Consider the following 95,968-nt stretch of genomic DNA (forward strand, 5'->3'; position numbering starts at 1 on the left):
CATCCTGAGCAGCAGCCGCGTCGACAGCGGCATCGCGGCCGTGATGTCGACGCTCACGATGTGCTCGACCCTGAGATCCGACGGGAAGTCCGCGATCGTGTCGACGGTCTTGTCCCACACGATCGCGACCTTGGCCTCGTGGTCCTCGAACTGATGCCGCAGCTCTCTGGCCGTGTAGAGCGGGTTGTGCTCGACGACGATGGCACCGAGTCGCAGCGCGGCGTAGAACGCCACGACGTGCTGAGGGCAGTTGGGCAGCACCAGCGCGACACGGTCGCCCTTGCCGACGCCCAGGCGACGGAGCCCCTCCGCGGCGCGCGCGATGAGCGCGCCCAGCTCGCGGTAGGTCGTGACGGCGCCGAAGAACTCGAGCGCGGGCCTGCGACCGTACGTCGCGACGCTGGCGGAGAGCATCTCCGGCAGCGTCTGCGTCGGCGTCTCTATCTCCGCCGGCACCCCGTCTGCATAGGAGTCGAGCCACGGGCGGGAGTCGTAGGGATTGACGGCCATGACTCCATCCTGCCCCGGCGCGGCGACCGCGTCATCCGGGTTGCGGAAGGGCCGCCGTGCACCTAGGGGAAGGCCGGATGCCGGCCCGGCGCGCCGGAGGCGGTGGCGCGCCGGGCCGGGCGATCAGCCCGCGGTCGCCTTCTCGTAGGCCCGCATCGCGGCCTGCTGGGCGTCCGCCAGGGCATCTTCCGCCGACTTGTCGCCGAGCAGAGCGGCGGTGACGGCGTTGTTGAGCTCGTCCTGGATCTCCTGACCTGCGGGAGAGGATCCGAACGACTCCCCGTCGGCGACGACGTCATAGTAGGTCGCGATGACCTGGTCGAAGCCCGCATTGCCGCTCTCGACGACCCACTGGTCGCGGATCGCCTGGTCGGGCTGGGGCGACCCGGTGAACAGCCCGGTGTTGATGCCGCCGTCGGCCTCCCGTGTCTCCGCACGCGCCTCGCCGGCCGCCATCCACGCGTCGTCGGAGGTGAGCGCGATCATCCAGGCACAGGCCGCGGCGGGATTCGCCGCGCCCGCCGGGACCACGAACGCCGTGCCCGACGCCACCGTGAACGGCTCGCCGTCGGAGTTGCGGAAGGGCACCGCCGCGAGCTCGACCTGGTCGACGTACGGCGAGAGCACGTTCGGGTACCACTGGTTGTTCACCTGCGCACCCACCTGCCCTGCGACGTACTGGTTGTTGTCGCCGAAGGCGTCGAACGAGTCGGTGAAGCTCTTCACGGCCGCGAAGCCGCCCTGGGCGTCGGTGATCTCCTTGAGCAGCTCGATGCCGGCGACGTTGGAGGGATCGTCGAGGGTCGGCGCCCCCTCCTCGTCGTTGAGCTGGCCGCCGGTCGCGAGTATCCACAGTCCGCTCTGGCCCGTGGCGACGGGGTCGAACCCGAGCCGCGTGGGGACGCCGTTCGACTCCTGGTACATCTTGCCGATCGCCTCGAGCAGCACGTCGGGCTGCGACGGATCGATCTGCTCGGCCGTGACCCCCGCCTCGTCGAGCACCGCCTTGTTCAGCAGGATGGCCGGCGGCTGGTAGAACTGCGGCACCGCCCAGACGGCGTCGTCGTACGTGACGTCGTCGACGACGGCGGGGTACCAGTGATCGCGGGGCGACACGTCCTGCGCCTCGAAGCACTGGTCGAGCGGCATGATGAGCCCCTGTGCGGCATACGTGGTCACGTAGCGCCTGTCCATCTGGACGACGTCCGGCACGTCGCCGCTGGCGATGCGCGTCGTGAACTTCTGGGCGTCGAACGCCGTCGCGTCGAGATCCACCTCGACGCCGCTCAGCTGCTCCGCCGCATAGTCGATCCGGGCCTGACCGACGTCATCCGCGTTCTCGAATCCCCACGCCGATACGGCGCCCTCCGGCTCGGTCGTGAAGTCGGCGTCGGCGGCGGGTTCATCGCCGCCTGATCCGCATCCGGCCAGCACCACGACGGACGCGGTGACCAGCGCCGCTGCTGCGAGTGTCCTGCGCATGTGATTTCCTCTCTTCTGCGGCGCGGGGGCGCCGTTCATCCCTTGCGTCCCTGGGTCGCGACGCCCTCGATGAAGTACCTCTGCCCGAAGGCGAAGAGGAGCAGCATCGGCAGCGTCACGATCAGGGATGCGACCATGACGTACTGGTAGTCGCCGTGCCCGCCGGCGGTCGGGCTGTACTTCGTCATCGCGTAGGCGATGCCGAGCGGGGCGGTGAAGTCCTCGGGCGAACCGGCGTTGAGGTAGATCAGCGCCGACTGCAGGTTGTTCCAGCTCGCCTGGAACTCGAACAGGAACACGATGACGAAGGACGGGATCGACAACGGCATCGCGATGCGCCAGAAGAGTCCCCAGTAGCTCGCGCCGTCGAGGCGAGCGGCCTCGAAGAGGTCGCGCGGGAGGCCGAGGTAGAACTGGCGCTGCAGGAAGATGTAGAACGCGGAGCCGAAGAGGTTCATCCCCCACAGCGGCACCCACGTGCCGAGCATCCCCGTCTCCTTCCAGATCAGGTAGATGGGGATCATCGTGACCGCACCGGGCAGCATCATCGTCGCGAGGACGAGCCCGAAGAGCATGTTGCGGCCGGGGAAACGGAAGTACGCGAAGCCGAAGGCGACGACGGAGCTCGAGATCGCGACGGCGGCGGCGGCGAGGAACGCGATGGCGACGCTGTTCCACACCCAGCTCAGCAGCGGCAGCTGATTCCAGACCTCGATGTAGTTCTCGGGCATGAAGGTCTTCGGGATCAGCGAGTTGTCGAAGACCTCGCCCCGGGGCTTCAGGCTCGCCGCGAGCAGCCAGACGAACGGGTAGAGGAACAGCAGCGCGAAGGCCACCAGGGCGATCGTGCGGAGGATGCGGCCGACGAGGCTGCCCTTGTAGGCCCCGCGACGACGACGGGACGTGCCGCGGCTGCGATGCGGCACCGTCACGAGGGCCGTCTCGATGTCGGGCTCGCGGTTCTCGTCGCCGTTGCGATCGGGCACCGCGGGAAGCGGGCGGTAGGAGGTGCTCATCGGTTGTCCGCCTCGTAGTAGACGAATCGATTGCCGAACTTCACCTGGATGACCGTGATGATCATGATGATGACGAACAGCAGCCAGGCCATGGCCGCGGCGAAGCCGAAGTCGAACTGCCGGAAGGCCTGCTGGAAGAGATAGATCGCGTAGAACAGCGACGCCTCGGGCGACGAGTTGCTCTGGTCGCGCCAGAACAGGATGTATGCCTGGTCGAAGATCTGGAACGCCGCGATCGACAGGACGATGACGTTGAAGAACATCGCGCCGGAGATCATCGGCAGCGTGATGTTGCGGAACCGACGCACCGGACCCGCACCGTCGAGCGACGCCACCTCGTACAGCTCGACGGGCACGTTCTTGAGAGCGGCGAGGAAGATCACCATCGTTCCCGCGACGGCCCACAGGGTCATCAGCACGATGCTCGGCTTGACCCAGGCCGGGTCGACCAGCCACTGCGGCCCCTCGATCCCGAACAGGCGCAGGAACTGGTTGACGGCGCCGGTGTTGCCGTTGAGGAGGAGGAAGAACATGGCCGCGGTCGCGACGGCCGGTGTCATCTTCGGCAGGTAGTACAGGGTGCGGAAGACTCCGGCACCGCGTCCGACCTTGGCGAGCAGCATCGCCAGGGTGAGAGCGACGATGATCTCGAGCGGCACAGCCATCACGACGTAGAACAGCGTGTTCGCGAGCGAGGTGGCGACCCTCGGGTCCTCGAACAGGTTCTCGTAGTTCGCGAGCCCGACCGGCTTGGCCGCGCCCGTCGCGAGGTTGTACGAGGAGAACGAGATGACCAGGCTGTAGATCATCGCGCCGGCCGTGAAGACCAGGAACCCGATGATCCAGGGGGAGATGAAGAGATAGCCCGCGATCGCTTCGCGGCGGTTGTAGGAGACCTTGCCCCGACGAGCGCGCTCGAGGCTGCGCTCACGATCGCGTGCCGCGGAGGAGGACGACATGTCGTGAATGTAGAAGCGCTTCTCCCGAAAGCGGTTGGGGCTTGCTTCTCCCCGGCGGTTGTGATTCGGAGGTGCGGCGCGCCGACGCGAAGGGCCTTCCGTAGACTCGCCGGATGGCCCGATTCGCAGGGCTCGGTGGTCCGTGTGGGCCGGGAAGAGGTGGAGTCGACGGTGAGGGCGCGAGCGGTCTTCGGCGCGCTGCGCCTGGCCGCGGCGAGCGTGTGCGCCGTCGCCCTCGTGCACCGCCTGTTCTGGGGCCTGAGCTCGCAGACGATCGCGGGCGAGAACTTCTTCGCCTACCTCACCGTCCAGTCGAACTGCGCTCTGGTGGTCGTGCTGCTCGTCGGGGCCGTGCTCGCTGTGACCCGCGCCACCGATCCGCGCTGGTTCAGCGTCGCTCTGGCCCTGGTGCTCACCTGGACGATCACCGCCGGGCTCGCGTTCGCGCTGATCGTCTGGCAGGCGGGCCTGCGTGGCATCCGCGTGGATGTCCCGTGGTCCGATCTGGTGCTCCATTTCTACCTGCCGGTGTGCACGGCCGTCGCCTGGATTCTGACCCCCGGGCACCGAGCCGTGCCGTGGTGGGTCGTGCCGTCCGCGCTCGCGTTCCCCCTCGCCTGGGGCGGGGTGACTCTCTGGCGCGGACCGGCCGTCGGCTGGTATCCGTACTACTTCCTCGACCCGAGGCAGGTGTCCGGCCCGCCGGAGTTCTTCCTCACGAGCGGGGTCGCGCTCGCGATCTTCGCCCTGGTCGCGACGGTGATCGTGTTCGGCAGCAGGGTTCAGCGGCACCGTCGCGAGCGCCCGACCGCGTGAACGCGACGCGAGCCGCGAACGCGAGGCGAGCCGTGACCTCGGCTCAGTCCGGCGACGCGTCGATGAACGGCGCGAGCGCGGCGATCGCGGCCTCGCGCGCCTGCCGGTCGTCGAGCTCGGCGAACGCGGCGGCCGCCTCGCCGCCCACGATGCCGACGACGATGTTCTCACCCGTGCTCGGCGCGAGGTCGAACCAGGTGCGGATCAGCGCGTCGCCGCCCACCACGTGCCAGACGGCGGGCGCCGCGGAGGGGTCGGTCTCGGCATCCGCGCCCGTGCCCTCTTCGGGCTGACCCGCCGGTGTCGACCTGAGCGGTTCGTCGAAGCGCAGCCACACCGTCTCGATCGCTCCCATGCCGAGGTCGGCGATCGCACCCCGATGCCCGAAGGGCAGGGCGGGGGCGAACTGGAGGCCGTCGGACTTGAGCACGCCGAGCGGCACCGTGACGACGACGCGGTCGAAGGAGAGCGATTCCCCCGTCGCGATGCCGAGGCTCACGCCCTCGTCGTCGTAGGCGACTCTTCCGACCGGCGACGACAGGCTCACCTTCACGCCGTCGAGAAGGCCGTCGAGGATCGGGCGCAGATCGCCGAGTGGAGCCGTCCGCTCCTCCGGCGGGAAAGCCGGCGGGAACCAGGCGGAGGCCGCGGACGCGTCCGCGCCGCTGGACGCCGCGAGAGAGGCCAGCAGCGCAGCGAGCGCCGGGTCCGCCGGATCGAGTCCTGCCAGGGTCAGCGCCTCCTCGATCGATTCGTCGGCGGGGAGCTGCTGAGCCGCGTCGATCGCCGAGAGCACCGGGTCGACGGATGCTGCGGAGACGTCGCCCTCGGCAGAGCGCCACTCGGCCCCGCTGAGGGCGACCGCGCGCACATCGAGGGCGTCGAGCGTCTCGAGGAGGTCGTCGTCGGGTGCGCCGAGCAGCCAGCCGCCCATCTGCGCGGGGAAGGGCCAGTCGGCCTCGTCTGCGACCGAATGCACGCGGCCGCCGATGCGATCCCGCGCCTCGAAGACGGTGACGACGGCGCCGGCGGCGGTGAGGCGTGCCGCGGCGGCGGCCCCGGCGAGTCCCGCGCCGACCACGGCGACGCGCTCGCCGTCGCGAGCGACGCGAAGCACGTCGGCAGCCGCTCGCTCACCCGATCGCAGGGCGCCGGCCAGTGTGCCCGGCGCGTCGGTGTCGGTGGCCTCGCCGGCGAAGAACAGACGCTCCTCGATCGGTTCAGCCAGGGCTTCGCGCGCGCTGGCCTGCGTGCCCGCGGGAGTGAAGCTCGCGGCACCGAGCGCGAACGGATCGGTCGTCCACGAGCTCCGCGCGAAGGCGGCCGGCGTGATCGCGTCGCCCGTCGGCTGCGGGGTCGGCGACCGATCGGGCGTGGGAGTGGGCACCGGCTCGGGCGTGCAGGAGGCCAGCAGCACTCCCAGGACGCCGGCGCCGGCGCCGATCAGCAGAGTGCGACGCGTCATCCTCATCGTGTCGCAACGATACCGCGCGCGGGTGGGCGATGCCGCCGCGACGTCAGTCTCGGCCGCTGCCCGGATGCCAGAGGACGAGATCGGTGGATCGGCGGATGCGGCGGCCCCCCGGCATCGGCACGACGCCGGAAGACCCTGCGGCGAAGACGCGGACGCCCGGACGGTTCTCCCGCTCCGCACGCAGCGCGGCATCGAGTTCGGCGACGCGGCGCCGCAGCATCCGATTCTCGTCCTCGAGGTCGAGGAGACGAGCGATCGCGGGCAGGCTCATGCCCTCCGACGAGAGCTGGGCGACCTCGCGGAGCTGCTCGATGTTCCGCGACGAGTAGCGCCGGGAGCCGCCGGACGTGCGGCCCGGAACGACGAGACCGATGCGGTCGTACTGCCGGAGAGTCTGGGGATGCATGCCGGCGAGACGTGCCGCGACGGCGATCGCGAACACCGGGGTGTCGGCATCCATGCGCTGGTCAGCCATGGAATGCCTCCTCTCCGGTGCTCGCGTCCGCCATCACGGTGCTCATCATCGGCGCGCCTTGGCCATGAGGTCGGCGCGCGGGTTCTCCGAGGGCTCGAGCGCCTGGAACTTCTCCAGTGCCTCGCGCGCCTCGTCGTCGAGATGCGACGGCACCGCGACCTGGAGCTCGGCGAGCAGATCGCCGGTTCCCTTGGCCGTCGTGACGCCGCGCCCCTTGACCCGCAGCACGCGCCCGGACGGGGTTCCCGGAGCGACCCTCAGCTTCACCGTGTCGCCGCCCAGGGTGGGGACCTCGATGGTCGCCCCCAGGGCCGCCTCGGTGAACGTCACCGGCACGACCACGCGCAGGTTCAGCCCCTCACGGGTGAAGACCGGATGCGGGCGCACCGCGATCTGCACCACGATGTCGCCGCTGTCGCCCCCGTCGGGGGACGGCCGACCGCGACCGCGAAGCCGGATCTTCTGACCGTCGGCGACGCCCGCCGGGATCTTCACCTTGAACGGCTTGCCGTCCTCACCCTGCAGGGTGATCGTCTCGCCCTGCACCGCGGTGGCGAAGTCGAGGGTCGTGCGAGCCGTGACGTCGGCGCCCTTCTGCGGACCGCCGAAGCCCCGGAACCCGCCGGACGGCTGGCCGAAACGGCCGGAGCCGAACGAGCCGCCCTGACCCTGGTTGAACATCGCGAAGATGTCCTCGAAGTCGGCGGACTGCTGCTGCCCGCGGCCCTGCTGACCGAACCGGCTGAACACGTCCTCGAAGCCCGCGCCCGAGCCGTTCGCCGTGAAGCGAGCGCCCGAGCCCATGGCGCGGATCTCGTCGTACTCCTTGCGCTGTTCGGCGTCGGAGAGCACCGAGTAGGCCTCGCTGATCTCCTTGAACTTGGCCTCGGCCTTCTCGTCACCCTGATTGGAGTCGGGGTGGTACTTGCGGGCCAGCTTGCGGTACGTCTTCTTGAGATCGGCGTCGGTGACGTCCTTCGAGACCCCGAGGGTCTTGTAGAAGTCCTTGTCGAACCAGTCCTGGCTAGCCATCGATCACCTACTCGGCAGGTACAGCGACGACGACCTTCGCGGGACGCAGCTCGACGTCACCGAGGCGGTAGCCCACCTCGACGACCTCGAGCACCGTGGTCTTCGAGGTGCCCGGAGTGGGCTGCTGGAAGATGGCCTCGTGACGCTGAGGGTCGAACTCCTCGCCCTTCTCGCCGTACGAGACGACTCCGAGGCGCTCGACGACGACCCGCACCTTGTCGGCGATCACGGCGAAGGGGGTGCCCTCGACGAGATCACCGTGCTGAGCGGCGCGGTCGAGATCGTCGAGCACGGGGATGAGGCCCTTGGCGGCCTCGCCCTTCGCGCGCTCGATCTCGACCTGGCGCTGCTCCTCGGTGCGGCGGCGGTAGTTCGCGTACTCGGCCTGCAGTCGCTTGAGGTCGTTCAGCAGGGTCGACTCGAGGTCGGCGAGGACGGCATCCTCTGCCGCTGCCTCTCCGGTCTGAGTCGCGCCGAGGATGTCGTCGACCGTGAGGTCGTCGGGTGCGGCGTCGACCGGAGTCTCGTCCGACCCCTCGGCGGCCTGCGCCTCGCGGGAGTCCGGGTTCTGCGGCGCGGGGCCGGATGCCTGAGCATCCGACCCCTCGCTGCGAACCTCGTCGGGCTCAGAGTTCTGGCCTTCGAAGTTCTTGTCCGTCATGATTACTTCTTCTCGTCCTCGTCGTCGACGACCTCGGCGTCGATGACGTCCTCGTCGGAGGAGGCGTCACCGGTCGGGGTCTCACCCTCGGGAGCAGCGCCGGCACCGGCGTCCGCCTGCGACGAGGCGTAGATGGCCTCGCCGATCTTGGACTGCGACTGGTTCAGCTTGTCGAACGCGGTCTTCACGGCCTCGTCGTCATCGCCGGCCAGAGCCGTCTTCAGAGCGTCGACGTCGGCCTTGACCTCGGTCTTCACGTCCTCGGGCAGCTTGTCGTCGTTCTCGGTGATCAGCTTCTCGATCGAGTAGGCGAGGGTCTCGGCCTGGTTGCGGACCTCGGCGGCCTCGCGACGCGCCTTGTCCTCGGCCGCGTGCTCCTCGGCCTCGCGCACCATGCGCTCGATGTCCTCCTTCGACAGCGACGAGCCGCCGGAGATGACGATCGACTTCTCGGTGCCGGTGCCCTTGTCCTTGGCGGACACGTGCACGATGCCGTTCGCGTCGATGTCGAACGTGACCTCGATCTGCGGGATGCCGCGGGGGGCCGGGGCGATTCCGGTCAGCTCGAAGGTGCCGAGCGGCTTGTTGTCGCGAGTGAAGTCGCGCTCGCCCTGGAAGACCTGGATCGCGACGGACGGCTGGTTGTCGTCTGCCGTGGTGAAGGTCTCGCTGCGCTTGGTCGGGATGGCCGTGTTGCGCTCGATGAGCTTGGTCATCATGCCGCCCTTGGTCTCGATGCCGAGGCTGAGGGGCGTGACGTCGATGAGCAGGACGTCCTTGCGCTCGCCCTTGAGGACACCGGCCTGGAGGGCCGCACCGACGGCGACGACCTCATCGGGGTTGACGCCCTTGTTGGCCTCCTTGCCGGTCTCGCGCTTGACGAGCTCGGCGACGGCGGGCATACGCGTCGATCCACCGACGAGCACGATGTGGTCGATGTCGGCGACCTTGATGCCGGCTTCGCGGATGACATCCTCGAACGGCTTCTTGGTTCGGTCGAGGAGGTCCTTCGTGAGGTCCTCGAACTTCGCGCGGGTGATCGTCTCGCTCAGCGACACCGGGCCGGACTCCGTCAGCGACAGGTACGGGAGGTTGATGCTGGTCGAGGTCGAGGAGGAGAGCTCCTTCTTCGCCTGCTCCGCGGCCTCCTTGAGGCGCTGGAGGGCGATCTTGTCACCCGAGACGTCGACGCCGGTGGTCTCCTTGAACTGCTTGATCAGGTAGTCGACGAGGCGCTGGTCCCAGTCGTCACCGCCGAGGCGGTTGTCACCCGCGGTCGCACGGACCTGGATCGTGGAGAAGTCGTCGTCCTTGCCCACCTCGAGGAGGGAGACGTCGAAGGTTCCGCCACCGAGGTCGAAGACGAGGATGAGCTCGTCCTCCTTGCCCTTGTCGAGGCCGTAGGCCAGGGCGGCCGCGGTGGGCTCGTTGATGATGCGCAGGACGTTGAGGCCCGAGATCTCGCCGGCCTCCTTGGTGGCCTGACGCTCGGCGTCGTTGAAGTACGCGGGAACGGTGATGACGGCGTCCGTCACGGTGTCACCCAGGTAGGACTCGGCGTCGCGCTTGAGCTTCTGGAGGATGCGCGCGGAGATCTCCTGCGGCGTCCACTTCTTGCCGTCGACGTCGAACGACCAGTCGGTGCCGACGTGGCGCTTGACCGACGCGATGGTGCGGTCGACGTTCGTGACGGCCTGGCGCTTCGCGGTCTCGCCGACGAGCACCTCGCCGTCCTTCGTGAAGGCGACCACCGAGGGGGTCGTGCGGAAGCCCTCGGCGTTGGCGATGACCTTCGGCTCGCCACCCTCGAGGACGCTGACGACGGAGTTCGTCGTACCGAGGTCGATTCCAACAGCACGTGCCATGTGATTCTCCTTTTTCCTGAAGTTGCGGTTGATCGGGGAAATCTGCGGCGACTGCAGAAAGCTGAGTCGCGATGGCTCAACTGTACGCCGATGACTCGCGACTGTCAAACAAAGTTGATACGCCGCGGCTCAAGTCGGTGTCGGATGCCGGTTCGCGACGACTCCGGTCCGACATCCGCTCAGCGTTGCGACACGAATTCGAAACACTCAGGACACACAGTCCTTCTACAGTCGCCGCATGACCCGCCCCACACTGCTCGCCGTCTCGCACGGCACGTCCTACGCCGCAGGGGCGCGCGCGATCGCCGACCTCGTCGACGCGGTCGCCGCCACGCTGCCGGACGTCGAGGTGCGCAGCGCGTTCGTCGACGTGCAGCAGCCCGACGCCGCTGACGTCGTCCCCACGATCGACGGCCCTCTCGTGATCGTCCCCCTGCTGCTGTCGCGGGGCTTCCACGTGCACCACGACCTGCACGGCACGGCCGCGGGGAAGGCGGATGCCGTCGTCGCCGCGCCCCTCGGACCGGATGCGCTCCTCGCGGCCGTCCTCGCCGAGAGGCTCCAGGCAGCACCCGCGACGACATCCGCCTCGCCGCAGCCGCCGGCGGCCGACGCTCCGGTGATCCTCGCGGTCGCCGGCTCGCGCGACCCCGCTTCGCTCACCGACGCCGAGACGATGGCCGCGCTGCTCGCCGATCGCCTCGAGCGCCCCGTCGAGCTCGCGTACCTCGCCGCCCGGCAGCCCGACCTGCCCGCCGCACTCGCTGCGCGCCCCGACGCCGTCGTCTCCACCTATCTGCTGGCGCACGGCTACTTCTTCGACCTGGCCGCCCGTCAGGCAGCGGGCCGCGCGATCACCCCGCCGCTGCTCGACGGCGGGAGCGTGCCGCCCGCGCTCGTCGACCTCATCGTCGGGCGATACGAAGACGCGGAGGCCCTGCTCGGCGGCGGTGCTCGTTCCGGTGCTCGCGCCGACGCTCGCGCTGGTGCTCGCGCTGAGGCCCAGCCCGCATGACCGACGGCGCCGTCACCCTCGTCGGCGCGGGGCCCGGCGACGCGGGCCTGCTCACGCTGCGCGGGCTGCGCGCGCTGCAGGAGGCGGAGGTGATCGTCGCCGACCGGCTCGGGGCCCGCGCGGTGCTCGCCCAGCTCGCGGCGGAGGGGCACGAGCTCGCCGCCGAGGTCATCGACGTCGGCAAGCTCCCGGGCCACCACCCCGTCACCCAGGACGCCATCGACGAGCTGCTGGTCACCCATGCCCGTGCGGGCAGGCGGGTCGTGCGCCTCAAGGGCGGCGACCCGTTCGTCTTCGGGCGCGGACGCGAGGAGCAGCTGTTCTGCGAAGCGGCCGGCATCCGGGTCGAGGTGGTCTCCGGGGTCACGAGCGCTGTGGCCGTGCCGGCTCTCGCCGGCATCCCCCTGACCCAGCGCGGCGTCGCCGAGACCTTCACCGTCGTCAGCGCCCACGACCAGATCCAGACGCTGCCCGGCGGTCGCGACCACACCGTCGTCCTCCTCATGGGCGTGAACACACTGGGGCATTCGGCGCATGTGCTGGCGAGCGGCGGACGCGGCGCCGACTGCCCCGTGGCGATCATCGAAGACGGCTTCGGCGACGGGCAGCGCGTGACGGTCGGCACCCTCGCGACGATCGTGGCGCTGGCGGCAGCGAGGCAGGTGCGCTCCCCCGCCGTGGTGGTGATCGGCGACGTCGTGGCGCTGAGCCCCTTCGCCGTGCCCGAGCCCGCCGCCTGAGAGCCGCCTGGGGCCCGCCGATCGGGCCCGCCGATCGAGACCTGCTGAGCCGCGCCGCGCACTAGGCTGACCGGCATGACGCGCATCTCGCCGGCCTCCCGTCTGCTCCGTCTCACCGCCGTCGCCGCGGTCGCCGTCGTCGTGCTGCCGTTGAGCGGGTGCCTGTACGCCCAGATTCCCGACGCCGGGTCGACCGGAGACGGCCCTGCGCCGACTCCGTCCGCGTCGCCGAGCGACGACACGACGGAGGAGCCGACCGGCGACCTGCCGCCCACCATGACCTTCGCCGACGGGAACGACCTCCCCGCGACCGCCTACGTCCAGTGGGGAGACGGCCTCATCGCCGATGACGGCTGGACCACCGTGGCGCCGGACGACGGCAACGGCGGGTGGACCTACGGCACGGCCGACGGCCTGTGCACCGCCGAGTTCTGGCAGGGACTCATCCCCGACGTCCCGACGGTGCCGGGCGATGACAGCGCGAGCTCCGATGCGATGCTCGCGGTCATCCTCGGCGAGGCGGATGCGTCCGCGATCTCCGCCGCGGTGACCACCGCGGCATTCAGCTACCAGGTCGGCGGCAACACCGACGTCGAGAGCCGTCAGCTCGTCGGCGATGCAGGCGCGCGGCAGTGGATGATGGCGACCCGCGCCTTCACCGCCACGGGCGTCGGCCTCTACGTGATCGTGGACTGCACGGGGGGCGACGTGGCCGCCGTCATGGCCGAGGTCGTCGACAAGAACGCGGTCGTCATCGACTGAGGGTCATCGACTGCGCTCACTTGCCGCCGGGAGGACCGGCGAGCAGCAGGATCACGTACAGCCCGACGATCGCCACGACCAGCAGGATCGCGAGGATCCACGGACGCTGCAGGAACCAGCGCATCAGCCGGTCGAACCAGCGGGAGTCCCTCGGATCGTCCGTCTGCTCCAGGCGCCAGCGCCCTGCGAGCCGCCCGGTGCGGTGCAGCCAGATCTCGGTGGGGACGGTGGCGTACGGGATCACGGCGCTCGCGATCGCGAGGAGGGCGACGCCCAGACCCCAGCGCTGATTCAGCGCGACGAGCACCGCCGTGGCGCCGTAGGCGAGGAACACGAAACCGTGGATGCCGCCGCCGATCGTCACGACGACGCCGGGCGCCCCCGCGGCGCGGGCGATGATCGCCGAGAAGAGGATCGTCCACGTGATCGCCTCCGCGATCGCGAGAACACGGAACAGACGGTCGGGTGTGCGGAACACGGGACTCCTCGGGTGGGTGTCCGCCCAGCGTATCCACGCGACCTATGCCCTCCCGGAGAGGAATAGCCCGGCATCCGCAGGCGTTGCCGAAGGCATGGTGACCGTCGACTCCGCAGCCCTCTCGACCGTGCTCGACACCGTCGACCTGCGGGTCGGGGTCGCCCGCCGCGCCACCCTGGCGACCGGCGGCCTGCTCCCCCTGAGCGCCGGCTCTGCGGCGCTCGTGTACATCGCGCGCGGCGCCGTGCACGGGAATCCGCCCCTCCGGACCGGATGCCGTCTCGACGTCGACCGGGCATCGCAGACCGTCGCCGTCGACGAGCACCCGCCGCGGTCGACCCTCGTGACGGGCGATGCGTTCCTCACGCTCGGACGCACGTCCTTCGCCCTCGAGGCCGATCGCGACACCGAGCTGGTCGTGGTCGACCTCGAGTTCTCGGACAGCGCCTCTCTGCTCGCCGCCATGCTGCCCGACCCCATCACGGTGATGGCCTTCGACGCGCTCGAGCCGGCTGCCGCCGCTCTCGCCGGCAGCATGGGCCCGACGGATCCGCCGTCGTGGCCGGTGCGCCAGGGCGATCTGGTCATCTGCCGCATGATGGCGAAGACGGTGCTGCTGTCGGTCATCCGCGCGTGGGCCGCGAACGGATGCGCGCCCGACGGCTGGCCCTCGGTGTCGAACGACCCGTTCCTCGACCGCGTCGTCGAGGCGATCCACGACGAGCCCGGCCGCGAATGGACGGTCGAGCGGCTCGCCGGCATCGGCGCCATGTCGCGCTCGGTGTTCGCCGAGCGCTTCCGCGCCGCCATCGGCCGCTCCCCCGCCGACTACGTCACCGAGGTGCGCATCGACGCGGCGAAGCGGATGCTGAGCGCGGGCCGTTCCGTGTCCGAGACCTCGCGCGAGCTGGGGTACGCCTCGGACGAGGGCTTCAGCCGGGCCTTCCGCCGACGCACCGGGATGACGCCGTCGGCCTGGCGCGCATCCCGACTCACCGCCGTCCCCGCCTGAGCCACGCCTTCCGTCCCGGCCGCTTCGCCCGCCCTGCTCGCCGCGCCCGCCCCGTTCGCCGCTTCGCCGCGAGCACGGCTTCGGAGCGTGTGACACGACACGCCGCGCACGGTGATCGTGCGACGGCGTGTCGGATGCCGCATCCGAAGTTGTGCTCCGGGAGACCGGCGACAGGCCTCGGGTCCGGCGACCGGCCTCGGGTCAGACGGCCCGTGTGCTCCGGCGGTTCGAGGCGCCGAACAGCACCGCGCCGAGCACGAGCATCACAGCCCCGAGGGCGTATACGAGCTCGACGTCGAGCGTGTCGACGAGCAGGCCGCCGAGCCCGGCCGCGAGGGTGATCGCGCCCTGGAAGCCCACCACGACGAGGCTTCCTCCCGCTTCGAGACGGTCGGGAGTGCGGTGACCGACCCACGTGTTGATCACGAGCAGCCACGACGAGAAGAAGAAGCCCCAGACGAGCACGACGATTCCGATGCCGAGCACCGAGCCCGACAGGAGGATCATCGCGAGCACGGACGCGGCGATCACGAGCGGCGCGACCACCGCGAAGAACGCGAAGGTCCGGTCGATGACGAATCCGATGCCGAGGTTGCCGGCGAGCCCTCCGACGCCGAACAGCGCCAGCAGCAGGATGATCGTCGATGGCTCCACCTCGGGGATGCGCTCGAGCGCGAGCCGCACGTACGTGTACGCGAGGAAGTGCCCGAGCACGACGAGCACGTGTCCGACCATGCCGAGTGCGATGCCCGGTCTGCGCAGAGTGTCGACGAGGAGGCGGATGCTGGACGCCTGCTCCGCCGGCACCGACGGCAGCAGGAAGCGCAGCGCCACTGCGAGCAGCACCATGAGCACCCCGGCGATCGCGAACACGCTCTGCCAGTTCACGACCTCGCTGAGCATGACGCCGAGGGGCACGCCCGCGACCGTCGCGAGCGAGACCCCGGCCGAGGTGAACATGACACCGCGTCCGAGGTGCTCGGGCCCTGCGAGGCGCGCGGCGACCGTGATCGACATCGCCCAGAACGCGCTGATCGCCGCCCCGAGGAGGAACCTCGCGAGCAGCACGATGAGGAGGTTCGGCGCGATCGCGACGATGAGGTTCGACGCGGCGGCGGCGAGCGCCATCCAGATGAGCAGCGATCGACGATCGAGCCGCGGGAAGATCAGGCCGACCGTCGGCGCGACGACGAGGCCGACGAGCGCGGTCACCGTGACGGTCTGTCCCGCCTGGCCCGGCGTCACGCCGAGCGCGTCGGCCATCTCGGTGAGCACGCCGTTGGGCAGGAACTCCGCCGTGACGAGCAGGAAGCCCATCAGCATCAGCACGATGAGCCCGCCGTAGCGGATGCTGTGCGGGCGGGCGGTCGTCACGGGTATGGGAGCGGTCGTCGTCATGGTTCCAGCCTTCCGCGGCGGGGCTGCACCCGCCCGACGGGGCGTCCACGGCATCCGACCATTCGTCCGGACTGCGCGGTGAGACGGCGGAACCGGGTCTGGACAGCATCCGACCGACGCCCTAGGCTCGACGACGCACCGGGGTTCTCCCGGAAGGCCGAGCGAGAGGAGCTGACGACATGAACACCGTCTCTGTCGCGAACCTCGCCGACATCCTTCCTCTCGAGGCCGCCCGCTCCTGATCCGCGCGTGGCCTCCGTCCTCCGGAGCCCCACCGTGTCTGATCTCTTCGCTTCGTCTGAAGCATCCCCGCCCGTCCGCCTCTTCGATGCGTCGCCTTTCGACGTGATCCCCGCTTTCGCCGACGTCGAGCCCGGCGATGCGCAGCGCTGGTCGACCTGGCCCGCCGTCACCCCGTCGGAACGCGGTCCGCTGCCCTGGCCGGCCTGGGTGGTCACCAGTGCCGGTGCGCTCGACACCGAACTCGGCATCCTCAAGACCGGCAAGGAGGCCGACGTCTTCCTGCTCGAGAGGGCGGTGCCGGACGACCCCGCGCAGCGCACGCTGCTCGCCGCGAAGCGGTACCGGGACAGCGACCACAGCAGCTTCCACCGCTCCGGCGTCTACACCGAGGGGCGCACCACCCGGAACACCCGCGACGCGCGCGCCCTCGCCAGGAAGTCGGAGCACGGTCGGGCGGTCGCGGCCGCGCAGTGGTCCTTCGCGGAGTTCCAGGCTCTGTGCCGTATGTGGGAGCTCGGTGCGCCGGTGCCCTACCCCGTGCAGGTGAGCGGTAGCGAGGTCCTGATGGAGTTCATCGGGCATGCCGACGGAACCGCCGCGCCCCGGCTCGCCCAGGTGCGCGCCGACGGCGCCCAGCTCGGCGGCCTCTACGACCAGATCGTCGATCTCATGCGCGTCTTCGCGTCCGCCGGCTTCGCCCACGGCGACCTGTCGGCGTACAACCTGCTCGTGCACGAAGGGCGGGTGCGCGTCATCGACCTGCCGCAGATCGTCGACATCGTCGCCAACCCGCAGGGCCTGGATCTGCTGCACCGCGACTGCGTCAACATCTGCGAGTGGTTCACGCGCCGTCGGGTCGAGCGCGACGCCGAAGAGCTCTTCGCCGAGATGCTCGCGGCGTCGTAGCGGGTCAGTCGCGGGCGATCCTGGCGGCCAGCAGCGACACGAGCTCGTAGACCACATGGCTCGCCGCGATCCCGGTGATCTGCGCGTGGTCGTAGGCCGGAGACACCTCGACGACGTCGGCACCGACGATGTTCCGCTCGCCGAGGGCCCGCAGGATCCGCAGCAGCTCGCGGCTGGTGAGACCACCCGCCTCGGGCGTGCCCGTACCCGGTGCGTGAGCGGGGTCGAGCACGTCGATGTCGATCGACACGTACAGGGGCTTGTCGCCGATGCGCTGCAGGATGCGCTGGATGCCGGCCTCGACGCCGTGCTCCTCGATGTACTCGCTCGACACGATGGAGAAGCCGAGGCGCTCGTCGTCTTCGAGGTCCTGCTTCGAATACAGCGGCCCCCGCGTGCCGACGTGGCAGCTCGCGCTGAGGTCGATCAGCCCTTCCTCGCTCGCCCGTCGGAACGGTGTGCCGTGGGTGATCGGCGCGCCGAAGTACGTGTCCCAGGTGTCGAGGTGCGCATCGAAGTGCAGCACCGCGACGGGGCCGTGCTTCGCCGCGACGGCGCGCAGCAGCGGCAGCGCGACAGTGTGATCGCCGCCGATCGTGACGATCCGCTGCACCCGCTCGCCGAGGGCGAGCGCGGCGCGCTCGACCTCGGTCACCGCCTCGGTGAGGTCGAACGGGTTGACCGGGATGTCTCCGGCATCGACGACCTGCGCGGCCTCGAACGGCGACACGTCCTGCGCGGGATTGTAGGGCCGCAGCAGACGCGACGACTCGCGCACGTGCGAGGGTCCGAAGCGGGTGCCGGGGCGGTAGCTCACACCGGAGTCGAAGGGGATGCCGACGACGGCGATGTCGGCGCGGGGCACATCCTCGATCCGCGGCAGTCGGGCGAAGGTCGCGATCCCGGAGTACCGGGGGTTCACGGAGGCGTCGATCGGGCCCACGTTCTCGGTCATGATCAGTCCTGTCTCTGCATGGGGATGTGGACGAGCTGCACCCCGCCGGCGGCGATGGCGTCGCGGATGCTCGCTGCGATGTCTGCACGACGATCCACCCGTCGCCCGGTGGCGCCGAAGGCGGTGGCGAGCGCCGCCCAGTCGGGTTGGACGAGGTCGACGCCGATCGGCGCCATGCCGCGGTCGACCTCGTTCTGGCGGATCTCGGCGTACCCGCCGTTGTCGACGCACACGATGGTCACGTCGAGGCGCTGCTCGACCGCGGTGACGAGCTCGTTGACGCAGAACATCAGCGCGCCGTCGCCGATGACGGTGACCACCGGATGCTCGGTCTGCGCGACCCGTGCACCGATCGCGGCCGGGAGGCCGTACCCGAGGGTGGCGTAGGTCGGCGTGTAGAGCAGCGAGTGCGGACGCGGCGAGCGCAGCACGCTGCCGAGCGCCATGTAGACGATCTGCGAGGAGTCGCCCGCGACGATCGTGTCGTCGGGGAGGGCCTCGGCGATGATCTCGGCGAGCGCGACGGTGTCGTGCGCAGTCTCGCGCATCTCGGCGTCGATCGCCGCACGCTCGGGTGAGAGGTTCCGCGCCTCCCGCGGCTCGACGTTCAGCGCGCCGAGGAGCTCGCCGGTCACCGCGGCCGCGTCGCCCTGGATGCCGACCGTCGCGGTCAGGTTCTTGTCGAGCTGCGCCGGCGAGATGTCGACGCGGATCACCGCGCCACGGGCCTCGAGCGTCGGCGCCCACAGCTCGGCCTCCCCCAGCTTCGACCCGACGACGAGCAGCACATCCGCGTCCTCGGCGACGGCGCGGGCAGCGGCGAGCCGCAGGTTCGACCCCAGCGACAGCGGATGCCGTTCATCGACGACGCCCTTGCCGTTCAGCGTGGTGAGCACGGGGGCGCCGAGCCGTTCCGCGAGAGCGGTGATCTCGTGCGCGGCATCCGTCGCTCCGCCTCCGGCGAGGATCACCGGCCGTGTCGCGTTCGTCAGCAGCCGGGCCGCCTCGGCGATGGCATCGAGGGTTCCGGAAGCTCGCGGAGGCAGCGCCCTGGGGCGGCGCGCCTCCGCGGAGACGTCGGCCGCCGCTTCGAGCACGTCGAGGGGGATCTCGATGTGCACGGGGCGGGGACGCCCGGTCCGGAAGAGGGTGAAGGCATCGTGCACGGCCTCGACGGCCTCTGCCGCGGACGTGACCCGACGCGACCATTCGGCGATCGCGCCGACCATGGCCGTGGCGTTCTTCGTCTCGTGCAGCGTGCCGACATCGGCGAATTCGGCCCCGAGCGGCACTCCGGGAGACAGCACGATCAGCGGACGAGACTCGCAGAACGCGGTGCCGATCGCGCTCATGGCGTTCTGGAGACCGGGTCCGGACGTCGTGATCACCACACCGGGGAGACGCGTCTGCTGCGCCCACCCGTCGGCGCCGTAGCCGGACCCCTGCTCGTGCCGATTGGTGACGGCGCGGATGCCGAGGTCGGCGAGCGGTCGGTACAGCTCGAGGTTGTGGGTGCCCGGGATCCCGAAGACGGCGTCGACTCCGTAGCCTCGGATGGTCTCGAGCACGGCGCGGCCCGCGGTGTCGGCGTAGCGGTCTGCTGTCATGGTCGCATCCTCCCTCAGACCCCGGCCGTCGCGAGCACGGCCGCATGGCGCCGCTCGCCGTCGACCCAGGTCTCGCGCACGGCGATGGCCGCGATGTCCTCGGCGGCGACGGAGAGCGGGTCGTCCGACAGCACAACGAAGTCGGCGTACTTGCCCACCTCGAGGGAGCCAAGGTCGTCCTCCCGCCCGATCGACACCGCACCCTCGTAGGTGTGCGCGCGGAGGGCGGCGGCGGCCGTGATCCGGAGGTCGTCCGGGCCGAGGGTGTGGCCGCGCCGGGTCACGCGGGTGACGGCTGTCTGGATCGCCTCGAGCGGAATGGGCTCGGCCACCGGAGCATCCGACGAGATCGTCATCGGCACCCCTGCCCGCTCGAACTCGCCGAGCGGGTTGAAGCGCTCACCCGGGGTGCCGATCGCCTCTTCGACGCCCTCGCCCCAGTTGAAGTAGTGCTGCGTCTGATTCACCGGGCGGATGCCGGCCGCCGCCATGCGCGTGATCTGCTCGGGCGTCGGCAGTCCGCAGTGCTCGATGCGGTGACGCGCGTCGGCGTCGGGGCGTTCCTCGAGCGCTGCCTCGATCGCCGACACCACCATCTCGATCGCGGTGGGCGACTGGGCGTGCGTCGCCGTCTGCAGACCGGCCGCATGCGCGCGGCTGATCAACGCCGTGTACTCGGCGGGCTCGTGGTACAGCTGGCCGGTGCGGCACGGGTCGCCGACGTACCCGTCGGGGAAGTACGCGGTCCAGCCGCCCAGCGTGCCGTCGGCATAGAGCTTGATGCCGGCGAAGCTCAGGTGGGCGTTGCCGAACTGGCCGACCAGCCCCATCTCGAGCGCCTCGTCGAGCAGGTGCGAGAGCAGGTACATCGAGACGCGCAGCTCGAGCCGCCCGGCCTCGGCGAGACGCAGGTACATGTCGAACTCGCGTCGGGTGACCTGGCAGTCGCCGATCGACGTGACGCCGCCCGCGAGGAAGCGCTGCGTCGCGGCATCCAGCTGACGCAGATGCTCCTCGGGCTCGTCGGCGAGGTGGAAGTTCGGGCCGTGATGGCCGATCTTCACGCCGTGCACACCCGTGAGCATGTTGCAGGCGGCATCCGAGATCTCGCCCGTCAGCTCGCCGTCGGCGTCACGGAAGTACTCGCCGCCGTCGGGGTTCGCGGTGTCGCGGTCGACGCCGTTCTTCGCGAACGTGAACGAGTTGACGACCCCGCCATGACCCGACGCGTTCATCAGGTACACCTCTCGATCGGTCGCGACCTCGTCGAGCTCGAACCGGGTGGGATGCCGCTTCTCGGCGAGGTTGCGCTGCTCGTAGCCGTAGCCGCGCACCGGGCGGTCGGTCGGGGCTTCGGCCGCCGCGGCCTTCAGCAGCGCCACGATCTCGGGGATGCTCCCGGCCTTCTCGGGTCCGCAGTCGACCCAGGTCATGAGCTGACCGAACATGAGCGGATGCGCGTGCGCATCGACGAATCCGGGAACGACGACCGCGTCCTCGAGGTCGATGCGCTCGGGCGTGAGCCCCCCGCGCTCCGCAGCCGCCTCGCAGTCGGCCGTCGATCCGATCGCGACGATGCGGCCGCGGTCGGTCAGCATCGCCGTCGCGGGCGTGGCCTCCGCACCGGCATCCGGTGCCACCGTGTGGATGGCGCGGGCCGTGATCAGTCGCGGCATACTCTGCGCCGAGCGGTCGAAGGGGGTGAGCTTTCTCATGGCAGCCTGTTCGCGGTCGTGTCGGTGCGGGCGGTGAACGATGCCGTGACCGGAGCCTCGTCGGAATGCTGCGGGGCGAGTCGGGTGCAGATGCCGGCGATGATCGCCATGCCGACGAACATCGCGATGACCGACCAGACGCTGCCCGTCCAGGCGATGAGCTGCGTGGCGAACCAGGGCGAGAATCCGGCCCAGAGCGCGGCACCCACGCCGTACGAGAGGGCGATGGAGGTGTACCGCGACTGGGGGCGGAACATCTGGGCGAGGAGCGCCGCGATCGGGGCGTACGTCGCACTCATCGCGATGCGCACGAGCGACGCGAACAGGAAGATCAGCGGTTCGACGCGGCCGGGCATGATCAGCAGGAACGGCACGAACGTGAGCACCGAGGTGACCAGACCGATGTACATGACGTTCTTGCGGCCCCACTTGTCGCCCAGCCAGGCGACGGGAAGCGTCACGACGAACTCGACGAAGGACGCCAGGGTCATCGCGTCGAGGATCACCTGCTCGCTCACCGAGATCGGCTCGCCGGTCGCGTAGGCGGTCGCGAACGTGGTCGCCAGGTAGTACCCACCGGTCGAGATCGGGAGGATGCCGATGCCGAGGAGGATCGGACGCCAGTTGGTGCGCAGAGCGAAGGCGAGCGGCATGGACTGCTTGCGGCCCTCGACCTTCGCCTCGAAGACGGGAGTCTCCTCGACGCGGTAGCGCACCCAGAAACCGACGCCGACCAGGACGATCGAGAGCAGGAACGGGATGCGCCAGCCGCCGTTCATGATGAAGTCGTCGCTGACCCGCGACATGATCGCGAAGATCCCGGAGGCCAGCAGAGCACCGGCCGGGTTGCCGAGCTGCGTGAAGCCGCCGTAGAAGGTCTTCGACTTCTCGGGGGCGTGCTCGACGCTCATGAGCACCGCGCCGCCCCACTCGCCGCCGACCGCGAGACCCTGCACCGCACGGAGGAGGATCAGGAGGATCGGGGCCAGGATGCCGATGTTCTCGTAGGTGGGGAGGCAGCCGACGAGCACCGTCGCGGCGCCCATCATGACCAGCGTGATGACGAGCGACGTACGCCGGCCGAGCTTGTCTCCGATGTGGCCGAAGATGATCCCGCCGAGGGGGCGCACGAGGAACGCGACGGCGAAGGTGGCGAAGGCGGCCGCGGTCTCGGCGAGGCGGTCGCCGCTCGGGAAGAACAGCGGACCGAAGACGAGCGCCGCGGCGGTCGCGTAGACGTAGAAGTCGTACCACTCGATGGTGGTGCCGACGAAGGCGGCGATGCCTGCGCGTCGTGCCTTGCTGTGGGTGGAGGTCATGAGTGCCCGCTCCTTTGCGGAAGATGTCGGATAGCGAAGGATGCTACGGAGGTGCGGCCGGCGAGACAAGGCCAGAACTCCAGCGTGAAAGTCGATTCACTGAACTTCTGATCGCCTTCTCACGCATCGTCGGGCTTCTCATCCTCTCAATCCCGTCTTAGGCTGCAGTTATGCAACCGCGGCTGTGCGTTCGCGGGAATCTGACGAATGTGGGCGAGCCATGGATTTCGACGCCGAACTGATCAGGGCGCTGCAGGAGGACGGCCGGGCCAGCATCCGCTCGCTCTCCCTGACCCTGGGGCAGTCGCGCGCCGCGGTCGCGGCTCGATTGCGCTCGATGCTCGACGACCGGACGGTGCGCGTCGTCGCGGCCGTGGACCCCGTGTTCCTCGGCCAGCACGTGCTCGCTCACGTCTCGATCCGGACCGACGGGGCCGCGGAGATCGTCGCGAAGCACCTGCGCGACATGCGTGAGACCGTGCTCGTGTCGGCCGTCGGCGGAGCGCACGATCTCGTCACCGAGGTGCGGCTGGGGACGATGGAGGAGCTGCACGACCTGCTCGCCCAGATCCGGGCGATCGTCGGCGTGCTCGACATCAACACGATCATCTACTCGACGGTCGTGAAGGGGTTCTTCGTCTCGGAGTACCACGGCGATGTGACGCTCGACACGGTCGACGAGGACCTCATCGAGCACCTGCAGGCCGATGGTCGAATGAGCTTCCGCGCCCTCGGCGAGGCCGTTCGTCTGTCGCCGTCGGCCGTCGCCACCCGGGTGCAGCGACTCATCGACGGCGGGGTCATCAAGATCAGTGCGGTGGAAGCCCGCGGGCTCGCGCATCGGCAGCTGTCGATGGGCGTCGGCCTGAACCTCAACGAAGACGACGACGCCGTGATCGAGGAGCTCCGCACCGGGCGCGGGATCGACTTCGCCGCACGTACGCTGGGCCGTTTCGACGCCGTCGCGACGCTCGTCGAGCCGTCGGCCGGGGCGCTGTATGCGAGCCTCGAGCGGCTGCGCTCGCTCGCGGGGGTCACGCGCATCGAGGCGTGGCTGCATCTGGCGGTGCTGAAGGAGGACTACGCCCGCACCCTGCGGGAACCCGACCTGTCGGGCCGGTGATCGGTCGCTCGAGCAGCAGCACGTGCAGCGGCGCGCCGTCACCGTCCGTTCACCGCGCGCGGCCAGACTTCGAGCATGAGCGAATCCCCCCAGAACGGCGCGGTTCCCGAGCCCGCTGCGACGGCGAACAGCGGCGCGGTCGGCGTCATCGGCCTCGACCTGCGCGGCGAGACCCCGGCACCCAAGAAGCAGGTGTACTCGTGGGCGCTGTGGGATTGGGCGACGCAGCCCTTCAACACCGTGATCCTCACGTTCATCTTCACGGCGCTGTATCTGACGACGGAGGCGTTCCTTCCTGCCGACATCGCGGGTCTCGGCGCGAAGGACCCGATCCGCGAGGCCGCCGAGGCCGATCTGGCGTCGGGCCTCGGGCTCGGCTCGACGATCGCGGGCATCGCGATCCTGCTCATCGCGCCGGTTCTCGGACAGCGGGCCGACGCCGCCGGGCGCCAGAAGCTCTGGCTCGGAATCGGCACGGGCGCGCTCATCGCGTGCATGTTCGGCCTCTGGTTCGTCGAGCCGACGCCGTCGCTGTTCTGGCTCGGAGTGGCTCTGATCTCCGCCGGTTCGGTGTTCGGCGAGATCGCGGCCGTGAACTCGAACGCCATGCTCATCGGCATCGCCAACCCCAAGACGGTCGGACGCATCTCGGGCCTCGGCTGGGGCTTCGGCTACATCGGCGGGATCATCGCGCTCGTCCTCGTGGTCGTCTTCTACATGCTCGACTGGTTCGGGCTCCCCGAGGACGGCGGTCTGCCTTTCCGCATCATCGCCGTCGGGTGTGCGATCTGGGCGATCGTCTTCTCCATCCCGATCTTCCTGAACGTTCCCGAGCCGTCGCTCGGACGCCCGGAGCGCAAGGTCGGGTTCTTCGCGTCCTACGGGCTGCTCGTGAAGGACGTCATCGGCCTGTACCGCACTCCCGACACCCGGCAGACGTTCTGGTTCCTGCTGTCGAGCGCGGTGTTCCGCGACGGGCTCGGCGGGGTCTTCGCCTTCGGCGCGATCATCGCCGGCCAGGTGTTCGACTTCGGGTTCCTCGAGCTCGTGATCTTCGGCATCGCCGCGAATCTCATCGCCGGGGTGTCGACGATCATCGCCGGACGCTTCGACGACGCGTACGGCCCCAAGCGGATCATCCTCGTGTCGCTCGCGGCGATGGTGATCGCGGGCCTGGCCGTGTTCTTCCTGGTGGGTGCCGGCACCGTCGTCTTCTGGATCGGCGGGCTGCTGCTCTGCGCATTCGTCGGCCCCGCGCAGGCCGCATCGCGCTCGTTCCTCGCACGGGTGACGCCGGCCGGGCGCGAGGGCGAGATCTTCGGCCTCTACGCCACGACCGGGCGCGCGGCGAGCTGGATGGCCTCGGGGGCGTGGACGCTCCTCATCGTCCTGTCGGGGTCCACGGCCTTCGGCATCCTGGGCATCGTGCTCGTGCTCATCGCCGGATTCCTCCTGCTGCTGCCGGTGAAGGCGACCGCGCGGCCCTGACGGACGTCCGGGGAGCAGCACCGGGGGTAGCCTGACCGCGTGACGGTCATCATCGCGTTCCTCGCCAACATCCTCGTCGCGATCGCCAAGACGGTCGCTGCCGTGCTCACCTCCTCCGCGTCGATGGTCGCCGAGGCTGCGCACTCCTGGGCGGATGCGGGCAACGAGGTCTTCCTGCTGATCGCCGATCGGCGCGGAGCACGGGTGAAGGACGAGCGGCATCCGCTCGGCTACGGTCGGGCGGCCTTCGTGTGGTCGCTGATCGCCGCCTTCGGGATCTTCACGGCGGGCTCGATCGTGTCGATCATGCACGGCATCCAGGAGCTGTCGGAGACGGGGCCGGTCGAGAGCCCGGCGGTCGCGTACACGGTGCTGGCGATCGCGTTCGTCCTCGAGGGGGCGTCGTTCACGCAGGCGATGGTGAAGTCGCGGCGGCTCGCGAGGGAACGCGGCTCGTCGACCTGGGACTACGTTCTGGAGACCAGCGACACGACCTTGCGCGCGGTGTTCTTCGAGGACATGGCGGCGCTCATCGGGCTCGTCATCGCGGGCGGGGCGATCGCGCTGCATCAGATCACCGGCGTGGCCGCGTGGGATGCGGTGGGGTCGATCCTCGTCGGGGTCCTGCTCGGGGTGGTCGCGATCATCCTCATCGGCCGCAACATCGCCTTCCTCGTCGGGTCGAACGCCTCGCCGGCACTGCGCTCGCGTGTCGGGCAGGCGCTTCTCGCGTCGCCGCAGATCCAGCGCCTCACGTACCTGCACATCGAGTACGTCGGTCCGAACCGGCTGTTCATCGTGGCCGAGGTCGATCTGACGGGCGACGCTCGCGAGCACGACGTCGCGCGGAGCCTCCGCGCGATCGAGCAGCAGATCGAACAGCACCCCGTCGTGGAGACCGTGGTGCTGTCGTTGTCCGTCGACGACGAGGCCTCCCTCGAGTTCGTCACGCATTCCTGAGCCGCTGTCACCCCGCACGCGCGAGTCCCGGCGGCGCCCCGGGTTCGTCGAGCGAATCAGAGTCGTCGAGTGACTCGGGGTCGCGGAGCGAATCGGGGAGGCTGAGTCGTGGGGTACGCCACTGCTGCGCGGGATCCCACCACGCCGGTCCGCGCACCTGGGGCACGCCTTCGGCCATCCGGGTCTCCCACCCGGATGCCCCCAGACTGCGGTGATGCCACCAGCACAACGGCACCCCGTTGTCGGTATGCGTGGGCCCGCCTCGTGCGTGGTCGGTGACGTGATGGATCTCGCACCATGACGCGGGCACATGGCATCCCGGAATCAGGCATTCTCGATCTCGCGCGATGATGGCCCGCCGCTGATGAACCGTGAACACCCGGGCCGTGGTGCTGATCCCGACGACTCTGCCGCCGTCGAACATCACCCGCTGGATCACTCCGGCGCATCCGACGTGCGCAGCCGCTCCGAGCGGCACCTGCCTCCACGCCCCGCTCACGCTCGCCCGCCCGCCCCCTTGCGCGAGGTCTTTCACGTCGACGGTGACGACGAGGGTCGGTGCAGCACCACCGATGGTGGGCATGTCTCTGTGCCGCGCCGCGATCGCGAGAGCCGCGGCCAGAGCATCATGGCGCTTCTGCGCCGCTGTGCGACCGTCGACCACCGAGCGAGGATCGGAGTCGAACGGGTCGGCGTCGCCCGTCGTGTCCGCACCCGTCGGGTCCGCATCCGCCGGGTCCGCATCCGCCGGATCCGCATCCGCCGCCCCGCCGGTGCCCGTGAATCGCACGCCGGGCATCGGCGGCCCGTCGCCCTTCGGATTGTTCAGGGCATCGAGGATCAGCTCGAGCTGAGCGGCGACATCGGGAGTCAGATACCCCTTGATCGATCGCAGCCCGTCACGGATCCTCCCCAGCGTGATACCCCGCCGACGGGCGGGCTCGTCAGCGGGCCCCTCGCCATCGGGGTCGAGCAGCGCAGCCACCCGCTCAGCGAGGAACCTCAGCTCGTCGGTGGTCGGCGCAGGTCCGCGGACCTCGTCACCCGCAGGGGTGCTCTCGAAGCCGCCCCGCGCGGCGCCGGCGAGAAAGTGATCGGCGCCGAGTCTCTCGTCGGCGCTGATGCGGTCGGCGATCCTCTCGATCGGGCCGGTCGCCGCCAGCAGGCCCGCCACTCCGATGGCTCCGTCGAGCATCGCGTCGCGCAGAGCGGGCCATCTCGCCGGGAGCCGCTCTCCCGACACCAGGCTGACGTCGCGTCGAACGAGATCGGCCACCTTGCCCACCCGGGTCGCGCCCGGGACGTCGGTCAGCACGGTGCGCTGCACCAGCTCGGTGTGCGTGCGGCATCCGGCGGAATGCGGGAGGTCCACCGGGTGCCCCGTCGCGATCGTCTCGACGACGACGGCCTCCACACGGCGGAACGCCGCTCCCGCTGCCTGCAGCACCTCGACGCGTTCGCCGTCGGACAGCGACGCGAGCGCGTCATCGCCGAGCACCCGATCGAGGTCGGCGACGACCTGATCGAGAAGAGCGCGGGTGCGGAAGGACATACCTCCATCCAACTCGGGGCCTCAGACATTGAAGGCGTCCAGACCCGCGCTTTTCGACCAGCTCAGGAGCATATTCCGGAACATCGGTGCAGTGTTCCGGAACACCACCTGACACGGGCCTGCACAGCCGGGTCGCGGCCGGGTCGCGGCCAAGTCGCGACCCGGGCGCGGCCGCGGGGTCAGCCCTCCCAGTTGTCGGCGAGCTTGTTCAGCAGATGGGCGAGCTGTGCGCGCTCATCCTCGCTGAATACCGCGAGCGCCTTGCTGAGCGCTTCTCTGCGCTCGCCCCGCATGCCCCGAGCGATCGTGCGACCCTCATCGGTCAGCGCGATGCGCGTACGTCGCGCGTCGTCGGGGTCGGCCTCGCGGCGCACGAAGCCGTGCGCGACACCCTGCTGCACCAACCTCGACGCGCGGGGTTGATCGACGCCGATCGCGGCGCCCAGATCGCTGACGCTCAGCGGCGCGGATGCCGCGGCGAGCGCCTCGAGCATCCGCATCCGCGCCGGTCCGCCGAAGCGTCCGGAGGATTCGGCCATCCATGGCGGCGCACCCGGATGACCCGATGCGCCGAATCCGTGGCCATGCCCGTGCCCACCCTGCTCGAAGTGATCGGGATGGGGTCCGCCATGCCATCCGTGCGGACCGCCCATCCCCCGGGGGCCTCGACCGCGATCACCCGACCGCCGTCCGCGAAGGCGGGACAGGGCGAGGGCGATGGCCTCGGCGGGGTCGATCTCTGCGCTGCTCACGATTCGATTTTACATGCGACTTGACATGGATCCGATACGCATGTCACACTACATGTACATGCAATGTGACAAGCACATGCACCATGACATCTAAGGACTTCACGATGAACACCCCTGACACTCAGAACACAGACTCCCCGCCCCGCCCCTTCGGCTACTGGCTCGATGCTGTCGATCGACTCATGGCGGCCGAGTTCGCCTCCTCCTTCGCGGACGAGCACGCGGACCGCCGCGACTGGCGGCTGCTCAACGCCGTCGACGGCACCGTTCCCGCCCGCCGTCCGCTGAACCCTCACAAGCTGCACTCCCTCGTCGAGCGCGGCTGGGTGATCGCCGAGGGCGACGGCTGGACCCTCACCGACGACGGCCGCGCCGCCAAGGAACGCCTGGGAGCCATCGTCGACGGCATCCGCGCCAAGGTCGGAGACGCCGTCTCCCCCGAGGATCTCGCGACCACGATCGCCTCGCTCGAGCAGATCGCCCGCGCCTTCGGCTGGGACGAGAACACCCCGCTCCCCCGCGGCCGGGGTCGCGGCCGCCGCCACGGCTTCGGCGCCCACGGCTTCCGTCACGGTTTCGGTCGGGCCTTCGGCCCTCGGGGCTTCCGCCGTGGATTCGGTCACGACCATGGACCCGAGACCGATTCCGGATTCGCAGACGAGCGCGGATGCGAGCATCGAGGCCACCCGGGACACGACCGCTTCTCGGGTCAGCACGACCCCGAGCACGGCGAGGGCCCGGGTCACGGCCACCGTGACTTCGGACACGGTCACGGAGACGTCCGCGGCCACGGACACGCCCATCACGCGCACCCGCAAGCTGCGCAACACGCCTACGAGCGCGGCTTCGACGCCGGCTTCTCGCGCGGTCGGGATGCCTGACGGCATCCGCTCCACGCCGAAACGCCCCGCTCGCTCCGGCGACCGGGGCGTTTCGGCGCTCGCGGCTAACGCAGCGAGCGCAGCACGACCTCGTCGACGAGCTGCTCGACGGCATCCGGTGCGAGCACGCGCCGCCGCAGGCTGACACTGCCGAACGCCGCGGTCGGCACGAGACCGGCGATGAGTGCCACCGGAGCGTCCGCACGCACCTCACCCCGCTCGATCCAGCGCTCGATCACCGCCGTGAGTGCCGCGACCGGCGGTCCGCCGACCACTCGGTACGCGACGTCGCGCAACTCCTCGTCACGCCCGATCTCGCTCAGGATGCTGGCGAGCACGCTCGCCGTACGGTCATCCGCCCGCGCGAAGTGCATGGCCGCTGCGAGAAGGTCTCCTCGGAGCGTGCCGGTGTCGGGGACCTCCGCAGCCACCTGCAGCGCGCCGACAGCTGCGACGACGAGCTCGGCCTTGGTCTCCCATCGGCGGTAGATGGCGGATCGTCCGCAGCGAGCGCGATCCGCTACGGCACCGATCGTCGTCCCGGCGTAGCCGCTCTCGATCAGCAGTTCCTGGACCGCCTCGAGGATCGACGTCTCGACGCCGGGGTCGCGAGGGCGCCCGACCGGCTTGGCCATCAGATCTGCAGTCATCGACCTCATTGTACATTCCGGGATCAGACAGTACCGTTAGCTTCGGTACTCATCAGTACCGAATCCAAGACGTCACCCGCAAAGGAGCTGTCATGGTCATCACCACCGCCCGCGCAGACCGGAGCATCGCCCGCCCTCGGCTGCGCACCTCTCTCATCCTCATCGCTGCGGTCGTCGTGGCCGTCGCAGCGAACGCCGTCGTCGCGCGGCTCGCCGTGGCTGCCGGCGCTCCGGCGACCTACGGACCGCTGACCTTTCCGGCCTACACCCTGTTCACAGCTCTGGGCATCGTGGTCGGCTGGATCGGCTGGTCGCTCGTGCGCCGTCGCGCCCGCGACCCGCGCCGCACCCTGTCGATGCTCGTGCCGGTCGTGACTCTGGCGTCCTTCATCCCCGACCTCCTGCTGCTCCTGCTCCGCTTCATCCCGGGCACGACGGTGAGCGCCGTCATCGGACTCATGGTCATGCATGTCGTCGTGGTGGCTGTCGCGGTACCCGCGTACGTCTGGGCGTCCAGAGAGGCGTCGTAGCGGGGATCACCCCTGCTGCGTGGCAGTGAGGACCGCGACCGCGTCGACGAGAGCCGCCGACGCGAACGACGTCGTGGTCCCGAGGTACACGGCCCCGGCGATCGCCGCCGCGAGCAGCAGTACGAGGAACACGAAGATCACGATCGACAGCGCGCGGTATCCGCCGGTGGTCGGCACCTCGGGCGCCACAGAGGGCTGCGCCCAGTCGTCGGCGACCGGGGCCGGCTGGTCACCGGTCAGAATCGCGGGCGTGGGGCGCGACCGGCGCGTGGCGGGGAGCATCGCCTCGGGCGGAGGCGGCGGGATCACCACATCCGGGACGGACGACTCCGGCGGAGGCGGCGGAATCACCACATCCGGGACGGACGACTCCGGCGGAGGCGGCGGGACGACAGCATCCGCCGGGGAGTCGTGCGGGTCTCTGCTGTCGTCGCTCATCGTCAGCCTCCGAGTGATCCGACGTCGGTGATTCCGACGTTCGTGCGATGGAAGTTCTGGAACGAGCGGGATGCCGTCGGGCCGCGCTGTCCCTGGTAGCGGTTGCCGTACGGGCCGGAGCCGTAGGGGTTCTCGGCCGGAGACGTGAGGCGGAAGAAGCAGAGCTGCCCGATCTTCATGCCCGGCCACAGCTTGATCGGCAGAGTCGCGACGTTGGCGAGCTCGAGCGTGACGTGCCCGGTGAATCCGGGGTCGATGAAACCGGCGGTCGAGTGGGTGATCAGCCCCAGGCGCCCGAGCGACGACTTGCCCTCGAGGCGGGCGGCGATGTCATCGGAGAGCGTGACCTGCTCGAACGTCGCCCCGAGCGCGAACTCCCCGGGATGCAGGATGAAGGGCTCCTCCGGATCCACCTCGATCAGTCGCGTGAGCTCCGGCTGATCGACCGACGGGTCGATGAACGGGTACTTGTGGTTGTCGAAGAGCCGGAAGTAGCGGTCCAGGCGCACGTCGATGCTCGAGGGCTGGATCATCTCCGGCTCGTGCGGCGAGAGGCCGATCCGGCCGGCTGCGAGTTCTGCTCTGATGTCGCGGTCGCTGAGAAGCACGGCACCAGCCTAGTTGCCGTGCGCCCGACGCACTTTGGCCATGACGCATCAGACGGCTAGGCTTGCGTTCACCTGCTCCTCGGATGCAGGTACGGGGCTGTAGTTCAATGGCAGAACTTCTGCTTCCCAAGCAGATAGCGCGGGTTCGATTCCCGTCAGCCCCTCCACATGTGACGTCCAAGGCTATTCCGGACATTCTTGAGGTACTTCAGACTGGAGTTTCCGCGGGGACGTGTACGGGAAGTCTCATCGCCGTTTGTACGATGCAGCAAGAGAGCTCGTCTGTCACCTCACTGCAATGCCGCGACCACACGAGCGGCGATCTCCGCGGCAAGTTCCTCCGCATGGCCGGCGCAGAACGATGGGCGTGTCTGCTCTGCAGCCACGGCGAGCACATCCAGCAGCATCCTCACCTGAACGACCTCGTCTGCGAGCGCCACCAGCGATGGACCGGTCCTGGGACCACCGCCGAGACGCAGACCACGGTGACGGCGGCCGAGGTCACCGCTCACCGACTGTTCCAGCGACTCCGGCGCACCCGCCGCCTCGATCTCCATCTGTTCTTTGAGGTCCTCAGCGCACTCGAGAGCGACCTCGACCAGCCCACGGCCAGCGTCTTCCGTCACGCCGTCGCCATCGTCGACTGGGTCCAGCGGGCCGAGACGGTACACCGCCTGTTCGACCCCGCCGTCGCGTACGCCACCACGTTCACCTGGATGCGAGAAGCCATAACCAACATCGTGGCGCGTCCGACCCCGTCGGCCGCCCGCGCGGTCTGGCTACACCTCTGAAGATATTGTGACGAACCCCAGAAGTTGATCGAGTACCTTCGGGAACAGCCTGACACAATCACCGCGCCTGAGCCGTCTGACGAGTAGAGCGCCCGTCACGTCAACGCTGTCGTTCTCGCGAACCGGAACGACGCCCCAATCGTGTTCATTCATTTCATTCGCACAGCATGACTGACCGGGTGCCGCGGCCCCGCGCACACCGCTACGTCTCGTCGCAAGCCCCGAGGACCCCACTCCTGGACTCACCAGCATAGATCCAGGGATCGATTAGGTATTATGTAACTCGGTACCCGGGTTACGGGTTACACTGAACTAATGGAGAGCAGCATGAGCGTCAGGTCGAAGCTGCTCTTCAACAACACGCATATGCTGAGCGTTGCCGAAGCTATCGGCGCCGGGGAGGGCGTCGTGGACTCGAAGAGCCTGCAGGATCGGCTCGGGTTGAGGCAGTCGGCAGTGCAGCGTATTCTCGTCGCCCTGGAAGGAGTGGGACTTATGGAGAGACTTGAACGACAGGCTCGGACAGAGCCCATCCGGTTCCAGCGGATCTCCCACCCGTTCTGGGATGCCGCGCGGGAGCTGGCCCATGCTTGAGGTGTTGCAGGAATCGGATGCGACGTACCGTCACGAGGGCGTGTTCGACCGGTCGCTGTTGACGGTCACCTACTCTGTGAATCTCGACGAGCATGACGCGCGTGTGCGAGCTGGTCGGCGCGAGATCCGGGATGAGTTCATCCTGGCGGCGTTGCTCAGCGTGCCGGAGGATCACCTGGGGCAGGTGTCGCCGCGCTTCGAGCGCGTGCTGCGGAGAACGGATAGCGCGCACCTCGCGACGATCCTCGAAGACCCCGAGGGTGGCCTGTGGGGGCAGCGACGTGCGCAGCCGGCCGTGGATGTGCGGAGCATCGAGATCACGTCCACGAGCCTGAAGCGCGGGTGCTCCGTCGCGCACCGGTGGGCCGGGTACGGCCCGCGGACCATCACGACGTCCGCCTCGGTGAGCACGTTCGAGCTCACCGAGGCTTCCCACTACGGGATCGGACTTCAGATGCCGGATGGTGAGTGCGTGATGATGCCCGCTTCCTTCGTGCCGCAGCGCTGGTCGTCAGCGCGTTGGCGGTTCGCGGAGCTCGTCTATGGACAGTTCCGCGACCTGAACGGCTAGGACGCCTTCGCCCACACGTTCTGGAGGATGGGGTCCACGCGCAGGCTGCGTCCGATGTGCGCCTCGAGCTGCGGGTAAGTGTCCAGCGCGCCCGCGACCTGGCTCGCCCACAGCGCCCGGCGCGCGGAGGAGCTGAGCCCGACGTACGAGGAGTACAGGCTGTCGAGGTTGACGACGTTGTGGTTGTGACCAGTACGCCGATCTGCCGGGTCTTCGTGAAGCCGGTCGACACCGGCTCCGCGGCAGATGACACAGAAGCACTGAATCGGCGCCGTGCTCGCGAACCATTCACGCCGCATGTGGGTGGAACGGACGATGCGGAGCATATCGGTGAGCAGCATGTGCGGCGACAGATTCTCGCGGTCGCCGACGGGGCCGCCGTGGTGGTCGAACGGGTTCAGGCGCCGAGTAGACGGGTAAGACCCGATGGCGGAGGCGATGGCTCCGTGTGCGAGAGCGTCGAAGCCGATGAGGTCGGCGCGGTGGGCGACGATGGGGACATTCGTCTCCTGGAAGACGCGGCGGTATGCGCGGGCGCGCTTCACACTCTCGACAGGGTTGTGCCCGTGGATGAAGGTGAGCAGGACCGGGTGGTCGCTGCGGTTGATGACGGCGATGAGCTGCTTGACGTACTGCTCGTCGCTGAGCCAGCCCGCGTAGGCGGGGATCGCGAACAGGGTGTCGGAGCGGCCGAGCTTGTTCGCCTGGCGGAGCGCGGCCTTCAGCGCGTCGGAGTCGCCGGGCGTGATCTGACCGGTGGGTGTGATCGCGAGGTCACTGTATCCACGCTGCTGGTCGAGGTCGTCGGCGAGGGTCGCCGCGGTCAGCATGAACGGCTGACTGTCGGTCGCCAGGTGCTTGCGCAGCGAGCGGGGTTCGACGATGAGGGGCAGGTTGGGGTTCGCGGCGCGGATGCCCGCGGCCTTCGCCACGGCGTCGTCACCGACGAGGATCGCACCCCCGGAGTTGGTCTGGATCAGCGATGCTTCACCGTGTGCGTTCTGGCCGGCCACGTGGAACTGCCGGTCGGTGAGCAGCGCGATGGCATTGCCCGTCTCGACACCGCGAGGTGCGGTGAAGAGCGGGGTCGGGGCGGTATGGGGGTTGTCGATGACGGTGAAATTCATGATGTCTCCTGAAGGAAGGTCTGTTCAAACTCGCGCGGGTACATGTGGGCACTGCTCGCAAGTTCCTCGACACTCGCGCCTTCGGCGAGGGACTTGCGTATTGCTGTGGTGAGCGCGGTTGGGTTCTCACGCTCAGTGGGGTCTGGTTCGCGGCGGTGCATCCCCGTGGTACTCAGGTGGATGTTCCACTGCCGGTACTCCTGCTCGGTGAGGCGGCCGATGTCCTTTCCTCGCCGGATGAGAGCGGACAGGGAGATCCCCCACCGCCTCTTCAGTAAGAGCAGAGCGTCGAGGCTGGCACCGCTCGGCCACTCCTTCGCGATCTCAGACCCCGGGGCGAGGAACTCCGCGGCGAACGCGTCCGCCTCCGCTTCCTGCTCCTTGTCGGCTTCGGAGTCGTGCATGACGGCGTGGCCGAGCTCATGCGCCATGGTGAAGCGTTGCCGGTCAGCGGGGACATGGTCGCCGACGAGGATCACCGGCACGCTGTCGTCCTGCCAGGACGCGATGGCGTCGACCTGGATGCTCTCCAGCGGCCACCGCAGCACCAGCACGCCGGCTCCTTCGAGGATGGCGACGAGGTCGCCGAGAGGGTCGCGTCCGAGTCCGAGCTCATCGCGCACATCGCGTGCGACTTCCTGCGGGGTGTTGTATCCGCCCTCGAGGTCGTGACGACGCAGGGAGGTGACCTGGTCACCGATGAGATCACGGACACGAAGGCGCACGAGCGACAGCTCCGCCGCGACCTTGTTCACTGCACTCTTCGGGGTGCTGCGCTGCTTGCGGTGGAAGATCCGAGCGGGCGCCGTGGATGACTCAGCCGCGCGGAATGCCGAGAGCGGAACCATCAGCTTGTCTGCGACCCTGCGCCAGGTCTCGAGATCGAGACGAGCCTCACCGGACTCGACCTTCGACAAGGTCGCCTGAGAGATGCCGACGTCGTAGGCGAGCTCCACCTGCGTGAGCTCACGCGAAAGGCGCAGAGCTGTCAGGAGCTCACCGCGCGCTTCGAGTTTCGAGTTCATGCCTCAATCATAGCAGATAATATTCGGATGCGTGGCACATGTGACATTTGACTCATCTATGACACCTGAACTTAGGCGGATGAGAGTCGCGCATAGGGCGGACATGCCCGAAATGTTCGAATTGACCGATTCCGTGCCATGTGTGACACTTGGGTCATGCGTACACGCCGACGACGGTGACCACTCCCGTCCAGCCGCATCCGCCACCCGCCACGTCCCCAGCGTGGCCATCTCCGACAGGATCTGAGGCAAACCGCTATGCCTAAGCTCGACGCTTCCAGCGTGCCCACGACCGAGATCACCGTCCTGGAGGACGCGTTCCACCAGCTCCCCGACGGCCCGCTCCGAACCACTCTTGAAAACCTCTCCCTCGCGCTGCGCGGGGGACAAGACACGTTCGTCGTGTCCGAAAAGGAAGATCTCACCCCGGCCGAGGCTGCAAAGCTGCTCGGCGTGAGCCGCACGCACCTGTACAAAATCCTCGACTCCGGGGCTCTCGCGTACTACATCGTCGGTTCTCGCGACCGTCGGATGGCCGCGCCGGACGTCATGGCCTACCGCGCCCGCATGATGGAGATGCGGAAGAGTCACGCGGAAGCCACCGCCCACATGGACGAGCTCGACGACCTCGCACTCGACGAGTTCAACTGACCCGAACCCTCGCCCGGTGTCTTCGGCTCTTCGTATGCTGGAAGACATGGGAAGAAACCGTCGGGTAACACTGCGCTGCGCCTGCGAGGATCTGGCCAACGACTGGACCAGCCCGGCAGACCTGGCGAACGTCAGGGAACTGCGCGAGCTTGCCCAGCGTGCCGTCGTCGGCGATGCGCCAGACTCGGTCGTGCGCGCGCAACTGAGGATGCTGCCGCCGCTGTCGCAGCTGCGCCACCCATTGATCCTCGCGTTCGATGACCAATACTCAGGCGACGACGACACAGGAATGCTGCGCGAGACCATCAGCGCCGTCAACGACCGCCCCTGGTTCAAGCAGACGTACTCATCACGGTGGCGAGGAGCGGCTGTCGTCCTCACAGAGAACGAAGAGGAGACCGCCTGGCTCGGCGCAGCGGGCTACCACCGTGAGAGTTCCCCGGAGGACTTCTACGAGGAGTTCGGCCGACGCTGCCGCTCCGGCTCAGACGCGTTCCTTCCCACTGACGAGGACATCACGCTCCGTCGTATCGAGCTCAAGGTCGCTCGTCTCGATGCGTGGAAGCTCCAGTTGCATCTCACCGCGCTCGTCCTCCTGGACGCGGCTGTCACCAACCCCGAGGACACGTACAACACCACAGTGCTCTCACCCGACAGCGGCGAGCTGCTGACCCTGTCAATGACGGTCGTGCACACCGACGTCCAGGGAACCACCGCGCGCGAGCTCATCGTCGAACTTGTCCCCGCGGGATGGGAGCACCCCGCACTCTGCAAGATGGCGTCCACCATCGTCACCTCTGCCATCGACTCACAACCGGAAGCATGGACAGCTTCCCCTCTGAACGACAACGCCGTATCTCACTGGACCGTACTCACCGAGGATGCGATGTCCGCCGCACGCGCGGCTGCCGACTCCGGCGAACTGTCCGCGGACGTACGCCCCGGCGAGGTGCGGCTCGGCACTGTCGCGCACTACTCACATCGTGACCACATCGCATACGCCAGCGTCCACGGCGAAGCAATCCGCGCCATGTGCGGCCACTGGTTCGTTCCCACCGCAGATCACGAAACGAAGCCGACGTGCGCCACGTGCCAGGAAGAGTACGCGAAGACGCCCGTGTGACCGCCGCGTGCAGCTCGAGAAGATCGATAGATCGTTCGCGTACCTCGGTCTGCGTGCGGACAGCGCACCCCATGACGACAGCTGGTCGGATGTGCCACAATGCCTTTCATGCCCTCCACGCCTGAACTCAACGACCTCGTCGCACGCAGTCGGGATATTCCAGGAGTCGCTGAGGTGATGCGCACGTACGGTGCCGCCCACGAGGCAATCCGGTACGCCGCCAACGGGCGCGCCACAACTCACGCCACCATGTCGACTTCGACGAACTTCACACGCCGCTAGGCCATGCCCACCTGGGGCGAGATCCTCAACGAGATCAACACTCGCTGGTCTGATCCTCAGACCGGAGTCGTCGATCTTGACGGCATGCGTCGCCACTATCTGATTGCATTGCATCAGGTCACCGGGCGGAACATCGTGACGTACTACACCGATTGGATGGGGTCGAACTCTCCAGACGTGTCGATCAACCTCACCGACGTTCATGGGCTCATGGAAGTGTTCAAGGACCTCAACCGTGACGACGGCTTAGACCTCATCATTCACAGCCCCGGAGGCGATCCCACGGCTGCTGACAGCTTGGTGCGCTATATGCGGGCGATGTTCGAAGACGTGCGGGTCATAGTCCCAGTCGCGGCGATGTCCGCCGCAACGATGTGGTCACTTGCGGCGAACCGAATCGTGATGGGGCGCCACTCTCAGCTCGGGCCAATCGATCCTCAGCTTGTCACCCCCGCTGGCAGCGTTCCTGCGGGTGCCATTCTCCGTCAGTTCGAACGGGCCAAGGATGAGTGCAAGGGTGATCCGACAGCCCTCAGCGCGTGGATGCCAACACTCCAGCAGTACTTCCCTGGACTACTGGAAATGTGCGATGACTCTGCACGTCTATCTAAGACTCTCGTCGAGGAGTACCTGCGAGAGTATATGTTCGCTCGCCGGGACGACCGTGCGGATCTTGCGCGTGTAGCTGCCGAGTTTTTCGCAAACGACACCATTCACATTGCGCATGGCCGGGGGATCCGCGCCGAACAGTTGCGCGAGTATGCCATCGAGGTTGAGGACCTCGAAACCGATCACGTTCTTCAAGACGCCGTCTTGTCAGTGCATCACGCATATATGCATACGCTCGGTATGACCCCGGCGCAGAAGATCACAGAGAACCAGCTGGGCCGCGCGGTCATCAAGTCAGTGCAAATGATGCCAATGCAACCGGGATTCCCTCCCGGGATGCCCATGTCGTGATCCTTGACGTCTCCGCCCGTGCAGCGCCGGTTTCAGCGCTAGCCTCGGGGGCATGCGAGACGTCGAAATCGCTTCGGTCGAAACACCCTGGGATGGCTTCGCCTCCTGGCTTACGAGCCTCAACTGGGGCGATGTTCCTGCATGGGTCGGACTCATATTGCTGGCGTCGCAGCATTCATCACCTTGCGCACGTACCGCCAGTCGGTGGCCGTACGCACGGAGGCTCAGGCTCGACTCGTTTACGCGGTGCGCACGAAGACTCAACATCTGGCCGCAGGGACTGACTGGGATCCCGAAGGCGCCATGAGCTCCACAGGCGACGGAATGCTGAACATAGAAACACTTCCATGGCGACTAGCGCGAGCAGGGGTTCAGGTTCTGGTGACAGTCCATAACGGTAGTGACGAACTCTTGCCACTCGTCGTCTTTCAGATCGAGGACCCAGGCATGAAGCGCAGAGTGAGCTCGTGGGCGATCATGAGCAGCGTGCCGCCCCGCTCTCAACTCGAGCAGTGGGTACTATTTCCCGATTGGCGCGGGCACCCGCTTCGCGAAGGTGCGTACGCCGTGTACATCGCATTCCAGGACTCGAGCGGGCGATGGTGGGAACGCCAGGAAGGCGGGCTTGTTCATCGGATCAGACGCGATCCATCTCCTCGCTGAGCACTGAAGCTTCTTCACGCTCGGCGCCCTCGACCGGCGACTCCTCGAAATCGCCTTTCATCGGCCTTTTACTTTGGAGGTTTGTCTGGAGTAGCTGTGGACTACGTCGCGATATCGGCTGTCAAGAAGCGCAGAATCATCAGTCCGGACAACTCCACTCACGCACCCCGCGGTCCGAAATAGCTTTGGAAGCCCCTCCACTTGTCGAGATGCACGACTCGGTCGCGAAGGCCGTCGAGCCAGGCCTCGAGCACTCCGGCGGCGATCTTCTCCATCCGCGGCCCATGCAGTCGGGCGTCTGACCTGATGGTGTCGGGGTCGATGCCGTGGTGCTGCAGTTCGTGGGCGTGACCGATCAGCCATCGCTCGATGAATCGGTGGTCGGTCTCCAGATGGAACTGCAGAGCGAGAACGTTCGTGGTGCTGAATGCCTGGTTCGGAAAGCCTGAGGTATGGGCGAGCCGGAGCGCACCCTTCGGGATCTCGAACTCGTCACCGTGCCAGTGCAGAACGGGTGTGGCGTCGAGTTCCCGCAGAACCGAGGTCCGCCCCGCGGCAGTGAGCTGGAGTGGCGCGTATCCGATCTCCACCGCACCCGTCGAGCGGACCTGTGCGCCCATCGCTTCGGCGATCAGCTGGGCCCCCAGGCAGATTCCGAGAGTCGGGAGCCCGGCCCGGATGCGGCGCGCGATCACACCTCTCGTCGACTCGAGGAAGGGGTAGCGATCGACGTCGTAGACGCCGACGGGGCCTCCCAGCACGATCAGCAGATCGGCGTCATCGCCGGCTGCCTCATCGATGGTGTCGACCCCGACGTCGATGTATCGGACGTCGTAGCCGCGAGCGATGAGAACGGGCTCCCAGACCCCGAGGTCTTCGAAGTGGACGTGCCGAAGGGCGAGCACAGTACGTGATGCGTGGTGCGCGGTCATGTGTTGTCCTCTTTCCGTGCTCGCCCTCGCGGTGTCAGCCCGCGCGGCGCAGGGGCACCGTGGGGAAGTCGACCGGCACGTCGAGAGCGATGTTGACGTAGTTGGTGAACAGGTTCAGCGCCACCTGTCCGATCGTCTCGACGATCTCGTCGTCGCTCCAGCCGAACTCCCGCACGGCCTGGACATCTGCCGGGCCGAGCTGTCCGCGGTCGTCGACGAGCTTGAGGGCGAACTCGAGCAGGGCGGCCGTCTTCGGGTCGTCCGACTCGCCGTCCTGAGCAGCGGCGAGGGTGTCGCGGGAGAGTCCGGCCTTCTTGCCGAGCGCGGTGTGCGCGGCGAGGCAGTACTCGCAGGAGTTGCGGTTGGCGACCGCGACGGCGATCTGCTCCCCGAGCGCCGCGCCCAGGGTGCCGCTGCCGAAGGCGCCGAAGGATCCCCACATGCTCGTGAGCGCGGCGGGCGAGTTCGCGACGGCACGGAACATCGCGGGTACGACACCGAACGTGGACGTGATCTGGTCGAGCTGCTCCTTGACGGTTCCCGTGGTGGCGTCGCGGTCGATGAGGGGGACGTTCGGCATGTCATGCTCCTTCGGTGAGGTGGAGGGCCCGTTCGGACCTGTCTCAAGTCTCACCGCCGGCCCGTAGACGATGCGCAGCTATACGTCTTGATTTCATCACATATCGTCCAGATAATGGGGGCATGGCCTCTGTGGATCGACTCACCCCGCTGTTGCAGCGATTCCGTGTGCGCACGCATCTGTTCCACAGCGGCCCTCTGTGCGGAGTCACGGACTTCTCGGCAGAGATCGGACGCGGTTTTCTCCATGTTCTGCGTCGGGGCGAGATGGAGATGCTGATCACGCGAGAGGACGGCAGCACTGAGCGGCTGTCGATAGATCAGCCGAGCCTGCTGTTCTTCCCGCGCCCAGCCAGCCATACCTTCTTCAACGCCCCGACCGAAGAGTCGGACTTCGCCTGCGCCACGCTGGATTTCGACGGTGGCGCGACGCATCCGCTCGTCCGAACACTGCCTCCCGTCATCGTCCTGCCCCTCAGCGAGGTCGCCACCCTCGGTCCCGCGCTCGATCTCCTCTTCGCCGAGGTCGACAACGTGCAATGCGGTCGACCACTCCTGGCTGACCGAATGTTCGAAGTGGTTCTCATCCAGCTGCTGCGGTGGATGCTGGATCACTCCGCCGACCTGGCGCTTCCTCAGGGACTTCTGCCCGGCCTGTCCGATGAGCGGCTCGCGCCCGCGCTGGTGGCGGTGCACGAGAGTCCTGGTGATCCCTGGACGTTGGACGCCATGGCCCGGACCGCGAACATGTCGCGCAGCGCTTTCGCGGCCCGGTTCAAAGAGATCGTCGGCCGCACACCTGCCGACTACGTCACCGAGTGGCGGCTCACCATCGCTCAGGAGCAACTGCGCGAAGGGATGCCCGTGAGCGCGGTCGCGGCAGAGCTCGGGTACGCGAGCGCCTCGGCGTTCTCGCGCGCCTTCGCTCAGCGGATGGGTCGATCTCCGCGGGCCTGGCTCTCACCGGCGGCGTGAACGGGCGTCGGTCCTGGGTCTCACCCTCCTACCAGAGCTCTTCGTTGTACGGTCGCGCCCAGAGCGAGACGGTGAGGGTGACGGCCTTGAGCCAGGCGTCCAGCATCTCGCCGACGTCGTCCGCGTCCGAGGCGCCGTTCTGCAGGAACGGCCGGATCGTGAGAGTGATCGGTGAGATGAACCCGATGAGGTCGCGCAGCGGGATGTGTGTCGACGTCGACTCGACGCGGTCGGTCTCGTTCTTCCCGCGGGGATGGTGGCGGCGGCCGATCTCCTCCTGGTAGGCCAGCCAGTCCTCGTCGTAGGGGCGGTTGCAGAGGTCGTCGATCCACTGCGCGAAGCGGCGACGCACTGCCCCGAGGTACTCGAGGTCCGGGGTGCCGTCTTCGCCGGCGAACGTGGCGACGAGGTGCGGATGCGCTCCGACGAATCCGTACCAGACGTCGAGGATCGCCTCGGTCTGCGGGATGAGGATCTCCCCCGCCCTCCGAATGGCGGCCTCGTCGGCAGATGACCAGAGAACGGACTGCTTCAGGGCGTCGAGGTCGGCGAGCGTGACGGGCGAGGGTGCGAGCGATGTGTGGCCGTAGGTGTAGCCGGCGGGAGTGGTCATGGCAGGTCCTTTCACAGTGGGCTGAGCCGGCTCGCCGGGGTGCCGTCCCCGGCGAGCCGGCGGGGATCTTCTACTTGGCCGCGTCCTTGATCATCTGGATGACCGAGAGCGGCTTGCTGATCATCGGGACGTGCGAGGTGTTGACCTCGACGACCTTGGATCCGGCACGGGCTGCCATCGCGCGTTCGGCCTCGGGCGGGATGATGCGGTCCTGCTTGGCGACCATGTACCAGCTCGGGATCGTCTGCCACGCCGGCACACCCGACGGCGTCACGAGCGAGGCGTACGACCCCGGACGCTGGGACGCGGCCATCGTCTTCGCCACGATCTTCGGCAGATCCTGGGCGAAGAGCTCAGGGAAGAACGCCGGGTCGATGTAGGCATCCGCGTCGCCTTCGCTCGCGCCGGGGAACGGACGAATGACCAGGTGCTCGGTGACCGCGCTGTGCCCACCGCCGAGCTCGTTCGCCGCGGCGACGGACTCGCCCTCAGCGAGGGCGTAGGCGGCGATGTAGACGAGCGACTTGACGTTCGGGTTGCCGGTTGCCGCGTTGGTGATGAGTGCTCCACCGTAGGAGTGACCGACGAGGACGATCGGTCCCGGGATGGTGCTGAGGAAGTCGCGAAGGTACTGGCTGTCGTAGTCGATGCCGCGCAGCGGGTTGGAGAAGGCGACCACGTTGTACCCCTGCGCCTGCAGCGCGGGAGCCACCAGGCTCCATCCGCTGGAGTCCGCGAACGCCCCGTGCACGAGCACGATGGTGGGCTTGGTGCCTGCCTTGCCGGCGTCGACGGCAGCTTCCGAGATCGCGGAGGTGACGGAGGGTGTCGCGGCCGAGGGTGCGGCGGCGGCCGCCGGAAGGGTGGCGGCGCCGAGAACGCCGAGCGACAGCGCGAGCGCTGCGGCGGCGAGACGGAGAACGCCTCGCCCTTTTCGTTGGGTCATGATGTGGTCCTTTCGGGTCGGTGTCGGTCGATGTTCAGTTGGTCGGAGAGGTCGATGGGTCGCCCGTCGGGCAGCCACCGGAACAGTCGGCGCAGGTCGGTCGGGGCGTCGCGGATCGCAGTGCGCATGCCGTCTTCGCCGTCGACGAAGTGCGACCAGCCGTCGTAGTGGGCGGGGATGGCGACGAGCGGTCGGAGCTCGTTCACGAGACGCACCGCGTCGGTTCCCGTCATCGTGTATTCGAGCGGGCCGGTGGCCCGGAATCTCACCCCGCCGGCGTTGACGATCGCGACGTCGACGTGCATCTGCCGAGCGGTGCGGCGCAGGCGCCGCGTGAGGACAGTGTCGCCGGTGACCCAGAGGTCGTATCGGAGGTGAGGGCGCTGACTCAGCGCGAAGCCGATGACATCGCCGACGACGGGACCCGAGAGCGGCGGCCCGTGACGACACGGCGTGGCGGTGACTCTCAGCGACTGCTTGCCCGCGTCTTCGAGCAGCACGGATCGCCCTGGCGTGAGCCCGTGCGTGTTCGATAGCCCGAGGCGCTTCGCGCCGCTTCGTGTGGTCACGACATGGGTCGCTGCGGGGAGCAGCGCACGGCCCGCATCGTCGAGATTGTCGGCGTGATGGTCGTGGCTGACGAGGACGACGTCCACGGGCCCCAGTCCCTCGATGCTGAGGGCGGGACCGCGGGTCTTGACGCTGGAGGTGCCCAGAGCGAAGGGGTACCGCCGCCCGGCCTCATCGAAGGTCGGATCGATGAGGATCCGCCATCCGTTGAGCTCGACGAGGATGGTCGGGCCCCCGATCCGTGTGACTTTCATGATGTCTCCTGAATCGGGGGCCCGTGTCGTGTCAGACGTTCGAGCGGGCGCCGACAGGACGTGCGTGTGTGAGGGTCCACTCGAGCGCGTAGTCCGCGACGGCTTCCCATCCGGGAGCTGCGCACGTCCAGTGGTCGCGTCCCTCGAACTCGTGGTACTCGGTGAGTGCAGGAGACTTTCCCCAGTGCTTGGCGTTGGACTTGTTCACGGCCGGCGGCATGATGTGGTCCTCTGACCCGCCGATGAACAGCAGGGGGGCGCGGTCGCCGGAGAAGTCGACCCATGTGGCCTGGTGGCCGGGCTGGAAGTTGGCGAGCAGACCGTACGCCCACACCCAGTTCCCGGGGGCGGCGATCGCATACCGCTCGTAGGCGGCATCGGATTCCTCACGGGTCAGGGTGTTGGTGAAGGCGTAGTGGAACTCGTCAGGCGTGAACGCGACCGCTTTGTGGTAGTTCGCCGGGTTCTTCAGCGCCGGGAACAGGGACCGTGCCTGCGAGAGAGGAGTGACGCGCACCCCTTCGGTGGGAGCGGAGTCGATCGCCGCGCCGGCGGCGCCCAGACCGCGCGCGAGGAGCATCTGCGTGAGCAGGCCCCCGAAGGAGTGACCCATGATGATCGGCGGCTTCGGGAGCGCCGCGATCACTCCGGCCAGGTGGTCGACCGTCTCGGGGACGGTGAGGTTCGCGATGACGTCCGGGTTCTGTCGGAGAGCCTCGACCTCGATCTCGAAACCCGGATACGCGGGGGTGATGACGGTGTATCCGCGGGCTTCATAGCGCTCCTTCCATCCTTCCCAGCTGCGTGGGGTGACCCAGAGGCCGTGAACCAGGACGATCGTGTCCGGTGCTTCGGAAGTGCTCATGTCATGCCTTTCGGTGAGAGATGGTCAGGACTGCAGGAAGGCGAGGATGTCGGCGTGCAGCCGTTCACGGTCGGTGTCGGGCAGCCCGTGTGCGCCTGCCTCGTAGACGATCAGCTGCGCATCGGCGACGAGCTCTGCAGAGAGCCTGCCGCTGATGTCGATGGGCACGATCTGATCGTCGTCGCCGTGGATCACGAGGGTGGGGACGTCGATCTTCGCCAGGTCGGGGCGGAAGTCGGTGGCGCTGAACGCGGCGATGCACTCGTACGCGTTGCGGGTGCCGGATGCGAGGCCCTGGGCCCAGAACGCGTCGCGAGTTCCCTGCGGGACGTCGCCGGTGCGGTTGTTGCCGAAGAACGGCCCATCGGCGAGGTCGCGGTAGAGCTGCGACCGGTTCGCGGCCTCGCCGGCACGGATGCCGTCGAAGGTCTCGATGGGCAGACCGCCCGGGTTGTCGTCGGTCTTGACCATGAGGGGCGGAACGGCGGATACGAGGATGACCCTCGCCACCCGCCCCGTGGCGTGGCGTCCCACGTAGTGCACGATCTCTCCGCCGCCGGTGGAGTGCCCGATGAGGGTGACATCCGTGACGTCCAAGGTGTCGAGGAGGCAGGCGAGATCGTCGGCGTAGGTGTCCATCTCGTTCCCGGTCCAGGTCTGGGTGGACTTGCCGTGGCCGCGGCGGTCGTGCGCGATGGCGCGATAGCCGCGGGACGCGAGGTGGAGAGCAGTGGCCTCCCACGCGTCACTGTTCAGGGGCCACCCGTGGCTGAGAAGCACGGGTTCGCCGTCCTCCGGCCCCCAATCCTTGAAGAAGATCCTCGTGCCGTCTTCGGTGGTCACGTAGCTCATGGCGATGCTCCTCTGCGCAGGTTCCGGTTGTGGCTGCGCCCAGACTGACGATCGCCAGGCCGGAGCGCACCACGTATCGCGCGTAGTGCTTCGTGCACGGGCACGCGGGCCCGCGTGCAGGAGCACCTGGTTCCGGGTGTCGGCTGGGAGCGCTCTCTCCCCCGCGGCAGTTGAGATTGCCGCCACGATGCAGAACCCTTGCTCCCCGACGGCGGGCTGCCATACAGTGAAGCGAAATCGGCCTCGAACGAGGAGCATGAGCTTCATGCCAACCCCCCACCAGTTCTTCGGGCGCACCGATGACGTCAGGTGGATCGCCGAGAAGATTCGCGCTGCAGCCGACGGCCGCGGCGGCGTGGGCGCGATCTACGGCGATGCCGGCATGGGCAAGACGGCTCTCGTCGAGGCGACGCTCTCTCACCATCCCGAGATACGGATCATCCGTCTGACCGGTGTGGAGATGGAAGCGGACCTGCCGTTCGGATTCCTGCAGCGGCTCGTCATCGCTCACCGCCCCTATGCCGAGTCGCTGCCGCCCTCCCAGCGCGATGCGCTCCTCATCGCGACCGGCCTGTCAGAGGGCGACCCGTCCGACAGGTCGGTCGTCGGTCTCGCACTGCTCACGTTCCTGTTCTTTCTGACTGAGGACGTGCCCGTCGCCTGCGTGATCGACGATGCGCAGTGGATAGACGCCGAGTCGCTGGGTGCGCTCGCGTTCGTGGGCCGCCGTCTCCTGGCCGAGAGGCTCCTCCTGATCTTCGTGGCGAGGAGCGAGATACCGGAGCTCGCCGGCTTCCCGGTCCTGCACCTCACCGGCTTGGACCCGGATTCGTCGGCGCGTCTCCTCACCGCGGCCTCCGCCGCACCCACCGATCCCTGGGTGACGACCAGGATCGTGGAGGCGACGGGCGGAAATCCGTTGGCCCTCACGGATCTCGGCGCCGAGCTCACGACTCGAGAACTGCGTGGGGAGGCGCTTCTGCCTCAACCCATGCCGCTGGGGAAGCACCTGGAAGCTCACTACGCCGACCAGGCACGACGGCTGCCTCAGGATTCGCAGATGTGGCTGGTGATCGCGGCGGCCGAACCGGACGGGCAGGTCCACACCATCGGGGCTGCCGCGCGAGCGCTCGGACTGCGCACCGATGCGTCCTGGGCCGCCGAGGAGAACGACCTGGTCAGGATCGCCGGCGACCGGGTGGCGTTCCGGCATCCGCTCATCCGCTCCGCCGTCTACAACGGCGCCTCCAGTCACGACGTTCGGACCGCTCACGAGAAACTCGCCTGGATCGCACGGGAGCGCCACGATCTGGACCGATGGGCCACACATCTCTCCATCTCGACGGTCGGACCCGATGATCGGGTGGCCGACGAACTCGAGCTCGCGGCCGAACGCGCGGAGCGACGCGGGGGCCACGACAGCAGAACCAGCTTCCTCATCAGAGCAGCGGCGCTGAGCGAGGACATCGAGACGCGTCATCGTCGAACCCTCGCCGCAGGAGAGGCGGCCATCGCCGCAGGCGCAGGCGCCCAGGCCGCCTCGCTGTTAAAGCTGGTGCGCCCGGATCTCCTGGACGACGCGGACAGAGGCCGGCTCGAGGTGTGCAAGAGCGACCTCTCGGTGCTGACTCCGACGGGTGACACCACTTTCGCGACTCGCGCGCGGAGACTTCTGGACGCTGCCCGACTGTCCCGGAGCGCCAGTTCCACAAAGGCGAAGGAGGCCCTCCTCTACGCGTTCTGGGCCCTGGTTCAGGCGGATGCTCTCGTCACCGGCACGAGCTCTCGGGAGATCGCCGAAGAAGCGCGCAGTCTCGTGCGCCAGCATCCCGCAGACGACCTGATCACGAGAAGTCTCGACGCGACCAGCACCCTCATCCTCGACGGCCCGGTCGCTGCCGCCGCCCTCGTGCGTGACGTCGTCGCCCTGTCCCTCGACCCGACGACGCCTGACGACGATGTGCTGAAGGCCTACATCTGCGTCGCATACCCCGCACGCCTGCTTCACGATGCCCCGGGCAGCATGGCGGTCCTGAATCGCGCGGAGATCGCTGCGAGGACGCAGGGTGCGATCTGGATCCTCTGTCGAGTGCTCGTCACTCAAGCGAACTTCCAGTCTCGAACGGGTCAGCTCAGCGCCGGCAAGAGGTGCATGGAAGAAGCCCGCGATCTCATCGGCTTCATCGGGACCAAGGACCCGTTCGCACGCATCATCACGACGATCCCGACCGTTCGGGTGTGGTGGCCTGAGGAGGCCCTCTCGGCCGGCGAGGCCCAGGAGATCCGCGAGGACGCGAGACGGCTCGGTTACGGGCTGCGTGTCGCCACGAGCGACATCGCAGACATGCTCATCAGCATCGCGGAGAGCCGCTACGCGGACGCGTGGCGCGCGGGCGTCTCCATCGCCGTCGACGATTGGTTCCACGCCGGAACCCAGTTCCTGCCCGACATCATCGAGGCGGCAGCCCGCAGCGGTCACCTCGCTGAAGGCCGGCACCTCCTTCGACGATTCGAGGCCGCGTCTGACGGCACAGCGAACGCGTGGCGCAGCGGGCTCGCCATGCGGTGCCGGGCGCTGCTTGCAGACGATGACGACGCAGGCGCCATCTTCGCACGATCGGTGGCACTGCTCGACGAGGCGGGCGTCGCCGTGGACAAGGCCCGAACCCAGCAGCTGTACGGCGAATGGCTGAGGCGAAGGAGGAGGAGGGCCGCGGCTGTCGACCAGCTGCAGGCTGCGCATTCCTACTTCTCATCCGTCGACGCGGTCCGGTGGACCGCCCGGGCTCAGCGCGAGTTGGCAGCAGCGGGCACGGCAGCGGAGGCAGCTCCTCGGAGGATGTTCGATTTCACTCCGCAGGAGCTCGCGGTAGCGGTGCTGGCCGCCCAGGGAACGACGAACTCCGACATCGCGGCGCAGCTGTTCATCAGTCCCAGCACCGTCGACTATCACCTGCGAAAAGTCTTCCGGAAACTGGGGGTGACGTCGAGGCGACAGCTCGACCCGCGCCTGCTCGAATAGCACCCCGCCCGCCCCCCGAACCATCGAGGAATCATGCCTTACACGAGCACCAACCCGTATACGAACGACGTTCTCGCGCGCTTCCCCGACGCAACCGATTCCGAGGTGGATCAGGTACTCGACGTGGCGCACGGCGCGTTTCTGGAGTGGCGGGAGACGCCGATGGCAGAGCGGTGCGCGATACTCAAGCGCGCCTCCGACCTGATGACGGCGCGCCGTCGAGAGTTGGCCGAATTGTCCACCCTGGAGATCGGCCGGATCCTTCCCGAGTCGCTGTACGAGGTGGACCTCACGGCGTCGATACTCGACTACTACGCGCACGACGCCGAGCGGATCCTGCAGCCCGAACGAGTGACCTCCGTCGCCGGAGACGCCATCGTCGTCTATCAGCCGACCGGGATCATCTACGCTATCGAACCCTTCAACGGCCCGTTCTATCAGGCCATCCGCCCGGCGGCACCGCAGCTGGCACTCGGGAACGTCGTGATCGTGAAGCAGGCATCCATCCTGCCGCAGTGCGCACAGGCACTGGAAGATCTTCTGCACGAAGCCGGCGTCCCCGAAGGCGTCTTCACCAACGTCTACGCGACCCACGCTCAGTCGGAACGGATCATCGCGGACGAGCGGGTTCGCGGTGTGACCCTCACCGGAAGCGAGGCGGCGGGCATGATCGTCGCAGCTCAGGCCGGCGCAGCCCTGAAGAAGAGCGTGCTGGAGCTGGGCGGCTCCGATGCGATGCTCGTCCTCGAAGACGCCGACCTCGACCTCGCAGTGACGTGCGCCGTCTCGGCGCGCATGGCCCAGAGCGGACAGATCTGCGTCGCCTCCAAGCGCATCATCGTCGTCGGCTCCCGCTATGCGGAGTTCCTCGGGGCGTATCAGGCGGCGTTGGCCGGGTTGCGCGGCGGCGACCCTCTCGACGAGAGCACCACCCTCGGCCCGCTCTCCTCGCAAGGGGCGGCCGACAAGGTCACGTCGCAGATCCGCCTCGCCGTGGAACACGGAGCGCGCGCCGTCGAAGTGGGTGAGAAGGTTCCGAGCCGCGGCGCGTTCGTGCAGCCGACGATCCTGCTGGATGTGACCGCCGACAACCCGGTCTTCCGGCAGGAGATCTTCGGACCTGTACCGATGGTGTTCCGCGTCGAGGACGAAGAAGCGGCCGTAGCCCTCGCGAACGACACACCGTTCGGTCTGGCAGGCTCCGTCTACTCCCGAGACGCGGCACATGCCGCCGACGTCGCGAGACGAATCGACACCGGCATGGTGTGGATCAACAGTCCCGCCGGAACCGTAGCCGACCTCCCTTTCGGCGGCGTGAAGCGCTCGGGGTACGGCTACGAACTCGGAGAGGCGGGGATCAAGGAGTTCGCGAACCGCAAGCTCATCGTGACCGCTGCGCCGGCTTCCCCACCGACTCCCGCCGAGTGAGCGGCATGGTCACGAGCGCATCCTTGAGCCGCCGGTCGCCGAGGATCATGTCGACGGCGATCTCCGCCATCTCCTGGTACGGCAGTCGCGACGTCGTGAGCCCCGGTCGCAGGTAGCCGGCGAGCTCCTCGTCGTCGAAGGAGATCACCGAGATCTCGTCGGGCACGCGCACGCCGCGCTCCGCGAGCGCCTGATACACGCCGAAGGCGACGTTGTCGTTTCCGGCGACGACGGCCGTGATCTCCGGATGCTCGCGACGGAGGCGCTCGACCTCGTCGTACCCGACGGCGGGCGACCAGGCCGGCACCTCCCGCCAGAGCGGCTCGACGCCGGCTGCAGCGAACCCCTCGCGGAGTCCGTCGAATCTGGCCCCGATCGTGACGCTCTGGCGGGGATCCGACGCGATCTCCTGCAGCGTTCCGATGACTCCGATGCTGCGGTGCCCCGCATCGATGATCGTCTGCGCCACGGTCCGGCCGGCCTGGTGCTCGTCGGGGAGGATGCTCGGCAGCCCCGTCGTCGTGCGGCCGTTGACGATGACGGCCGGCAGCCCGTCGGGCAGCGCGGGCGCATCGACGAGGCGGGCGCCCATGAGGCCGATGACGATGCCGTCGACCCGGCGATCCAGCATCTGCTCGATCGCGAGCCGCAGATCCGCCACATCGCTGCCCGTCTCCGCCATGAGCACCGTGTGATCCCAGCGCTTGGCGCCGGCCAGCACACCGCGCGTCATCGCCGAGGCGTAGCGGGTGATCGTCACCTCGTTCGAGATGAAGCCGATGGAGCGGGTCTTGCCCAGACGCAGGCTCTGGGCGGCCGGATTGGGCTTGTATCCGAGTTCCGCGGCCGCGACGCGGATGCGCTCAGCCGCCTCCTGCGAGAGGCGGGAGCCCGGCCGATCGTTGAGGATCAGGCTCACGGCCGTCTTGGACATGCCCGACAGCTCGGCGACGTCCGCAAGGGTGGGCCGTTTCGGGATCGACATGGGTTCTCTTCTCGGACAGCGACAGGTGCCTCCATCATGACCCACCATCCGCGCCGACGTCGGGAGCCATGCTGAATTGTTTCAGCAAAGTCCTTGGCGGCGACCGCGCGCCGTGCTATCGTCGGCTAAATCCATTCAGCACCCTCCTCAAGGAGCCCTTCGATGAAGAAGACCACCCTCACACTCGCTGTCAGCGCCGTGACCGCGATCGCGCTCGTCAGTCTCGCCGGATGCTCCCGCGGGAGCAGCTCGGCGGCAGGAGCCGACGGCGAGATCACGCTCTGGACGCACAACGCCGGCAACGAAGACGAACTGGCCTCGATCGAGGCCATCGTCGACGACTTCAACGCCAGTCAGAAGGAGTACACGGTGAAGGTGCAGGCCTTCCCGCAGGAGTCCTACAACCAGTCGGTGACTGCGGCCGCGGCATCCGGCAAGCTCCCCTGCATCCTGGACATCGACGGACCGAACGTCCCCAACTGGGCATGGGCCGGCTATCTCGCCCCGCTCACCGACCTCTCCGATCGCCTCGGCGAGTTCCTCCCGTCGACCGTCGGGATGTACGAGGACGAGCCGTACTCGTACGGCTACTACGACGTCGCCCTCACGATGGTGACCCTCAAGAGCACCCTCGACGCACACGGCATCCGAGTGCCCACCGTCGAATCGCCCTGGACCGCCGACGAGTTCGACTCCGCCCTCGCCACCCTCACGGCGTCCGGCGAGTTCGACTACGCCGCGGACTTCGCCACCGCCTCGACCGGCGAGTGGTATCCGTACGCGTACTCGCCGCTGCTGCAGAGCTTCGGCGGCGACCTGATCGAGCGCGAGTCGTACGAGACGGCCGACGGGGTCCTCAACGGTCCCGAGGCCGTCGAATGGGCCACCTGGTTCCGCAGCCTCGTCACCGAGGGGCACATCGCCGGCAAGTCGGGCACCGACCAGACCGCGGACTTCATCAACGGCAAGACCGGCATCATGTACGCCGGCAGCTGGGCGGCGGCGCCGGTGCGCGAAGCCTTCGGGGAGGACGCCCTCTTCCTTCCCGCCGTCGACTTCGGCGACGGACCCAAGATCGGCGGCGGCTCGTGGCAGTGGGGCATGTCGGCCACGTGCGGCGAATCGGACGGCGCGCAGGCGTACCTGGAGTTCGCGGCTCAGGACGAGTACGTGGCAGCGGTCTCCGAGGCGACCCGCAACATCCCCGCGACGGATGCCGCCGCCGCGATGGTCCCGGGCTACGAGCAGGGCGGCGAGAACGACATCTTCCGCCAGTTCGCGAAGACCTTCGCCGTGGTCCGCCCTGAGACGCCGGGATACCCGTTCATCTCGTCGACCTTCGAAGAGGCGACGCAGAACATCCTCAACGGCGCCGACCCCCAGCAGGCGCTCGATCAGGCCGTCAAGGACATCGACGCCAACCAGAAGCAGAACGACTACAACGGCTGACAGCCCACGTCGTCGGGGCGGCCGCTCGATCGGCCGCCCCTCGAACAACCGAGGAGGACAGGGTGAGCATCGACAGCCACCGCACGGAGATCGCCCCGACGCGATCCTCCGGGAGACACAGAAGCGACGAGGCGCAGGCGCACGGCCTGCAGGGGAAGAGGAAGGAGAAGGCATCCGCGATCGCGATGTTCCTGCCCGCGGGAGTCCTCATCCTCACGTTCCTCATCATCCCGATCCTGCTCACGCTGATCCTCGCGTTCACGAACACGCGACTGATCTCTCCCGAGCCCGGCCGGTTCGTGGGACTCGAGAACTTCGAGACCCTCTTCAGCAACGACACCTTCTGGGCGTCGCTGCGCAACACGATCGTGTTCACCGTCGTGATCGTGCCCGTGCAGTCCGCTATCGCGCTGGGCATGGCGCTGCTTGTCAACACGCGCACGCGCGGCACGACGTTCTTCCGCACCGTGTACTTCCTGCCCGTCGTGACCTCCATCGTCGTCGTGTCGATGCTGTGGATGTTCATGTACCAGAAGGACGGGCTCATCAACATGCTGCTCGCCAGGGTCGGCATCCAGGGACCCGATTGGCTGGCCGACCCGCAGTGGTCCCTGTTCGCCATCATCGTGATGTCGATCTGGCAGGCCATGGGCTTCCACATGATCATCTGGCTGTCCGGGCTGCAGACCATCCCGGGCGAGCTCTACGAGGCCGCCGCTCTCGACGGCGCCAGTCGCTGGCAGCAGTTCGCGAACGTCACCTGGCCGGGACTCCGTCCCACCGCGATCTTCATCCTCATCACGATCACCATCGCCGCGTTCGGTCTCTTCTCGCAGGTCAACATCATGACGCAGGGTGGGCCGCTCGACTCCACCACGACCCTCGTCTTCATGGCGGTGCGGACCGGCTTCGAACGACAGCAGACCGGCTATGCGGCCGCGATCTCGCTCGTGTTCTTCGTCCTCGTGCTCATCGTCACCCTCATCCAGACCTTCCTCACCAGGGATCGATCCGAGAAGCAGAAGAAGGGGGTCCGTTCATGACCGCCGTCCACTCCGTCCGCACGGCCGAGCCGCAGGTCTCGACGGAGACCGCCGCCCTCGCGCTCGCCCCCTCGGCGCCGCCCCGCCGCGGGTGGCGCACCGCGCTCGTCCTCGCCTTCAAGATCCTCCTCGCGCTCGTCTTCGGGCTGCCGCTCGTCTTCATGATCGTGTCGAGCTTCAAACCGGACCTGCAGATCTTCGCCGATCTCGGCGGGGTGCTCGCCTTCCTCCCGGTGGGCGACCTGACTCTCGACAACTACCTCGGCGTCTTCGACCGCGTGCCGTTCCTGCAGTTCCTCGCCAACTCGGTGCTCATCTCCGCGCTGACCGTGGTGCTCGGGCTGCTCGTGAACTCGATGGCCGCGTTCGCGATGTCCCGGATGCGGATGCCGGGGCGCAGGATCGCGCTCGGGGTGATCCTCGCCACGCTGATCGTGCCGTTCGAGGTGATGGCCCTCCCGATGCTGTGGTGGGTGAACCAGCTACCGTACTTCGACGGCGTGGAGTTCGCCCAGGGGTGGCTCGACACCTACGCGGTGCAGATCGTGCCGTTCATCGCGAACGCCTTCTCGATTTTCCTCTTCTACCAGTACTTCGAGTCGATCCCGCGTGAGCTCGACGAGGCGGCGCGCGTCGACGGTGCGGGCTGGTTCCGCATCTACCGCACGATCGTCATGCCGCTCGCGGGCCCCGCCGTCGCGACGGCGGCCATCCTGACGTTCCTCCCGGCGTGGAACCAGTACCTGTGGCCGCTCATGGTCACGCAGAGCGAATCCGTCCGCCCCGTCATGGTGGGCATCGACTACTTCAAGCAGCTGAACGTCTCGTGGGGGCAGATCATGGCGTACGCCTCGATCATCACCGTGCCGGTGCTGGCACTCTTCATCGCATTCCAGCGATCCTTCGTCTCATCGATCGCCTCGTCCGGAGTGAAGGGATGATGGCGGCGGTCGACATCCGCACCGATGCCCGCCGACCACGGGCCCACTACGCCCCGCGGCACAACTGGATGAACGATCCGAACGGCCTCATCCATCACGGAGGGCGGTATCACCTCTACTACCAGTACAACCCGCACGGCATCGACCACGGCAACATGAGCTGGGGGCATGCGAGCAGTGCCGATCTGCACGACTGGACCGAGCACGACGTCGCGATCCTCTTCGATGAGCACGAGCAGATCTTCTCGGGTTCGGTGGTGTTCGACGAGGCGAACACGAGCGGGCTCGGCACCGCAGAGGCACCGCCGCTCGTCGCGATCTACACCTCGGCGCGCAGCGACGGCATCCAGGCCCAGTCACTCGCCTTCAGCACCGACGGCGGCGACACGTGGGTCAGACACTCCGGCAACCCGGTGCTCGACCGGACGTCGACCGAGTTCCGCGACCCGAAGGTGTTCCGCTACTGCGGTGACGGAGCCGAGTACTGGGTCATGGTCGCCGTCGAGGCGACGGAGCGTCGAGTGCTCCTGTACCGGTCCGACGATCTGCGGTCGTGGTCGTACCTCTCCGACTACGGCCCCGCCGGTGCGGTCGGCGGGGTCTGGGAATGCCCCGACCTGTTCCCGCTGGCGATGGACGGCGACCCGAGTAGCATCCGCTGGGTGATGATCGTCTCGATCAACCCGGGAGGACTCCGGGGCGGCTCGGGAACGCAGTACATCGTCGGGGACTTCGACGGCGTCCGCTTCACCCCGGACACCCCTCTCCCCCTCGTGGGCGCCGACGACCGGACGGGCCTGGCGGCGCTCGACTGGCTCGATCTCGGCGCCGACTGCTACGCGGGTGTGACGTACAACGGCCTGCCCGACGATCGACGCACCCTCATCGCGTGGATGAGCAACTGGGACTATGCCGGAGACGTCGACGCCACCACGTGGCGGGGAGCGATGACCACTGCTCGGCGGCTGACGCTGCGGCACGACGGCGAGCGGGCACGGCTGGTGTCGGAGGCGATCCTCCCCGCTGGGACGGTCGATGTCCGTGCGGGCATCGCCCCGCAAGAGACGCTGCGCCACACGCTCCCCGAAGCCGCGCGGCTCTCTCTCACGAGCGACGAACCGGATGCGGCGATCCGCATCGTCGTCGGCGACGTGGACCGGTGCGTGGTGATCGACGTCGACGCTGCGGCGGGGACCCTGCGATTCGACCGCACTCTCGCCGCGCCGGCCCGGTCGACCGTCGTGATCGACGCGCAGACCGCCCAGCTCGGACCCAGGACCGCGGAGCGTCCGGAGGGACTCGACCTGGCGATCGTCGTCGACAACGGTTCGGTCGAGCTCTTCGCCGCAGGCGGCACCGTGGCGATGACGAATCTCGTCTCCCTCGCCCCCGCGCCGGCGGTCACGATCACAGCCACCGCTGCGGTGCGGTTGACGATCGAGGATCTCGACGGATGACGCCGCATGCTCTCGTGATCGGCGAAGCCCTCGTCGACGTGATCGCCGACACCGCGCACCCGGGCGGCTCCCCCCTGAACGTGGCGATCGGTCTGGTTCGCCTCGGCGTCCCCACGACGCTCGCGACCCGGATCGGTGACGATCACCACGGCAGCCTCATCCGCGCGCACCTCGCCGACTCCGGTGTCGTCCTGGCCGCGGGGTCCATCACCGCCGAGCCCACCTCCTCGGCCGTGGCCGTGGTCGACCCGGGGTCCGGTGCCGCGCGATACGACTTCGACGTGCGATGGAGCATCCCCGCTCCAGAGGTCACCGGTGCGACGATCGTGCACGCCGGATCCATCGCGGCGTTCCTCGCGCCGGGAGGCGACGTCGTCCTCGACGCCCTGGCACGCGCCCGCACCGCCGGCGCGCTGATCAGCGTGGACCCGAACATCCGGCCGGCTCTGATCGGCCCCCGAGCGGAGGCGAGTGTCCGGGCCGAGCGCCTCATCGGTCTCAGCCACCTCGTGAAGCTCAGCGACGAGGACGCCGACTGGCTGTATCCCGGATGGACGCACCCGCGCGTGCTGGCACATCTGCGAGCACTCGGATGCCGGGTCGCCGTCATCACCCGGGGCGCCGACGGGTACACTGCCGCGGACGTGCACGGCGTCTGGTCGGACGGGGTCGGTCGCGCCGTCGACGTCGTGGACACGATCGGGGCCGGCGACTCCTTCATGGCCGGCCTCCTCTCGGCGGTCTTCGGTGAGCTTGCGACGAGGATCATCCAGAGCGACCTCCCGCCGGGTGGATGGCGGGGCCCGCTGCGCATGGGTCTCGAGGCGGCGGCGATCACCGTGCAGCGGGAGGGCGCCGACCCTCCTCGCCGAGACGAGATCGCCGCAGTCGGAGCGAGGTGAGCGCGGGCGACTCGGCGAGTGCTGAGGATCGCCCCACTTCCCTGAATCTGTCAATCCCCTGAGACCGATTCGCGCGGGCACCTACCTTCGGCGCATGCCGTCGACCTCCGCCACCACGAAGCCGCTCTCTCCGCGCCAGGCCGCTCTGATGAGCTCGTCGCGCGTGGAGCAGAAGGGCAACATCGTCGTCCAGTGGATCACCTCCACCGACCACAAGACGATCGGCTACATGTACCTGATCGCGTCGGTCCTCTTCTTCCTGCTCGGCGGAGTCATGGCACTCGTGATCCGGGCGGAGCTGTTCGCACCCGGTATGCAGATCGTGCCGACGAAGGAGCAGTACAACCAGCTCTTCACGATGCACGGCACGATCATGCTGCTGATGTTCGCGACACCGCTGTTCGCAGGGTTCGCGAACGCCATCATGCCGCTGCAGATCGGCGCTCCCGATGTCGCGTTCCCCCGGCTGAACGCCTTCTCGTTCTGGCTGTTCCTGTTCGGGTCGACGATCGCGGTCGCCGGCTTCCTCACCCCGCAGGGCTCGGCGTCCTTCGGGTGGACGGCGTATCAGCCGCTCGCGAGCGCGACCTTCACCCCCGGCGTCGGGGGCAACCTCTGGATGGTGGGGCTCGGCATCTCGGGATTCGGCACGATCCTCGGCGCGGTGAACTTCATCACGACGATCATCACCATGAGGTCGCCAGGCATGACGATGTGGCGGATGCCGGTGTTCACCTGGAACACGCTCATCACGAGTCTGCTCGTGCTGATGGCCTTCCCGGTGCTCGCGGCCGCCCTCTTCGCCGCGGCGTCCGACCGCATCCTCGACTCCCACATCTTCGACCCGCAGAACGGTGGGGTCCTGCTGTGGCAGCACCTGTTCTGGTTCTTCGGGCACCCCGAGGTGTATGTGATCGCGCTGCCGTTCTTCGGCATCGTGTCGGAGATCTTCCCGGTCTTCAGCCGCAAGCCCCTCTTCGGCTACAAGACGATCATCTACGCCACCATCGCCATCGCGGCGTACTCGGTCGCGGTGTGGGCGCACCACATGTACGTGACCGGCGGTGTGCTGCTGCCGTTCTTCGCCCTGCTGACCATGTTCATCGCGGTTCCGACGGGTGTGAAGATCTTCAACTGGATCGGCACGATGTGGCGAGGCTCGGTGACGTTCGAGACCCCCCTGGTGTTCGCTCTCGGGTTCCTCGTCACCTTCGTGTTCGGCGGCCTGACCGGCGTGATCCTCGCCTCACCACCGCTGGACTTCCCGTTGCACGACAGCTATTTCGTGGTCGCGCACTTCCACTACGTCGTCTTCGGCACGGTCGTGTTCGCGATGTTCGCCGGGTTCTACTTCTGGTGGCCGAAGTGGACGGGGCGGATGCTGAACGAGCGCCTCGGCTACGTCCACTTCTGGATGCTGTTCATCGGCTTCCACATGACGTTCCTCATCCACCACTGGCTGGGCGTCGACGGCATGCCCAGGCGCTACGCGGACTACGCGGAGCAGGACCAGTTCACCTGGGCGAATCAGGTGTCGACGATCGGTGCGATCATCCTCGGTGCGTCGATGCTGCCGTTCTTCCTCAACGTGTGGATCACGGCACGCAAGGCTCCGAAGGTGACGGTCAACGACCCGTGGGGCTATGGTGCATCGCTCGAATGGGCGACGTCCTGCCCGCCTCCGCGGCACAACTTCACCTCGATCCCGCGCATCCGCAGCGAACGCCCGGCGTTCGACCTGAACCACCCCGAGGCGGCCGAGTTCGCGGTGACGAGCACGGATCCCGCGGCTCCCGAGGACGACTCCCGACGCTGAGACGCTGGGGGCGGGATGCGATCGCCCGAGGCCGCGCTCACTCCCCCCGCGTCCACAGCCTCTCGATCGCGATCTCGCGTCCGAGCACCCGCTCCGCGGCGCGGTGCCCCGAGAGCATCGCGGCGGGCACGGTCGCGGGGTCGTCCGTCCACGTCGCCTCTCCGGCGAGGTGCAGCACGCCGCCGATGGGCGTGGCGAGGTCGTCGTGATCTGCTGTGGTCGACCCGACCGTCATGTACGCGTACGAGCCGTGCGACCAGGGGTCGTCCTGCCACGCAGTGCGGTGCACCGACACCGGCTGCGGCACGCGGTCGCCGTACAGTCGCTCCAGCTGCTCCAGGACCGAGGCGGCGATCTGCGCGTCGTCCCAGTCGCGGATGCCGCGGGCCGCCGGACCGGCGGCGAAGGTCAGAAGCGTGGGCTCGCCGTGCAGTGCCGTCAGGTCGTACCAGGAGTGCCACCATCTGCCCTCGGGCCCCTGCTGACGGATCGCGTAGACGTCGGCATCCCAGAATCGGGTGGGGAACCGCAGGAAGACCTTCTCGAAGGCGTTCATCTCGAGCCGCCCGAGCGCCTCGGCGTTGACGGCGGGGAGCGGGGGCTCGATCTCCACCGCCCCGGAGCGCAGCACCCCCACCGGCACCGTCACGACCGCCGCTCCGGCGACGAACGATCCGCGGGCCGTCTGCACGCTGACGCCGTCGTGCCAGTCGATCCCGGTGACGGCGTGGTCGAGTCGGACGTCGAGTCCGTCCGCGAGCCGGGTCGGCAGAGCGTCGTACCCGTCCGGGAACACGACCTCGTCGCCGTCGATCGAGTCGTCATCGAGTCCGTGCGCGGCGAGGTCCTCTATCCAGGCGCCGTACTGCTCTTCCGCGCGGTGCTCCAGGTACTCCCGCACCCTCTGCGTGCGCTCGGCGTCCCAGTCCTGGCGCACCAGTGCGGCCTCGGTGACGTCCCGGTACGACGCGTCGGCCGCGGAGACGGCGACGGCCTCGCGCAGCGCGGCGTCGACCGTGTGCACATCGCCGGCGAAGCCGCGGGCCTCGTCGTCGCTCAGTCGCCGGCCGTCGGGACCGTAGTACGCGATGGGCCTGCTGTCGGGCTGGTACCCGCCGACGGTGAACTCGACCGTGCGCATGCCGAACGCGGCAGCCGCGGCGGCCACAGGGCTTCCGTCGACGCCATGGATCCACGAGGCGCCGAGGTCGGTCGGAGCGCCGTGCTCCCGGTCGGTGTGCACCCGGCCGCCGACGCGGTCCCTGGCCTCGAGCACGATCACCCGCTGACCGGCATCCTGCAGGAGCCGTGCGGCACTGAGCCCCGCGACACCCGCTCCCACGACGATCGTGTCGACGTGCTCCATGATGCGTCCGTCCTCTCGCGCCGCACCGCTGCGGCTCTCCCTCGACGATACCGACCGCTGCCGCATCGCGCGGAGGCCGCTGCAGCCGCGGCCTAGATTGAAGGTCGTGACGTCCCTCCCCGCACAGCGCGACCTGATCGGCCGAACCGTCCTCATCACCGGCGCGAACGCCGGCATCGGCTACTGGTGCGCCGAGAGCGTCGCCGGCCGAGGCGCCAGGGTGCTGCTCGGGTGCCGGTCGCCGCAGCGCGCGCAGGTCGCCGCCGCCGCCATCCGCTCGCACGTGCCCGGCGCGGACGTCGGAGTCGTCCCGCTCGATCTCGGCTCGCTGTCGAGCATCGCTGACGCCGCCGCCGCGACCCACGAGAGCCTCGACGCGGTGATCTGCAACGCCGGGGTCAAGGCCGCCGACCGCGCGGCCCGCACATCCGACGGCTTCGACCTCATGGTCGGGACGAACTTCCTCGGCCACTTCGCCCTCCTCGCCCAGCTCGGGCACGCCCTCTCGGCCCATGCCCGGGTCGTCGCCGTCGGCTCGCTGGCGCACCGGTTCGCCCGGATAGACCCGGGGACGCTCTCGCTGCCGTGGGCCGGACCGTCGCTGCGCCAGTACGGCCGGTCCAAGGCGGCGCTCATGTCCTTCGCGTTCGAGCTCGACCGGCGATGGCGCGACTCCGGTCGATCGGCGCTGTGCGCGCATCCCGGGTATGCGGTCGATCCGCTCACGCCGCCTCGCGACGGACTCGCGACGGTCTCCACGCCGGTCCGCGCGGCGGCGGCGCTCGCCCGCGGTCTCGTGCAGGGGAAGGACGCCGGCGCCGCGCCGATCGTGCACGCGGCCGTCGCCGCGGAGGCATCCGGCGGAGACTACTGGGGACCGGGCGGCCTGCTGGAGTTCCGCGGCGCACCCGCGCGGGTCCAGGCGTCGGCGCACGTGCGCTCCCCCGAGGTCGCGGCCTCCCTGTGGTCGGAGGCCGAGGGGCGCACCGGCGTGCGCTTCGCCGTGTGACGCTCAGGCGGGGATCTCCTCCAGCGACCGGTAGACCGGCAGCCCCCGTTCGAGGGCGATCTCCACGTCCTTGTCGGCGCCGGCGGATTCCCCCGGCAGCCGCAGCACGGCGTCGCAGTGCTGCAGCAGGCGACGCGCGGTCTCGTACATGACGTCGCCGCCTTCGACCTCCGTCCCGTCCATGCCCCGGAGGACCGGAAGGGCGACCCATTCGCCGATCATCGGCACGTGCCCGAGCCGGTGGATGGGAGCGGCCGCCTCTTCGAGACGTTCGAGATTTCGGGCGATGAGCGCGGGGTGGCCGTTCGTGCCTGAGCGATAGGGACCGGCGATGAGGATGAGCAGTGGTGTTTTCATGTCGAGAACTGTAACGTTAACCGTGCAACAACATGCAACTTCAAGAAGAAACAGGTAAGGAGAGCGGATGCTCGGCGCACAGCGCAAGGCGCACCTGCGAGAGGTCCTCCGCCGGGACGGTCGGGTCGTCGCCAAGGACGTCGCCCAGGAGCTCGGGATCTCCGAGGACTCGATCCGACGCGATCTCCGTGAGCTGGCCGAGGCCGGCGAGCTCGTCCGCGTGTACGGCGGCGCTCTTCCGGTGGCGCCCGCCGACCGGCCCGTCGGTCAGCGACAGGCCCTCGCGACCGACAGCAAGGAGCGGGTGGCCCGGCGTGCGGTGGAGCTGATCGCCCCGGCATCCGTCATCGTCCTCGACGCGGGAACCACGACCCTCGCGATGGCGCGGATGCTTCCGCACGGCGCCGACCTCACCGTGATCACCCCGAGCCCGACGGTCGCGATCGCGGCGGCCGAGCGGTCGGACGCACGGGTCGTCATGATCGGCGGCGAGCTCTCGCGCTTCTCGATGGTCGCGGGCGGAGCGCTCGCGATGGAGGCCCTGCAGCACCTCGCAGCCGACAGGTTCTTCCTGGGCGTCACCGGAGTCGACCCGTCGAGCGGCCTGACCACCGGCAGCCTGGAGGATGCGGCCACCAAGCGCGCGATCGCCGCGCGATCGGCGCAGACGCTCGTGCTCGCGAGTGAGGAGAAGATCGGAGAGGTCTCCCGATTCCCCGTGCTCGGACTCGACGACGTCGCCGGCATCGTCGTCGACCCCCTCGATCGCAATCCGACCCTCGAGCAGCTCGCGACCGTGCTCCCCGTGCATCGGTGAGAGCCCGCGCCGCCGCCGTCCGCCGTGAGATCGCGACATCGCGGGCCCGCGCCGCTGCGACAGCGGGTATCCGCGTGTCAACCCCTTCGCCCCCCGCCCGCCGGGACCCTATCGTTCGAGGATGACCTCGGACACCGCTGCGCCTGCGGGCGAGCAGCCCACCAAACTCCGCCGCGCCATCACCGGCCCCCTCCTGTTCGCCTTCATCCTCGGCGACGTGCTGGGTGCCGGCATCTACGCCCTGATGGGAGTGCTGTCCGAGAAGGTCGGCGGGATGCTGTGGGCTCCTCTTCTGCTCGCCCTCCTGCTCGCGCTCCTGACCGCCGGATCCTACGCCGAGCTCGTGACGAAGTACCCGCGCGCCGGTGGCGCCTCCGTGTTCGCCGAGCGGGCCTTCCACAGCCCCCTGGTCTCGTTCCTCGTCGGATTCAGCATGCTCGCCGCCGGGGTGACGAGCGCCGCGGGTCTCGCCATCGCGTTCGCCGGCGACTACTTCGGCACGTTCTTCGATGTGCCCGCGACACCGGTCGCCATCGTCTTCCTCGCGATCGTGGCGGCGCTGAACGCCCGAGGGATCCGCGAGTCCATGGGTGCGAACCTCGTCATGACCGCGATCGAGCTGAGCGGTCTCATCATCGTGATCGCGGTGGTCGGCGTCTTCGTGGCCGGCGGCGGTGGCGACGCCTCGCGCCTCACCCAGACGCCCGAGGGCACGCCGGCGGCGATGGCGGTGCTCGCCGGAGCGGTGATCGCCTACTACTCGTTCGTCGGCTTCGAGACGTCGGCGAACATGATCGAAGAGGTGAAGAACCCGCGCCGCACCTACCCGCGCGCCCTGTTCGGCGCCCTGTTCACCGCCGGCGCGGTCTACGTGCTCGTCGGCGTCGCCAGCTCGATCGCCCTCCCGGCTGCTGAGCTGCAGGAGTCGAGCGGCCCGCTGCTCGCAGTGGTCGAGGCGACCGGCGCCAGCATCCCGTCCTGGCTGTTCAGCCTGATCGCGCTCATCGCCGTCGCGAACGGCGCCCTGCTGACGATGATCATGGTGAGCCGCCTCACCTACGGCATGGCGGAGCAGCACCTGCTGCCCTCGGTGCTCGGCCGCGTGCTCCCGAACCGCAAGACACCCTGGGTCGCGATCCTGACGACCACTCTCGTCGCCATGGGACTCACCCTCGTCGGTGATCTCGCGACGCTCGCCGAGACTGTCGTCCTGCTGCTGCTCTTCGTGTTCCTCAGCGTCAACATCTCGGTGCTCGTCCTCCGGCGCGACCGCGTGGAGCACGACCACTTCCGCATCTGGACGTTCGTCCCCGTACTGGGCATCCTGTCGTGCATCCTGCTGCTCACCCAGCAGCGCCCCGTCGTCTGGCTGTTCGGGGCGATCCTGCTCGCGGTGGGCGGGGTGCTGTACCTCCTCGCCCGGTGGGGACGCTCGCGCTCGTCCTCGACCGCCCCGTCCACCGACACGACCGATCCGACCGACACTCCGAAGGAGACCCATGAGCACGCCTGACGACACCAGCAGCGTCGACGAGATGTCGAACGAGGAGAAGCGGCACGATCAGCTGACCTCCGCTCCCGACGCCACCGAGGCCGACGCCGCCCCGCGCATCGAGGTCTCGGAGCACGACGGCAACACCCGGATCGACATCGCGGAGGACGCTCCGGTGCGACCCGGCCCGGGCCCCGGCGTCGAGATCGACGACGACGAGGTCTAGATCTACAGCCAGCCCTTGCGCTTGAACACGGCGTAGAGCCCGACGCCCATGCCCAGCATGAGCGCGAGCGCCATCGGATATCCGAGCGCCCAGTGCAGCTCGGGCATGTGGTCGAAGTTCATGCCGTAGACGGTGCCGACGAGCGTCGGGGCGAAGAGGATCGCGGCCCAGCCCGAGATCTTCTTCACCTCGTCGTTCTGGCGGATGCTGAGCTCGGTCATCCGTCGCATCTCCTCGTTCTGCCGGCGGGCGACGATCGTCGACTCCACCGTCAGCGCGTTGTCGAGCACCGTGCGGAACGTGTTCGCGCGCTCCGAGACGCGCAGGGTGTGGTCGAGCACGTCGCGCAGGTAGCGCTGCAGCTCCTCGTCGACGTCGTACTTCGCCGACCCCCGCAGCAGGGCGTCGAGCATTCCCGCCAGCGGCTGCACCGCCCGCTGGAAGTCGATCACCTCGCGGCCCAGCTCGTAGATGCGCTGCGTCGCGTCGACGCCGTCCTCGAAGAGCTGGCTCTCGATCTCGTCGATGTCGTTCTCGAGACCGGAGAGCACGGGAGCGTACTCGTCGACGACCTCGTCGAGGATCGCATACAGGACCGCCTCGGGGCCGAGCTTCAGGAGCGCGGGATCGCCCTCCAGGCGTCGGCGGACCCGCCCCAGATCGGGCGACTCGGCATGCCGGATCGTGACGACGAAGTCGGGTCCCACGAGCACGTGGATCTCGCCGAACTCGACCTGCTCCGCGGCATCCAGGTAGCGCGCCGAGCGCAGCACCATGAACAGCACGTCGTCATAGCGCTCGAGCTTGGACCGCTGATGGCCCGAGAGCGCATCCTCCACGACCAGGGCGTGGATGCCGAACTCGTCGGCCACCTCGCGGATCTCGGCCTCACTGGGGCGGTAGAGGCCGATCCAACTCATCCCGCCGCGCTCGCGCAGCACCTCGAACGTCTCGCTGAGGCTGCGCGGATTCTCCGTGCGGACGCCGCCGACATAGATGGCGTTGTCGATGATGGCCATCGGCGCTCCCTCCAGGCGTCGTGCCGCCTCCGGGCGGCGCGACGGTCCGATCAGCCCGCGGGCGGGGTGACGCAGGTGATCGACGCGTCGGCGATCGCCTGGTGGTACTGCTCCGCCGTGAACGGCAGGCCGAACTCGGGCACCGTCTCACCCGACGCCGCGGGCGCCTTCGACGCGATGGCCGCGAGCTCCCACGCCAGGTAGCCGGCGATGTTGCCGCCGACCGTCGAGTCGTTCAGCGACACCGCGACCGTGAAGCCCGTGGTGGGGTCGCTGTACGCGGCGGTGGCGTACCCCGGGGTCCACCCGAACTGGCCGACCAGGCTGCCGACCAGGCTCGCGCCGCCGGTCGCCTGCTGCCACGACGGGGCGCCGTCGAACGCCGGAAGCGGGGCGGCGAACCGGTTCGGCTCCTTCTCGGTGCGCAGCGCCTGAGCCGCCTCGGCCTGCGCATAGCGGCCGAGGTCCTCGATCGTCGAGACGACTCCGGAATCCGTGTACCCGGTGCTCGACGACATCGTGGTGATGTCGACGGGAGCCGCACAGTTGTATCCGCCTTCGACAGCCGTCAGATAGTGCCCCTTCATGACCGCGTCGGGCGAGGGCGCGGCCGCCGCCGGGCGCGGAAGCGAGGTGTTCGCGAGCCCGAGGGGCTCGGTCACGTACTCCGCGATGAGCTCGGATGCCGTCCTCCCCGACGCCCGCTCCAGAGCGAGTCCGAGAAGGAGGTAGTTCACATCGGCGCCGCCGTAGGTCCCCGGCGCGGCGCGAGGAGCGCCGAGGCCGGCGGCCGCGAGCTCGAGCGGTGCCCACTGACGCTCGGGGGTGCTCAGCCAGGCGCCCTTGACCGCCGCCTCGGACGATCCGACTCCGGTGGTGCCGTTGCACAGGTCGACCAGGGTGGCCTCGGTCAGGTCCGGGACTCCCGACACGTAGTCGGGAACCGGGGCGTCGAGCTCCACGATGCCGTCGTCGGCGAGGCCGTAGAGCACGTCGCAGGTCATCAGACGCGTGACGTCGCCGATGCGGAAGGCCATGTCCGTGCTGATCTCGGCACCCGCGCCGGGTTCCTGCGTGCCGACGCCGGTCACCCAGGTACCGCTCCACGGCACCCAGACGCCCACCACGGCACCCGTGGCGCCGGAGGCGACCAGTGCGTTGTTCACCGCATCCTGCATCGCCGTCACGGTGTCGTCGGGCAGGGCCGCGTCGACCTGCGCGGGCGGGGTGTAGCTGAAATCGCGCTCCGCGGTGCACCCCGTGAGGAAGAGCCCGAGTACGGCGACGCCGGCCGCTGCTGCGCGAAACCTGCGCGACGAGAGAAGCTGCATGAAGGGGACCCCCGGAAGATGTGTCTCCCGAGTCTAGAACGCGGATGCTGAAAGACTGCATCGCACGCCCGCCCTTAGGGTGATGTGCATGCCCCACACCTTCGAATCCGACGTCGTCGGCGCGATCCTCCGCCACATGAACGGCGACCACACCGACGACAACCTGCTGATCGCTCGGGCGTTCTCCCCGGCATCGGAGGCCGCGTCCGCCGGCGCGATCACCGCGGCCGTCATGACGGGTCTCGACGGCGACGGCGGCACCTGGGAGGTCACTCGCGGCAGCGCGACGACCGAGCTCCGCGTGCCCTGGCCCGGTGGGCCCATCGACGAGCGCCCGGCTGTGCGCCGCGAGGTCGTCGCGCTGTACGACCTCGCCTGCGAGAAGCTCGGGGTCGAGCCGCGTCCGCACGCCTGAGGGGTTTCGCCGAAGGTAAGGCTGCCCTTACACTGATGTCATGTCCGAGATCCTCTCCTTCTCCGCCGCGCTCCGCGAGCGCTCCTCCAGCTCGCACTCCCGCAGCGAGGGCGCCGGATTCATGTCCGACCTCCTGAAGGGCGAGGGTTCGCGCGAGGACTACATCGCGCTCGTCGCACAGCACTACTTCATCTACGAGGCGCTCGAGGGCGCCGGCGAGCGGATGCGTCAGGATCCCGTGGCATCCGTCTTCATCAGCGACAAGCTGACCCGCCTCCCCGCGCTCGAGGCCGACCTCGAGTTCCTGCTGGGCTCCGACTGGCGCGAGCGGATCGTGGCGCTCCCGACGACGCAGCGCTACGTCGAGCGCATCCGTCAGGTCGGTGCGACGTGGGCCGGCGGATTCGTGGCGCACCACTACACGCGCTACCTCGGCGACCTCTCGGGCGGCATCTTCATCGGCCGCGTGATGGCCCGCCGATTCGGATTCGAGACCAACGGCATCGGCTTCTACCTCTTCGACGACATCGCCGACCCTTCGGCCTTCAAGGACGTGTACCGCGAGCAGCTCGACGCGGCCCCGTGGGACCAGGCCGAGCAGGAGCGCGTGATCGACGAGGTCCTCCTCGCGTACCGCTTCAACACCGAGCTCTTCGAGGACCTCGACAGGGCGCGCCTCGTCGCCTGACCCAGGCCCGTCGCCCCTGAGGTCCCTGAGCCTGTCGAAGGGCCGCTCAGGCCTTCCCGACCTCCGGGGTGGACGCCGCCAGCCACGCCTCGCGCATGAAGCGGCGCACGTCCTCGTCGACCCGGATGTCGCTCGGGCGCAGCGCCCGCGAGAGGTACAGCCCGTCCAGCGAGGTGAGTCGCGACAGCGCCACGTAGGTCTGTCCCGGAGCGAACGCCCCCGAGCCGAGGTCGATGATGGCCCGATCGTACGTCTTGCCCTGCGACTTGTGGATCGTCACCGCCCACGCGAGACGCAGCGGGAACTGCGTGAACTCGGCCACGACGTCGCGGGTGAGCTTCTTGGTGCTGGGTTCGTAGGAGTAGCGGAACCGCTCCCAGACCGCCGGCTCGACGTCGACCTCCTCGCCGTCGATCTCGACGCGCACGGTCTCGCCGAGGATGCGCACGACGGTCCCGATGGTGCCGTTCACCCAGCGCGGGGGCTCGCCGGACATCGAGGTGTCGTTGCGCAGGAACATGACCTGCGCCCCCACTTTGAGCTTGAGCTCGGGCTCGGCGGGCAGCGACGCCTCTCCGCGTCCGAACTCGCCGCTCACCTCGGCCCTGGCCGTCTGCTCCTTGCCGGGAAGCGCGGCGAGATGACGGCCGTTGATGCTGTTCACGATGTCGTTGCGGGTGGCGAGCGTGATCATCGGCACCTCCCCCGGCTCGGGGTCCGGCGGCGTCCGTGCGCCCTGCGTGTTGAGGACCCCGGCGATCTCGGCGGTGACGCGGCCGTAGCGGACCGCGTTGAGCATCGCCTTGAAGCCGTCGTCCGACTGCCGATGGATCTGCACCAGCTCGCGCACGTGCAGCTCGGCGCGGGTGTCGACGGCGAACAGAGCCTCGGGCTGGACACCGGCGCCTGTCGAAGGGCCCGCGCCCGTCGAAGCGCCTGAATCCGGACCCGTCCAGGGGCCTGCCCACACCTTGGCGTCGAAGAACCAGAACGATCGATAGTGGTCCTTGACGTAGCGCAGCTCCTCGCCGCGCGGCGGCACAGGGGCCAGCTGGTACGGGTCGCCGAACATGACGACCTGCACGCCGCCGAAGGGGATACCGCGCTTGCCTCGCGCCTGCCGGAGCGAGCGGTCGATGGCATCCATGAGATCGGCGTTCACCATCGAGATCTCGTCGATCACGAGCGTCTCGATCGCGTTGAGGATGCGGCGCGTGTTGTCGTTCTGGTCGATGTCGGATCCGCCGATCAGACCGATCGGCAGCCGGAACAGCGAGTGGATCGTCTGCCCCTCGACGTTGAGGGCGGCGACACCCGTCGGGGCGCAGATCGCGATCTGCTTCTTCGTGTTCCACGAGAAGTACTGCAGCAGCGTCGACTTCCCGGTGCCGGCGCGACCCGTGATGAAGACGTGCTCGCTCGTGTCCTCGATGAGTCGGAACAGCTCTTGCTGCTCTTCGGACAGGGCGGGAAGCGACACGGGTTCTCTCACACGGGACGGCGGCGGGACAGCGCGACGGGCGCGCCCCTCCATGGTACGGGGAGCCGCCGTCTCAGCATCCGTCTGTCGCCTGCGCGCGCTCGGCGTCGTCCCAGGCCGTCCTCCTAGACTGACGCCATGCAGCAGGCTGAGACGACGGCGCCCCGGCGCTCTCGTCTCGCTGCCGACCTGGCCCTGCTCTCCGTCGTGGGCCTCGCCCTCGTCGCCGCTCTCGCCGCGGGCGGCGCGACTCTGTACCAGCAGTTCTACGGCCCGTCGGCGTTCGTGGTCCGCTACCTCGACCTGCTCGCCGAGGGTCGAGCAGCCGACGCCCTGCAGGTGCCCGGCGTCGCGATCGATCGCGAGACCCTGGAGGTCGCCGGCATCGGCGCGTCGGCCTCCGAAGCCATGCTGAGGCAGTCCGCGCTCGCACCGCTGGCCGACGTCGAGGTGCTGTCCGAGAAGCCCGACGGCCAGACCACTGCGGTCACGGTGTCGTACACGACCGGCGGATACGAGGGCACGACGACCTTCTCGGTCGCGCAGGACGGCTGGGCCGGCGTCACCCCGAACTGGCGATTCACCACGAGCCCGCTCGCGGTCATCGAGCTCACGCTCCGCGGCGCCGATCAGTTCGCGATCAACGGGTTCGAGGTCGACCGGCGTCAGGTGTCGATCGACGGAGCGGACGCGGCACCGCTCGACCCGCTCCCTCTGCTCGTCTTCACGCCGGGTCTGTACTCCGTCACGGTCGACACCCCCATCGCGCAGTCCGAGGGCATCGGCGTGCTCGCCGACAGCCCCCTGGCCACCACGCCCGTCGACGTGCAGACCGAGCCCACCGACGAGTTCGTCGCCGTCGTGCAGGCGCGCGTCGAGGAGTTCCTCACAGAATGCACGATGCAGGAGGTGCTGCTGCCCACGGCCTGCCCCTTCGGGCTCGAGGTGTCGAACCGCATCGCGTCGCTGCCGAAGTGGTCGATCGCGGCGCAGCCGAAGGTGACGGTCGTTCCGGAGGGCGGCCACTGGCAGATCCCCGCGACGGAAGCCGTGGCCCACGTCGAGGTCGAGATCAGGTCGCTCTTCGACGGCACGGTGCAGGCGATCTCCGAGGACGTGCCCTTCCAGGTCAACGGATCGATCACGATCCTGCCCGACGGCAGCGCGTCCATCCGCGTCGGCTCTCCCGACGAGCCTGCCGCGGGCTGACTCCGACGCTCGCGCGCCTGGGGGTCAGCGCGCCTGGCGTGCTGCGTCACGTTCGGCCTCGCGCTCGGCCTGCCGTCGATCCCGCTCGGCGAGCGCGGCCAGCTGGGCGTTGTAGTCCTCGAGCTCGGCCTCGCCCGTGCGGTCGGCGTGCCGGTCGCGGCGCTTCTGCAGCTTGGTGTCGCTGCGGCTCCACTGGATCGCGACGGTGATCGCCAGGATCAGCGTGGGGATCTCGCCGATCGACCAGGCGATGCCGCCGCCGATGTACTGGTCCTCCATGGGCGTGGGGCCCCAGTCGCGCCCCATCGAGCCGAACCAGTCGGCGACGAGCAGCCCCTCCTGCATCATCATCGCCATGCCGAAGAACGCGTGCATGGCCATGACCGCGATGAGTGTGATCAGCCGGCCGGGGTACGGCAGCCGGTAAGGCACGGGGTCGGCGCCGATGAGGCTCATCACGAACAGGTAGCCCGAGATGAGGAAGTGCGCGATCATCCACTCGTGGCCCAGGTGCTCGAACATCGACCAGCGCACGAGGTCGGTGAAGTAGAACGCCCAGAGCGACAGGACGAAGATCCCCGCGGCGACGAACGGATGCGTCACGACCTTCGCGAACGGCGAGTGCACCGCCCACATGATCCACTCGCGGCCGCCGCGGCTGCCGTCGTCGCGCTTGTGGATGGCGCGGAGCGCGAGGGTGATGGGGGCACCCGACACGAGCAGCAGCGGGATCGCCATCGACAGCATCATGTGCCCCAGCATGTGCACGCTGAAGAGGTACTCCTGGTAGGCGTTGATCGGCCCACAGGTCACCCAGACGAGCATCAGCATCCCGAATACCCAGAAGACCGTGCGGTGGATCGGCCACCGGTCGCCGCGCTTCTGCAGCCGGCGAACGCCCGCGAGATAGAAGAAGAGCCCGAAGCCCGCGGCGACCAGCCACAGGATGTCGATGTCCCACGCGGTGAACCAGCGGTCGATCGTGAACTCGGGCGGCAGTGCCGATCGGGTGAGGTTCTCGGCGGGCGTCTGCACGAACGCCGCCTCCTCACCGGTCGGCGGGGGCGTGCGTGCGAGCGCTGCCGCCGCGCCGGAGGCGAGTCCCATCAGCGCGACCTCGCACAGCACCAGCATCCAGAACCAGCGCGCGGCGTTCGCGCCCGCGAGACGAGGGATGAGACGGATGCGGTACCAGGCGCCGAGCAGCCCCATCGCCACCAGGAGCACGACCTTCGCGAGCAGGATGGCGCCATACGGCGTCCACAGCTGCGAGACGTCGCCGAGGGCGACCACCGAGCGTGCGAGGCCGGAGACCGCGACGACGGCGAAGGCGGCGATCGCGAGGCTCGAGTACCGGCCGACGAGCTGCGCCGTCCCGACGCCGGACCGGCCGCGCAGCAGCACCACGAGCAGCAGTCCACCGAGCCAGACGGCGGCGCCGATCGTGTGCAGGAGGATCGAGTTCACCGCGACGGTGTGGCCCGACAGCTCGCCCGAGTGGCCCTGGGTGGCCAGGGGGAGGAAGGATGCCGCGGCCAGCACGGCCGTGATGAGCGTTGGCGTCCAGGTGCGCCAGGCGAAGACGAGCACGGTGATGACGGATCCCATGATCGTCGTGATGAGCCACGACTGGCCGAGCGCCGTCTCGAGCAGGAATCGGCCGAGCTGCGTGCCGAACTCCCGTTCCGCGCTGAGCTGCGGGTTGAAAGCCGCCATGAAGGCGAGGAAGCCGCTGACACCCGCGCTGACGGTGAAGGCGGCTGCGCCGACGGATGCCGTGTTGAGCGCGACCTCGAACGCCTTCTCGTCGCTGCGGAGTGCGAACAGCGCCAGCACGAGGGAGCCCAGCATCGCCGCGGCGGCGAGGTTCATCGCGAGCTTGACGATCGGTATCGCCCAGCGCACGAACGGACCGGGGTCCTGCAGGAGGAGCGGCGCGGCGCCCCCTCCGATCAGCAGTGCGATGAGGGTGCCGATGACCCCGGCGCCGAGCAGCACGACGAGACCGCCCGCACGATAGGCGGGGCTGGTCCAGGTCTGCGTGGCGCGGGAACTCACCGTACAAGCCTAAGCCGCGGCGGCTGTCCGACGGCCCGGCGTCGTGAGGTACCCCTCCCGACGCACGAAGGCCGCTCCCGACGGATCGGGAGCGGCCTTCGACGGGTGCGGTCTTACTTGACGGCAGCCTTGAGCTTGGAGCCGGCGGTCACCTTGACGCGCTTGCCGGCCGGGATCTTGATCTCGGCGCCGGTCTGCGGGTTGCGGCCCGTGCGGGCTGCGGTCGCGACCTGCTCGAACGAGATCCAGCCCGGGATCGAGACCTTGCTGCCCTTGGCAACGGCGTCGGAGACCGAGGAGAACAGCGCGTCGAGGACACCCGAGACGGTGGCCTGGCTCTGACCGGTGGCGGAAGCGATGCTCGCGACGAGCTCGGTCTTGGTGATGGACTTGTCAGCCATGTCATCCTCCAGCGACGAGGATCCCGTCGCATCGTTTGTGGTGCGGGCGACGACTGCCGCCCGTTGGTCGTGTGACCGCCTTGAATGTACCAACCGGCGCCCACATTTCCGCGTCATTTCGCGGGTTTTGGGCATTTTCGTGGCGTGTCGCGCCACTTTGGCCACTTCCGTCACAGATATCGACGGGATCCGACGCGGCTGTCCGGATGCGATCGGGGGGCGGAGATCGGGGCGATCTCGTGTGGATCTCGCGGCTGTGCGGTGTGGATCTGGGGGCTGTGCAGTGTGGGTCTGGGGGCTGTGCGGTGTGGATCTGGGGGCGATGCGGTGTGGGTCTGGGGGCGATCCGATGGGTTCAGACGGTGCTTTCCGCCGGCGTCTCCGCCGGCCTCTGCGCCTCCGCGCGACGACGCTCTCGACGAGTCGGACGCTCCTTCGACAGCGGATACGCGGCGTCCAGCCGCGGCTCGATCACGATGCGGCGCAGCGCCCGGAGGATGAGGAAGCCGCCGACCCAGTACGACAGCACCAGGACCACGCCGTACGGGACTGTGAAGGCGACGAGGGTGCAGATGATCCCCACCCCGACATACAGCCACCGCCAGGCCGTGCTGATCCGGTCGCGGGCCGTCTGCTGCTCCACCGTCCGGTCCTCCAACGAATCGACGCGCATGCTGAGCCCCTCGTCCTCGATGACCGAGAAGAGCTCGCGCACCGGAACCTTCAGCGCGTCGGCGACGAGCGACAGCGTCTCGAGGCTGGCATCCTGCCCCGCCTCCAGACGCTGCACCGTGCGGAGGCCGACGCCGCTCTCGGTCGCGAGGCGTTCCTGCGTCCATCCCTGGGACTGCCGGAGTTCGATGATTCGTGTCGTGTTCATGCCGTCCATGCTTTCCGAGTGCGTCGCGGACCACCACGCCACGAAGCCGCCAGTCGCCCGCCACCTCGCCGCCACATGGCCGCCACATCTCCGCCACGTCTCCGCCACGCGGCGATCGGCTGGTTCATGCGCGGCGTGACGTATCCGGCGAGTGCGACGCGACGACCGCGCGTGCGGTGCGCTCGAAAGCCGGACCCACGCGCTCCTCGCCGTCGAGATAGCCCCCCACGAGCGCGGCGTCGCGCAGCAGGACGAGGGATGCCGCGACCTCCTCGGGTCGCACGAGTCCTGCCCCCTGGGCGACGGCGTGCAGCGTCGAGCGGAACCACTCGCGGTGCTCCTCGATCAGCTGCCGCACCGCGCCATCGGCATCCGGATACTCGGCCGCGGCGTTGATGAAGGGGCATCCGCGCGTGTGTCGGAGTCGGATGTCGGCGGCGATGCCGTCGATCACCGCATCGACGAGTTCGGTCGGATCCGTCACCGCCGCACCGGCCTCGGCGAACATCGCGCGAAGCAGCTCGTCCTCGGTGCGGAGGTAGGCGAGGACGAGGTTCTCCTTGCCCCCGAACTGCTTGTAGAGCGTGGCCCTGGTGACCGCGGCCTCCTCGATGATGCGGTCGACGCCGACCGTGTGGATCCCCTCTTCGTAGAAGAGGCGGGTCGCGCTGTCGATGAGCCGGGTCCGCGCAGCGCTCGGTCGTCTCGGGGTCGTCGTGTCGGTGGCATCCATGGTGATCCCTCTCATCGTGTCATCCGAACGCCGCGATCCGGAGCGCGACTTCTCGAGTTTCAGGAATAGGTTGCGGTAGATAGAACGTTCGGTCTACTATCAGCGTATCGCACCTGCAGAGGGCAGGGGCAGAACCAGGAGAAGAACCGATGAGCACCACCGAGAAGACCCCGATCGTCCTCATCCACGGACTGTGGATGACGCCCCAGAGCTGGAACACCTGGGCCGACCGCTTCCGCGCCCAGGGCCACGAGGTGATCGTGCCCGGCTGGCCCGGGATCGACGACCGGACCGTCGAGGACATCCGGCGAGACCCGTCGGCGCTGAAGGGCATCGGCCTCAAGCAGATCGCCGACCACTACGAGCGCATCATCCGCACCCTGCCCGTGAAGCCGATCATCATGGGTCACTCGTTCGGAGGCGTCCTCACTCAGATGCTCGCGGATCGCGGACTCGGCTCCGCCTACGTCGGCGTCGCCCCCGGTCAGACCGCCGGCGTCACCGCCCTCCCCCTCTCGACGCTGTGGACCGGCACGCCGATCCTGTCGAACCCCTTCGGCATCAACGGCGCCAAGCCGCTGTCGAAGCGCCACTTCCACTTCACCTTCGGCAACGACCTCTCTCGCGCGGCATCCGATCGTCTCTGGGAGGAATCCGCCGTCAACTCGTACAACAGGGTCTTCTTCGAGGGCGTGAGCTCGGTCGTCAACGAGAAGGGCGGCGTCACTCATGTCGACTACAGCCGCGCCGACCGGGCCCCGCTGCTGCTCATCGCCGGGGAGATCGATCACGTTCTGCCGCCGGCCATCGTCCGAGCGATCGAGAAGAAGTACCGGTCGACCGGCAGCCCCGCGGTGATCGAGTACAAAGAGTATGCGGGCCGCACCCACCGGCTCGTCAGCCAGGACGGGTGGGAGGAGATCGCCGACTACGCCCTCACCTGGGCGGTGGCGCACGCGTCGGCATCCGTCGCCTGATGCGTCCTGCCGGTCGCCTGAAGGGTCCTGCCGGTGACCTGCTGCGCTTTGCCGGTCGCCGGCCGCGTCCTGCCGGTCGCCTGCCGCGCTTTGCCGGCGGCCTGCTCTCGTCGTCGTCGGGTTCGCAGAGCCACCGAGTGGGGGCGTCCCCCTGCCCACCACGTCGGGCGGAGAACTCCCCGTCGGGCGGAGGCTGCAACCCCACCCATCCGCCCGACAGGGAGAACTCCGTCCGACGCGTGTCCTGAGAAGCGGGGCGGCCACCCCGGGTGTCGTCATGATCCTCCCCTCTATGCCGCCAGGTGCAAGCGCTGGCCCACCGCGGCCAGGATCCTCTGCTGCACCACGGGCCACTGATTCATCAACTGGTCGTAGCTGACGCGGATCACGTGATACCCGCGCAGCATCAGCTCCGCATCGTGACCGATGTCACTCGTTCGCTGAGCGCCGACGTGATGACCGCCGTCGATCTGCACGACGAGCCGCTCTCCGATGAGGAAGTCGACCGGACGACCGACGATCCACACCTGGGGCGTGATCGCGATCCGCAGCCAGCGCAACCTCGAGTGGAAGATCGTCTCGGTTCCCGCATCCGCGAACGGGCGCGCGCTCTCCAGCAGTTCGCGCGCGGCTGGCGGCAGCCGAGCTCGACCGAGCACCTCCGGATCGACCATCCGCAGGCGTAGGGCCGATTCCCACGTCGCGAGCGCGTCCTCGTGCGGTTGACAGCGTGCGACGAGGATCAGCGCATTCTCGATCGAATCCTCGAGCTGATCGGGACCGCGAGGAAACGCCGGCCTGCTCCAATGGACGATGCCTCGCACGGCGCTCGCGTGACCTGATCCGGGAGGAGCCGCGACATGTGTCTCGGAGTTCGACGTCACCCAGAGGCCTTTCCGCGCGGCGAGCGTGACGCAGCTGAGCACCACGCCCCGTCTTGCCGCTGCCAGCAACAGGGGATCCGCATCGCGTAGCGCGACCCAGCCCCTGCGGACGGAGAAGACGCTGCCCTCGCGCACCGCGCGTCGCAGCGCGTGCTCCGTGACCCCGGCCCGCTTCACAGCGCTGACTCGGGCAACCCCGTCTCGCTCGGCGAGTGCACGTTCGACATCCATCCCCCGATGATGGCCGCCGTGCGGCATCCGCCGTGACGTGAAACCCGGCCTCCGTGGATGACACTTCTGTCCTGGCGTCGGTGTAGGGCGACTCATCGGGCGGAGAACTCCCTGTCGGGCTGAGGATCTCGGCTCGGGAGTCCGCCCGACGCGGAGAAGTCCGCCCCACGGGGTGAGGGCGCCGGACACGGCGGCAGGGAAGGATCCCGCTGAGGGGACGCACGCACGGGACAGAAGGCCACCATGAAGTGACCTCAGCCGGCCATGGCCCGCCCTGGGGGCGACACATCGGGCGGAGAACTACCTGTCGGGCTGAGGATCTCGGCTCGAGAGTCCGCCCGACAGGGAGAAGTCCGCCCGACGGGGTGAGGGCGCCGGACACGGCGGCAGGGAAGGATCCCGCTGAGGGGACGCACGCACGGGACAGAAGGCCACCATGAAGTGACCTCAGCCGGCCATGGCCCGCCCTGGGGGCGAACACGTCGGGCGGAGAACTACCCATCGGGCTGAGGATCTCGGCCCGCGAGTCCGCCCGACGCGGAGAAGTCCGCCCGACGGGGTGAGGTCGCCGGACGCGTAGGAGCGCATCCCATCCGACATGGGCCAACCCGTTGGGCGGAGAACTGCCCGTCGGGCGGAGGATCTCGACCCAGAAGTCCGCCCCACAGGGAGAAGTCCGCCGAACGGGGCGGGGCGGGGTCCGCCCACCAGGGCGGGGCGGGCGCGGCCCAGAGGACCCCACACCCCCACACACAGAAGAGGGGCGAGGATCCGAAGATCCTCGCCCCTCTTGTCAGCTGAGACTTACCAGCTCGACTTGGTGACACCCGGCAGCTCGCCACGGTGTGCCATGTCACGGAAGCGGACACGCGAGATGCCGAACTTCGTGAGGACACCGCGGGGGCGGCCGTCGATGACGTCGCGCGAACGCACGCGAGCCGGCGACGCGTTGCGCGGCAGCTTCTGCAGGCCGACGCGTGCGGCCTCGCGGGCCTCGTCGGTGGCGTTCGGGTCGACGAGGGTCTTCTTCAGCTCGGCGCGACGCTCTGCGTAACGCTCGACGATGACCTTGCGCTGCTCGTTGCGAGCGATCTTGCTCTTCTTAGCCATTGATCAACGCTCCTCTCGGAATTCGACGTGCTGACGGATGACCGGGTCGTACTTCTTCAGCACGAGGCGGTCGGGGGTGTTGCGGCGGTTCTTCTTCGTCACGTACGTGTAACCCGTACCTGCCGTCGAACGCAGCTTGATGATCGGACGTACGTCCTGAGCCTTCTTGGCCATTAGAGCTTCACACCCTTCGCCTGGAGGTCCTTGACCACGTTCTCGATGCCGCGGACGTCGATCACCTTGATGCCCTTGGCGGACACGTTGAGCGTGATCTTACGACCGAGCGACGGAACGAAATAGGTCTTCTTCTGCACGTTCGGGTCGAAGCGGCGCTTCGTCCGGCGGTGCGAGTGCGAGACGTTGTGACCGAAGCCGGGAACAGCTCCAGTCACCTGGCACACTGCTGCCATGATGTGACTCCTTCTATACCGTGAGGCCGGACGGCCCCACCCAAGATCCCTTGTCTGCGCGCCACCCCACACGACCGATCACTCGGTGGAAGGAGGGGGAGCACACGAACTACGCACAGGAGTGTGCGCAGACAAAGAGTCAGTCTAGCACGGCAGCGGCTCAGACCCGCACGGCCTCCAGCAGCAGCGCAGCCCCCGGAGCGAGCAGCGGCAGCGGCACCCCCACCGTCTCCAGGAACGACCCGGATGCCTCGATGCCCGCATCCGTCCACCCGGGATCGGCGACCTGATGCCGCGCCACCTGCCCGAGGTCCTCCCGCACGCGGACGCGGTACCTCTCCCCCGCTCGGAGGCCCGGGATGCGGGTACGCGGCGTGAACGCGTCGACCGACGTGCCGAGGCGCACCCAGGCGAACACCGCGCGCGAGCCGTCGGCGGCCACGACGCCGTGCAGCAGCGTCTCGTCGTCGACCTCGTCGGAGCGCACGGTGACACCGCTGTGCAGCAGCGGCCGCAGCTCCCGGTACACAGCCGTCCACCGAGTCAGAGCCTCGCGCTCCTCGGCCGAGCACGCGGTGATGTCCCACTCGACACCGGCATGGCCGAACAGCGCCGTCGTCATGCGGAACGGCAGGGATGCCGCTCGGTGCGTGGTCTCGGCGATCGCGGGCCCCACGTGCGACCCCACGACCTCGGGCGGCACGAGCGCGCCGGTCCACCGCTGGATGCGCTGCCGCTCGATCGGGTCGTTCGAGTCCGAGGCCCACACACGCTGCGTGCGAGCGAGCACACCCAGGTCGACGCGCGCCCCGCCGCTCGCGCACGATTCGATCTCCAACGACGGATGCCGGTCGCGCAGCGCATCGAGCAGCGCGTAGAACGCCGTGGTCTGCGCGTGCACGGACGCCCGGCCGCTGCGCGGCGACACCGCCGCGTGCAGGTCGCGGTTGTGGTCCCACTTGATGAAGTCGATGCCGACCTCGCTCACGAGCGCGTCGATCCGCTCCAGGAGGTGGGCCGTAGCATCCGGGTTCGTGAGGTCGAGCACCTTCTGGTGCCGCCAGGTACCGGATTCCGGAGAGGACTGCAGGATCCAATCGGGATGCTGCGCCGCGAGCTCGGAGACCGGGTTGACCATCTCGGGCTCGAACCACAGGCCGAACTGCATCCCGAGTCCGTGCACGTGGTCGGCGAGCGGGCGCAGCCCGTCCGGCCACTTCGCGCGGTCGACGAACCAGTCACCGAGTCCCGACCTGTCGTCCGGCCGCCCGGTGAACCAGCCGTCGTCGAGCACGAACCGCTCGACGCCGACGGCCGCCCCCGCCTCGGCGAGCTCCCGGATCTTCGCCGGGTCGTGGTCGAAGTACACGGCCTCCCACGTGTTCAGCACGAGCGGGCGCGGTGTCGAGGGGTGGCCGGGCAGTGCCCTCGCCGCCTGATGCAGACGCGCCGACGCGGCATCCAGCCCGTTCCCGCCGTAGGCGAGGTAGACGAGCGGCGACGTGTACGTCTCACCCGCAGCCAGCCGGATCTCGCCCGGGAGCAGCAGCTCACCTCCGCCGAGGACCGCCCCGTGCACGCCGGCCCCCTCGGGCAGCCGCTCGACCCCGACCTCGAGGTCGCCGCTCCAGGCGACGTGCGCAGCCCACACCTCGCCGCGACGGAAGCCGAAGCCGTCGGTGCCGACGACCGTCAGGTACGGGGCGTCATGGCCGCCGCGCCCTCGTCGCACCTGGCGGAGGTGGGCACCGTGGCGCACGGGTCCGCGCTGGGGGCGCCGCTCTCCCGTCCAGCGCCCGGTGTGATCGAGCAGCTCGGTGGCGTACGCGGGGATCGGCAGCAGCAGACGGGCGGCCATGAGGTCGAGCGCGTCGGCCTCCGTGCCGGCGGTGCTCGTCACCGAGAGCTGCGCGGTGAGCACTCCCCCGGCGTCCAGCGCGAGGTCGAGGACCACCGAGACAGCAGCACCGGCATCCTCGAAGCGACCGCGCAGCGACGACCCGGCAGCCTCCCACCCCACGGCCGAGAGCTGCGGGGCGCTGTGCAGACCCCCGCGATGCCAGGCGAGAGCAGGAGCCCCCGACCATCCATCGGCCTCCACGGCGAGCAGCGGGAACATCCGCGGCGCGTCGAACGAGCTGAACGTCACCGAGCCCGTCGACGATGCGGCGACGGCGTCGAGATCCGCGGGGTCGAGCTGGGCACCCCAGTGCAGCAGGCGCGCGCCGGCGGTGTCGATGAGCACGCTCACGCCGGCCGAGGAGAGATGGACGAGTTCGGTCATGACTGCTCCAGACAGATCGCAGACGGAAAAGAGAGACCCGCCCGTGAGCATACGGGCGGGTCTCCGCAGGCGTCGCTGATGACGCCGAGGGTGTTACTCCTTGACGGGGATCGATGCGGCCTTGAGTGCGTCGATCGTCGAGGACTGGCCCTTCTCGATCGCGTCGAGCAGGGTGCCGCTGCCGCTGACGGCGGCCTTGAAGCCGTCGGAGACGTCGGCGTAGGTCTGCGTCATCGTCGGCCCCCACGCGAAGTCGGGCGACACCTGGGTGGCGGCGTCGGCGAACACGTCGTAGATCTTCTGGCCGCCGTAGAACTCCACGCCCTCGGCGAAGACCGGGAGCGTCAGGCCCTCGGTGGTGGCCGGATAGAGGTTGGCCGCCTCGGCGAGCGCGGTCAGCGCCTCTTCCGAGGTGTTCAGCCACAGAGCGAACTTCGTCGCCTCGTAGACGTGCTCGCTGCCCTTGAGGACCGCGGTCGACGAGCCGCCCCAGTTGCCGGCGGCGGATCCGCCCGCCTCCCACTGCGGCAGCGGTGCGACGGCCCAGCTGCCGGCCGTGTCCGGCGCTCCGCTCGAGATCGAGTTCGCGCCCCAGACGGCCGAGTTCCAGGTCCAGACCTCGCCCGAGTTGTAGGCGTTGTTCCACTCGTCGGTCCAGGCGGGCACGGTCGCGACGAGGTCGTCATCGAGCATGCTCTGCCAGAAGTCGGCGACCGTGGTGGTGGCGTCATCCGCGAGGGACACGGTCCAGCCGGCGTCGTCGCTCGAGAACCACTGCGCGCCGTCCTGCCACGCGAAGCCCGCGAACTGGTTGATGTCCGACTGCGAGAAGTTCGTGATGTACCCGCCCAGCTCGCGGATCTTCACCGCGGCCTCGCGGTACTCCTCCCAGGTCGTCGGGATCGCGATGCCGTTCTGCTCGAACAGGTCGGCACGGTAGAACAGGGCCATGGGGCCGGTGTCCTGCGGGATGCCGTAGACGCTGTCGGTGCCGAGCGTGACCTGGCCCCAGGCCCAGTCGACGAACTGGTCCTCGGCGGCCACGACGTCCTCGCACGCGCTGAGATCCTCGATGCCGTCCTGCACGAGGAAGTTCGGCAGCGCGTCGTACTCGATCTGCCCGAGATCGGGGGCATCGCCCGCCTTGATCTGGTTGAAGAAGTTCTGGTACGTGCCTCCGTTGCCGTTGGGGCCGGTCTGCACGTCGACCTGGATCTCGGGGTTGGCCTCGTTCCAGAGGTCGACGACTCCTTCGATCCCGGGGATCCAGGAGGTGAACTCGAGCGTGACGTCGCCGTCAGCCGGGGTGCAGGACGCGGCTGCGTCGCCGCCGTCGGTGCTCTCTCCGCCGCCGGCGGAGCAGCCTGCGAGCGCGAACGCCGAGATGGCGATGATGGCGGCCGCTGCCTTCTTCTTCGAATGCTGCATGTCGATCCCTTTCATGGATGCGATGAGTGGTGCGGGTACTGCAGGTGAGGTGGTGCGGGTGGTGGGGTGCCGCGCGGTCGGCCCGTGCGACTGCCTGCTCACTTCAGGGCGCCGGCGCCCAGTCCGTTGCGCCAGAAGCGCTGGAGCAGGAGGAAGGTGACGATCAGCGGGATGACCGACAGCAGTGCGCCGATCAGGACGAGACCGCGCAGCTCGGGGAGCTGGTTCAGCTGGTTGTTCCAGTTGTAGAGGCCGAAGACGACCGGGAAGAGCTCCTCGCTGCGGAGCATGATCATCGGCAGGAAGAAGTTGTTCCAGATGGCGACGAACTGGAAGAGGAACATCGTCACCAGGGCCGGGGTCATCAGTCGCATGCTGACGGTGAAGAACGTCCGGATCTCCCCCGCGCCGTCGAGTCGGCTCGCCTCGAGCAGCTCGTCGGGCACGGACGAGGCGGCGAAGATCCGCGCCAGGTACACGCCGAACGGACTGACGATCGAGGGGAGGAACACCGACCAGAACGTGTTCGTCAGCTGCGCCTGACTGAACAGCAGGAACAGCGGCAGCGCGAGGGCCGTCGCGGGCACCAGCACGCCGCCGAGCACGATGTCGAACATGAGGTCGCGCCCCGGGAAGCGGTACTTCGCCAGCGCGTACCCGGCCATGGCGGCCAGCAGCGTCGCGATCGCTCCGCCGAGCGCCGCGTAGAGCACCGAGTTCAGCAGCCACCGCAGGTAGATGCCGTCGCGGTAGGTGAACAGCTCGACGATGTTGTCGAACAGGTGGAAGTCGGCGAACCACAGCGGGGCGGTGGTGAGGATGTCGCCGGTGTCCTTGCTGGACGCGACGAGCAGCCACCACAGCGGCAGGAGGAAGTAGACCGTGAAGACGGCCATGATGAGCATGGCCGAGCCGCGGGAGAGACCCGATTCCCGGGCGATCTTGCCGCGAGGCGCGGTGCCGCGGGTCGAGCGGCCCGGGGCGACGATCGACATGGTGCTCATGCGTTCTGCTCCTTGCGCTGCATGTACTTCATGAATCCGAACGAGAGCACGAAGGTGGTCACGGCGAGCACGACCGAGAAGGCGGCCGCGAGGTTCGTGTTCGGGATGGATGCCGTGGCGTACACGGTCATGTTCGGGGTGAACGTGCTGGTGACCGCCGAGCTGAACGAGCGGAACACCTGCGGTTCGGCGAGCAGCTGCAGTGTGCCGATGATCGAGAAGATGGCGGTCATCACGATGGCGGGGCGCACCAGCGGGATCTTGATCGACCAGGCGATGCGCCACTGGCCGGCACCGTCGAGGCGCGCCGCCTCGTAGAGTTCCTGCGGGATCGACAGCAGAGCCGAGTAGATGATCAGCATGTTGTAGCCGACGTAGACCCAGGTCACGACGTTCGCGATCGACCACAGCACGAGGTCGGCGCCGAGGAAGTCGATGTTCTTCGTCAGGGCGGTGAACGGCGACAGGTTGGGCGAGAACAGCGAGCCCCACATGATGGCCGCGATGACACCCGGCACCGCGTACGGCACGAAGAACGCGAGGCGGAAGAACCGCTTGCCGCGCACGAGCGGCGAGTCGAGCAGGAGCGCGAAGAGCAGGGCGAGTCCGAGCATCACGGGCACCTGCACGACGCCGAAGAGCAGCATCCGCCCCATCGAGCTCCAGAAGGCCTCGTTCTGGAAGACGAGCACGTACTGCGCGAAGCCGCCGAAGACCTCCTCGGCCTTGCCGAAGGTGCCGTCGCGACGCACGACGAGCAGCGACTGCCAGAACGCGTAGACGATCGGGACGACGTAGAAGAGCAGGAACAGGATGCCGAAGGGCACGAGCAGGAACGCGATGGCTCCCTTGTGCGGGATGCGGCGGCGGCGACCGGGCGCGGCCTGCGCCGAGCCGACCGCCGGAGCGGCGAGCGTGGTGGTCATACATCCTCCTTGATGATGCGGACGGCCCCCGCCGGGACGCGTCCGGTGGCGGGAGCGTCGGTGACGAGGTCGTGCCCCGTGACGGCGAGTTCGACCGCGGAGTCGCCGTGGTTGATGATGAAGAGGAAGCTGCCGCGGTCGCCCGAGCGGCGGACGATCTCGACGTCGCGGTCGGCTCCCGGGTGCGCAGTGACGCCCGCGTCGGACGCGAGCCGCGCCACGAGGTCTCGGTAGGCGATGCGGTCGGGCTGCGTGGCCACGAACCATGCTGCCCCCTCCCCCGCCGCGCGGCGAGTCAGGGCCGGGGCGCCCGCGGACGGGCCGTCGGCGAAGGACGCCACGGCCACCGCATCCGTCGTCTTCAGGCGTTCGGTCCACACCGAGCCGGTGGTGCCGTCGGTGAGGAACACCGTCTCGCCGGGGAGCAGCGGTGCGAACTCCTCCGAGCGGATGCCGAGCAGCTCGCGGAACGCGCCGGGATACCCTCCCGTGCGGACGCGGTCCTCCTCGTCGACGATGCCGCTGAAGAAGGTGATCAGCGCGGTGGCGCCGTTCTCGACCGCCCGGGCGATCGCCGCGGCATCCTCGTCGCTGATCAGGTGCAGAGCCGGGACGATGAGCAGGCGGTAGCCGTCGAGGGCGGCGCCGGGGCGGACGACGTCGGTCGTGATCCCCGCATCCGCGAGGGCCGCGTGTGCGGCGTGCACCTGGCCGAGGTAGGTCACCCCCTCGCTCGGACGCCCCTCGTTCTCGACCGCCCACCAGCTCTCCCAGGAGAACAGCAGGGCGGCGTCCGCCTCGACGCGAGTGCCGGCGACCTCTCCGAGGCGACCGAGCAGTCCGCCGAGCTCGACGGCCTCGCGCCACTGGTCGGAGTCCTCGCCGGCATGCGGGACGAGGGCGGTGTGGTACTTCTCGGCGCCCTGCGCCGAGGCGCGCCACTGGAAGAAGCAGATGCCGTCGGCCCCGCGGGCGACGTGCGCGGCGATGTTCCGCACCATCTCCCCCGGACCCTTGGCGAGGTTGTACGGCTGCCAGTTCACGGCGCCGGTCGAGGTCTCCATGAGCAGCCAGGGTGCGCCCTCGGCGAGGCCGCGGGTGAGGTCGGCCGCGAACGAGAGCTCGCCGCGCGGGTCTTCGAGTCGACGGTCGAGGTAGTGGTCGTTGGCGATAACGTCCATGTCGCCGGTCCACGTCCAGTAGTCGAGGTTGCGGATGTGCGCGGTGACCATGAAGTTGGTCGTCACCGGCACGTCGGTGCGCTCACGGAGGATCGCGGCCTCCGCGCGGTAGAGCGCCAGCTGCTCGTCGGAGCTGAATCGCTGGAAGTCGAGGATCTGCCCGGGGTTGCGCAGAGAGAGGACCTGCGCGGGCGGGCGCACGTCGTCGAACGAGCTGTAGCGCTGGCTCCAGAACGTCGTGCCCCAGGCGCGGTTGAGCGCGGCGATGTCGTCGTCGTAGCGAGCGCGGAGCCAGGTGCGAAAAGCCTCGGCACTCGTGTCGCAGTAGCAGAGGGCGTTGTGGCAGCCGAGCTCGTTCGACACGTGCCAGAGCGAGACGGCGGGGTGGTCGCCGTAGCGCTCGACGACGCGGGTGACGACCTCGGCAGCGTAGGCGCGGAAGAGCGGCGAGCTCGGGCAGTACGCCTGACGTCCGCCCGGGTGGAAGACCGTTCCGTCTTCACCCACAGGCAGGATCTCGGGATGCCGGGCGGTGAGCCACGGGGCGGGCGACGAGGTGCCGGTGCCGAGATTGATCCGGATGCCGCCGGCGTGCAGCTGCTCGATGATCTCGTCGAGCGCGCTGAAGTCCCACACCCCGTGCGCCGGGTTGATGGACGACCAGCCGAAGATGTTGATGGCCACGAGGCCGATGCCCGCCTCCTGCATGAGCCGCACGTCCTCGGGCCAGACGCTGCGGTCCCACTGCTCGGGGTTGTAGTCGCAGCCGAAGACGAGGCCGTCGCCCTGCGAGAGGGTGGCGATGCGGTCGGACACTGCGGCGGCCATGCGAGGCGCTCCTTTGCGGATCATGTGTGCACGTGCACAGCCCGAATCGCGGAGGGAACGTCGGGATTTTCTGTGAACGTGCACACATCGTCGCATGTCGCGGCGCGGGGCGTCAAGTCGGCATCGCTAGGCTGTGGATCATGAGTCTCCCCGGGCGCCGTCGCAGCACCGTGCACGACGTGGCCCGCGTGGCCGGCGTCTCGCGCGGAACGGTGAGCCGCGTCATCAACGGCGGCTACGTGTCCGACGCGGCACGCACCGCCATCGAGGAGGCGATCCGCGAGGTCGGGTACGTGCCCAACACGGCCGCGCAGAACCTCGTGCGTCAGCGCACTCAGGCGATCGCGTTCATCGTGCACGAGCCGCACGCGCTGTTCCTCGAGGATCCGAACATCGGCGCGATCATGCTCGGCACGAACGAGACCCTCTCCGAAGCCGACTACCAGATGGTCTGCCTCGTCGTCGACTCGGTGCGCGACACCGAGCGCGTTGCGCGGTACCTCAACGGCGGTTTCGTCGACGGTGCCGTGATCGTCTCGGCGCGCGCCCAGGACCCGATCACCAAGGCGGTGATGCGCCTCGACCTGCCGGTCGCCTACGTCGGCCACCCGCCCGAGGTCGATGCCGCCTGGGTCGGCGTCGACAACCGCGGTGCCGCACGCGCCGTGACGTCGCGACTGATCGAGACCGGCCGCCGCCGCGTCGGCATGATCGCGGCCGCCCTCGACCGCGACTCGGGCGCCGACCGTCTGGCCGGCTTCACCGAGGCCCTCGGCGACGCCTTCGACCCGGCCCTCGTCGAGGAGGTGCCGCTGTACTCCTACGCCGACGGCGCCGCCGGCATGACTCGGCTGCTCGACCGCGCGCCCGATCTCGACGGCGTGTTCGCCGCGTCGGATGCCGTCGCCGCCGGCGCCATGTGGGCGCTGCGCGAAGCGGGTCGGCGCGTGCCCGAGGACGTCGGCGTCGTCGGCTTCGACAACAGCTCGTGGGCGACGCGCACCACCCCGCAGCTGTCGACCGTCGACCAGCCCGCACAGGGGCTCGGCGCCGCAGCCGCAGCATCCGTCCTGGCGCAGCTCCGCGACGATCAGCGTCCGCGCGCAGGGATCATGCTCCCCACACCGGTCGTCTGGAGAGACTCGGCCTGACGACGGGCTCGGCCTGCCGAGGACTCGGCCCACCCGCGGCCACCCGCGGCGTCAGGCCGAGGCGAGGGATGCGGCCTCCGCGCCTCTCCCCCAGCGGAACGGGGAGACCGTCGGATCGCCGGCGATCCAGAAGCGCCACGGGAAGGCGTCCGTCCCGGCGACTCCCGCGACGCCGACCCTCGGCCCCGTCGCCACGTCGGTCAGGGGATCGTCGCGCAGCCAGAGCTCGGCGCGGGCGCCCTCGAGCTCGGTGCCGGTGATCGCGTCGATCCCGTCGTGGATCGGATGCCGCAGACCCGCCGCCTGGCCGAAGCGCCCCGGCCCCCTGGCGAGGTCGCGCTGCGCCACGGACGTGAGCGGCAGAGTCGCGCGGCGGCGCACCGCCGCGGCATCCGCGCCGAGCACGACCTCGCCCGCCCGCAGCAGGATTCCGCCGGCCTGGCCCTCTGGGCCGGCCACGACGTTCACGCACGAGTGGATGCCGTGGCTCAGGTACACGTACAGGTGCCCGGGTTCGCCCCACATGGTCGCGTTGCGGGCGGTGGGTCCCATCCGCGCGTGCGAGCCCGGGTCCGGCGCCGGGCCGGTGCCCTGACCGTGGTACGCCTCGACCTCGGTGAGTCGCAGTCGCACCGCGGAGCCCGCGACGACCGTACGCAGCTCGCCCCCGAGCAGCCTGGGCGCGACCCCGACGGGGAGGCCGCTCAGCTCGTCACGGGTGGCGCGATGCACGGCATCCGGCATGCGCGCCTCAGAACTGCGGTGCCGTCTGGCACCACGACGCGTCGAATCCGGTGAGCGCCACGAGCTCGTCGCCCGAGCGCAGGTCGACGAGGTGCGTCTCCATGTTCTCAGGCAGCGGCAGCAGCATCTGGTCGTACGGGTTGTCGGCGAGATCCGGCGCGATCACCACGGCGGCGTACTGCCCGCTCGGCGAAGCGCAGGCCTGCAGGATCGAGTCGGTGGGACCGACCTCGACCAACGGGGTGGCCGCTCCCTTGTCGTTGACCTTGACGATCGCCTGGCCGCTGGGGATGCCGCTCTCGCTGCGCGCGACGACGTGCCGGAGAGTGCCCCCGGGGAACGGCGTGATCGTCGTGGCGGTGCCGTAGTCGGGATCCGAGGCGGCCAGCGGCTGCTCCGAGCCGTCGGTCAGGTCGAGCTCGACCACCGTGCCGTCGAGCCGCTCGACGATCGCCGTGTACGTGCCGCGGCTGACGCCCTGGATCGTCGTCGCGAGTCCGAGAGACTGCACACCCGCATCCGACGAGCGGTCGACGAGCGACAGCGCCCCGTCGAAGTCGATGAACAGCACCGCGGCGCTGTCGGGGACGAACTGCCAGACGAAGATGTTCGCCTCCTCGCCGCCGACCTCGGTGATGACGGGGTCGTCGTCACCGGTCAGCGACTGGGTGACGAGCACGCTCGCGCGCCCCTCGGTGTCGCTGAGCTCCTTGTCGGAATAGCTGTAGCCGACCAGTCCGCCTCGGTCGGACACCTGGATCGCGCCGACGTAGCCTTCGCCCGGCAGCTCGAGTTCACGCTGATCGGTGCCGTCACGCCGCATGACGATGAGCTTCGAGCCTTCGTCCTCCTCGACCGAGACGACGAGCTGCGACGACGTCGCGCGGAAGTCGTTGATCTTCCCGGCCGCGAACACCGGCACGGCGCTCTCGCCGGTGAGGTCGGTGCGGAAGATCGTGTCCTTCTTGTCGACGTCACGTCGCAGCAGGAAGATGTTCGACGCCGGCGTCGTGAAGCTCGTCGTCAGGGTCGCCGACGGCCCGCCGCCCGCCCCCACGGCGTCGGCGACGCTGACCGTGTACTTGGTGTCGTCGTCGAGAGGGACGGTGAAGCGGATGCCGATGCCGCGGCCGGCCGCGTCGAGGGTGAACGGCGCGGACGGCTCGACGGTCACCTGCGACTCGTCGATCGCGGCGAGCGACTGATTCGCGGTGAGGATGACCCGGCTGCCCGAGGTCTCGATGGCCTCGGCAGGATCCACCTGCACCTCGGTGATGCGCGGGCCCTGGGTCAGGCTGACGGCGCCGAGACCCGCCCCGACCAGGACGAGGATGCCGAGCACGGCGCCCAGCGCGAGGAGGAAGCGGCGGTTGCGCGGCGCCTTCGGGGCCGGCGCCGGAGCGGGGACGAACGCGGGCTTCGTGATCGGCGGGGCGGTGTCGGGCACCTCGGCCGCGGCGGGCGGGACAGGTTCCGGGGCCGACGCCTCGGCCGCGGCGGGCTGGACCAGTTCGGGGGCCGCAGGGGCGGCCCGGACCTCGGCAGTAGCAGCCTCGCGCTCGGCGGCCTCGCGGGCGGCGCGCATCTCGGCGCGGGTCCGGGGAACGGCGGGCACCTCGGGGCGCTCGTCGTCAGTACTCATACGGATCCCCGGGCTCGTCGATCGCCGTGACGGTCGTCGGGTCCACATGCAGCGAGCCGTCGGCATCCGCCTTCACGGTGCCCTCGACCTCGACCCACTGGCCGGTCTCGAACTCGCCGGCGTCGATCGTCACGGGAACCGTGGCGGGTTGCGCGTCGATGACGCAGTGCGTGATCACCATGCGCGTGAGGTTCACGCTGTCGCCGTCGGTCGGCGTCACGAAGCCCGTCAGCGTGACCGTCTTGCCGTCGTAGGCCGCGGTGTTCGTGGCTGTCGCGAACACGCTCGCCCACTCACCCACGCCGAAGGTCGCAGTGTCGGCGACGCCGAGCGTGACGTCGTCGGCTCCGGCGAAGAGCGTGGCCTGTTCGCCGACGCGCGACATCGCGAGCTCGACCGACAGCGACGCGGGAGGGAGGACCAGAGCGGCCACGACGACACCGGATGCGACGACTCCTCCGGCCACGGCTCCCGCCGTCGCCAGCCTGCGACGGGGGGATGCGGGCGAGGCCCATGAGTCCTCGGCCTCGTCGCCATGGCCGTGATCGTGTCCGTGGTCGCCCTCCGCGCCGAGCGGCAGCGTGCACGACCAGATCGCGCCGGCGAGGGTCACGACCGCCGCCGCGCACGCGAACCAGATCGACTCGGGGCTGATGTAGAGCGTGAGGCGTCCGGTCAGGCCGAGACCGAGCGTGACGACGGAGATCACGGTGGCGAGACCGATGCCCAGCCAGCGGGAGCCGAGCGCACCGGCGCGGGAGGGAACGGCGGAGTGCTCAGACAAAGACGTTCACCCCGATCCCGATCGCGAAGGCGGCGAACACGACCACGCCGACGATACCGACGAGGGTGCGGGTGGTGAAGGTGGTGCGCATGAGCGCGAGCATCTTCACGTCGACGAGCGGGCCGACGAGCAGGAACGCGACGATCGCCCCAGACGAGAACGTCGAGGCGAACGACAGCGCGAAGAAGGCGTCGACGTTCGAGCAGATCGCGACCGTCATCGCGAGGGCCATCATCGCCACGATCGACAGCACGGAGTTCGAGCCGATCGCCAGCAGCACGTCGCGCGGGATCAGCACCTGCACCGCACCCGCGAGCGCCGAGCCGATGACGAGCGCGGGCATCACGGCGCGCAGCTCGACGAGGAACTGGGTGAGGCTGCGTCGCACCGGGGTTCCCGGCTCATGCGTGACGCGGTCGCACGTGTCGATGAAGCGCTGCGTGAGCAGCGAGTCGGGCGAGGGGTGGCGGCTGTAGATCCAGCCGATGAGGTTCGCGATCAGGTAGCCGCCGACGAGGCGGGCGACGAGGATGCCGTCGTCGAAGCCGAACGCGGCGTGCGTCGTGAGGATGACGATCGGGTTCACGATCGGCGCCGCGATGAGGAAGGTCAGCGCTTCGGCCGGTGCCAGCCCGCGCATCATCAGGCCGCGGGCGAAGGGCACGTTGCCGCACTCGCACACCGGGATCAGCATGCCGAGCAGCGAGAGCACCGCACGACGGGCCCACGCGCGCTTCGGCAGCCAGCGGTGGATGACGTCGGACGGCAGCCACACCTGAACGACGATCGACAGCAGCACGCCGAGGATCACGAACGGCAGCGCCTCGATCAGCACGCTCAGGGCCAGCGTGAGTCCGTCCTGGGCCCTGTGCGAAAGGCTGGCGGTGAACAGATCGGGCAGGAAGCCGTCGATCAGGAACAGGGCCGCGATGATGACGACGCCGAGACCCACCCCGATCCACGGGGATCGCGGCGATCTGGTCGGTCGGTGCGAGTGCGTCGGCCGGGCAGCGGTCGTCGTGGTCACGCGTTCGCTGCCTCGTCGGCCGCACGCTTGTTGGTGCACGAGGCGCACAGGCCGAAGATGTCGACGACGTGCGCGGCATCCGTGAAGCCGTGCAGGGCCGCGGTGCGATGCGCCCACTGCTCGACGTCCTTCGCCTCGATCTCGACGGTGAGACCGCAGTTGCGGCAGATCAGGTGGTGGTGGTGCCCCTGGGTCGTGCACGCGCGGTAGAGCGCCTCCCCCTCGGGGCTCTGCAGCGAGTCGGCGTCGCCCGATGCCGCGAGGCCCGACAGCGCCCGGTACACCGTCGCGAGACCGATGCCGGTGTTGTCGTCGCGCAGCGAGGCGTGCAGACTCTGCGCGCTCACGAATCCGCGCGCGTCGGCGAGTGCTTCGCGCACGCGTTCGCGCTGCCAGGTGTTCCGCTGAGCCATACCGACGATTCTAGGTGCGCCCCGCTTGTGGCGGCCTGGGAGTCAGGCCCGCACCCGCCGCACCCCGCCACGCGCGCGCTGGACGATCCAGCACACGACGTAGATCGTGAACGACAGCGTCGTGATGTACGGGCTCACCGGCAGAGTGCCTGCCAGCGCGAGCAGGATGCCGCCGACGGCCGACACGAAGCCGAACAGCGCGGCGAGCAGCGGCACCGCCACCGGCCCGGCCGTCACGCGCATCGCCGCAGCCGCCGGCGTCACGAGCAGCGCCATGACGAGAAGAGCGCCGATGATGTGCACGCTCACTGCGACGATCAGCCCCAGCAGCACCATGAACATCAGGCTCACCGCCCGCGTGGGGACTCCGCGTGCGGCGGCCGACTCGGGGTCGAGCGAGTCGAACCGCAGCGGGTTCCACATGAGCAGCAGGCCCACCAGCACGACGAGGCTGATGCCGAGGAGCCAGCCGAGGTCGGGGCTCGAGACCGAGACGATCTGCCCGGTGAGCAGGCTGAAGCGGTTCGCGCTGCGCCCGTCGTACAGCGACAGGAACAGGATGCCGAGGCCGAGGCCGAACGGCATGAGCACGCCCACGATCGAGTTGCGGTCGCGGGCCTTCGCCCCGAGGACGCCGATGAGGATCGCGGCGACCAGGGCGCCGCCGAGGGAACCGACCACCACACTCCCGCCGAACAGCAGCGCCGCCGCGGCTCCGGCGAACGACAGCTCGCTGACGCCGTGCACCGCGAACGCGAGGTCGCGCTGCATGACGAAGACGCCGATCAGTCCGCCGACGATGCCGAGCACCGCCCCGGCGATGATCGAGTTCGCGAGCAGCGCGACGAGCTCGCCGTAGTCCTGGAACGAGAAGACGTCACTCCAGTCGACGGCGGGGACGATGCCGGTCATGACGTTCATGCCGCACCTCCGTGGTCGTGATCGTGCGCGTGCTCGTGGTGCGGCTCGGCATCGGGCACCCCGACGACGACCAGACGGTCTCCCGCACGCAGCACGAACACCGGGGTGCCGTAGAGCTCGGTGAGCACGCGCGTCTGCAGCACCTCCTCGGGAGTCCCGAGCACGAAGCGGCCGCCGGCGATGTAGAGGATGCGGTCGACGCGGCCGAGGATCGGGTTGATGTCGTGCGTCACGAACAGCACGGCGGCCTCGCGCTCGCGCCGCTGCCGGTCGATGATGTCGGTGACGGCGAGCTGGTTCGCGAGGTCGAGGTTCGACAGCGGCTCGTCGCAGAGCAGCAGGGAGGGTTCGTCGGCGAGGGCCTGGCCCACGCGGAGCCGCTGCTGCTCGCCACCCGAGAGCAGACCGACGCGGCGATCGGCGAAGTGCGCGGCCCCGACGGACTCCAGCAGCCGGTCGACCTTCGCGCGATCGCCGCGGTGCGGAATCGGAAGCCCGAACCGGCTGCCCTGCACGCCGAGCGCGACGAGGTCACGGGCCCGCATGCTCGTGTCCGGCGCGAGTGACCGTTGCTGCGGGATGTACCCGATGCGCCGATTGCCCTTGCGCACCGGCTCCCCCGCGACGGCGATCTCTCCGGCCGACAGCGGCTGCAGGCCCAGGATGCTGCGCAGCAGGGTGGTCTTGCCCGACCCGGACGGCCCGAGGACGGCGATGAACTCGCCCGGCTGCACGGTCAGGTCGAGTCCCGACCACAGCTCGCGGTCGCCGCGCTGGAGGGCCGCTCCGCGCACCTCCAGGACAGGTCGGCCGGCCTCGCCTGTGGGTCCCTCAGCCGGTCGACGGGCTCCGGTCACGACTGGAGTGCGTCAGCGAGGTTCTGGATCGCGTCGCTCATCCACTCAGAGTACGACGATCCTTCGGGGAGCAGCTCCGTGAAGGCCACGACCGGGATGCCGGCCTCCGCCGCAGCATCCTCGACGCGCTGCGTCTCGGCGCCGCCGGTCTGGGCGTTCGTGAGCACCGCGCGCACGTCGCCGCCCTCGACCACCTGCAGCGTGGCGAGCAGCGTCGCGGGGGGGACATCCGTGCCCTCCTCGACGGCCTCGGCGAAGCCCTCGGGGGTGACGTCCGTGAGCCCCGCCGCTGCGGCCAGGTAACCGGGGATCGGCTCCGTGATCAGGACGTTCGCGCCGGCGGCATCCGTCTTCAGCGTCTCGAGCTCGGCTTCGAAGCCCTCGAGGTCGGCGACGATCTCGTCGGCGTTGGCGGTGAAGTCCGCCTCACCCTCGGGGTCGAGTTCCGCGAGCTCCTCGGCGATCGCCTCGACGACGTGGATAACCGTGTGCACGTCGAACCACACGTGCTCGTTGAAGCCCTCGATGTGGTCGTGGCCCTCTTCGCCGTCGGCGTGGTCGTGGTCGTGACCCTCTTCGGCCGACTCCTCTTCTTCGGAATGCTCGTGGCCCTCGTTGCCGGGGTAGTCGTGCGAGTACTCGACCGCTGTCACGACGTGGGGGTCCTGCGTGTCCTCGAGGAGGGTGTCGATGAACGCGTCGTAGCCGCCGCCGTTCTCGATCACGAGATCGGCCTTCTGCAGCGTGAGCCGGTCGCGCGCAGAGGCCTCGTAGGAGTGCGGGTCCTGCGTCGCGGACGTGATGATCGACGTCACGTCGACCCGGTCGCCGCCGATCTGAGACGCCAGCGATCCGTAGACGTTCGTGCTCGCCACGACCTGGATCGTGCCGTCGCCACCCTCTCCCGCTGCGGGAGTGGAGCATCCGGCGAGCGCGAGCGCGGCGACGGATGCGAGGGCGAGGGAGGCGACCGACTTCTTCATGGTCTCCACTCTACGTGCTAATGAGAACCATTATCAAATCGGGATCCGCTCGACACGGACGGACTGCCGACGAACGGAACGGATGCAGGGCGAGAGACCACGCTCTCGCCCTGCATCCGAACCTCTCGGGTCGCGTCCTCAGTCGATCAGACCCGCCGGCGCGATCCACACGGTCGAGTCGCCGGGCACGGCCCCGTCGACGACCGTGCCGAGCACGACATCGGCGGCATCCGCGCCGAGGTCGAACGGCTCGGAGCCGAAGTTCGTCACGATCTGCCAGCCGTTCGGACGGGCGAACCGCAGCACGTCGGCGCGGCCGGTCTCGATCCACTCGAGGCGTTCCTCGGTCTGCAGTCGGCGACGCAGCCGCAGGGCCTCGCGGTAGAGCGACAAGGTCGACGACGGGTCGGCGGCCTCCACCTCGACGGCGTACTCCGCGAACCACGACGGCTGAGGAAGGTGCGCCTCGGTGTCACCGAAACCGAACGAGGGGCCGGATGCCGTCCACGGCAGCGGCACGCGGCATCCGTCCCGGCCCAGTCCGTCGAAATCGGCACCGCGGAAGAACGCGGGGTCCTGACGCTGCTCCGGGCCGATCTCCGCGACCTCCTGCAGGCCGAGCTCTTCGCCCTGGTACAGGTAGGTGCTTCCGGGCAGGCCCAGCAGCAGCAGCGTCGCGGCGTGCGCCCGACGCAGCCCGCCCTCACGGTCGAGCTGGTCGGCGGGTCCTCCGGCCTTGACCCACGCTGTCCCCTGCTTCTCGCCCTCGCGCTCGAGCGGCGGCAGTCCGTATCGGGTCGCATGACGGGTGACGTCGTGGTTCGACAGCACCCACGTGGTCGACGACCCGGTGGCGTCGGACTGCGCGAGGTTGTCGGTGATGATCGACCGGAACTGCTGTGCGTCGAAGTCCGCCACGAGCAGGTCGAAGTTGAACGCCTGACCCAGCCCCTCGGCAGAGGCGTACCGCGCCCGACGCTCGGGTGTGGACACCCACGCCTCGGCCACGGCGGTGCGGGGAGGGTCGTACTCGTTGAACACCCGGCGCCACTCGGCGTAGATCTCGTGCACGTCGTCGCGGTCGTTCAGCGGGTGGTTGCCGTCCTGGGGGATCAGGGCGAGCTCGTCCTTGCTGGGCAGCGGCTCGGTGAGGTCCTTGGTCAGCATGTGCGCGACGTCGATGCGGAAGCCGTCGACACCGCGGTCCGACCAGAAGCGGAGCGTCGTGAGGAAGTCCTCGCGCACCTCGGGGTGATCCCAGTTCAGGTCGGGCTGCTCGGGGGCGAAGCTGTGCAGGTACCACTGCCCGTCCTCGACGCGCTCCCATGCCGATCCGCCGAACGCGGCGGTCCAGTCCGTGGGGGGCTCCGACCCGCCGGGGCCCGCGCCCTCGCGGAAGATGTACCGTTCCCTGGCCGCCGACCCGCGGCCTGCGGCGAGCGCCTCCTGGAACCACTCGTGCAGATCGGACGAATGGTTCGGCACGATGTCGACGATGACGCGGATGCCGCGCTCGTGCAGAGCCGCCACCATGTCGTCGAAGTCGTCGAGGGTGCCCAGACGCGGATCCACGTCGCGGTAGTCGGCGACGTCGTAGCCGCCGTCGGCGAGCGCCGAGGGGTAGAACGGGCTGAGCCACACCGCGTCGATGCCGAGGTCGCGGAGGTAGTCGGCCCGGGAGACGATGCCGGGGATGTCACCGAGTCCGTCGCCGTTCGCGTCGGCGAAGCTGCGGGGGTAGATCTGGTAGACGGCGGCCTGGCGCCACCAGGTCGCCGTCGTGTCAGTGCGGTTTTCGAGGAGAAGCGCATGAGTCATGGGGGGTGATGCTCCTTCTTTCTTGGGGGGACGGGTGCGCGCCGTG

At 68.9% G+C, this 95,968-nt stretch carries 92 protein-coding genes and 1 tRNA gene (1 of these 93 only partly in view); 36 read left to right on the plus strand and 57 right to left on the minus strand.

The annotated features are described in order from the left end of the window. The 4 genes from BN2660_RS04510 to BN2660_RS04525 form a co-directional block, all read right to left on the minus strand. A protein-coding gene (locus tag BN2660_RS04510; protein ID WP_091227817.1) for a long-chain-fatty-acid--CoA ligase crosses the window boundary here: on the minus strand, nt 1-510 show its 5' end (the start). 1,188 nt of this gene lie to the left of the window's left edge; the window shows 510 of its 1,698 coding nt (coding positions 1-510); the start codon lies at nt 508-510; its stop codon lies beyond the left edge, outside the window. 123 nt (nt 511-633) lie between these two features. Next, nucleotides 634-1,992, minus strand: a complete 1,359-nt coding sequence (locus tag BN2660_RS04515; protein WP_091227820.1) for an ABC transporter substrate-binding protein — start codon at nt 1,990-1,992, stop codon at nt 634-636. Nucleotides 1,993-2,027: 35 nt separating this feature from the next. After that, nucleotides 2,028-3,008, minus strand: coding sequence for a carbohydrate ABC transporter permease (locus tag BN2660_RS04520; RefSeq protein WP_091227824.1), 981 nt, complete (start codon nt 3,006-3,008; stop codon nt 2,028-2,030). Next, the gene (locus BN2660_RS04525; RefSeq protein WP_091227828.1) at nt 3,005-3,967 is read right to left on the minus strand and encodes a carbohydrate ABC transporter permease; all 963 of its coding nucleotides are present in this window, start codon (nt 3,965-3,967) and stop codon (nt 3,005-3,007) included. The genes BN2660_RS04520 and BN2660_RS04525 overlap by 4 nt, the downstream gene beginning before the upstream one ends. A 171-nt stretch (nt 3,968-4,138) precedes the next feature. On the opposite strand from BN2660_RS04525, the gene BN2660_RS04530 reads away from it, so the two are divergent. Then, nucleotides 4,139-4,783 (plus strand): Pr6Pr family membrane protein, encoded by a 645-nt coding sequence (locus BN2660_RS04530; protein ID WP_141651236.1) that lies wholly within the window; start codon nt 4,139-4,141, stop codon nt 4,781-4,783. Nucleotides 4,784-4,826: 43 nt separating this feature from the next. On the opposite strand, the gene BN2660_RS04535 is transcribed toward BN2660_RS04530, so the two are convergent. From BN2660_RS04535 to dnaK, 5 genes are read right to left on the minus strand one after another with little or no spacing between them, the layout of a single operon-like run. After that, entirely contained in the window at nt 4,827-6,248 is a 1,422-nt protein-coding gene (locus BN2660_RS04535; RefSeq protein ID WP_255305025.1) for an FAD-dependent oxidoreductase, read from the minus strand. Nucleotides 6,249-6,300: 52 nt separating this feature from the next. After that, complete coding sequence (locus BN2660_RS04540; RefSeq protein WP_091227837.1) at nt 6,301-6,732, minus strand: heat shock protein transcriptional repressor HspR; 432 nt, start codon at nt 6,730-6,732, stop codon at nt 6,301-6,303. A gap of 45 nt (nt 6,733-6,777) precedes the next feature. Then, nucleotides 6,778-7,764 (minus strand): DnaJ C-terminal domain-containing protein, encoded by a 987-nt coding sequence (locus BN2660_RS04545; protein WP_091227839.1) that lies wholly within the window; start codon nt 7,762-7,764, stop codon nt 6,778-6,780. A gap of 7 nt (nt 7,765-7,771) precedes the next feature. Next, nucleotides 7,772-8,425, minus strand: a complete 654-nt coding sequence (locus BN2660_RS04550) for a nucleotide exchange factor GrpE (RefSeq protein WP_091227842.1) — start codon at nt 8,423-8,425, stop codon at nt 7,772-7,774. Nucleotides 8,426-8,427: 2 nt separating this feature from the next. After that, nucleotides 8,428-10,290, minus strand: a complete 1,863-nt coding sequence (gene dnaK / locus BN2660_RS04555; RefSeq protein WP_091227844.1) for a molecular chaperone DnaK — start codon at nt 10,288-10,290, stop codon at nt 8,428-8,430. A 238-nt stretch (nt 10,291-10,528) separates the two neighbouring features. Between dnaK and BN2660_RS04560 the strand changes: the two genes are divergently transcribed. The 3 genes from BN2660_RS04560 (at nt 10,529) to BN2660_RS04570 (ending at nt 12,807) form a co-directional block, all read left to right on the plus strand. After that, on the plus strand, nt 10,529-11,305 hold the full coding sequence (locus BN2660_RS04560) for a sirohydrochlorin chelatase (protein ID WP_091227846.1): 777 nt from the start codon (nt 10,529-10,531) through the stop codon (nt 11,303-11,305). After that, nucleotides 11,302-12,045 carry a uroporphyrinogen-III C-methyltransferase gene (gene cobA, locus BN2660_RS04565; protein WP_091227848.1) on the plus strand — a complete coding sequence of 248 codons (744 nt, stop codon included), beginning with the start codon at nt 11,302-11,304 and terminating at the stop codon, nt 12,043-12,045. Before BN2660_RS04560 ends, cobA begins: the two co-directional genes overlap by 4 nt. A gap of 75 nt (nt 12,046-12,120) precedes the next feature. Next, nucleotides 12,121-12,807 carry a hypothetical protein gene (locus BN2660_RS04570; RefSeq protein WP_091227850.1) on the plus strand — a complete coding sequence of 229 codons (687 nt, stop codon included), beginning with the start codon at nt 12,121-12,123 and terminating at the stop codon, nt 12,805-12,807. A 16-nt stretch (nt 12,808-12,823) separates the two neighbouring features. Here BN2660_RS04570 and BN2660_RS04575 read toward each other — a convergent pair whose 3' ends face one another. Then, nucleotides 12,824-13,285 (minus strand): DUF3817 domain-containing protein, encoded by a 462-nt coding sequence (locus BN2660_RS04575; protein ID WP_091227852.1) that lies wholly within the window; start codon nt 13,283-13,285, stop codon nt 12,824-12,826. A 94-nt stretch (nt 13,286-13,379) separates the two neighbouring features. On the opposite strand from BN2660_RS04575, the gene BN2660_RS04580 reads away from it, so the two are divergent. Then, a complete protein-coding gene (locus tag BN2660_RS04580) occupies nt 13,380-14,297 on the plus strand; it encodes a helix-turn-helix transcriptional regulator (RefSeq protein WP_091227855.1) in 918 nt (305 codons plus the stop codon). Nucleotides 14,298-14,498: 201 nt separating this feature from the next. Here the strand turns inward: BN2660_RS04580 and BN2660_RS04585 are convergent, their stop codons facing one another. Next, nucleotides 14,499-15,695, minus strand: a complete 1,197-nt coding sequence (locus BN2660_RS04585) for an MFS transporter (RefSeq protein WP_091227857.1) — start codon at nt 15,693-15,695, stop codon at nt 14,499-14,501. Between the two features lie 345 nt (nt 15,696-16,040). Between BN2660_RS04585 and BN2660_RS04590 the strand changes: the two genes are divergently transcribed. Beyond that, nucleotides 16,041-16,844: a serine protein kinase RIO gene (locus BN2660_RS04590; protein WP_369690534.1), complete on the plus strand. Its 804-nt coding sequence runs from the start codon at nt 16,041-16,043 to the stop codon at nt 16,842-16,844. Nucleotides 16,845-16,848: 4 nt separating this feature from the next. Here the strand turns inward: BN2660_RS04590 and speB are convergent, their stop codons facing one another. Genes speB through BN2660_RS04610 form a run of 4 tightly spaced genes read right to left on the minus strand, consistent with a single transcriptional unit; the run spans nt 16,849 to nt 22,440 of the window. Next, complete coding sequence (gene speB, locus BN2660_RS04595; RefSeq protein ID WP_091227859.1) at nt 16,849-17,799, minus strand: agmatinase; 951 nt, start codon at nt 17,797-17,799, stop codon at nt 16,849-16,851. Between the two features lie 2 nt (nt 17,800-17,801). Next, nucleotides 17,802-19,406 (minus strand): thiamine pyrophosphate-binding protein, encoded by a 1,605-nt coding sequence (locus tag BN2660_RS04600; RefSeq protein ID WP_091227861.1) that lies wholly within the window; start codon nt 19,404-19,406, stop codon nt 17,802-17,804. 14 nt (nt 19,407-19,420) lie between these two features. Then, nucleotides 19,421-21,121: an amidohydrolase gene (locus BN2660_RS04605; RefSeq protein WP_091227863.1), complete on the minus strand. Its 1,701-nt coding sequence runs from the start codon at nt 21,119-21,121 to the stop codon at nt 19,421-19,423. Beyond that, complete coding sequence (locus BN2660_RS04610; protein ID WP_091227866.1) at nt 21,118-22,440, minus strand: MFS transporter; 1,323 nt, start codon at nt 22,438-22,440, stop codon at nt 21,118-21,120. Before BN2660_RS04610 ends, BN2660_RS04605 begins: the two co-directional genes overlap by 4 nt. A 220-nt stretch (nt 22,441-22,660) precedes the next feature. Between BN2660_RS04610 and BN2660_RS04615 the strand changes: the two genes are divergently transcribed. From BN2660_RS04615 to BN2660_RS04625, 3 genes are all read left to right on the plus strand, one after another. Continuing rightward, nucleotides 22,661-23,563 carry an Lrp/AsnC family transcriptional regulator gene (locus tag BN2660_RS04615; protein ID WP_091227868.1) on the plus strand — a complete coding sequence of 301 codons (903 nt, stop codon included), beginning with the start codon at nt 22,661-22,663 and terminating at the stop codon, nt 23,561-23,563. A gap of 75 nt (nt 23,564-23,638) precedes the next feature. Further along, the gene (locus BN2660_RS04620) at nt 23,639-25,051 is read left to right on the plus strand and encodes an MFS transporter (RefSeq protein ID WP_091227871.1); all 1,413 of its coding nucleotides are present in this window, start codon (nt 23,639-23,641) and stop codon (nt 25,049-25,051) included. 39 nt (nt 25,052-25,090) lie between these two features. After that, nucleotides 25,091-26,011, plus strand: a complete 921-nt coding sequence (locus BN2660_RS04625) for a cation diffusion facilitator family transporter (protein WP_091227874.1) — start codon at nt 25,091-25,093, stop codon at nt 26,009-26,011. A gap of 7 nt (nt 26,012-26,018) precedes the next feature. Here the strand turns inward: BN2660_RS04625 and BN2660_RS04630 are convergent, their stop codons facing one another. After that, a complete protein-coding gene (locus tag BN2660_RS04630) occupies nt 26,019-27,563 on the minus strand; it encodes an HNH endonuclease signature motif containing protein (RefSeq protein ID WP_091227877.1) in 1,545 nt (514 codons plus the stop codon). A gap of 179 nt (nt 27,564-27,742) precedes the next feature. Continuing rightward, nucleotides 27,743-28,315, minus strand: a complete 573-nt coding sequence (locus tag BN2660_RS16760) for a MarR family winged helix-turn-helix transcriptional regulator (protein ID WP_255305026.1) — start codon at nt 28,313-28,315, stop codon at nt 27,743-27,745. Nucleotides 28,316-28,419: 104 nt separating this feature from the next. Here BN2660_RS16760 and BN2660_RS04640 point away from each other — a divergent pair, with 104 nt between their 5' ends. Continuing rightward, nucleotides 28,420-29,196, plus strand: coding sequence for a hypothetical protein (locus BN2660_RS04640; RefSeq protein ID WP_091227879.1), 777 nt, complete (start codon nt 28,420-28,422; stop codon nt 29,194-29,196). Nucleotides 29,197-29,261: 65 nt separating this feature from the next. On the opposite strand, the gene BN2660_RS04645 is transcribed toward BN2660_RS04640, so the two are convergent. Then, nucleotides 29,262-29,846 carry a TetR/AcrR family transcriptional regulator gene (locus BN2660_RS04645; RefSeq protein ID WP_091227882.1) on the minus strand — a complete coding sequence of 195 codons (585 nt, stop codon included), beginning with the start codon at nt 29,844-29,846 and terminating at the stop codon, nt 29,262-29,264. 92 nt (nt 29,847-29,938) lie between these two features. Here BN2660_RS04645 and BN2660_RS04650 point away from each other — a divergent pair, with 92 nt between their 5' ends. Next, nucleotides 29,939-30,376 carry a DUF6069 family protein gene (locus BN2660_RS04650; protein ID WP_091227884.1) on the plus strand — a complete coding sequence of 146 codons (438 nt, stop codon included), beginning with the start codon at nt 29,939-29,941 and terminating at the stop codon, nt 30,374-30,376. 6 nt (nt 30,377-30,382) lie between these two features. Here BN2660_RS04650 and BN2660_RS04655 read toward each other — a convergent pair whose 3' ends face one another. Together BN2660_RS04655 and dcd are read right to left on the minus strand one after the other, a co-directional pair. Further along, entirely contained in the window at nt 30,383-30,814 is a 432-nt protein-coding gene (locus tag BN2660_RS04655) for a hypothetical protein (RefSeq protein WP_091227886.1), read from the minus strand. Nucleotides 30,815-30,816: 2 nt separating this feature from the next. After that, the gene (gene dcd, locus BN2660_RS04660; RefSeq protein ID WP_091227889.1) at nt 30,817-31,422 is read right to left on the minus strand and encodes a dCTP deaminase; all 606 of its coding nucleotides are present in this window, start codon (nt 31,420-31,422) and stop codon (nt 30,817-30,819) included. Between the two features lie 93 nt (nt 31,423-31,515). Between dcd and BN2660_RS04665 the strand changes: the two genes are divergently transcribed. From BN2660_RS04665 to BN2660_RS04680, 4 genes are all read left to right on the plus strand, one after another. Continuing rightward, nucleotides 31,516-31,589: transfer RNA gene (locus BN2660_RS04665), tRNA-Gly, on the plus strand. A gap of 177 nt (nt 31,590-31,766) precedes the next feature. Beyond that, nucleotides 31,767-32,213: a hypothetical protein gene (locus BN2660_RS04670; protein ID WP_091227891.1), complete on the plus strand. Its 447-nt coding sequence runs from the start codon at nt 31,767-31,769 to the stop codon at nt 32,211-32,213. A gap of 315 nt (nt 32,214-32,528) precedes the next feature. Next, nucleotides 32,529-32,807, plus strand: coding sequence for a hypothetical protein (locus tag BN2660_RS04675; RefSeq protein WP_091227894.1), 279 nt, complete (start codon nt 32,529-32,531; stop codon nt 32,805-32,807). Further along, nucleotides 32,800-33,378: a hypothetical protein gene (locus tag BN2660_RS04680; protein ID WP_176697083.1), complete on the plus strand. Its 579-nt coding sequence runs from the start codon at nt 32,800-32,802 to the stop codon at nt 33,376-33,378. The genes BN2660_RS04675 and BN2660_RS04680 overlap by 8 nt, the downstream gene beginning before the upstream one ends. On the opposite strand, the gene BN2660_RS04685 is transcribed toward BN2660_RS04680, so the two are convergent. Then, on the minus strand, nt 33,375-34,505 hold the full coding sequence (locus BN2660_RS04685; RefSeq protein WP_091227899.1) for a hypothetical protein: 1,131 nt from the start codon (nt 34,503-34,505) through the stop codon (nt 33,375-33,377). The genes BN2660_RS04680 and BN2660_RS04685 overlap by 4 nt on opposite strands. Further along, nucleotides 34,502-35,530 carry a helix-turn-helix domain-containing protein gene (locus BN2660_RS04690; RefSeq protein ID WP_091227901.1) on the minus strand — a complete coding sequence of 343 codons (1,029 nt, stop codon included), beginning with the start codon at nt 35,528-35,530 and terminating at the stop codon, nt 34,502-34,504. Before BN2660_RS04690 ends, BN2660_RS04685 begins: the two co-directional genes overlap by 4 nt. Nucleotides 35,531-35,788: 258 nt before the next feature. Between BN2660_RS04690 and BN2660_RS04695 the strand changes: the two genes are divergently transcribed. The 3 genes from BN2660_RS04695 to BN2660_RS04705 all read left to right on the plus strand — a co-directional run bounded on the left by BN2660_RS04695 (nt 35,789) and on the right by BN2660_RS04705 (nt 38,546). Further along, the gene (locus BN2660_RS04695; RefSeq protein ID WP_091227904.1) at nt 35,789-36,181 is read left to right on the plus strand and encodes a helix-turn-helix domain-containing protein; all 393 of its coding nucleotides are present in this window, start codon (nt 35,789-35,791) and stop codon (nt 36,179-36,181) included. Between the two features lie 16 nt (nt 36,182-36,197). Beyond that, entirely contained in the window at nt 36,198-37,304 is a 1,107-nt protein-coding gene (locus tag BN2660_RS04700) for a DUF3039 domain-containing protein (protein WP_141651238.1), read from the plus strand. Nucleotides 37,305-37,589: 285 nt separating this feature from the next. Next, entirely contained in the window at nt 37,590-38,546 is a 957-nt protein-coding gene (locus BN2660_RS04705) for an SDH family Clp fold serine proteinase (RefSeq protein WP_091227909.1), read from the plus strand. Between the two features lie 821 nt (nt 38,547-39,367). Here the strand turns inward: BN2660_RS04705 and BN2660_RS04710 are convergent. Beyond that, a complete protein-coding gene (locus BN2660_RS04710; RefSeq protein ID WP_091227912.1) occupies nt 39,368-40,141 on the minus strand; it encodes a glutamine amidotransferase in 774 nt (257 codons plus the stop codon). 34 nt (nt 40,142-40,175) lie between these two features. After that, nucleotides 40,176-40,721, minus strand: coding sequence for a carboxymuconolactone decarboxylase family protein (locus BN2660_RS04715; RefSeq protein ID WP_091227915.1), 546 nt, complete (start codon nt 40,719-40,721; stop codon nt 40,176-40,178). 122 nt (nt 40,722-40,843) lie between these two features. Here BN2660_RS04715 and BN2660_RS04720 point away from each other — a divergent pair, with 122 nt between their 5' ends. Next, on the plus strand, nt 40,844-41,695 hold the full coding sequence (locus tag BN2660_RS04720) for an AraC family transcriptional regulator (protein WP_091227918.1): 852 nt from the start codon (nt 40,844-40,846) through the stop codon (nt 41,693-41,695). 28 nt (nt 41,696-41,723) lie between these two features. Here the strand turns inward: BN2660_RS04720 and BN2660_RS04725 are convergent, their stop codons facing one another. From BN2660_RS04725 to BN2660_RS04745, 5 genes are all read right to left on the minus strand, one after another. Further along, on the minus strand, nt 41,724-42,308 hold the full coding sequence (locus BN2660_RS04725) for a protoglobin domain-containing protein (protein ID WP_091227920.1): 585 nt from the start codon (nt 42,306-42,308) through the stop codon (nt 41,724-41,726). A 70-nt stretch (nt 42,309-42,378) separates the two neighbouring features. Further along, complete coding sequence (locus BN2660_RS04730; RefSeq protein WP_091227923.1) at nt 42,379-43,254, minus strand: alpha/beta hydrolase; 876 nt, start codon at nt 43,252-43,254, stop codon at nt 42,379-42,381. After that, nucleotides 43,251-44,078, minus strand: coding sequence for an MBL fold metallo-hydrolase (locus tag BN2660_RS04735; RefSeq protein ID WP_091227926.1), 828 nt, complete (start codon nt 44,076-44,078; stop codon nt 43,251-43,253). The genes BN2660_RS04730 and BN2660_RS04735 overlap by 4 nt, the downstream gene beginning before the upstream one ends. 31 nt (nt 44,079-44,109) lie before the next feature. Continuing rightward, complete coding sequence (locus tag BN2660_RS04740; RefSeq protein WP_091227929.1) at nt 44,110-44,943, minus strand: alpha/beta hydrolase; 834 nt, start codon at nt 44,941-44,943, stop codon at nt 44,110-44,112. A 24-nt stretch (nt 44,944-44,967) separates the two neighbouring features. Next, nucleotides 44,968-45,795 (minus strand): alpha/beta fold hydrolase, encoded by an 828-nt coding sequence (locus BN2660_RS04745; protein WP_091227932.1) that lies wholly within the window; start codon nt 45,793-45,795, stop codon nt 44,968-44,970. Nucleotides 45,796-46,060: 265 nt separating this feature from the next. Between BN2660_RS04745 and BN2660_RS04750 the strand changes: the two genes are divergently transcribed. Together BN2660_RS04750 and BN2660_RS04755 are read left to right on the plus strand one after the other, a co-directional pair. Next, complete coding sequence (locus tag BN2660_RS04750) at nt 46,061-48,817, plus strand: helix-turn-helix transcriptional regulator (RefSeq protein ID WP_176697084.1); 2,757 nt, start codon at nt 46,061-46,063, stop codon at nt 48,815-48,817. A 33-nt stretch (nt 48,818-48,850) separates the two neighbouring features. Then, complete coding sequence (locus BN2660_RS04755; protein WP_091227938.1) at nt 48,851-50,245, plus strand: NAD-dependent succinate-semialdehyde dehydrogenase; 1,395 nt, start codon at nt 48,851-48,853, stop codon at nt 50,243-50,245. On the opposite strand, the gene BN2660_RS04760 is transcribed toward BN2660_RS04755, so the two are convergent. Continuing rightward, nucleotides 50,199-51,230 (minus strand): LacI family DNA-binding transcriptional regulator, encoded by a 1,032-nt coding sequence (locus BN2660_RS04760; protein ID WP_255305027.1) that lies wholly within the window; start codon nt 51,228-51,230, stop codon nt 50,199-50,201. The two genes, BN2660_RS04755 and BN2660_RS04760, sit on opposite strands and share 47 nt — an antisense overlap. Before the next feature lie 162 nt (nt 51,231-51,392). On the opposite strand from BN2660_RS04760, the gene BN2660_RS04765 reads away from it, so the two are divergent. The 6 genes from BN2660_RS04765 (at nt 51,393) to ctaD (ending at nt 58,838) form a co-directional block, all read left to right on the plus strand. Beyond that, on the plus strand, nt 51,393-52,679 hold the full coding sequence (locus BN2660_RS04765) for a sugar ABC transporter substrate-binding protein (protein ID WP_091227943.1): 1,287 nt from the start codon (nt 51,393-51,395) through the stop codon (nt 52,677-52,679). A gap of 62 nt (nt 52,680-52,741) precedes the next feature. Next, nucleotides 52,742-53,722 (plus strand): carbohydrate ABC transporter permease, encoded by a 981-nt coding sequence (locus BN2660_RS04770; RefSeq protein ID WP_255305028.1) that lies wholly within the window; start codon nt 52,742-52,744, stop codon nt 53,720-53,722. Nucleotides 53,723-53,883: 161 nt separating this feature from the next. Continuing rightward, entirely contained in the window at nt 53,884-54,663 is a 780-nt protein-coding gene (locus BN2660_RS04775) for a carbohydrate ABC transporter permease (RefSeq protein WP_255305034.1), read from the plus strand. Next, the gene (locus tag BN2660_RS04780; protein WP_176697085.1) at nt 54,663-56,120 is read left to right on the plus strand and encodes a glycoside hydrolase family 32 protein; all 1,458 of its coding nucleotides are present in this window, start codon (nt 54,663-54,665) and stop codon (nt 56,118-56,120) included. The genes BN2660_RS04775 and BN2660_RS04780 overlap by 1 nt, the downstream gene beginning before the upstream one ends. Beyond that, the gene (locus tag BN2660_RS04785; RefSeq protein ID WP_091227953.1) at nt 56,117-57,022 is read left to right on the plus strand and encodes a carbohydrate kinase family protein; all 906 of its coding nucleotides are present in this window, start codon (nt 56,117-56,119) and stop codon (nt 57,020-57,022) included. Before BN2660_RS04780 ends, BN2660_RS04785 begins: the two co-directional genes overlap by 4 nt. Nucleotides 57,023-57,170: 148 nt before the next feature. After that, on the plus strand, nt 57,171-58,838 hold the full coding sequence (ctaD, locus tag BN2660_RS04790) for an aa3-type cytochrome oxidase subunit I (RefSeq protein WP_255305035.1): 1,668 nt from the start codon (nt 57,171-57,173) through the stop codon (nt 58,836-58,838). Between the two features lie 37 nt (nt 58,839-58,875). On the opposite strand, the gene BN2660_RS04795 is transcribed toward ctaD, so the two are convergent. Further along, on the minus strand, nt 58,876-60,204 hold the full coding sequence (locus BN2660_RS04795; RefSeq protein WP_091227958.1) for a flavin monoamine oxidase family protein: 1,329 nt from the start codon (nt 60,202-60,204) through the stop codon (nt 58,876-58,878). Between the two features lie 106 nt (nt 60,205-60,310). Here BN2660_RS04795 and BN2660_RS04800 point away from each other — a divergent pair, with 106 nt between their 5' ends. Beyond that, a complete protein-coding gene (locus BN2660_RS04800; protein WP_255305029.1) occupies nt 60,311-61,213 on the plus strand; it encodes an SDR family NAD(P)-dependent oxidoreductase in 903 nt (300 codons plus the stop codon). A gap of 3 nt (nt 61,214-61,216) precedes the next feature. Here BN2660_RS04800 and BN2660_RS04805 read toward each other — a convergent pair whose 3' ends face one another. Continuing rightward, nucleotides 61,217-61,570 (minus strand): DUF4406 domain-containing protein, encoded by a 354-nt coding sequence (locus BN2660_RS04805; RefSeq protein WP_091227963.1) that lies wholly within the window; start codon nt 61,568-61,570, stop codon nt 61,217-61,219. A 67-nt stretch (nt 61,571-61,637) separates the two neighbouring features. On the opposite strand from BN2660_RS04805, the gene BN2660_RS04810 reads away from it, so the two are divergent. The 3 genes from BN2660_RS04810 (at nt 61,638) to BN2660_RS04820 (ending at nt 64,105) form a co-directional block, all read left to right on the plus strand. Further along, nucleotides 61,638-62,387 carry a DeoR/GlpR family DNA-binding transcription regulator gene (locus tag BN2660_RS04810; protein ID WP_091227965.1) on the plus strand — a complete coding sequence of 250 codons (750 nt, stop codon included), beginning with the start codon at nt 61,638-61,640 and terminating at the stop codon, nt 62,385-62,387. A gap of 121 nt (nt 62,388-62,508) precedes the next feature. Further along, on the plus strand, nt 62,509-63,900 hold the full coding sequence (locus BN2660_RS04815) for an APC family permease (protein ID WP_091227967.1): 1,392 nt from the start codon (nt 62,509-62,511) through the stop codon (nt 63,898-63,900). Further along, a complete protein-coding gene (locus BN2660_RS04820; protein ID WP_091227969.1) occupies nt 63,887-64,105 on the plus strand; it encodes a multidrug transporter in 219 nt (72 codons plus the stop codon). Before BN2660_RS04815 ends, BN2660_RS04820 begins: the two co-directional genes overlap by 14 nt. A 2-nt stretch (nt 64,106-64,107) precedes the next feature. Here BN2660_RS04820 and corA read toward each other — a convergent pair whose 3' ends face one another. Beyond that, nucleotides 64,108-65,124: a magnesium/cobalt transporter CorA gene (corA, locus tag BN2660_RS04825; RefSeq protein WP_091227971.1), complete on the minus strand. Its 1,017-nt coding sequence runs from the start codon at nt 65,122-65,124 to the stop codon at nt 64,108-64,110. Nucleotides 65,125-65,174: 50 nt separating this feature from the next. Continuing rightward, nucleotides 65,175-66,455, minus strand: a complete 1,281-nt coding sequence (locus BN2660_RS04830) for a serine hydrolase domain-containing protein (protein WP_091227974.1) — start codon at nt 66,453-66,455, stop codon at nt 65,175-65,177. Nucleotides 66,456-66,543: 88 nt separating this feature from the next. Here BN2660_RS04830 and BN2660_RS04835 point away from each other — a divergent pair, with 88 nt between their 5' ends. Next, nucleotides 66,544-66,870 (plus strand): DUF2470 domain-containing protein, encoded by a 327-nt coding sequence (locus tag BN2660_RS04835; protein WP_091228070.1) that lies wholly within the window; start codon nt 66,544-66,546, stop codon nt 66,868-66,870. A 40-nt stretch (nt 66,871-66,910) separates the two neighbouring features. Further along, nucleotides 66,911-67,558 carry a biliverdin-producing heme oxygenase gene (locus BN2660_RS04840; RefSeq protein WP_091227977.1) on the plus strand — a complete coding sequence of 216 codons (648 nt, stop codon included), beginning with the start codon at nt 66,911-66,913 and terminating at the stop codon, nt 67,556-67,558. Between the two features lie 46 nt (nt 67,559-67,604). On the opposite strand, the gene BN2660_RS04845 is transcribed toward BN2660_RS04840, so the two are convergent. After that, nucleotides 67,605-69,038 (minus strand): ATP-dependent DNA helicase, encoded by a 1,434-nt coding sequence (locus BN2660_RS04845; RefSeq protein ID WP_176697086.1) that lies wholly within the window; start codon nt 69,036-69,038, stop codon nt 67,605-67,607. A 138-nt stretch (nt 69,039-69,176) separates the two neighbouring features. On the opposite strand from BN2660_RS04845, the gene BN2660_RS04850 reads away from it, so the two are divergent. Beyond that, nucleotides 69,177-70,247: a hypothetical protein gene (locus BN2660_RS04850; protein WP_091227983.1), complete on the plus strand. Its 1,071-nt coding sequence runs from the start codon at nt 69,177-69,179 to the stop codon at nt 70,245-70,247. Nucleotides 70,248-70,271: 24 nt separating this feature from the next. Here BN2660_RS04850 and BN2660_RS04855 read toward each other — a convergent pair whose 3' ends face one another. The 4 genes from BN2660_RS04855 to BN2660_RS04870 all read right to left on the minus strand — a co-directional run bounded on the left by BN2660_RS04855 (nt 70,272) and on the right by BN2660_RS04870 (nt 74,334). Further along, a complete protein-coding gene (locus tag BN2660_RS04855) occupies nt 70,272-72,305 on the minus strand; it encodes a bifunctional copper resistance protein CopD/cytochrome c oxidase assembly protein (protein WP_091227986.1) in 2,034 nt (677 codons plus the stop codon). A gap of 113 nt (nt 72,306-72,418) precedes the next feature. Then, complete coding sequence (locus BN2660_RS04860) at nt 72,419-72,706, minus strand: HU family DNA-binding protein (RefSeq protein WP_050724056.1); 288 nt, start codon at nt 72,704-72,706, stop codon at nt 72,419-72,421. A gap of 355 nt (nt 72,707-73,061) precedes the next feature. After that, nucleotides 73,062-73,586 (minus strand): helix-turn-helix domain-containing protein, encoded by a 525-nt coding sequence (locus BN2660_RS04865; protein WP_091228072.1) that lies wholly within the window; start codon nt 73,584-73,586, stop codon nt 73,062-73,064. A gap of 124 nt (nt 73,587-73,710) precedes the next feature. Beyond that, the gene (locus BN2660_RS04870) at nt 73,711-74,334 is read right to left on the minus strand and encodes a TetR/AcrR family transcriptional regulator (RefSeq protein WP_255305030.1); all 624 of its coding nucleotides are present in this window, start codon (nt 74,332-74,334) and stop codon (nt 73,711-73,713) included. 134 nt (nt 74,335-74,468) lie between these two features. Here BN2660_RS04870 and BN2660_RS04875 point away from each other — a divergent pair, with 134 nt between their 5' ends. Continuing rightward, nucleotides 74,469-75,296: an alpha/beta hydrolase gene (locus BN2660_RS04875; protein ID WP_091227991.1), complete on the plus strand. Its 828-nt coding sequence runs from the start codon at nt 74,469-74,471 to the stop codon at nt 75,294-75,296. A gap of 290 nt (nt 75,297-75,586) precedes the next feature. Here the strand turns inward: BN2660_RS04875 and BN2660_RS04880 are convergent, their stop codons facing one another. The 9 genes from BN2660_RS04880 to BN2660_RS04920 form a co-directional block, all read right to left on the minus strand. Next, the gene (locus BN2660_RS04880; RefSeq protein ID WP_091227994.1) at nt 75,587-76,411 is read right to left on the minus strand and encodes a type IV toxin-antitoxin system AbiEi family antitoxin domain-containing protein; all 825 of its coding nucleotides are present in this window, start codon (nt 76,409-76,411) and stop codon (nt 75,587-75,589) included. An 804-nt stretch (nt 76,412-77,215) separates the two neighbouring features. After that, nucleotides 77,216-77,521, minus strand: coding sequence for a 30S ribosomal protein S14 (gene rpsN, locus BN2660_RS04885; RefSeq protein ID WP_017829734.1), 306 nt, complete (start codon nt 77,519-77,521; stop codon nt 77,216-77,218). A 3-nt stretch (nt 77,522-77,524) separates the two neighbouring features. Next, nucleotides 77,525-77,695, minus strand: coding sequence for a 50S ribosomal protein L33 (gene rpmG, locus BN2660_RS04890; protein WP_017203558.1), 171 nt, complete (start codon nt 77,693-77,695; stop codon nt 77,525-77,527). Then, nucleotides 77,695-77,931 (minus strand): 50S ribosomal protein L28, encoded by a 237-nt coding sequence (rpmB, locus tag BN2660_RS04895; RefSeq protein WP_017203559.1) that lies wholly within the window; start codon nt 77,929-77,931, stop codon nt 77,695-77,697. The genes rpmG and rpmB overlap by 1 nt, the downstream gene beginning before the upstream one ends. A 160-nt stretch (nt 77,932-78,091) precedes the next feature. Next, nucleotides 78,092-80,215, minus strand: coding sequence for an alpha-galactosidase (locus tag BN2660_RS04900; protein ID WP_091227996.1), 2,124 nt, complete (start codon nt 80,213-80,215; stop codon nt 78,092-78,094). A 93-nt stretch (nt 80,216-80,308) separates the two neighbouring features. Further along, nucleotides 80,309-81,643: an ABC transporter substrate-binding protein gene (locus tag BN2660_RS04905; protein ID WP_091227999.1), complete on the minus strand. Its 1,335-nt coding sequence runs from the start codon at nt 81,641-81,643 to the stop codon at nt 80,309-80,311. 98 nt (nt 81,644-81,741) lie between these two features. After that, nucleotides 81,742-82,638 (minus strand): carbohydrate ABC transporter permease, encoded by an 897-nt coding sequence (locus BN2660_RS04910; RefSeq protein WP_091228074.1) that lies wholly within the window; start codon nt 82,636-82,638, stop codon nt 81,742-81,744. 5 nt (nt 82,639-82,643) lie between these two features. After that, the gene (locus BN2660_RS04915) at nt 82,644-83,573 is read right to left on the minus strand and encodes a carbohydrate ABC transporter permease (RefSeq protein ID WP_091228001.1); all 930 of its coding nucleotides are present in this window, start codon (nt 83,571-83,573) and stop codon (nt 82,644-82,646) included. Further along, on the minus strand, nt 83,570-85,582 hold the full coding sequence (locus BN2660_RS04920; protein WP_091228004.1) for a beta-galactosidase: 2,013 nt from the start codon (nt 85,580-85,582) through the stop codon (nt 83,570-83,572). The genes BN2660_RS04915 and BN2660_RS04920 overlap by 4 nt, the downstream gene beginning before the upstream one ends. A gap of 140 nt (nt 85,583-85,722) precedes the next feature. Between BN2660_RS04920 and BN2660_RS04925 the strand changes: the two genes are divergently transcribed. Next, nucleotides 85,723-86,733: a LacI family DNA-binding transcriptional regulator gene (locus tag BN2660_RS04925; protein WP_091228007.1), complete on the plus strand. Its 1,011-nt coding sequence runs from the start codon at nt 85,723-85,725 to the stop codon at nt 86,731-86,733. A 51-nt stretch (nt 86,734-86,784) separates the two neighbouring features. Here BN2660_RS04925 and BN2660_RS04930 read toward each other — a convergent pair whose 3' ends face one another. The 9 genes from BN2660_RS04930 to BN2660_RS04970 form a co-directional block, all read right to left on the minus strand. Continuing rightward, nucleotides 86,785-87,477 carry a DNA-3-methyladenine glycosylase gene (locus BN2660_RS04930; protein WP_091228010.1) on the minus strand — a complete coding sequence of 231 codons (693 nt, stop codon included), beginning with the start codon at nt 87,475-87,477 and terminating at the stop codon, nt 86,785-86,787. A 7-nt stretch (nt 87,478-87,484) separates the two neighbouring features. Further along, the gene (locus tag BN2660_RS04935; RefSeq protein ID WP_255305032.1) at nt 87,485-89,119 is read right to left on the minus strand and encodes an Ig-like domain-containing domain; all 1,635 of its coding nucleotides are present in this window, start codon (nt 89,117-89,119) and stop codon (nt 87,485-87,487) included. Next, nucleotides 89,109-89,903, minus strand: coding sequence for a TIGR03943 family putative permease subunit (locus BN2660_RS04940; RefSeq protein ID WP_091228013.1), 795 nt, complete (start codon nt 89,901-89,903; stop codon nt 89,109-89,111). Before BN2660_RS04940 ends, BN2660_RS04935 begins: the two co-directional genes overlap by 11 nt. After that, the gene (locus BN2660_RS04945; protein ID WP_255305036.1) at nt 89,896-90,861 is read right to left on the minus strand and encodes a permease; all 966 of its coding nucleotides are present in this window, start codon (nt 90,859-90,861) and stop codon (nt 89,896-89,898) included. Before BN2660_RS04945 ends, BN2660_RS04940 begins: the two co-directional genes overlap by 8 nt. A 65-nt stretch (nt 90,862-90,926) precedes the next feature. Then, nucleotides 90,927-91,343: a Fur family transcriptional regulator gene (locus tag BN2660_RS04950; protein ID WP_091228018.1), complete on the minus strand. Its 417-nt coding sequence runs from the start codon at nt 91,341-91,343 to the stop codon at nt 90,927-90,929. 42 nt (nt 91,344-91,385) lie between these two features. Continuing rightward, complete coding sequence (locus tag BN2660_RS04955; protein WP_091228079.1) at nt 91,386-92,255, minus strand: metal ABC transporter permease; 870 nt, start codon at nt 92,253-92,255, stop codon at nt 91,386-91,388. Nucleotides 92,256-92,260: 5 nt separating this feature from the next. Continuing rightward, on the minus strand, nt 92,261-93,121 hold the full coding sequence (locus BN2660_RS04960; RefSeq protein ID WP_091228020.1) for a metal ABC transporter ATP-binding protein: 861 nt from the start codon (nt 93,119-93,121) through the stop codon (nt 92,261-92,263). Then, nucleotides 93,118-94,104, minus strand: coding sequence for a metal ABC transporter solute-binding protein, Zn/Mn family (locus tag BN2660_RS04965; protein ID WP_091228023.1), 987 nt, complete (start codon nt 94,102-94,104; stop codon nt 93,118-93,120). The genes BN2660_RS04960 and BN2660_RS04965 overlap by 4 nt, the downstream gene beginning before the upstream one ends. Before the next feature lie 138 nt (nt 94,105-94,242). Next, nucleotides 94,243-95,922: a glycoside hydrolase family 13 protein gene (locus tag BN2660_RS04970; RefSeq protein ID WP_091228026.1), complete on the minus strand. Its 1,680-nt coding sequence runs from the start codon at nt 95,920-95,922 to the stop codon at nt 94,243-94,245. Nucleotides 95,923-95,968: the final 46 nt, after the last annotated feature.

The organism is Microbacterium sp. 3J1 (genome assembly GCF_001049495.1).
GTDB lineage: Bacteria > Actinomycetota > Actinomycetes > Actinomycetales > Microbacteriaceae > Microbacterium.

What these genes read in the sequence shown, in the direction of transcription:
- BN2660_RS04515 (WP_091227820.1), bottom strand. Translation starts at nt 1,992, where the DNA reads ATGCGCAGGACACTCGCAGCAGCGGCGCTGGTCACCGCGTCCGTCGTG.
- BN2660_RS04520 (WP_091227824.1), bottom strand. Translation starts at nt 3,008, where the DNA reads ATGAGCACCTCCTACCGCCCGCTTCCCGCGGTGCCCGATCGCAACGGC.
- BN2660_RS04525 (WP_091227828.1), bottom strand. Translation starts at nt 3,967, where the DNA reads ATGTCGTCCTCCTCCGCGGCACGCGATCGTGAGCGCAGCCTCGAGCGC.
- BN2660_RS04535 (WP_255305025.1), bottom strand. Translation starts at nt 6,248, where the DNA reads ATGACGCGTCGCACTCTGCTGATCGGCGCCGGCGCCGGCGTCCTGGGA.
- BN2660_RS04540 (WP_091227837.1), bottom strand. Translation starts at nt 6,732, where the DNA reads ATGGCTGACCAGCGCATGGATGCCGACACCCCGGTGTTCGCGATCGCC.
- BN2660_RS04545 (WP_091227839.1), bottom strand. Translation starts at nt 7,764, where the DNA reads ATGGCTAGCCAGGACTGGTTCGACAAGGACTTCTACAAGACCCTCGGG.
- BN2660_RS04550 (WP_091227842.1), bottom strand. Translation starts at nt 8,425, where the DNA reads ATGACGGACAAGAACTTCGAAGGCCAGAACTCTGAGCCCGACGAGGTT.
- dnaK (WP_091227844.1), bottom strand. Translation starts at nt 10,290, where the DNA reads ATGGCACGTGCTGTTGGAATCGACCTCGGTACGACGAACTCCGTCGTC.
- BN2660_RS04560 (WP_091227846.1), top strand. Translation starts at nt 10,529, where the DNA reads ATGACCCGCCCCACACTGCTCGCCGTCTCGCACGGCACGTCCTACGCC.
- cobA (WP_091227848.1), top strand. Translation starts at nt 11,302, where the DNA reads ATGACCGACGGCGCCGTCACCCTCGTCGGCGCGGGGCCCGGCGACGCG.
- BN2660_RS04570 (WP_091227850.1), top strand. Translation starts at nt 12,121, where the DNA reads ATGACGCGCATCTCGCCGGCCTCCCGTCTGCTCCGTCTCACCGCCGTC.
- BN2660_RS04580 (WP_091227855.1), top strand. Translation starts at nt 13,380, where the DNA reads ATGGTGACCGTCGACTCCGCAGCCCTCTCGACCGTGCTCGACACCGTC.
- BN2660_RS04585 (WP_091227857.1), bottom strand. Translation starts at nt 15,695, where the DNA reads ATGACGACGACCGCTCCCATACCCGTGACGACCGCCCGCCCGCACAGC.
- speB (WP_091227859.1), bottom strand. Translation starts at nt 17,799, where the DNA reads ATGACCGAGAACGTGGGCCCGATCGACGCCTCCGTGAACCCCCGGTAC.
- BN2660_RS04600 (WP_091227861.1), bottom strand. Translation starts at nt 19,406, where the DNA reads ATGACAGCAGACCGCTACGCCGACACCGCGGGCCGCGCCGTGCTCGAG.
- BN2660_RS04605 (WP_091227863.1), bottom strand. Translation starts at nt 21,121, where the DNA reads ATGAGAAAGCTCACCCCCTTCGACCGCTCGGCGCAGAGTATGCCGCGA.
- BN2660_RS04610 (WP_091227866.1), bottom strand. Translation starts at nt 22,440, where the DNA reads ATGACCTCCACCCACAGCAAGGCACGACGCGCAGGCATCGCCGCCTTC.
- BN2660_RS04615 (WP_091227868.1), top strand. Translation starts at nt 22,661, where the DNA reads ATGGATTTCGACGCCGAACTGATCAGGGCGCTGCAGGAGGACGGCCGG.
- BN2660_RS04620 (WP_091227871.1), top strand. Translation starts at nt 23,639, where the DNA reads ATGAGCGAATCCCCCCAGAACGGCGCGGTTCCCGAGCCCGCTGCGACG.
- BN2660_RS04630 (WP_091227877.1), bottom strand. Translation starts at nt 27,563, where the DNA reads ATGTCCTTCCGCACCCGCGCTCTTCTCGATCAGGTCGTCGCCGACCTC.
- BN2660_RS04640 (WP_091227879.1), top strand. Translation starts at nt 28,420, where the DNA reads ATGAACACCCCTGACACTCAGAACACAGACTCCCCGCCCCGCCCCTTC.
- BN2660_RS04645 (WP_091227882.1), bottom strand. Translation starts at nt 29,846, where the DNA reads ATGACTGCAGATCTGATGGCCAAGCCGGTCGGGCGCCCTCGCGACCCC.
- BN2660_RS04650 (WP_091227884.1), top strand. Translation starts at nt 29,939, where the DNA reads ATGGTCATCACCACCGCCCGCGCAGACCGGAGCATCGCCCGCCCTCGG.
- BN2660_RS04655 (WP_091227886.1), bottom strand. Translation starts at nt 30,814, where the DNA reads ATGAGCGACGACAGCAGAGACCCGCACGACTCCCCGGCGGATGCTGTC.
- BN2660_RS04670 (WP_091227891.1), top strand. Translation starts at nt 31,767, where the DNA reads ATGGCCGGCGCAGAACGATGGGCGTGTCTGCTCTGCAGCCACGGCGAG.
- BN2660_RS04675 (WP_091227894.1), top strand. Translation starts at nt 32,529, where the DNA reads ATGGAGAGCAGCATGAGCGTCAGGTCGAAGCTGCTCTTCAACAACACG.
- BN2660_RS04680 (WP_176697083.1), top strand. Translation starts at nt 32,800, where the DNA reads ATGCTTGAGGTGTTGCAGGAATCGGATGCGACGTACCGTCACGAGGGC.
- BN2660_RS04685 (WP_091227899.1), bottom strand. Translation starts at nt 34,505, where the DNA reads ATGAATTTCACCGTCATCGACAACCCCCATACCGCCCCGACCCCGCTC.
- BN2660_RS04690 (WP_091227901.1), bottom strand. Translation starts at nt 35,530, where the DNA reads ATGAACTCGAAACTCGAAGCGCGCGGTGAGCTCCTGACAGCTCTGCGC.
- BN2660_RS04695 (WP_091227904.1), top strand. Translation starts at nt 35,789, where the DNA reads ATGCCTAAGCTCGACGCTTCCAGCGTGCCCACGACCGAGATCACCGTC.
- BN2660_RS04705 (WP_091227909.1), top strand. Translation starts at nt 37,590, where the DNA reads ATGCCCACCTGGGGCGAGATCCTCAACGAGATCAACACTCGCTGGTCT.
- BN2660_RS04710 (WP_091227912.1), bottom strand. Translation starts at nt 40,141, where the DNA reads ATGACCGCGCACCACGCATCACGTACTGTGCTCGCCCTTCGGCACGTC.
- BN2660_RS04715 (WP_091227915.1), bottom strand. Translation starts at nt 40,721, where the DNA reads ATGCCGAACGTCCCCCTCATCGACCGCGACGCCACCACGGGAACCGTC.
- BN2660_RS04720 (WP_091227918.1), top strand. Translation starts at nt 40,844, where the DNA reads ATGGCCTCTGTGGATCGACTCACCCCGCTGTTGCAGCGATTCCGTGTG.
- BN2660_RS04725 (WP_091227920.1), bottom strand. Translation starts at nt 42,308, where the DNA reads ATGACCACTCCCGCCGGCTACACCTACGGCCACACATCGCTCGCACCC.
- BN2660_RS04730 (WP_091227923.1), bottom strand. Translation starts at nt 43,254, where the DNA reads ATGACCCAACGAAAAGGGCGAGGCGTTCTCCGTCTCGCCGCCGCAGCG.
- BN2660_RS04735 (WP_091227926.1), bottom strand. Translation starts at nt 44,078, where the DNA reads ATGAAAGTCACACGGATCGGGGGCCCGACCATCCTCGTCGAGCTCAAC.
- BN2660_RS04740 (WP_091227929.1), bottom strand. Translation starts at nt 44,943, where the DNA reads ATGAGCACTTCCGAAGCACCGGACACGATCGTCCTGGTTCACGGCCTC.
- BN2660_RS04745 (WP_091227932.1), bottom strand. Translation starts at nt 45,795, where the DNA reads ATGAGCTACGTGACCACCGAAGACGGCACGAGGATCTTCTTCAAGGAT.
- BN2660_RS04750 (WP_176697084.1), top strand. Translation starts at nt 46,061, where the DNA reads ATGCCAACCCCCCACCAGTTCTTCGGGCGCACCGATGACGTCAGGTGG.
- BN2660_RS04755 (WP_091227938.1), top strand. Translation starts at nt 48,851, where the DNA reads ATGCCTTACACGAGCACCAACCCGTATACGAACGACGTTCTCGCGCGC.
- BN2660_RS04760 (WP_255305027.1), bottom strand. Translation starts at nt 51,230, where the DNA reads ATGTCGATCCCGAAACGGCCCACCCTTGCGGACGTCGCCGAGCTGTCG.
- BN2660_RS04765 (WP_091227943.1), top strand. Translation starts at nt 51,393, where the DNA reads ATGAAGAAGACCACCCTCACACTCGCTGTCAGCGCCGTGACCGCGATC.
- BN2660_RS04775 (WP_255305034.1), top strand. Translation starts at nt 53,884, where the DNA reads ATGATCGTGTCGAGCTTCAAACCGGACCTGCAGATCTTCGCCGATCTC.
- BN2660_RS04780 (WP_176697085.1), top strand. Translation starts at nt 54,663, where the DNA reads ATGGCGGCGGTCGACATCCGCACCGATGCCCGCCGACCACGGGCCCAC.
- BN2660_RS04785 (WP_091227953.1), top strand. Translation starts at nt 56,117, where the DNA reads ATGACGCCGCATGCTCTCGTGATCGGCGAAGCCCTCGTCGACGTGATC.
- ctaD (WP_255305035.1), top strand. Translation starts at nt 57,171, where the DNA reads ATGAGCTCGTCGCGCGTGGAGCAGAAGGGCAACATCGTCGTCCAGTGG.
- BN2660_RS04795 (WP_091227958.1), bottom strand. Translation starts at nt 60,204, where the DNA reads ATGGAGCACGTCGACACGATCGTCGTGGGAGCGGGTGTCGCGGGGCTC.
- BN2660_RS04805 (WP_091227963.1), bottom strand. Translation starts at nt 61,570, where the DNA reads ATGAAAACACCACTGCTCATCCTCATCGCCGGTCCCTATCGCTCAGGC.
- BN2660_RS04810 (WP_091227965.1), top strand. Translation starts at nt 61,638, where the DNA reads ATGCTCGGCGCACAGCGCAAGGCGCACCTGCGAGAGGTCCTCCGCCGG.
- BN2660_RS04815 (WP_091227967.1), top strand. Translation starts at nt 62,509, where the DNA reads ATGACCTCGGACACCGCTGCGCCTGCGGGCGAGCAGCCCACCAAACTC.
- BN2660_RS04820 (WP_091227969.1), top strand. Translation starts at nt 63,887, where the DNA reads ATGAGCACGCCTGACGACACCAGCAGCGTCGACGAGATGTCGAACGAG.
- corA (WP_091227971.1), bottom strand. Translation starts at nt 65,124, where the DNA reads ATGGCCATCATCGACAACGCCATCTATGTCGGCGGCGTCCGCACGGAG.
- BN2660_RS04830 (WP_091227974.1), bottom strand. Translation starts at nt 66,455, where the DNA reads ATGCAGCTTCTCTCGTCGCGCAGGTTTCGCGCAGCAGCGGCCGGCGTC.
- BN2660_RS04835 (WP_091228070.1), top strand. Translation starts at nt 66,544, where the DNA reads ATGCCCCACACCTTCGAATCCGACGTCGTCGGCGCGATCCTCCGCCAC.
- BN2660_RS04840 (WP_091227977.1), top strand. Translation starts at nt 66,911, where the DNA reads ATGTCCGAGATCCTCTCCTTCTCCGCCGCGCTCCGCGAGCGCTCCTCC.
- BN2660_RS04850 (WP_091227983.1), top strand. Translation starts at nt 69,177, where the DNA reads ATGCAGCAGGCTGAGACGACGGCGCCCCGGCGCTCTCGTCTCGCTGCC.
- BN2660_RS04860 (WP_050724056.1), bottom strand. Translation starts at nt 72,706, where the DNA reads ATGGCTGACAAGTCCATCACCAAGACCGAGCTCGTCGCGAGCATCGCT.
- BN2660_RS04865 (WP_091228072.1), bottom strand. Translation starts at nt 73,586, where the DNA reads ATGAACACGACACGAATCATCGAACTCCGGCAGTCCCAGGGATGGACG.
- BN2660_RS04870 (WP_255305030.1), bottom strand. Translation starts at nt 74,334, where the DNA reads ATGAGAGGGATCACCATGGATGCCACCGACACGACGACCCCGAGACGA.
- BN2660_RS04875 (WP_091227991.1), top strand. Translation starts at nt 74,469, where the DNA reads ATGAGCACCACCGAGAAGACCCCGATCGTCCTCATCCACGGACTGTGG.
- BN2660_RS04880 (WP_091227994.1), bottom strand. Translation starts at nt 76,411, where the DNA reads ATGGATGTCGAACGTGCACTCGCCGAGCGAGACGGGGTTGCCCGAGTC.
- rpsN (WP_017829734.1), bottom strand. Translation starts at nt 77,521, where the DNA reads ATGGCTAAGAAGAGCAAGATCGCTCGCAACGAGCAGCGCAAGGTCATC.
- rpmG (WP_017203558.1), bottom strand. Translation starts at nt 77,695, where the DNA reads ATGGCCAAGAAGGCTCAGGACGTACGTCCGATCATCAAGCTGCGTTCG.
- rpmB (WP_017203559.1), bottom strand. Translation starts at nt 77,931, where the DNA reads ATGGCAGCAGTGTGCCAGGTGACTGGAGCTGTTCCCGGCTTCGGTCAC.
- BN2660_RS04900 (WP_091227996.1), bottom strand. Translation starts at nt 80,215, where the DNA reads ATGACCGAACTCGTCCATCTCTCCTCGGCCGGCGTGAGCGTGCTCATC.
- BN2660_RS04905 (WP_091227999.1), bottom strand. Translation starts at nt 81,643, where the DNA reads ATGCAGCATTCGAAGAAGAAGGCAGCGGCCGCCATCATCGCCATCTCG.
- BN2660_RS04910 (WP_091228074.1), bottom strand. Translation starts at nt 82,638, where the DNA reads ATGTCGATCGTCGCCCCGGGCCGCTCGACCCGCGGCACCGCGCCTCGC.
- BN2660_RS04915 (WP_091228001.1), bottom strand. Translation starts at nt 83,573, where the DNA reads ATGACCACCACGCTCGCCGCTCCGGCGGTCGGCTCGGCGCAGGCCGCG.
- BN2660_RS04920 (WP_091228004.1), bottom strand. Translation starts at nt 85,582, where the DNA reads ATGGCCGCCGCAGTGTCCGACCGCATCGCCACCCTCTCGCAGGGCGAC.
- BN2660_RS04925 (WP_091228007.1), top strand. Translation starts at nt 85,723, where the DNA reads ATGAGTCTCCCCGGGCGCCGTCGCAGCACCGTGCACGACGTGGCCCGC.
- BN2660_RS04930 (WP_091228010.1), bottom strand. Translation starts at nt 87,477, where the DNA reads ATGCCGGATGCCGTGCATCGCGCCACCCGTGACGAGCTGAGCGGCCTC.
- BN2660_RS04935 (WP_255305032.1), bottom strand. Translation starts at nt 89,119, where the DNA reads ATGAGTACTGACGACGAGCGCCCCGAGGTGCCCGCCGTTCCCCGGACC.
- BN2660_RS04950 (WP_091228018.1), bottom strand. Translation starts at nt 91,343, where the DNA reads ATGGCTCAGCGGAACACCTGGCAGCGCGAACGCGTGCGCGAAGCACTC.
- BN2660_RS04955 (WP_091228079.1), bottom strand. Translation starts at nt 92,255, where the DNA reads ATGACCGGCATCGTCCCCGCCGTCGACTGGAGTGACGTCTTCTCGTTC.
- BN2660_RS04965 (WP_091228023.1), bottom strand. Translation starts at nt 94,104, where the DNA reads ATGAAGAAGTCGGTCGCCTCCCTCGCCCTCGCATCCGTCGCCGCGCTC.
- BN2660_RS04970 (WP_091228026.1), bottom strand. Translation starts at nt 95,922, where the DNA reads ATGACTCATGCGCTTCTCCTCGAAAACCGCACTGACACGACGGCGACC.